Source organism: uncultured Eudoraea sp. (assembly GCF_947258925.1).
GTDB lineage: Bacteria > Bacteroidota > Bacteroidia > Flavobacteriales > Flavobacteriaceae > Eudoraea.
The window spans coordinates 1-93,145 of record NZ_CAMYKG010000036.1; the positions used below are offsets into that span (position 1 = coordinate 1).

At 39.5% G+C, this 93,145-nt stretch carries 81 protein-coding genes, 1 tRNA gene and 1 pseudogene; 26 read left to right on the forward strand and 57 right to left on the reverse strand.

What is annotated here, in order from left to right:
* From Q0X77_RS12220 to moaC, 6 genes are all read left to right on the forward strand, one after another.
* Positions 1-1,078 (forward strand): ATP-binding protein (locus tag Q0X77_RS12220; RefSeq protein ID WP_366939214.1); only part of this gene is annotated, 1,078 nt, incomplete at its 5' end.
* Between the two features lie 4 nt (positions 1,079-1,082).
* Complete coding sequence (locus Q0X77_RS12225; protein ID WP_297797755.1) at positions 1,083-3,179, forward strand: ATP-binding protein; 2,097 nt, start codon at positions 1,083-1,085, stop codon at positions 3,177-3,179.
* Between the two features lie 53 nt (positions 3,180-3,232).
* On the forward strand, positions 3,233-3,607 hold the full coding sequence (locus Q0X77_RS12230) for a response regulator (protein WP_297797757.1): 375 nt from the start codon (positions 3,233-3,235) through the stop codon (positions 3,605-3,607).
* Complete coding sequence (locus Q0X77_RS12235) at positions 3,604-4,647, forward strand: adenylate/guanylate cyclase domain-containing protein (RefSeq protein WP_297797759.1); 1,044 nt, start codon at positions 3,604-3,606, stop codon at positions 4,645-4,647. Before Q0X77_RS12230 ends, Q0X77_RS12235 begins: the two co-directional genes overlap by 4 nt.
* A 94-nt stretch (positions 4,648-4,741) precedes the next feature.
* Complete coding sequence (locus Q0X77_RS12240) at positions 4,742-5,185, forward strand: molybdenum cofactor biosynthesis protein MoaE (protein ID WP_297797901.1); 444 nt, start codon at positions 4,742-4,744, stop codon at positions 5,183-5,185.
* A gap of 2 nt (positions 5,186-5,187) precedes the next feature.
* On the forward strand, positions 5,188-5,616 hold the full coding sequence (gene moaC / locus Q0X77_RS12245) for a cyclic pyranopterin monophosphate synthase MoaC (protein WP_297797761.1): 429 nt from the start codon (positions 5,188-5,190) through the stop codon (positions 5,614-5,616).
* A gap of 4 nt (positions 5,617-5,620) precedes the next feature.
* Here moaC and Q0X77_RS12250 read toward each other — a convergent pair whose 3' ends face one another.
* Together Q0X77_RS12250 and Q0X77_RS12255 are read right to left on the reverse strand one after the other, a co-directional pair.
* Positions 5,621-6,325, reverse strand: coding sequence for a hypothetical protein (locus Q0X77_RS12250; RefSeq protein ID WP_297797763.1), 705 nt, complete (start codon positions 6,323-6,325; stop codon positions 5,621-5,623).
* Positions 6,326-6,401: 76 nt separating this feature from the next.
* Positions 6,402-7,352, reverse strand: coding sequence for an NAD-dependent epimerase/dehydratase family protein (locus Q0X77_RS12255; RefSeq protein WP_297797765.1), 951 nt, complete (start codon positions 7,350-7,352; stop codon positions 6,402-6,404).
* A gap of 64 nt (positions 7,353-7,416) precedes the next feature.
* Between Q0X77_RS12255 and Q0X77_RS12260 the strand changes: the two genes are divergently transcribed.
* The 3 genes from Q0X77_RS12260 (at position 7,417) to Q0X77_RS12270 (ending at position 8,737) form a co-directional block, all read left to right on the forward strand.
* Positions 7,417-7,911, forward strand: coding sequence for a hypothetical protein (locus tag Q0X77_RS12260; RefSeq protein ID WP_297797767.1), 495 nt, complete (start codon positions 7,417-7,419; stop codon positions 7,909-7,911).
* Entirely contained in the window at positions 7,904-8,413 is a 510-nt protein-coding gene (locus Q0X77_RS12265; RefSeq protein WP_297797769.1) for a nuclear transport factor 2 family protein, read from the forward strand. Before Q0X77_RS12260 ends, Q0X77_RS12265 begins: the two co-directional genes overlap by 8 nt.
* Positions 8,414-8,506: 93 nt before the next feature.
* A complete protein-coding gene (locus Q0X77_RS12270) occupies positions 8,507-8,737 on the forward strand; it encodes a hypothetical protein (protein ID WP_297797771.1) in 231 nt (76 codons plus the stop codon).
* A gap of 93 nt (positions 8,738-8,830) precedes the next feature.
* Here Q0X77_RS12270 and Q0X77_RS12275 read toward each other — a convergent pair whose 3' ends face one another.
* The 4 genes from Q0X77_RS12275 to Q0X77_RS12290 all read right to left on the reverse strand — a co-directional run bounded on the left by Q0X77_RS12275 (position 8,831) and on the right by Q0X77_RS12290 (position 13,279).
* The gene (locus Q0X77_RS12275) at positions 8,831-9,535 is read right to left on the reverse strand and encodes a hypothetical protein (protein WP_297797773.1); all 705 of its coding nucleotides are present in this window, start codon (positions 9,533-9,535) and stop codon (positions 8,831-8,833) included.
* Positions 9,536-9,744: 209 nt separating this feature from the next.
* Positions 9,745-10,119, reverse strand: a complete 375-nt coding sequence (locus Q0X77_RS12280; RefSeq protein WP_297797774.1) for a hypothetical protein — start codon at positions 10,117-10,119, stop codon at positions 9,745-9,747.
* A 122-nt stretch (positions 10,120-10,241) separates the two neighbouring features.
* Positions 10,242-11,051 carry an SDR family oxidoreductase gene (locus Q0X77_RS12285; protein WP_297797776.1) on the reverse strand — a complete coding sequence of 270 codons (810 nt, stop codon included), beginning with the start codon at positions 11,049-11,051 and terminating at the stop codon, positions 10,242-10,244.
* Positions 11,048-13,279, reverse strand: a complete 2,232-nt coding sequence (locus Q0X77_RS12290) for a M28 family peptidase (RefSeq protein WP_297797778.1) — start codon at positions 13,277-13,279, stop codon at positions 11,048-11,050. Before Q0X77_RS12290 ends, Q0X77_RS12285 begins: the two co-directional genes overlap by 4 nt.
* Positions 13,280-13,397: 118 nt before the next feature.
* On the opposite strand from Q0X77_RS12290, the gene Q0X77_RS12295 reads away from it, so the two are divergent.
* Entirely contained in the window at positions 13,398-13,868 is a 471-nt protein-coding gene (locus tag Q0X77_RS12295; protein ID WP_297797780.1) for a CBS domain-containing protein, read from the forward strand.
* Between the two features lie 66 nt (positions 13,869-13,934).
* Here the strand turns inward: Q0X77_RS12295 and Q0X77_RS12300 are convergent, their stop codons facing one another.
* From Q0X77_RS12300 to Q0X77_RS12320, 5 genes are all read right to left on the reverse strand, one after another.
* Positions 13,935-14,297: a hypothetical protein gene (locus Q0X77_RS12300; protein WP_297797782.1), complete on the reverse strand. Its 363-nt coding sequence runs from the start codon at positions 14,295-14,297 to the stop codon at positions 13,935-13,937.
* Between the two features lie 197 nt (positions 14,298-14,494).
* Positions 14,495-17,641: a glycosyl hydrolase gene (locus Q0X77_RS12305; RefSeq protein WP_297797784.1), complete on the reverse strand. Its 3,147-nt coding sequence runs from the start codon at positions 17,639-17,641 to the stop codon at positions 14,495-14,497.
* 31 nt (positions 17,642-17,672) lie between these two features.
* Positions 17,673-18,626 (reverse strand): DUF6807 family protein, encoded by a 954-nt coding sequence (locus tag Q0X77_RS12310; RefSeq protein ID WP_297797786.1) that lies wholly within the window; start codon positions 18,624-18,626, stop codon positions 17,673-17,675.
* Positions 18,619-19,908: a serine hydrolase gene (locus Q0X77_RS12315; protein ID WP_297797788.1), complete on the reverse strand. Its 1,290-nt coding sequence runs from the start codon at positions 19,906-19,908 to the stop codon at positions 18,619-18,621. The genes Q0X77_RS12310 and Q0X77_RS12315 overlap by 8 nt, the downstream gene beginning before the upstream one ends.
* Positions 19,909-19,911: 3 nt before the next feature.
* Positions 19,912-21,471 (reverse strand): M20/M25/M40 family metallo-hydrolase, encoded by a 1,560-nt coding sequence (locus Q0X77_RS12320; RefSeq protein ID WP_297797790.1) that lies wholly within the window; start codon positions 21,469-21,471, stop codon positions 19,912-19,914.
* Between the two features lie 295 nt (positions 21,472-21,766).
* Between Q0X77_RS12320 and Q0X77_RS12325 the strand changes: the two genes are divergently transcribed.
* Together Q0X77_RS12325 and ssb are read left to right on the forward strand one after the other, a co-directional pair.
* Positions 21,767-22,363 (forward strand): hypothetical protein, encoded by a 597-nt coding sequence (locus Q0X77_RS12325; protein WP_297797792.1) that lies wholly within the window; start codon positions 21,767-21,769, stop codon positions 22,361-22,363.
* 214 nt (positions 22,364-22,577) lie between these two features.
* Positions 22,578-22,910 carry a single-stranded DNA-binding protein gene (ssb, locus tag Q0X77_RS12330; protein ID WP_297797793.1) on the forward strand — a complete coding sequence of 111 codons (333 nt, stop codon included), beginning with the start codon at positions 22,578-22,580 and terminating at the stop codon, positions 22,908-22,910.
* 73 nt (positions 22,911-22,983) lie between these two features.
* Here the strand turns inward: ssb and Q0X77_RS12335 are convergent, their stop codons facing one another.
* The 8 genes from Q0X77_RS12335 to Q0X77_RS12370 form a co-directional block, all read right to left on the reverse strand.
* Complete coding sequence (locus tag Q0X77_RS12335) at positions 22,984-23,502, reverse strand: ferritin (RefSeq protein WP_297797795.1); 519 nt, start codon at positions 23,500-23,502, stop codon at positions 22,984-22,986.
* A 96-nt stretch (positions 23,503-23,598) separates the two neighbouring features.
* The gene (locus Q0X77_RS12340) at positions 23,599-24,594 is read right to left on the reverse strand and encodes a GRP family sugar transporter (protein ID WP_297797798.1); all 996 of its coding nucleotides are present in this window, start codon (positions 24,592-24,594) and stop codon (positions 23,599-23,601) included.
* Between the two features lie 11 nt (positions 24,595-24,605).
* On the reverse strand, positions 24,606-25,505 hold the full coding sequence (gene rbsK, locus Q0X77_RS12345) for a ribokinase (RefSeq protein WP_297797800.1): 900 nt from the start codon (positions 25,503-25,505) through the stop codon (positions 24,606-24,608).
* A gap of 2 nt (positions 25,506-25,507) precedes the next feature.
* Positions 25,508-26,563 carry a nucleoside hydrolase gene (locus Q0X77_RS12350; RefSeq protein WP_297797802.1) on the reverse strand — a complete coding sequence of 352 codons (1,056 nt, stop codon included), beginning with the start codon at positions 26,561-26,563 and terminating at the stop codon, positions 25,508-25,510.
* Positions 26,564-26,642: 79 nt separating this feature from the next.
* On the reverse strand, positions 26,643-27,545 hold the full coding sequence (locus Q0X77_RS12355; protein WP_297797804.1) for a histone deacetylase: 903 nt from the start codon (positions 27,543-27,545) through the stop codon (positions 26,643-26,645).
* Between the two features lie 3 nt (positions 27,546-27,548).
* Positions 27,549-29,648, reverse strand: a complete 2,100-nt coding sequence (metG, locus tag Q0X77_RS12360) for a methionine--tRNA ligase (protein WP_297797806.1) — start codon at positions 29,646-29,648, stop codon at positions 27,549-27,551.
* Between the two features lie 141 nt (positions 29,649-29,789).
* Positions 29,790-31,484 (reverse strand): DUF1501 domain-containing protein, encoded by a 1,695-nt coding sequence (locus Q0X77_RS12365; protein WP_297797808.1) that lies wholly within the window; start codon positions 31,482-31,484, stop codon positions 29,790-29,792.
* Between the two features lie 11 nt (positions 31,485-31,495).
* A complete protein-coding gene (locus Q0X77_RS12370) occupies positions 31,496-32,929 on the reverse strand; it encodes a DUF1800 domain-containing protein (protein WP_297797810.1) in 1,434 nt (477 codons plus the stop codon).
* 218 nt (positions 32,930-33,147) lie between these two features.
* Here Q0X77_RS12370 and Q0X77_RS12375 point away from each other — a divergent pair, with 218 nt between their 5' ends.
* Together Q0X77_RS12375 and Q0X77_RS12380 are read left to right on the forward strand one after the other, a co-directional pair.
* Positions 33,148-33,507, forward strand: a complete 360-nt coding sequence (locus tag Q0X77_RS12375) for a YraN family protein (RefSeq protein WP_297797812.1) — start codon at positions 33,148-33,150, stop codon at positions 33,505-33,507.
* 51 nt (positions 33,508-33,558) lie between these two features.
* Positions 33,559-34,218, forward strand: coding sequence for an aspartate kinase (locus Q0X77_RS12380; RefSeq protein WP_297797814.1), 660 nt, complete (start codon positions 33,559-33,561; stop codon positions 34,216-34,218).
* A gap of 13 nt (positions 34,219-34,231) precedes the next feature.
* Here Q0X77_RS12380 and Q0X77_RS12385 read toward each other — a convergent pair whose 3' ends face one another.
* From Q0X77_RS12385 to Q0X77_RS12400, 4 genes are all read right to left on the reverse strand, one after another.
* On the reverse strand, positions 34,232-35,518 hold the full coding sequence (locus tag Q0X77_RS12385) for a serine hydrolase (RefSeq protein WP_297797816.1): 1,287 nt from the start codon (positions 35,516-35,518) through the stop codon (positions 34,232-34,234).
* A 183-nt stretch (positions 35,519-35,701) separates the two neighbouring features.
* Positions 35,702-39,061: a transcription-repair coupling factor gene (mfd, locus tag Q0X77_RS12390; RefSeq protein ID WP_297797818.1), complete on the reverse strand. Its 3,360-nt coding sequence runs from the start codon at positions 39,059-39,061 to the stop codon at positions 35,702-35,704.
* Between the two features lie 55 nt (positions 39,062-39,116).
* Entirely contained in the window at positions 39,117-39,749 is a 633-nt protein-coding gene (gene pdeM, locus Q0X77_RS12395; protein ID WP_297797820.1) for a ligase-associated DNA damage response endonuclease PdeM, read from the reverse strand.
* Between the two features lie 64 nt (positions 39,750-39,813).
* A complete protein-coding gene (locus Q0X77_RS12400) occupies positions 39,814-42,282 on the reverse strand; it encodes a ligase-associated DNA damage response DEXH box helicase (protein WP_297797903.1) in 2,469 nt (822 codons plus the stop codon).
* Positions 42,283-42,543: 261 nt separating this feature from the next.
* Here Q0X77_RS12400 and Q0X77_RS12405 point away from each other — a divergent pair, with 261 nt between their 5' ends.
* The gene (locus Q0X77_RS12405) at positions 42,544-42,966 is read left to right on the forward strand and encodes a TerB family tellurite resistance protein (RefSeq protein ID WP_297797822.1); all 423 of its coding nucleotides are present in this window, start codon (positions 42,544-42,546) and stop codon (positions 42,964-42,966) included.
* Between the two features lie 28 nt (positions 42,967-42,994).
* Here Q0X77_RS12405 and fbp read toward each other — a convergent pair whose 3' ends face one another.
* Positions 42,995-44,017, reverse strand: a complete 1,023-nt coding sequence (gene fbp / locus Q0X77_RS12410; RefSeq protein WP_297797824.1) for a class 1 fructose-bisphosphatase — start codon at positions 44,015-44,017, stop codon at positions 42,995-42,997.
* 112 nt (positions 44,018-44,129) lie between these two features.
* On the opposite strand from fbp, the pseudogene Q0X77_RS12415 reads away from it, so the two are divergent.
* From Q0X77_RS12415 to Q0X77_RS12425, 3 genes and pseudogenes are all read left to right on the forward strand, one after another.
* A pseudogene (locus tag Q0X77_RS12415) lies at positions 44,130-44,507 on the forward strand (GNAT family N-acetyltransferase); the annotation flags it as partial.
* Positions 44,508-44,546: 39 nt separating this feature from the next.
* A complete protein-coding gene (locus Q0X77_RS12420; protein WP_297797826.1) occupies positions 44,547-45,800 on the forward strand; it encodes an aspartate kinase in 1,254 nt (417 codons plus the stop codon).
* An 86-nt stretch (positions 45,801-45,886) separates the two neighbouring features.
* The gene (locus Q0X77_RS12425) at positions 45,887-47,698 is read left to right on the forward strand and encodes a lysophospholipid acyltransferase family protein (protein WP_297797828.1); all 1,812 of its coding nucleotides are present in this window, start codon (positions 45,887-45,889) and stop codon (positions 47,696-47,698) included.
* Here Q0X77_RS12425 and Q0X77_RS12430 read toward each other — a convergent pair.
* The 18 genes from Q0X77_RS12430 to Q0X77_RS12520 form a co-directional block, all read right to left on the reverse strand.
* Positions 47,695-48,021, reverse strand: coding sequence for an arsenate reductase ArsC (locus Q0X77_RS12430; RefSeq protein WP_366939218.1), 327 nt, complete (start codon positions 48,019-48,021; stop codon positions 47,695-47,697). The two genes, Q0X77_RS12425 and Q0X77_RS12430, sit on opposite strands and share 4 nt — an antisense overlap.
* A gap of 105 nt (positions 48,022-48,126) precedes the next feature.
* Positions 48,127-48,648 (reverse strand): GNAT family N-acetyltransferase, encoded by a 522-nt coding sequence (locus tag Q0X77_RS12435; RefSeq protein WP_297797830.1) that lies wholly within the window; start codon positions 48,646-48,648, stop codon positions 48,127-48,129.
* Between the two features lie 21 nt (positions 48,649-48,669).
* Complete coding sequence (locus Q0X77_RS12440) at positions 48,670-49,158, reverse strand: DUF6428 family protein (protein ID WP_297797833.1); 489 nt, start codon at positions 49,156-49,158, stop codon at positions 48,670-48,672.
* Positions 49,159-49,168: 10 nt separating this feature from the next.
* Positions 49,169-49,492: a metalloregulator ArsR/SmtB family transcription factor gene (locus tag Q0X77_RS12445; protein ID WP_297797834.1), complete on the reverse strand. Its 324-nt coding sequence runs from the start codon at positions 49,490-49,492 to the stop codon at positions 49,169-49,171.
* Between the two features lie 79 nt (positions 49,493-49,571).
* A complete protein-coding gene (locus Q0X77_RS12450; protein ID WP_366939215.1) occupies positions 49,572-50,249 on the reverse strand; it encodes an NINE protein in 678 nt (225 codons plus the stop codon).
* Between the two features lie 51 nt (positions 50,250-50,300).
* On the reverse strand, positions 50,301-50,687 hold the full coding sequence (locus Q0X77_RS12455; protein WP_297797836.1) for a VOC family protein: 387 nt from the start codon (positions 50,685-50,687) through the stop codon (positions 50,301-50,303).
* Between the two features lie 10 nt (positions 50,688-50,697).
* Entirely contained in the window at positions 50,698-51,153 is a 456-nt protein-coding gene (locus tag Q0X77_RS12460; protein ID WP_297797838.1) for a DUF1801 domain-containing protein, read from the reverse strand.
* Between the two features lie 159 nt (positions 51,154-51,312).
* Entirely contained in the window at positions 51,313-52,944 is a 1,632-nt protein-coding gene (locus tag Q0X77_RS12465) for a DUF748 domain-containing protein (protein ID WP_297797840.1), read from the reverse strand.
* Between the two features lie 26 nt (positions 52,945-52,970).
* The gene (locus tag Q0X77_RS12470; protein ID WP_297797841.1) at positions 52,971-53,909 is read right to left on the reverse strand and encodes a 2-hydroxyacid dehydrogenase; all 939 of its coding nucleotides are present in this window, start codon (positions 53,907-53,909) and stop codon (positions 52,971-52,973) included.
* 5 nt (positions 53,910-53,914) lie between these two features.
* Positions 53,915-54,280, reverse strand: a complete 366-nt coding sequence (locus tag Q0X77_RS12475) for a cupin domain-containing protein (protein WP_297797842.1) — start codon at positions 54,278-54,280, stop codon at positions 53,915-53,917.
* A gap of 38 nt (positions 54,281-54,318) precedes the next feature.
* Positions 54,319-55,239 carry a carbon-nitrogen hydrolase family protein gene (locus Q0X77_RS12480; RefSeq protein WP_297797844.1) on the reverse strand — a complete coding sequence of 307 codons (921 nt, stop codon included), beginning with the start codon at positions 55,237-55,239 and terminating at the stop codon, positions 54,319-54,321.
* A 75-nt stretch (positions 55,240-55,314) separates the two neighbouring features.
* Entirely contained in the window at positions 55,315-56,667 is a 1,353-nt protein-coding gene (gene mgtE, locus Q0X77_RS12485) for a magnesium transporter (RefSeq protein ID WP_297797846.1), read from the reverse strand.
* Positions 56,654-57,514 (reverse strand): 16S rRNA (adenine(1518)-N(6)/adenine(1519)-N(6))-dimethyltransferase RsmA, encoded by an 861-nt coding sequence (rsmA, locus tag Q0X77_RS12490; protein ID WP_297797848.1) that lies wholly within the window; start codon positions 57,512-57,514, stop codon positions 56,654-56,656. Before rsmA ends, mgtE begins: the two co-directional genes overlap by 14 nt.
* Positions 57,515-57,517: 3 nt before the next feature.
* Entirely contained in the window at positions 57,518-58,165 is a 648-nt protein-coding gene (locus Q0X77_RS15390; protein WP_366939216.1) for a DUF4286 family protein, read from the reverse strand.
* A gap of 32 nt (positions 58,166-58,197) precedes the next feature.
* Positions 58,198-59,982 (reverse strand): tetratricopeptide repeat protein, encoded by a 1,785-nt coding sequence (locus Q0X77_RS12505; RefSeq protein ID WP_297797850.1) that lies wholly within the window; start codon positions 59,980-59,982, stop codon positions 58,198-58,200.
* Positions 59,983-60,136: 154 nt separating this feature from the next.
* Positions 60,137-61,408 carry a serine--tRNA ligase gene (gene serS, locus Q0X77_RS12510; protein ID WP_297797852.1) on the reverse strand — a complete coding sequence of 424 codons (1,272 nt, stop codon included), beginning with the start codon at positions 61,406-61,408 and terminating at the stop codon, positions 60,137-60,139.
* Positions 61,409-61,525: 117 nt separating this feature from the next.
* A complete protein-coding gene (locus Q0X77_RS12515; RefSeq protein WP_297797854.1) occupies positions 61,526-62,863 on the reverse strand; it encodes an HTTM domain-containing protein in 1,338 nt (445 codons plus the stop codon).
* Entirely contained in the window at positions 62,864-63,790 is a 927-nt protein-coding gene (locus Q0X77_RS12520; protein ID WP_297797856.1) for a bifunctional riboflavin kinase/FAD synthetase, read from the reverse strand.
* 50 nt (positions 63,791-63,840) lie between these two features.
* Here Q0X77_RS12520 and Q0X77_RS12525 point away from each other — a divergent pair, with 50 nt between their 5' ends.
* The gene (locus Q0X77_RS12525; RefSeq protein ID WP_297797858.1) at positions 63,841-67,623 is read left to right on the forward strand and encodes a reprolysin-like metallopeptidase; all 3,783 of its coding nucleotides are present in this window, start codon (positions 63,841-63,843) and stop codon (positions 67,621-67,623) included.
* The gene (locus Q0X77_RS12530) at positions 67,620-68,297 is read left to right on the forward strand and encodes a hypothetical protein (protein ID WP_297797860.1); all 678 of its coding nucleotides are present in this window, start codon (positions 67,620-67,622) and stop codon (positions 68,295-68,297) included. The genes Q0X77_RS12525 and Q0X77_RS12530 overlap by 4 nt, the downstream gene beginning before the upstream one ends.
* A 40-nt stretch (positions 68,298-68,337) precedes the next feature.
* Here Q0X77_RS12530 and pth read toward each other — a convergent pair whose 3' ends face one another.
* From pth to Q0X77_RS12545, 3 genes are all read right to left on the reverse strand, one after another.
* Positions 68,338-68,967 carry an aminoacyl-tRNA hydrolase gene (gene pth, locus Q0X77_RS12535; RefSeq protein WP_297797862.1) on the reverse strand — a complete coding sequence of 210 codons (630 nt, stop codon included), beginning with the start codon at positions 68,965-68,967 and terminating at the stop codon, positions 68,338-68,340.
* 92 nt (positions 68,968-69,059) lie between these two features.
* Positions 69,060-69,725 (reverse strand): 50S ribosomal protein L25/general stress protein Ctc, encoded by a 666-nt coding sequence (locus tag Q0X77_RS12540; protein WP_297797909.1) that lies wholly within the window; start codon positions 69,723-69,725, stop codon positions 69,060-69,062.
* 10 nt (positions 69,726-69,735) lie between these two features.
* Positions 69,736-70,677, reverse strand: coding sequence for a ribose-phosphate pyrophosphokinase (locus Q0X77_RS12545; protein WP_297797864.1), 942 nt, complete (start codon positions 70,675-70,677; stop codon positions 69,736-69,738).
* A gap of 144 nt (positions 70,678-70,821) precedes the next feature.
* Between Q0X77_RS12545 and Q0X77_RS12550 the strand changes: the two genes are divergently transcribed.
* From Q0X77_RS12550 to Q0X77_RS12575, 6 genes are all read left to right on the forward strand, one after another.
* Positions 70,822-70,903 (forward strand) — tRNA-Leu (locus Q0X77_RS12550).
* A 394-nt stretch (positions 70,904-71,297) separates the two neighbouring features.
* Complete coding sequence (locus Q0X77_RS12555) at positions 71,298-71,468, forward strand: DUF6747 family protein (protein WP_297797866.1); 171 nt, start codon at positions 71,298-71,300, stop codon at positions 71,466-71,468.
* Between the two features lie 403 nt (positions 71,469-71,871).
* Positions 71,872-72,042, forward strand: coding sequence for a DUF6747 family protein (locus tag Q0X77_RS12560; protein ID WP_297797869.1), 171 nt, complete (start codon positions 71,872-71,874; stop codon positions 72,040-72,042).
* A gap of 96 nt (positions 72,043-72,138) precedes the next feature.
* Entirely contained in the window at positions 72,139-73,353 is a 1,215-nt protein-coding gene (locus tag Q0X77_RS12565; protein ID WP_297797871.1) for a DNA polymerase IV, read from the forward strand.
* A 15-nt stretch (positions 73,354-73,368) separates the two neighbouring features.
* Positions 73,369-76,293, forward strand: coding sequence for a DNA polymerase III subunit alpha (gene dnaE, locus Q0X77_RS12570; RefSeq protein WP_366939217.1), 2,925 nt, complete (start codon positions 73,369-73,371; stop codon positions 76,291-76,293).
* A 112-nt stretch (positions 76,294-76,405) separates the two neighbouring features.
* On the forward strand, positions 76,406-76,858 hold the full coding sequence (locus Q0X77_RS12575; protein WP_297797873.1) for a GNAT family N-acetyltransferase: 453 nt from the start codon (positions 76,406-76,408) through the stop codon (positions 76,856-76,858).
* A 32-nt stretch (positions 76,859-76,890) separates the two neighbouring features.
* Here the strand turns inward: Q0X77_RS12575 and Q0X77_RS12580 are convergent, their stop codons facing one another.
* The 12 genes from Q0X77_RS12580 to Q0X77_RS12635 all read right to left on the reverse strand — a co-directional run.
* The gene (locus Q0X77_RS12580; protein WP_297797875.1) at positions 76,891-78,567 is read right to left on the reverse strand and encodes an arylsulfatase; all 1,677 of its coding nucleotides are present in this window, start codon (positions 78,565-78,567) and stop codon (positions 76,891-76,893) included.
* A complete protein-coding gene (locus Q0X77_RS12585) occupies positions 78,564-80,627 on the reverse strand; it encodes a glycoside hydrolase family 127 protein (protein ID WP_297797877.1) in 2,064 nt (687 codons plus the stop codon). Before Q0X77_RS12585 ends, Q0X77_RS12580 begins: the two co-directional genes overlap by 4 nt.
* 39 nt (positions 80,628-80,666) lie before the next feature.
* A complete protein-coding gene (locus Q0X77_RS12590; RefSeq protein WP_297797879.1) occupies positions 80,667-81,404 on the reverse strand; it encodes an NYN domain-containing protein in 738 nt (245 codons plus the stop codon).
* 118 nt (positions 81,405-81,522) lie between these two features.
* Entirely contained in the window at positions 81,523-83,016 is a 1,494-nt protein-coding gene (locus Q0X77_RS12595) for an amidase (protein ID WP_297797881.1), read from the reverse strand.
* Between the two features lie 26 nt (positions 83,017-83,042).
* Positions 83,043-85,226 carry a PQQ-binding-like beta-propeller repeat protein gene (locus Q0X77_RS12600; RefSeq protein WP_297797883.1) on the reverse strand — a complete coding sequence of 728 codons (2,184 nt, stop codon included), beginning with the start codon at positions 85,224-85,226 and terminating at the stop codon, positions 83,043-83,045.
* Positions 85,227-85,239: 13 nt separating this feature from the next.
* Complete coding sequence (locus tag Q0X77_RS12605) at positions 85,240-86,166, reverse strand: DUF5996 family protein (protein WP_297797885.1); 927 nt, start codon at positions 86,164-86,166, stop codon at positions 85,240-85,242.
* Positions 86,167-86,209: 43 nt separating this feature from the next.
* Entirely contained in the window at positions 86,210-87,496 is a 1,287-nt protein-coding gene (locus Q0X77_RS12610; RefSeq protein ID WP_297797887.1) for a Gfo/Idh/MocA family oxidoreductase, read from the reverse strand.
* 45 nt (positions 87,497-87,541) lie between these two features.
* The gene (gene galK, locus Q0X77_RS12615) at positions 87,542-88,675 is read right to left on the reverse strand and encodes a galactokinase (protein WP_297797889.1); all 1,134 of its coding nucleotides are present in this window, start codon (positions 88,673-88,675) and stop codon (positions 87,542-87,544) included.
* A gap of 32 nt (positions 88,676-88,707) precedes the next feature.
* Positions 88,708-89,958, reverse strand: a complete 1,251-nt coding sequence (locus Q0X77_RS12620; protein WP_297797891.1) for an FAD-dependent oxidoreductase — start codon at positions 89,956-89,958, stop codon at positions 88,708-88,710.
* 1 nt (position 89,959) lies between these two features.
* A complete protein-coding gene (locus Q0X77_RS12625; protein WP_297797893.1) occupies positions 89,960-90,967 on the reverse strand; it encodes a 4-hydroxyproline epimerase in 1,008 nt (335 codons plus the stop codon).
* 14 nt (positions 90,968-90,981) lie between these two features.
* Positions 90,982-92,565: an aldehyde dehydrogenase (NADP(+)) gene (locus Q0X77_RS12630; RefSeq protein ID WP_297797895.1), complete on the reverse strand. Its 1,584-nt coding sequence runs from the start codon at positions 92,563-92,565 to the stop codon at positions 90,982-90,984.
* A gap of 11 nt (positions 92,566-92,576) precedes the next feature.
* On the reverse strand, positions 92,577-93,145 hold a 569-nt coding region (locus Q0X77_RS12635), incomplete at its 5' end, for a dihydrodipicolinate synthase family protein (RefSeq protein WP_297797897.1).

Below are 93,145 nucleotides of genomic sequence, written 5' to 3' on the forward strand. Positions count from 1 at the left end.
AAACATAAAGGTCTATCAGGGAGCTGAGCAGCCCCCGGAATCGCTCCATTTGCATTTTGTTCCCTTTACCCAGGGTATGTTGTATGTTGGGAATGTAGAGCCTTTGGCGGAAGACCAGATAGAGTCCGTACAATCTTTGGCCGATGCTTTTGCTATTGCTTATGCCCGGTACGAGGACTTTACCAAATTAGAAAAAGCCAAACAGAGTGTGGAAACCACTTTAACCGAATTAAAAACCACTCAAACACAGTTGGTGCAATCCGAAAAAATGGCGTCTTTGGGAGAACTTACCGCAGGGATTGCCCATGAAATACAAAACCCCTTGAACTTTGTGAATAATTTTTCGGAGGTAAGTGTTGAACTTATTGAGGAAATGCACGAAGAATTGGAGAAAGGCGACCTTAAGGAAGCGCTGGCCATCGCAGAGGATGTTAAGCTAAACCTGGATAAGATAACCCACCATGGTAAAAGGGCAGATGGTATTGTCAAAGGAATGCTGCAGCATAGCAGAAGCAGCAGCGGGCAAAAAGAACCTACAGATATTAATGTCCTCGCCGATGAATATCTACGACTGGCCTACCATGGTCTTAGGGCCAAAGACAAATCTTTCAATGCAACTATGGAAACAGATTTTGATGAAGGCATTGGCAAGGTAAATATTGTTCCGCAAGATATTGGAAGGGTTATTTTAAATTTAATCACAAATGCCTTCTATGCCTGTACTGAGCGTAGTCGAAGTGTGGTGAATGAGAAGTCATCTGTTGCCAATTTATCCGGCGAAGCCTCAGAAAAGGTGGAGGCTCCGGAGGTTAACTATGAACCAACGGTTTCAGTCAGCACTAAAAAGAAAGGCGAGCAGGTTTTGATTTCGGTAAAAGACAACGGCAATGGAATACCAAAAAAAGTTTTGGACAAAATATTTCAACCTTTCTTTACCACCAAGCCAACGGGGCAGGGCACAGGATTAGGATTATCCTTATCTTATGATATTGTAAAAGCGCACGGGGGTGAGTTGAAAGTGAAGACCAAAGAAGGGGAAGGGACGGAATTTATAATTCACTTGCCATTATTGAACTAACTTTATGAAACACTTTTTTAAAATATTGTTGTTAGTTCTGCTACCGGCTTTTTTGATGGCTCAGAACGACGACTATTTAACCGAGTTGAGCCAGCAACAGGCCGACAGTATTCAACTGGTATTAAAAAACACATCGAATGATACCTTGCGTATGTCATTCAGCAGAGACCTGGGATTACATTATTTGGAAGTCCAAAAAGACACTGCCATCTATTTTTTTGAACAACAGATATCTCTAGCCAAAAATTTAAAATTAAAATTATGGGAAGCAGATGGGTATGCGCTGTTAACTTATGCCACGGCAAAAAGCGGAAACTTTATTGAGTCATTAAATGCACTGTTACAGGGTTTAAAAATTGCAGAAGATCCCGAATGCGAAAAGAATATCTGGCAAATAACAAAATTTTCAAAAAGCAGGAATCCACATTACGCCAGGTTGCTTGTTTTAGCAAATCTCAACCTTCAGAGCGGTCATTTATATAGAGCTAATCAAAAAATTGAACAAGAAAAAAGAAGCTATCTGGAATGCCTCAAACTTGCTGAGGTAGTAAACGATCCAACATTTTCACATTTTGGTGCTCATATGTTGGGAGGTACTTATATAGCGCTCAATAAATTGGATTCAGCCCTGGTATTTGAAAAAATGGCAATTGCTTATTCCGACAAGTCTGGATATAAAAAATACAGAGGTCAAATTTTTGAATTTATTGGAAAAATATATTTAAAGAAAGGAGAGTACGATACTGCGAAAAAATATTTTTATCAGGGAATCCAAACTAACCTGAAACAAAATAACCTCCCTTTTGCAGCCAATATCTATGTATTTATGGCAGATTTATTGCGAGAAACGAATGAACTAGACTCCAGCCTTGTTTATGGAAAAAAGGCACTAAAGATTTATCAAAATGTGGGTGAACTACCGGGAATTCTGGACGCATCCAGGTCTTTATCGACTTCATATAAAGCCCAAAATGAAATAGACAGCGCCTTTTTTTACCAAGAACTCGCCTTTACCGCCAATGACAGTCTTAACGACCCCAGAAAGAAAAATAAATTCTTTAATCTGGGATTCGATGAGCAACTCAGGTTAAAAGAACTTGAAAAGGAAAAGATTGAAAAAGAAAACACAATGAGAACATATACATTGCTTGCGGGCATAGCCGTAGTGTTGTTGGTTTCTTTTTTACTATACAGGAATAACCGTAACCGAAAAAAGGCAAATGAATTGTTGCAAAAGCAAAAAACAGAGATTGAAGTACAGAAAAAAAGTGTTGAAGAAGCACTATCCGATTTAAAGGCAACCCAATCCCAACTTATCCAGTCCGAAAAAATGGCCAGCTTGGGGGAATTGACCGCCGGAATTGCCCATGAAATCCAAAACCCGTTGAACTTTGTGAATAATTTTTCAGAAGTCAGCAATGAGTTGATTGATGAGATGAACGAAGAAATAGAGAAAGGAGATCTGAAAGAAGCTAAAGCAATCGCGGACGACATCAAACAAAATCTTGAAAAAATAAATCACCATGGTAAACGGGCCGATTCTATTGTAAAAGGCATGCTGCAACACAGCCGCAGCAGTAGTGGTGTAAAAGAGCCCACCGATATCAATGCATTGGCGGATGAATATCTTCGCCTGGCCTATCATGGTTTACGTGCCAGGGACAAGAGCTTTAATGCGAAGTTTGAAACTACTTTTGAAGAAGGTATTGGTAAGTTGAATGTCATTCCACAAGATATTGGAAGAGTGATTTTGAATTTAATCACGAATGCATTCTATGCCTGTACTGAGCGCAGTCGAAGTGTGGTATCTGAGAGAAAACAAAAACAACCTGAAGGTTATGAACCCATCGTTTCAGTCAGCACTAAAAAGAAAGGTGAACAGGTTTTGATATCAGTAAAAGACAACGGCAATGGAATACCAATAAAAGTTTTGGACAAAATATTTCAACCTTTCTTTACCACGAAGCCCACCGGGCAGGGAACAGGCCTTGGTCTTAGTATGAGTTATGACATAGTGACCAAAGGACATGGTGGAGAATTAAAAGTGGAATCGGAAGAAGGAAAAGGAACAACGTTTACCGTGGTTTTACCCAGTAAATAGGAAAATAAGAAGCCCAAAAAATCAATGCGAATTCACAATAAATCATAAGACCTATGAAAATTTTAGTAGTAGACGACGAACGGGACGTACAACTGTTGTTTCAGCAACGGTTTCGTAAAGAGATACGGAAAAACGAACTTAATTTTGTCTTTGCCTTTTCGGGTGAAGAAGCATTGGATACTTTACGGGAAATGGAGCATAAGGCAGTGTTGATTTTGTCTGATATTAACATGCCTGGAATGAGCGGTTTGGAGCTCTTGGAAAAAATTCGGGAGGACTATGATAAACCGCCCCCATTGGTCATGATGATCACTGCCTATGGGGACCAGGACAACCGAGATACAGCAGCTCGATTGGGAGCGGATGATTTCCTCACCAAACCATTAGAATTTGGTATCTTAAAGGAAAAATTAAAAGCGATAATATGACTTCAAAAATACTGGTGGTGGATGATGAGACTGATCTTGAGGTGCTCATCAAACAAAAATTCCGAAAACAGATAAGGCAAAATGAATATGAGTTTGTATTTGCTATCAATGGAATAGACGCACTGGAAAAACTAGACACCCATCCTAATATGGATCTGGTGCTTAGCGACATTAATATGCCTGAAATGGATGGGCTCACTTTGCTTAGCAAACTCAATGAACTAAACCCATTATTGAAATCGGTGATGGTATCGGCCTATGGTGATATGGAAAACATACGTACAGCGATGAACAGAGGTGCTTTTGATTTTATCACCAAACCCATCAATTTTGAAGATCTTACCATAACCATGGAAAAAACCTTAAAACATGTAAGGCAAATAAAAGATACACTTAAGGCCATAAAAGAGAACAACATTTTAAAGATGTACGTAGACGAAAATGTATTAAACTTTATGGGCAGCAAGGAATATGAAACTACCATAATGGCCAATGAAAATATTGAGGCTACAGTGATGTTTATAGATGTTTGCGGTTTTACGGCTATAAGTGAGAGCACCCCGGCCGATGTAGTTGTAAATATGTTAAACACCTACTTTGATATGATGGTGAAGGAGATCATTGCCCAACAAGGTTATGTAGACAAATTTATCGGGGATGCAATTATGGCCGTTTTTAGGGGAGAATATCATTTAGATCGGGCCATTGATGCCGCTCTGGCTGTGCGTGAAAAAATCGGTAACCTTCCTGAACCTGAGGGGATCTCAAATTACAGTCCGAAAGTATCAATCGGCATTAAAAGTGGTGAGATGGTCTCCGGGAATATTGGCTCTTCAAGTTTAAAAAGATTAGACTATACTGTAATCGGGGATACCGTAAATACTGCTGCCCGCTTGCAGGATGCTGCTAAAGAAAATCAAATCATAATTTGCGAGAATTGTTATGATGGAGTTAAAGAATCTTTTCGTTGCCAAAAAGTGGGTAGTATTAACATGAAGAATAAGGCAGCCCCACTTAATGTGTATGAAGTTCTGGAATAACCCATAAAAATGAATCCTACCAGATTTAAGGGGTAAATTTGGAATGAGTCTAATTTCCCAAATCTTCTTTACCTTCGTAGTATTAGAAATAAACATGGAAGAGCCACAAATTAAAGACGTATTTATAGATGGAGCGATAAGTCCTGAATTTATTGCAAAGGCTATTGCAAAGCACCAGACAAAGACACAGATTGGAGCCCATGATATATTTCTGGGTCAGGTAAGGGCAGACATAATAGAAGGAAAGACAGTTGAGGCCATTGAGTACTCTGTTTACGAGGAAATGGCCAATCTAAAATTTCATGAAATCAGGGAAGCTGCCTTCAAAAAGTTTGATTTAAGTTGCCTGCATATTTACCATAGCAGAGGAATTGTGAAAAAGGGCGAAATCTGCTTGTTTGTTTTTGTATCCTCCCCTCATCGAAAAGAGGTATTTGAAGCTTTACATGAAGTTGTTGAAGAAATTAAAAAACAGGTTCCGGTTTTTGGAAAGGAATTATTTGAAGATGATTCCTATCAATGGAAAGTAAACAGCTAAGGATGGTAGATATTACACATAAAAAAAATACATTAAGGACTGCTGTTGCCCAGGCTATTGTGCAAGTAAGTTCTAAAAATACTATAGAGGCCATTCTGAACAAAAAGGTACCCAAAGGCGATGTATTTGTCATGAGCAAAGCTGCGGGATTGTTGGGAGTGAAAAAGACTTCAGACCTTTTACCGGACTGCCATCCATTACCCATTGAGTATACAGACATTGATTACGAAGTAGAAGGACTTCAGATCAAAGTATTGATCACCGTAAAAACCAACTACAAAACAGGTGTGGAGGTTGAGGCTATGCATGGGGCTAGCATTGTTGCACTAAATATGTACGATATGCTCAAACCAATAGATAAAGGTGTGGAAATAAGTGCTATTAAACTACTGCAGAAAACGGGAGGCAAATCAGATATTAAACTATCTTAAAACATTATTTTCTGGCAGCCCAGATTTCATACATGGGTTTGCCCTTGCTGTTTTTACCTTTATGGTGCCAGTCATTTCCCTTTATATCATAAGTAAAATTAAGTTGAGCTCCTACCCGGGAGTTGTCCCGGGAAAAAAATTGAATATTTTCGGTATAGACCCCATCTTTTGCAGTATATGTTCCTCCCCCCGTACCCGAAAATTTAAAAGTTTCTGTATGATAGGCAATCCATTGAAAATGTCCATCCATCAAAAATTTCATTGTTTTTCGCGCATTACTTTCTCCGCGTCGTTCCTGTCCTTCATCCGGACCACGCGATGCAAAAAGCCATTTTCCATCCAGTGGCTGCTTAAAATCAGGGTCTTTTTTAAATACCAGATCGTCATTTCCATCTAAAACCAAGCCTTCTTCTACTAATTCTACCGGTATGTTGATAGAGGTTACTGTATCCTCTTCATAATTAGAATTGAATTCGAGCTTTACATTTAATACCTTATCGTCCAGGGTATAAAAACCGCCTAGTGACTTTACAAAACCTGCGGGCGATTTTGAATAAATGGTATGAACAAAATAATTGTCATCAATTTTGAGTTCATGTGTAAGGCTAAGACTATCCAGATTTTCCCGGGCATGATAGATCCCGGGAGAAATCTGAGCATTAATATTTGTAAAAACTAATAGTGATAACAGCAAAATAGTCCATTTCATAATAATACATTTATAAGTTTAAAAATACGGATATTTTCCATGTAAAAATTGGTTTATCACAAGAAGAAACAAACACTTAAAAGCTTTGTGAAGGCAGGTGTTCTAACATTTCTGTTGTAGTATTTTCCAGATTAAACTTCGGTTCCCATCCCCAATCTTTTTTAGCTAAAGAATCATCGATGCTTCTCGGCCATGATTCTGCAATATTTTGTCGGAAATCCGGGTTGTAGGATATCTTGAAATTGGGGATGTGTTTTCTTATACTATCACCAATATCTGCGGGTGAAAAACTCATTGCCCCCAGATTGTAAGAAGATCTGACCGTTAATTGTTCCGGCTTAGAATCCATTAGTTTTATAGTCGCCCTAATGGCATCATCCATAAACATCATGGGGAGTTTTACATCCTCTTTCAGAAAACAGCTATAGCTGCCTTTGTTCAATGCTTCGTGATAAATTTCGATAGCATAATCTGTAGTGCCTCCTCCCGGGAGTGTTTTCCAGCTAATAAGCCCCGGATATCTTACACTTCTTACGTCTACACCAAATTTATGGTGATAATAGGAACACCATCTTTCACCGGATTGTTTGCTTATTCCGTAAACCGTGCTGGGTTCCATTATTGTATTTTGGGGGGTATTATCTTTTGGCGTATTTGGACCAAAAACAGCTATGCTTGATGGCCAGAAAATTTTTTCAATTTTACCTTCTTTGGCCAGGTTGAGAACATTAAAAAGGGAATTCATATTTAAATTCCATGCTCTTTCAGGAAACTTTTCAGCTGTTGCGCTTAACATTGCAGCCATTAAATATACTTCTTCAACTTCATGATACATTACGACATCCTCTATGGCTTCATAATTAGTAGCATCAAGTAATTCAAATGGGCCGGAGTTCATTAGACTTTCACTGCCTTCGCGAATATCACTGGCCACAACTTGTTCATTACCGAACAATTCACGTAAAGCCAGAGTAAGCTCTGTGCCAATCTGCCCGCAGGCTCCTAAAATCAAGATAGTTTTTTGCATAGTCAGGAAGTAAATAAAATTCCCAGGTAAAGATAGCCTTTATTAAAATTTGTACATTCGTCTTATGAGAAAATTCTTTGTTTTCGGGATAACATTAGTACTGTTGTTTTCTTGTGGGAATAAAGCAGATACTGTACAGGTTGACAAAATGAATACGCTTGAATTTGACGTTCAAAAGTTGCCCAAAAAATCAATATTGAATGGGGGTACCAGAGCAATTCTTGAGCCATGGCTAGAATTTAATGAATTGGATGTCGCGTTTGATGCCCTGTACTCCGTTGAAAATTATGAAGAACTTATTCTGCTTATAGATGAATTTTTGGAAAAGCAAAACGCATTAGCATCTTCCACATATCCCGAGATTTTTGATAATCCGCAGGTAAAAAGCCGGCAAAAAGTCTTTAAAACCTATGTCTTAAAAGTAAAGGCTACACTGGAGTACCGAAAGGATCCTATGGAAGCTACAATAGAAATGGTTAATGCCTATAATGGAATGCGCGATCAATTGAATGTACTGGTAAATAGTAACTTGGATACAAAAATGATTTTAGATGAATAAGGCAATACTGATTATAGCAATCCTATTTGCAGGGCAATTACTGGCTCAGCAAGATAGCAAGGAGCGCATAAATGATATTATTGATAACTGGCATAAAGCGGCTTCTGAAGCAGATTTTGAGACCTATTTTGGGATCTTGTCAGATGATGGGGTTTTTATAGGCACTGATGCATCAGAAAATTGGCAAAATGAGGAATTCAGGACTTTTTCAAAACCTTATTTTGATAGGGGTAAGGCCTGGAGTTTTACGGCCATTGAACGAAATATTTATTTAGATGAATCAAAGACCCTGGCCTGGTTTGATGAATTACTCGATACGCGCATGAAAATTTGCAGGGGTTCAGGTGTGCTTCAAAAACAAGATGGAACATGGCGAATTAAACATTATGTCCTTTCCATAGCTATCCCTAATGATAACGTAGAACAAGTTATCGAACTAAAAAAGGAAAAGGATAGTTTATTCATGTTAGAGAAAAGCTCCGGTAATATTAAGGATTATTAAAGTATGGGGACTGCTTACCACACTAAATAATTCAGGAGAACAGTTTGTGGCGGTTAAAAAAAGGTTGAACCGGGTAAATATAGCTATGGTGAAATGACCAAAAGTATTCCCAATACAGATATTGTATATCAATTTTATACCCTAAGTCCAATTACAGCAGATTCTTGTAATTTGAAAATAGAAATATTTTGGGAAATTAAATCTTTGGTAAAGAAACTAATAATAGCCCTCTTTGCTAAAAGGGTATTAGTTAAGAACACGAGAAATAGTTTAGATTTATTATTTCAACTAATTGAAGAAAGGCAAGGAATTGGCTCTTCTTAAGAGATGATTGAAAGATATCATATCCCTATGATCGCAGGTATAAAAAAAGCGGGCTACAACGGCCCGCTTTGATACTTTTCTTAATAAATAATGCTAATTTTCTTTTACCTCAGCCGGTGTTTTTCTGGATTCAAGTGCCTGTTTGCTTAGGCTGGCCAGATTAAAATTAGGATCAAGTTTTAGTGCTTCATCAATAGTAGCTATAGCCATATCAATATCTTCATGGTTCATATTGTATTGCACAAGACCTTTTAAATGATAAAAGGCAGCTTTTAAGGAAACCTCATAGGGTTGTTGTCTTTCGTAAAAGGCGTATTTCATATCATCTTTGGCATTAAGAATGCCATATTCAATATCTTTTTGTGCACCTGTATTATCCCCAGTCTGAATCTTCAGATCTGCCAATTCATAAGCCAAATACGCGTTTGGTTGTCTCGAATACAAAACTTCAAATTGTTCTAATGCCCTTTTGGGTTGGTTTAAGGCTTTTAATGAAATTGCCTTAACCTTCACCGCAAGATCTGAATCAGCATCGTTCTTTTCTATCCCAATGGTATTTAGTGCCTGCAGATGCTGATTATTATTGGCATAAACATATGCCAGGGTATCTCTCCTTTCAACAGAAGGAGAAAGAACGTTCAAATGTGTCAAAGCATTGATAACCCCGTTAATGTCGGACTGCTTTTTCATTTCCTTGTAATAGGCTTCAAAATGTTCTGTTATTTCTGAAGAGGTTTGTGAATATCCACTGTATACAAACGTTAATCCTACTAAACCAATAAATACAAACTTTTTCATTATCGTATATTTTTCGTGCGGCAAAACTAACACATTTTTTTTGGTCTTTGTATAAGGATATTCTTAAAAGTCAGTAAGATGGCAACTTTCTTACTAAAAAAGATGTTTTATGGCCTAACTCCAGGCAGGAATTTTAGAGACTACCGTATAGAAAAAAAGGGATGCTTGTTAACATCCCTTTTAATTTGGTGGTTATTAGTTGGTGAAATTTATACGCTTACAATATCTTCCTCTTTTTTGGAATATGATTTAAGCAATCCGGAATAAAATCCAAGACTTCTATTGTCTTGATCAACGCAAGATTTCAAAAATTCACATAAATTATTAAAAAAGAAGTTGGCATATAATGTAGGCAGTCTTAAATTAACTTTACTTGGATTATAATCTGTATTGTTCATGACTAGATCCATTTTTATTCTTCTCCTGTGATAATCAATAGACACATCAACAGCATTGTAATGATTCTTCACTATCGCTCTGTGCAAACTCTGATAATTTTTGGTGATTTTGCCTTTGGCGCAACTCCGGGAGATAAGATTTTCCAGTTCCATTAAAATCCTCCCCTTTAAATCTGTTTTTTCCATGACATTTTGGGTTTTAATGTTTACACAAAGATACGGATAATCGATAAAAAGCTGATAATCAACGTTATAAATTAACCTTTTATCGATGTTTTTGTTGTAAAAGTGCCCAGAAGTGTTGTGAATTACGGTTTAATTCCAGTATAAAACTGAACATCATTAATAAGAAAATTCCTACTTATTATTGTTTTCCCTTTTTTTGTGGTCATACCGGACATATATTGTGGCCTTGGAAGCATTTTTTTGTCGGCCATATCGTAATAATAATCTTTTTTCGTGGGGTGATCTGGATAAACGCCGTTAAATATCTGTCCCCACCAGTTATTCTCGAGAATTGTCTTTATAAGATGAATACAATCATCCAGATGTATCAGGTTAATTGGGTCGTTACCATTACTAAGCCCTTTTTTGCCGGACAGTTTGTCAATGGGATGTCTGTCTGGACCTATAAGACCTCCAAACCTAAGGATAGTCGTTTGAATAGTTTTGTCGTTTTTAAAAATCTTTTCAGCCTCCAATAACTGTCTTCCGGATTCAGTTACGGGCATTGGAAGGGTTTCCTCAGTCACTTCACCCTCAACTGCTCCATATACTGAAGTACTGCTAACAAATACTATTTTTTTAACTTTTGACTTTTGTATTTCAGTGTGCAAAAGGTTCATTTTAAGAACAAAGTTCTCTTTATGCTTACCCCTGAGCCCCGGGGGGATATTCAGGATAAGGATATCAACCCGGTCCAGAAATTCTTCAATCCGGCCGGTAACGGCATCCTCGCCTAAAATGATAATAAAGGGCTTTATTCCTTCCTTCTTTAAGAGATTCAATTTGTCCGCATTGGTCGTACTCCCATGTACCTTGTGGCCGTCTTGTATTAAAGATTTGGCTAGTGGAAGGCCAAGCCATCCACATCCGATAATTCCTATTGTATTTTTCAAAATTTGATCGTTTTAATCAATAGAACAGCATCATTAAGTACAAAGGGCATGGGAATGGTCGCTTCAGGTCTTTCAGGAATTGTGAATGAAGGATTATCAAGCAGATCATTTGAGGCCTCGTATAAGGTTAGCTCTAAAGATTCATCTTTGGGAATGCTTAGTTGTATTTCAGTAAAATCATTATTACTAATGTAATGTGTAATTAGCTTACCGCCATTCCTTTTGGAAAGATAATAATCGGATAATGGTACATTATTTATTTTCGCATCCAAAATTTCAACTTTTTGCATCATCTGTTTCACTATGGTTTCGATGTGCTTGTCGTTGATTTTTTTTGGCGATAAAACTTCTTTAATGGGGGCAGTTGCCATATAGGTAAATCCGGTGGCATATTTACTACTAATCTTAAAAGCCGCAGGACTACCGTGCTTTTTATTGGTTTCTCCCAGATATTGAGAAGTCCATGTTGAAAGTTCGTTGTCATAAGTGGCCCACTGTGCCAGGTTTTGATCGGTATTTAATATATACACCAGGCTTGTGGGTTTAGGCCTTTCACTGGTAAAACCCGACTGTACATGCGCAGAAATCATAAAGCCAAGAAATAATAAAAATGCTAAATAGGCAATGCGCTTTTTATGTTTATAAGATGAAAAAACCGGAAGAAGTAATAAAAAAGTAAGGGTTGTCAAAACAGTGGATGCTACCATCATCTTTAATCCAAGACCTATTGGAAACATATGGATAAATGGACTGTAAAACCAAAGTGCGGGAAGTGTCAGAAATACGAAAACATAGCTATTAGCTTTGCTCTGATTTAAGCTTATTAATAAGGATGCCATTAGGGCAAATAAAGGGATAATAAAATAACTGGCACCCGGTAAATAAGTTGAAAGTCCCCAACAAATTAGTAGCCATATGAGCAATGGTGCGACTAACAGATTAGCCAAACTGATATTTTTGAATCTGTTGTAAACCCAAAAGCAGCTGGCTACGGAAAACAGAACAAAGGCCAGGATATAGTAATGCCCATTGTATGTAAAGCCATGCAAAATATCCTTATAGCCGGGATAGATCCATTTTAGAAAAGACCAGCTATACCATCCTACAATACCGTTTATAGCTAATGCCAGTGAAAGCGGCAGGAATCCCTTTCCGATATCGGCAAGATTAAGGCGTTTTATCTTTAAACCATAAAAGAGTAATATGCCTGAAAGTAACAAGGCCAAAAAGAACATGGGCCAGATCCAATCAAAAGGATAAGAAATCAACTTATAAAATGGGACGTTAAAATAGATATAATCATTTAAACTCTTCAAATTGGTCAGATCTGCCTGACTAAAATGATTCAAAAGGGGCATTAAGTAACTCCCCTGATGGGCCAGAGTATTTCTATCCAGACGTTCATAGTTATCTAGTGAAGTATGGTAGTCATAATGATCATCCACAAAGGCAAAATTAAACCCCTCAATATCCCCGTCTTCCCTGAAAACAGTTAGATCCGTATCATTTGGCAGCAATTTGTAGATACTATAAGCCAATGAGTTGGCTACAGGAAATTCAGGGTTTGCTTCTGTGAATTCCTCAATCAACTTTCCATTTCCACGGTTGGTTTCAATGAGCATATAGGATTGCCCACCGCTTCCCCGGGCTTCGAAATTGAGTACTAAGCCTACATCTCGTGTCCATAGATGCTTGTTGACAAATAAATCTGCGCCATTGAGCCCGAGTTCTTCAGCATCGGAAATAAGAATAATAATATCATTTTTAGGGACTTTTCCACTTGCCAAATAGGCTCTGACACCTTCCAGGATAGTTGCTACACCACTTCCGGCATCACTGGCTCCAAAGGATGAATGAGGGCTGCTATCATAATGTGAAAGTAGCAAAAGTGCTTTTCCGGGCTGAGCGCCCTTTATTTTTGCCAGGATATTCTCTGCCCTACTAAAATTACCCCAATCCCCTGCGGTATATCCTTTCTGCACGGAGGTTTCCAAACCCATTTGAGACAATTGATCAAGAATGTACTTTTTTACAGTTTCATGTGCTTCAAAACCTACCCCATGTGGTTGTCTGGAGATGGCTTCGACATGTTGCAAAGCCCTGTCAGTAGAAAAATCGGTTTTAGGCTTTTGTAAATCCGGTGTATACTTGGGCATAGCGGTGTCAAAACTCACGTAAATGGCCAATAGTATTAAAAGGAAAGAGATTATTTGGCTATATATCTTCATAGTGCAGATTTACCAGATAAAATTATATAATTCTACTAATTTCACTCATTTTGACGAGTATTTACAATATTTACCTCAGAATTATGTATATTAGAATTAACCTAATCACGAAATTACAATGGGGATAAAGAGTTTTATGGGCCGAAGAGCCAAAGATTCGTCCAAAAAGGAATATGATGCACCGATACTGGTAGAAGATTATATGAGCAGGAAATTGGTCACATTTGGTCCGGAACAATCTATCCTGGAAGTGATGGAATTGTTTGCTAAACATCATATTTCAGGTGGGCCGGTTATGGACGACAATGGATTTTTAGTTGGAATAATCTCAGAGGCTGATTGTATGAAACAAATATCGGAAAGCCGTTATTTCAACCAACCTATACTCGATACAAATGTTGAACGTTTTATGACCAAAAATGTAGAAACCATCCCGCATGATATGAGTATTTTTGATGCAGCAGGGATTTTTGATAAACACAAAAGAAGAAGATTGCCGGTAATGAAAGATGGATTGCTGGTGGGTCAGATAAGCCGAAAAGATATTGTGATTGCTGCCCTAAAACTCAGTGGTCATAATTGGAAGTAGTTTTAAAAACCAATTCCCGGGTCAGGGTTTTATTTCTTCAATTTTTAGTATCAGGACGTAATTGTTCTACTCCCTTTTTACAATCATATAGTAATCATTATCCAGGGGGAGATAACCAAGGTCGTAAACAAAATAATAGGTTGTACCTTTTTTTGTAGTATATAGATTTGTAATATATTCAAAGTCAAAACCTTTATCCATCAGACGGGTTTTAGTCGTTCGTGTTTTTCCATCCTTTAATACAAAACTATCCAGGACCCTATAATTCTTACGCAGCCTGTTATTTATGTTGCGAACAAGATTCTTACTATCCTTATTTAACTTGTTGTTATAGGCATTACGGCAATAGTCTGAGCAATATTTTTTATCTACCCGGCCTTTGATTATTTCGCCGCATTCAAGGCATTTTTTTTCTTGCAGATGTTCCATTTGAAGTAAAGGTAAATAATACGATCATTTAGGTTGTGCCTACACTAAACCATTACAATATCGTATTTTCCAGGCAACCCTACAACCCCATCTTTGGAGAATTGAGCTTTCGTTAACCGGTTTTCCTCCAGGTTAAACTTAATATTAAATGCAGTACTCAAATCTGCATGTCCAAAATTCGTATTAACAACAATGGCTTATTCATTGAGTATCAATGCAGGTAATCCCAGGTCTGAATACAAGCTGTTATAGGCAGCCATTTCAGTATTGACTATGGCTTTTTTCTCATCCTCATAGGTTTTCCAATCACCTAAGAGCTCATCAAGCCTTTGTTTAGCGCCTTGTGTTACCTTAGGGTCTGTAGTATCAACAAACCCTTTTAAGTACATTAATTCAGCGTTTAGTTTATTGTTGTAATTAATGACATCCTGAAAAGTCTTTTGATTAGGTTGGATCAGGTTTTTTTCCCAACTATCAATCCGTTTTATTAATTCCTTCCCCTTATCCAGCAGGTCTTCTGCAGCTGAATTATCCTTTAGGAGCTTTGCATAGGCATTTAATTGTGTTTTAGCCGACCGCATTTGAGTCACAGATTCATGAATATTCTTAATGGTATTCTCAATCTGAACCAATATCGCTTGCTGCTCATCAAAATCAGCTTGTGAAGCCTTTACCTTTGGGTTAGGCAGAATTGTCACTTCTGTTTCCGTTACTTCTGTATCCAAAGTCAAACGCAGTACATAGGTACCGGGAGCAACCCTGGAGCCTGAATAATTTCCGTAGACAAATACTTTATCAACAGCGGGGAGTGTCTCTTTTCTGAAATCCCAGGTAAATCTGTTATATCCCATTTTAGAAGGTAAAACAACCGGTTTAGCCGGACCACCTGGCCAGGTCTTAAAATCTTTTTGTTTTTTGTTACTAATGGTCCTGATTATTTTTCCGTTGTGCAATACTTGTAGTTCAAGATTCAAGCTATCTGCGGCTACATTCAGAAAATAATCAAAAGTAACCCCTTGTTTCGGGTTTTGACCCAATCCGGGAATCGGTTTTTCGGAACTTCCACCAAAGAGCAGGTAGGTGTCTTTTGGTTTAAAGATAGTAAGCGCGGTATTGTTTTTTGTGGTATTCTGAATTGCCCCAAGATCATCCAAAATCCAGAACGACCTGCCGGCTGTAGCTGCTACCAAATCATTATCCTGGATGGTAAGGTCATTGATTGGGACAACAGGTAAATTTAGCTGGAAAGGCTGCCAGTTTAAACCGTCATTAAACGAAATATACAAACCGGTTTCAGTGCCGGCATATAAAAGTCCTTTCCGCTTTGGATCTTCCCGAACTACGCGTACAAAAGTATGTTCATCAGTAATTCCGGTTACTATTTTAGACCATGTATTGCCATAGTCGGTTGTTTTAAATATGTAAGGTTTTAGATCCATAAACTTATATCTCATCACTGCGATATAAGCCGTTGCAGGATCGTGAGGAGATACCTCTATACTGTTGATAATTCCTTCTTCCAAAACCGGAGGGGTAATATTCACCCAATTTTCACCTCCATCTTTAGTTAAATGCAGCAGGCCGTCATCACTTCCAGCCCAAAGGACACCTTTTTCATGGGGTGATTCTACGAGATACATCAGGGTATTATAATTCTCCCCTCCTGCAGCTTCATTAGTATAAGGCCCACCCCCGGGTCCTTGTCTGCTTTTGTCATTACGGGTCAGATCCGGACTGATTACTGACCAGCTAATTCCCCCATCTGTTGTTTTGAATACTACATTACCGGCATGATAAATCGTATTTCGGTCATAAGGAGAACTTATAATCGGGGCATTCCAATTATATCGAAATTTGAAGTTTTCAGGGGCGTTCCCCAGTGCCAATTCGGGATATTCTTTAATTGCTTTACCTTCCCTGGAGGCTCTTATCCATTTTTCTATTATCCCCTGATAACAGCCACCGTACACAATTTCCGGATTATCGGGATCAAAAGCCAGATAAGCACTTTCACATCCTGCAACAGAGTACCAGTCTTTCCAGTCTATTCCCTGATCATTGGTCCGGCTTGTAATTGCTATTGCGGAATTATCTTGCTGACCTCCATAAACATTATAAGGCACCAGATTATCTGTAATTACTCTATAAAATTGAGATGTCGGCTGATATTGCTGACTACTCCAGCTTTTACCTTTATTGTTAGAAACATTTGCACCGCCATCATTTGAATTAATCATTTTACTATTGTCCATGGGATTTATCCAAAGATGATGATTGTCTCCATGGGGCGTGGCTATACGGCTAAACGTTTTACCACCGTCAATGGATTTGGTTAATGGAGCATTACAGATATAAACTATGTTTTCATCCTGAGGATCTGCGAATATTTCCATATAGTACCAGGAGCGGGCAATATTTATTCGGTCTTTACTGACCTGCGTCCATTTTTTACCGGCGTTATCGGACCTGTAGACGCCACCTTTTTTACCTTCGGCTTCCAAAACGGCAAATACTCTTTCCGGATTTGCACGAGATACAGATATCCCGGCTTTACCAAATTCTTCAGGGATGCCTTCTTTCATTTTGTTCCATGTGGTACCGCCATCCTCAGATTTATAGAGTCCTGAATTTTCACCGCCAGACGTCATAGTCCACGGATATCTGCTGTGTTCCCAAAAAGCGGCATAAAGAATTAATGGGTTTTTCATGTCCATTGATAAAGAGGAGGCACCGGTTGTTTTGTTCACAAAAAGTACTTTTTCCCAGTTTGCTCCGCCATCAATTGATCTATAGATGCCCCTGTCATCTGACGGGCCATACTGTGCCCCCTGAGCCGCAATAAAAATGATTTCAGCATTGGTCGGATGAATTATCACATCTGAAATATGGCGGGTTTTATCCAGACCAATATGCTTCCATGTTTTACCGGCATCAGTAGATTTATAAACGCCGTCGCCCATAGAAGTCATAACCCCTCTGGCAGCATGTTCGCCCATACCCGCAACAACTATATTGGGATTGCTTTCTGAAACTGCAATTGCACCAACCGTTCCGGTTTTCAGATAACTATCAGAAACATTCTTCCAGGTAATTCCATCATCTGTAGTTTTCCAAATCCCACCTCCCGTGGAACCCATATAGTAGGTCATAGGCTGACCAACAACTCCACTACTGGCTACGCTGCGGCCACCTCGGAATGGTCCAATATTTCGCCATTTCAAACCGTGATAGAGCGAATCCTGAACTTTAAAATAGGGTGTGTTGTTTTTAGTTTTGCGTTTTTGAGCCTGTATACTAAAAGGGATAAAGAACAGGCATAGAAAAAAAAGTTGGATGGTTTTCATAATAAAAAATATGTGGTAAGATAATAAATGTTTATTTCAGTTTTTCATAAATTGATTGGATTTCCTGTCCCGTCATAAAGCCTTCATATATAAGGAGGCTATACTTTAAAATAGTAGGATCAGTTGTAGATACCGGGACCGGTTTTCTGCCGGGATAAACACAGTTCTGCATACTTTCCTTTTTCCGTAAAATCCAACTTTGTTTACTCCCTGGAGAACCCTGATGACTAATTATCACTATCCCTGAAGCATTTTTCATTCCATTTGAAGAACTGGTAATATTCATCCAGTTACCGCCCTGGACCGCATTGATTTTTGGGCTAACAATTCCATTAAATGAGGAAAATTGAACACTTTTTGGAAGCTTCATTCTTACCGAAAACCCCCCATAACCTTTTTCATCATCTGAACCCCCTATAGACAGGTCTTCTTCGAGCGCTAATAGGGAGATTTCAAAATTTATTATTCGATAATTATGTTCTTTTGCGTGAATACTAATGGTCGTATTCTCCAAAAGAAAAGGTTTTTTAGTACCTTCTTTCGTAAGCCATAGGGGCGATTCCCATTGGGTTGAAATAAATAACTTCAAAGTTTGACCTTTTGACGAAACATCTGTTTTATTTATATTCCATATAAAATCCCGACATTCCCACGCATCCCCTAATGGTAAAGTCCCAACAATTATCTGATGCCATGCCCAAAAAACGCCTCTGTGATGCGGATGATCCCCGGGAAAATCTTCTGTGAGTTCAGTGCCATTAAGATTATAGAGCGGATGAATATAGTTGTTACGGGGGAATCCTCCATCTGCAGTTTTAATTGCTTTTTGATAGAAAAGTACCTTGTTACCAGCCTCTTTTATTTCTATTCCTTGGTCAGACTCGGTGAAAGTGAGCTGGGAAATTCCAATTAATGGAAAACAAAGAATCAGCCAAAAATAAAAGCAGTGCTTGATCAATTTATTTAGAAATGGTTTACTAGTCATCAATGGCACTGAATACCATCTGACGAAATTTCCAGGCTGTATTGTCATTTGATGTACCCTGAGTTTGTTTCATAAGGATCCCAATCACTTGCTCCTTCGGATCAGCGAAATACTGTGTATTAAAATATCCGCCCCAGTCAAAAGTCCCTTCACTACCCAGACCTCCCAAATGTTCTCCTTTTTCATTAACTACTCCGAATGCCAGACCATAATGTTTGGGTCCGTCTTTCCAGATGTCCCCAATCTGGTTTCCCATTATGCTTCTAACAGTAGTTCTGCTCAACAATCTTACACCGTTTAGCTCACCCATATTCAGATACATTTGTAAAAAGGTCGCATAATCTTTGGCAGTACTTGACAGGCCGGCACCCCCCGAAAAGAATCTTTTGGCTCCTTTAATCGGGTAATCGGTATCATAAAATGTAACGGGGTACTTTTCCCATTTCCCATCTACTTTGTGTTGAACAGTTACCAGTCTGTCGTGTTTTGAGTCTGGCAAATAGAACCAGGTATCCTCCATACCTAAAGGATCAAAAATCCGGGTTTTAAGGAACTTGTCAAAAGGTAAACCTGAGACAACTTCAATAAAATAACCAAGAACATCCAGGCCCTCACTATAGGTAAATTTCTCGCCTGGAGTATGGTGCAAGGGAAGTGCGGCAAGTTTCTTTACACTTTCTTCAATGGAAATGTCTTCTGTAGTAAAAAGATCTGTAATACCCGCCTTATGATAGATTGCTTTGAATCTTGGATCACCGTCAATTACCCCATAACCTATGCCTGAGGTATGTGTGATTAGATGTCTAATGGTAATTTCTTTCTCTGAAGGTATACTGGTGTATGTCGAATCTGATTCATTAAAAGATTCGAGAATTTGGGCATCCTTAAATTCGGGAATGTATTTAGACACCGGATCGTCCAATTTGAATTTTCCTTCTTCCCATAACATCATTACAGCAGTTGAAGTTATGGCTTTTGTCTGCGAAGCAATCCTGAAAATGGCATCGTTGTATACTTTTTTGCCAGTTGAATTATCGGCTAAACCATATGCACTATGGAAAACAATTTTTCCATCTCTGGCGATGAGTGCCACTACTCCTGGAATATCTCCGTCTTTTACTGCTTTCTTAAGCATTTCATTTATACGACTCAACCTTTTATCAGACATTCCAACCGTTGCAGGGGATGCTGGCGTAAGATCACGTGATATTTTTACTGAAGGGGTCTGAGCAAAACCTATTGAGGCGATTGCCAACCATAATAAGAAGGTGATTTTTTTCATAATTTACTTTTTATCTTGTCCGCCTGATCTGTCCGGAGGGCGGGGTGTTGGCCATTCTTGTTTTTTACCGGTCCTTGGATTGGTATGAAGGACCGCTTTTTCCCTGGATGTTTTCTCAGGGTCTTCGCAGGCCATATATGTTAAGATAGCCGTTAGAATTGCGTTGTTGCGTACATCATCAAATACTATCTTGTCATAGGTATCTAAATTGGTATGCCAGGTATAGTTTGAATAACTCCAGCTTAAAGAGCTTAATGAAAAAGCCGGAGCGCCTTTAGCTACAAAAGAGGCATAATCTGATCCACCACGGCCAGGAGATCCCGGAAAAGTGGTATCAATATGATCGCGAATTTCCCTTGGTACGGCTTCAAGCCAGCGTCCCAGATATTCGTAAGCATGAAGGAACCCCTGTCCGGATAATTTAACAACTCTGCCGGTGCCATTATCCTGATTAAAAAGTGCCTGCAACCCTGTTACTACTTCCGGACGATCTTCAACAAATGCACGGGATCCATTAAGACCTTGTTCCTCACTACCCCATAGTCCGATAATAATGGTTCGTTTGGGATTAGGATATATTTTCCTGAGGATGCGGGCAGTTTCCATCATGGTAATTGTGCCCGTGCCATTGTCGGTAGCCCCCGTGCCGCCATCCCAGGAATCAAAATGAGCCGAAAGGACAACATATTCGTCAGGGAATTCTGTGCCGGGGATCGTGGCTATAGTATTAAATGTGGGGACTCTTCCCAACTCCTTTGATATAGAAACTACTTTCAATCGGGGTTTACTTCCTTTTTCGGCAAGCCGGTATATCATCCCATAATCTTCCAGGGAAAGATCAATAACAGGGATAGTTTTGGTATTTGCACTAAAAATTTTATTTGCTCCAAATGCGTTCGACCACCTGGATTGGATTATTCCCACCGCACCTGCTTCCTCCAGAGCGCTGTTTAATGTTCTACTGTTGTAAGCTGTATTTCTAATTCGTTGTTGCCAGGCCTTGATTTGGGCTTCACGATCAGTTTTCATTTTTTCAAAAGATCCCTCGGCAGCAAATTCTTCCCAGTTATAATCAGGTCGCCCTGTGGGTTGATTCATGGAAACGGCCACAAATTTTCCTTTTGTATTGGGTAACCATTGAGCAAAGGCAATTGAATCTTCCACTGCAGGAATTGTTATTACTTCTGCAGTAATTCCGGATTCAGTAGTACTGGGGCTCCAGGCCAATTGCGTGCCTCTGAGAGAAACAACTCTGGGGGAGACCATATCTATATGGGTGATACCACGTTCCCAACCTCTCCAGGTACCCCATTCTTCATTGCGGGCATCAATTCCCCATTTCTTAAAAGTCGTAACGGCCCAGTCATGTGCTTTAGTCATTTGGGGTGTTCCAACTAAGCGGGGACCTATAACATCCATTAATTCGTGTGCAATTTGCTCTAGCTGGGAATTTTCAAAGGCCTCTGTTTGAATATTCTCTACAATTGTTTCTGTAGACTGACCAACCAGAGGTGCAAGATTAAGAAAGAGCAGAATAAGGAGTAGGGGAAGTTGTCTAATCATGGGATAATGTCTCTTAATGTACAGTAGCCTAAGATAGGAATAATTACTATTATTAGAATAGCTATTATCCGAAATCAAAATTGGTTTCCTCATGTATATATTAATCCAACCCTAAGAAATAGGGAATCAATGTGTTAAAGGTCAAACTGTACAATAGCAAGACATTTTATGAACCTGAATAGTTGGTCGATTAATCAATAAAGCCATACCACGACTTTATTTAACCATTTATGGGTTTTTTTTGGTATTGGACTCCATTCTTCACAAATTGCTGGAAACCACAATAATAAACTTTATGAAAAAACTGGGATTACTATTTATAATTGGATCGATATTTTTCTTCGTTTCCTGTGAAAGCGAACAGTATGAGGAAAATGAATTGGATGCGATCAACGCGAAAACTTCTAAAGATGATTCTAAGGAAGAATCTGATGAGGACGGGTGCGAAACGGGTTTTGCAATCTGTGCAGCTGATTTAACTACTTGTTTTATCGACGATGGTTTTAACCGATGGGGGTGGACTATCGGCCCGATGGCAACCAGCATACATAATTTCGGGATTTTCGCCGGAGCCGGACAGTGCGATGTATCAAAAGGCGTGTTGGCCGGAACTATTGATTTTGAGTACAATAGCCATACAGGAATTGCCAATGTAAACTTCATTGCTAAGGAAGGTTTTGTGTTCAAGGAAACACACTTATATATCGGAAACGACCCTTATCCAACGAAGATACGTGGAAATGGCGTAGAGGTTCCTACCGTGGCACCCGGTCAATATCCCTACAAGCATGGTAATTTGGACAACGTAACCATGGATTCATATACTGTAGATGGATTAACAGGCCATGTATATTTAATCGCTCACTCTGTAGTTTGTGCAGATGTCGACTGACCAAGGCTTATTTAATTAACAATTTGACCCCGCCTTAGGCGGGTTTTTTTTTCTATTAACAGGAATTAAAGAATAGATTACAAACGACTACAAACGGTTACAAACGAAAATAAATACTTCCCAACCGAGTAACGCTAAACGGCTGTTCTATGTTTGCAATGTCGGAGTGTAAGACCCGATAGTATTAACTGTTTAATCCTTAAAATTAGTAATTATGAACGCACTTAGAAACAAAGTACAGTTGATTGGAAACCTGGGGCAAGATCCCGAAATTGTTAACCTTGATAATGGCGGTAAACTGGCCAAATTTTCAGTAGCTACCAACGAGATTTACAGAAACAGTAAAGGAGAAAAGGTAACAGATACCCAGTGGCACAATGTAGTGGCATGGGGTAAAACGGCGGAGATCGTTGAGAACTATCTGGCCAAGGGTAATGAAGTGGCCCTGGAAGGAAAACTTATTCATCGTTCCTATGAAAACAAAGAAGGTGAAAAAAGGTACATCACAGAGGTTAAATGTAATGAATTGGTGATGTTGGGAAAATAAATACTATCCCCTGAATTTTAAAAGGTGGAACCTTAATTAACACTGTAGAAGAGGATCTTAAAGATCCTCTTTTCTATTGTTGAGTATCTGCCGCTGCGCTTTCAACAGTGATTTGTTGTACATCCCTGTCAAAAAGGTAAAGCCCGCCTTTATCATTTCCAATAAGGTTGATTTTATCTAAAATAGTACGGGCAAGTGCTTCTTCTTCTATTTGTTCGGCAACATACCATTGAAGAAAATTATGGGTTGCATAATCTTTTTCCTCCAGGGCAACATGTACCAACTCGTTGATGCTTTTGGAGACATAAACTTCATGATCAAATAAATCCTCAAACATCCTTTGAAATGAATCGAAAACGGCTTTGGGCTCAGTTAAAGCAGATATTGTGGCCTGCCCTCCGCGTTCATTTACATATTTGATGAGTTTTAACATATGCATTCTTTCTTCATCGGAATGTTTATACATAAACAGAGAAATTCCTTCAAGCCCTTTTACCTCTGCCCATGAAGCCATGGATAAATATACTTGTGAAGACTCTGCTTCGATCCTGATTTGGCCGTTGAGGGCTTTTTCCATATTTTTTGAAAGCATGATAATTGGTTTTTATCAAAGTTACAAAATCTTGTATTGAAGGGCTTGTATAACGACAATATTTTAATAGTTGCTCTTATTGATCAAAAAAAATAATTATCTCGCCAGAACTATCAAGCTTAGTCCAATTATGTAAACCAGAAGCATAATGTTAAGAAGTCGGGGAACTTCTTTTGGGGCTCCTTTAAACTCTTTCCAGACAAAAATACCCCATAAAGCTGCCACTACCGTAGCCCCCTGACCTAAACCATAAGAGATGGCTGGACCTGCCTTGTCTGATGCCAAAATGCTAAAGGACATTCCCAGGCACCAAATTGCCCCTCCTAGAAATCCCATAAAATGATTTTTGGGACTACCTGCGAAATAGTCTTTAAAACTTACTGGTTTTCCTTCAAATGGCTTTTTCATTAGTAACGTATTAAAAATAAAATTGCTTGCCAGTATGCCAAGTGCAAAAACAAATACCGCAGAGTACGGACTTAGTTTTCCTTCGATGGGATTCGTAAAATCCGGAAACATTGAATTGGCCACATATTTATAAAAGAATCCCATTAATAAACCTGCGATCACTGCAAGGACCAGCCCTTTTGTAGGAACCTTATCCTGACTAACAGAAAGTTTTTTGTACGCACTGGCATTTAGTAACATAGCTATTACAATCAGCGCTACTCCTCCAAAAAGCATGGTTGCATTCCCAACGGGAATATCCAGATAATTTACAACTACCCCTATGACAAGGGCAAGGCCAATTCCAACAGGAAAAGCTACAGACATGCCAGCAATTGTGATTGCTGCTACCAGCAGAATATTGGCTGCATTAAACAAGATCCCTCCTAAAAAGGCAGAGCCTAAATTTTCCATACTAGCCTGTGATAAGTCTTCCAAAAAAGGACGACCTGCATCTCCACTGCTACCCGCGGTCAGTGCCAGGAACAAAGAGAAAACTACAATGCCAAACACATAATCCCAGTAAAATAGCTCAAATCGCCAGTCGGGAGAAGCCAGTTTTTGTGTATTTGCCCATGAACCCCAGGCTAACATGGTAATTATACAGAAGAAAACGGCCATGGGATACGATTCTATTATAAACATATGATGAAAATTTAGGTGATTTCATTTAGATAGGGGGCAGAGGTTTGAGCACCCATTTTGGCGACAGATAAGGCTGCCGCTTTATTTGCGAATTCAATATTTTCTTTCCATGTCATTTTTTTTGCAAGACAAACTGCCACTGCTCCATTAAAGACATCACCTGCCGCAGTAGTGTCTATTGCTTTAACTTTCTCAGCATTGACCATAAAATTTAATTTATCATTCATAAAAAAAGCACCTTTACTTCCCATGGTAATAATTACATTTTTCACCCCTTTTTGAAAAAATACTTCGCAAGCTCTTCCTGCTGTTGATTCATCTATAACTTCAATTCCGGTCAGAATTTTGGTCTCCGTTTCGTTTGGTGTTATCAGATATAATTCTTTGAGGATTTCATCTGACAATTCCTGAGCCGGTGCCGGGTTTATGATCAACCTCTGACCATTTTGGCGACAAAATTCGGCTAAGTGGGAAACAATTGGGATGGGTGTTTCCAGTTGCGTTAATATGATATCAGCATCTTGTAGTTGTTTAGTTACCCCTTCTAAATGATTTTCTGACAATAGATTGTTTGCACCCGAAGCTACTACAATTTCGTTTTCACCATTCGCATTTACGGTTATTAATGCCACACCTGAAGGAGCCCCATTTACAATCATCGCTCCTCCAATGTTTATTCCTTCTTTGGAATACCCTTCAAGGGCATTTTGTCCAAAGATATCATCTCCAACACAACAAATGAAGCTAACCTTCCCACCTAAACGCGCAGCGGCAACTGCCTGATTTGCACCTTTACCACCTGGGAACATGAAAAAATCCCCACCTAATATAGTCTCACCCGGTTCTGGAAACCTCGGTGTTTTTACCACCATATCTGTATTTGAACTTCCTACAACAATTATTTCTGACATCGCTATTGTTTTGAGGGGGTAACAGGGACAGGATTTTCAAGACTATTGTAAAAATCCTTCAGTAATTCTTCTTTATCAAAATTTTCCCAAACCCCAATTTTACGATGGTTTTGCGGACGTTCAATCCATTCATTATCAATTAAAATGGGGGCGGGAATCATTTTGCGTTCTCCCCAATTTTTATTTTTCAAAATAGCTACGGCAACCATATCAAAAAGAGGCCTGGATGGAGGATCGCCATGGTAATCAATATATTCAAAAAGACTTACGGAATAATCTCCAAACGTTGAAAATTCACCCCCATGTCTCCCCGTAACAGGTTCCTTAGCGGTGGGTCCAAGACCAGGCATTTTCTGATTAATTTCTTCTTTGGTAACCTTAACAGCATCAGTTCCGGATGGTTCACCATAACGTACGGTTACCATTTCAAAGGGGATGTTACTGTTTAGTACATAATTCATTGATATAGTGTCATTGTCTTGATTATATTCACCTGGCTCGGGATAGTTAGAGCCCAACCATACTATTTTTGTTCGCTCAGCAAAAGAAGGATCTTTTTTTAAAGCCAAAGCTATGTTTGTTAATTTGCCTACTGCAATAATTACGACCGAGTCTTTTTTTGTTGACTCAAGGATGTAATCTACACCTTTCTGGCCGTCATAGGCTTCGGGGTCCCAAGTATCTATAATATCGCTAAAATTACCATTAGCCCCTTTTAGCAAAGGAATATCATTATCTAAATTGCACAATTTCATTACCCGTAATGCTTCATCATAATGACCTTGTATATCGCCGCCATTGTAAGTGGCATTTACTGTAACCGCTTCTACTTCAAAGGTATCCCCGTTAAAAAGTAAATAGGCAAGGGCATGCTGATCGTCCAACTCATTATTAGCATCTGTATCAAAAATCACTTTTAGTTTTGAAGATGTTTTATCCTTTTTATTTACCACTTTTTTATTCTCTTTTTTTTCAGCACAGCTACTAATGAACAGCAGAAGGCCCCCCAAAATTAATATTGATAAAATACGTAAAATCGGCCTTTGAATTATATCCATGGATAATGTGTTTTTATTTAAAAAAATACGAAATAAATTGAATGGTTAATGATAGAAAAATATCATCTTTTTCAGGAATTTAGAAATATATGTGCTTAGCCAGACGAAAAGTATTTGCATGAGCTTCTACAATTTTTTTAATTTCCGGAGAGTATCCTCCGCCCATACTACACTGAACAGGTATTTGGAATTGATAACAGCATTGCAGTACAAGTTCATCACGTTTTCGGCAGCCCTCGGATGAAAGAGATAAAGTACCTAATTTGTCCGTGTCCAGGATATCTACTCCACATAGATAGAAGATGAAATCCGGCCTGACTTCTCTAATGAGTCGTGATAGGGCTTCTTTTAATAATACTAGGTATTCCCGGTCTCCCGTATTTTTTTTTAAAGGTATATCCAGATCTGAAGTTTCCTTGGTAAAAGGATAATTATTAGCGCCATGCATTGAAAACGTAAAGACGGAGGGATCGTCTTTAAAAATTTCAGCTGTACCATTACCCTGATGCACATCAAGGTCAATAATAAGAATCTGACTTGCCAGTTTTTTCGATTGAAGGTAACGTGCTCCAATGGCCTGATCGTTTAGCATACAAAAGGCTTCACCTCTGTTGGAAAATGCATGATGTGTGCCACCGGCAATATTCATAGCGACACCATTTTCTATTGCAAAATCACATGCTTTCATAGTTCCGTCTGCTATGATGCGTTCCCGCTCTACCAATTGTTCACTTAGGGGGAAACCAATTTTTCTGGCTTCTTTGTAAGGAATTTTAAGATTAAGAAGATCGTAATAATACTCCGGATCATGAGCAGCTACCAGGTATTTGTCATTTGGAACCGAGGGTTTAAAAAAATTAGCCGGAATACAGGTTCCTTCATGTATTAACTGCTGAGGTAGCAGCTCATATTTAATCATTGGAAAGCGGTGACCTTCCGGTAAAGGATGTTTATATATGGGATGATAGGCTATCTTTAGCACTACTTAATTTATGGTCTCCCCGTTTTCCACTCCCTTTTCATCAGTATTGAGAAATACCAATTTTCCTTCTTTATTTTCAGTCATTAAAATCATGCCCTCACTTTCTACACCCCTGAGGGCTCTTGGTGCAAGATTAACCAATACAGTAACCTGTCGGCCAATTACTTCTTCCGGGGTAAAACTTTCAGCGATGCCCGAAACGATGGTCCTGGTGTCTATACCAGTATCTACCTTAAGCACTAAAAGTTTTTTAGTTTTTGGCATCTTTTCTGCCTCTAAAATGGTGCCCACGCGTAAATCCATTTTTGTAAAATCCTCGAAGTTGATGGTCTCTTTTTGTGGCATAACAGTTTTATTTTCTAATTCGTTGACTTTTTTTGTGGCCTCTAATTTATTAAGCTGAGCTTGAATTTCTTCATCTTCCACTTTTCGAAAAAGCAACTCAGGAGCACCAATTTTGTGCCCTTTTGGCAGAAGAATTTCCTTCTTTGAAATATCTGACCAGGAGAGCTCAACCAAATCCGGATCAGAAACAGAGGTGATCTTAGTAATCGACAAAATTCTTTTTAATTTGGTTGAGGAAAAAGGTAAAAATGGCTCACTTAAAACAGCAAGACCAGCTGCGATTTGAAGGGCTACAAACATAATAGTATGAACTCTTTCTTCATCCTCCTTAACAACTTTCCATGGTTCTTCATCTGCAAGATATTTATTGCCCAAGCGTGCCAGATTTAGTAATTCCTGACTTGCCTCCCGAAATCTATAGCGTTCAATGGAGTCTGAAATGATCCCGGGAAATTTTTGCAGAGTACCCAAAGTATCGTTATCAATTTGAGTGAATTGATGTGGCTCGGGGACAACACCATTAAAATATTTATTGGTAAGTACTACAACTCTATTTATAAAGTTTCCGAAAATAGCAACCAATTCATTATTATTCCGGGCTTGAAAATCCTTCCAGGTGAAGTCATTATCCTTGGTTTCAGGGGCATTCGCGGTAAGTGTATAGCGCAATACGTCCTGCATATCAGGGAATTCCACCAAATATTCATGAAGCCATACCGCCCAATTTTTTGAAGTGGACAATTTATTACCCTCCAGGTTAAGGAATTCATTTGCAGGAACATTTTCAGGTAAGATAAAGTCTTTATGGGCTTTCAGCATACTAGGGAAGATGATACAATGAAAAACAATATTGTCTTTACCTATAAAATGAACCAGTTTTGTGTCTTTTGACTTCCAGTATATTTCCCAGTCTTTGCCGGTTCGGGCAGCCCATTCCTTTGTAGAAGAAATATAACCTATCGGGGCATCAAACCAAACATACAATACTTTGCCTTCGCCACCAGGCACAGGAACGGGGATTCCCCAATCCAGGTCGCGCGTTACCGCTCTGGGTTTTAATCCATCATCTATCCAGGATTTACACTGCCCATATACATTAGGTTTCCAATCTTTCTTATGACCGACAATGATCCACTCCTTTAAAAATTCTTCATATCGGTCCAGCGGCAGAAACCAATGCTTGGTTTCTTTGAGGGCAGGAACCGCACCGGAAATGGTTGACTTTGGATTGATCAGGTCTGTTGCGTTCAGTGAAGAACCGCAATTCTCACACTGATCTCCATAGGCTTCTTTATGTCCGCATTTAGGGCAGGTGCCAATTACAAATCGGTCTGCAAGAAATTGCTTTGCTTCTTCATCATAAAGTTGAGCCGTTTCCTCTTCCAGGAAATCACCTTGTTCATACAGTTTTTTAAAAAATTCACTGGCTGTCTGATGATGTATCTGGGCTGATGTTCGGGAGTAATTATCAAATGTAATTCCAAAATCCAGGAAAGATTGTTTAATGATCCCGTGGTATTTGTCAATAATCTCTTTAGGTGAAACACCTTCTTTTTTTGCTTTCATTGGGATGGCCACCCCATGTTCATCACTACCGCACACAAAAGCTACATCATTATCATTTAACCTTAGGTACCTTGCATAGATATCTGCAGGGACATAAACTCCTGCTAAATGACCAATATGGATAGGGCCGTTGGTATAAGGCAAAGCGGCTGTTATAGTATATCTGGCAGGTTTTTGCAGGTGTTCGGACATTAAAAATGGATTTGGGCACAAAAATAACTAATATTTCAGACCAAACACCAAGTACCCTGGAAAAAGAAAACCCCCGGAATACCGGATCCTTTTATAAGGGATTGCCGGTATCCGGGGGCAATAATGCAAAGTAGGGGTAGCCTAGGCTACCATAATCGATTTAGACATTCTTTTGTCCGAAACTTGTATTCTATAAATGTACTTACCAGTAGATAAATGCATTGGCATACGTTCTCTGATATTTATCTCAGTAGAACCTTCTGACATAATTTCATTATAGACCGTTCCCACATTCTGTCCAAGAATGTTGTACAATTGAATATCTACATGGGCAGTAAATGGCATTTCCAGATAGATATGTGGTGTACTGTTTGTGGGATAAAATGGTTCGTGAACTATGGCTTCCAGCAATTCCGGAGTTGGGTCCTCGGCAACAGGATCTTCGGGCATCGGTGGTGTTGGCGGTTCATCACTATAAACAATAGGGGGGAATTCCACTCCACTACAATTAAAGCCAAGATCTACGGGTGCATAAGGGTGATCCAGCAAGTGCTGCTCTACCAATGGAATTGGTACGCAAAGCCATTCTGCCAGTACTGTGGCATAAAGATCCCTGAAGTCCATTGTATATTCAAGGTTTCCTCGTCCGTTCGGGTTTTCCAAAGAAGGATGTTCCCCTACAAAGGCACTGCCATTTAAGCCTGAACCGAAAAATAGGGTTGGGGCGGCTTTACCATGGTCTGTCCCATTAGAACCATTTTCAAAAATTCGTCTTCCAAATTCTGAAAAGGTCATACTTAATACCTTTTCATCTTGTTGCGTGAAAGCAATATCTTCATAGAAGTTATTGATAGCAATAGATAAATTAGACATTAGCCTTTCATGGGCAAGAGGCTGATTTCCATGAGTATCAAAACCTCCCATTGAGATCATATATACTTTTGTGCCCAAATTACCTTTAATAAGCCTGGCCAATAGTGCTAATTGCCTTGCAAATCCATTGTCCTGATATTCAACCTGATTTTGTCCGCGTTCATAGGCTTCATGAATTAATCCGGAATATTCATAAGTGGTATTTGCAACCCCTCTTAAGAATTTAAGCTGATCGCCGTACATACAGTCATTAAACAAACTGTCATCAAGGCTGTACTGGACTCCCGATTCTGCAATTTCTTCGAGCTGATCAATATTTGAAGTTACAAAGGCATAGTTGGTTTCTTCTCCCTGAAATACCAGACTACCAAAGTTTCCAATTTGGATTGCGGCAGGGGCTGCAGGGGGATTTACCAGGTAATCGGGATAAATATTTTCAAAATATCGACCCATCCAACCCGTATTAAGTCCATCGAAACCTGTAGTTGTCAGATCGGTATTTGCATAAATATCAGATCCTGTAAAATGAGATAAACTTTGATTTTCGTATCCTACACCATGAACGGCCTTTACTTGTCCGGCTCCCCACATGGGCTCCAGCGAATTCATATAGGTAGGGATTCCGAACTCATCTGTAAGCTTAAGGATTTTACTTTCCGGGATATAGATATTGGGTCTTGCATTCGCATACGTATCGTATTGCTCAATGGGGATCACTGTGCTCAGACCGTCATTTCCACCCGAAAGGCGTATCAGTATCAGAATACTATCTGTATCGGCATTGGCAATAGCCGAGGTCAGTGGGGACGGCGCAGATGCGGAAAGCATATTACTGCCAAGCATCATAGAGCCAGACCCGGCAATGCCCAATGCCTGTAAAAATGATCGACGGCTCCAATATTTGTGCTCTTCGTCGTGACCGTTATTGTTTTTTATATTTATAGGTAAATGATTATTACACATAGTCGTAGGTTTTATTTTAGTTGAAACTCTGGTTGTCTGGATAAGTGCATCAGCAATAGGAATACTTGTTGGGGTACTTCCGGGCTAACGCCAAGCATCCATAATCCTAATCCTCCCGTAATATAGTCGGAACCATAATAATTTTCCGGTACATCTTCAATTTTAAAAACAGACATTGCATTTTCAAAATCCTGCGTTGTAAGCAATCCTTTTGGTGTAATTTTATCTACTATGGCTCTCACCACAGTTTCCGGATTACTTGTATTGTTATCAGCAGCACCAACGGCATCCATGGCAAGGGTCCGGAATTGCTGGGGGTTATTCTGGTAAAACATTTCCAGATATACTTCAGCAGTGAGCCATCGCCCTATCATAAAGTTGGTGTTAATCCATGTCCTGTCTCTTTGCCATCCGGCAACGTCAAAAGGATCAAAAAGTTCCTGTCCTAAAAGTCGGCTTGTATCAATTACATTAAGTACTCCTATAGCTTCATCATCAAAAAAGTGCTCACTAGAGAATAATTGTGTCAATACCGGCGCTATTTCAAAGTTATTGGCAACAAAAGTGCTGGCCATACCTGAAATAATGGCCTGAGCATTCCCAGCATCATCACTGGAATCCGGATGAACAAAAAATTCGTATAATTTTCCACAAATAAAACTGGCTATTTCGTTGGGTCTCTGCTGGAAAAGAATATTGATGACATCATCATAGCCCCAATTGCCTGTCTGACCTAAAATAGTTTTAGGACCAGCGTCAAATCGTGTAGGATCAAATAGAACCTGTTCACAGCCGATTTCTCCCCTTTCAACATAACCTGTAAGAGCCTTCGCTGTTTCAATGATATCCTCTTCGGTGTAACCGTTTCCTTCACCCAATGTAAAAAGCTCATACAATTCCCTTGCATAGTTCTCATTTGGGTTGTTACCATTATTATATACACCATCCAAATAATAAAGCATGGCACTGGTAAGGCCAATTTCACTCACAAAGCTTCTGAAATTACCAATCGCATTTCTTTGCAGGCAATTCGTGTAGTAATAAAGGAAGGAATTACAATCATAAACATCCAGTTCTGTAACAAAGTGGTTGCTCCAGAAAAAGCTTAGCCGCTCCCTGAGGTTGTTGTTCAATAAGCCATTGGTATAGCTTATCCGCCATTCCTCGGTTTGGGCACGTCTAACCTGTCTTGCCAGGTCGTCGTCTGCCGGATAGTTACTGTTATTCCAATCCGCCCACGCGGGAGCCGGAGTAGGGGCCATATTGACCGCTTCATTGATAAGGCTATTAACCAGGTTGCCAGCTGTTTGACCAACCGCCTGATCGATAGTTTGCACTGAGGCACTAAAACCCAGTCTTCTGTACAAATGCGCCGCCCTATATTTATCCAAGGGTGTTGTGTACGGCGCTAATGTAGAGGTATTACAATTAACGAAGTATTCCATAGTTTTTTAGGCTTTAAGAACGTTCATGTGTTTAGGGGCAAATTCAAGAACGTTCATGTGTTTAGGGGCAAATTCTTAACGCTTAAACTTAATGGATATTATGAGCATCCAAGTATTTTCGTTATTCTGCAGGGAAATTACAATCTTCTGGTTGAAATTAGGATGGATTTGTAGGTATTTTCGACGAACTGCAAGAATTTTTAAGAAATTCTGGAATTATGGGGGTTCATAATGAATTTGGAAAAAAAGGCGAATCAATGGCTGCGGCTTATTTGATAAAACGTGGCTATGTCATTAAATATCGCAATTATCGCTATTTGAAAGCCGAGATCGATATTATTGCCCAAAAGGGAAATATAACGGCCATAATTGAAGTAAAGTCGAGGAGTTCCACCTATTTTGAAGAAATTGCTGAAACTGTTAGCAGGAAGAAAATAAAGCTGATCGTGTCTGCGGCAGATCATTATATAAATAGCCATCATCTGGATACAGAGGTGAGATTTGATATTATCACCATTCTTAAGCGGGATAATAGATTCCGCATAGAACATCTGGAGAATGCTTTCTATCATTTTTAAAAAGTTGTTTTATTTATAACAGTATTTTATATTTGATGCAATACCTAAAACATGAAAACAATCTCCTCAGTTGTAGAACACTACATAAAAAAGAAACCGTTTTTACAAAGTGCGCTTGCCCAGGGTATTATTAACCTCACATCTTTATCAAGACTTATCAAGCCTGAAATTGAAGAGGAATTGGGAAAGGATATCCGAAACGGAGCCATAGTGATGGCTCTTAAGCGACTTTCTGACGATCTTGAATTCAGAGCAACACACAGAATAATAAAGGTTCTGAAAAATATTGGGGAGATTACCGTACGTTCTTCACTTACAGATTTCACCTTCCTTGTATCTGATTCCATTTTGGAACACCAATCAAAATTGCTGGACAAAGTAAATAGGAATAAAGATGTTTTTTACACTTCTTCAAGAGGGGTTAATGAACTTAACATTGTAGTCAGTAATAGTTTGGATAGCACTATAGAAAGCCTCTTTAAGGATGAGAAATGTACCCAAAAAGCTGAAAACCTATCTTCCATTACCGTAAAATTGCCAGCGGAGAATGTATCAGTTCCGGGAATTTATTACTTCATTTTTCAGCGTTTAGCGTGGGAGGGAGTTATCCTGTATGAAGTTATTTCTACAACTAATGAATTCACTATCCTCGTAAATGACGACCAGGTTGATATTGCTTTTAAAACCATAAAGGACCTTAAGTCTTTATAAAAATAATAGCAGTTTAAGGTTGATTGCCCTCATAACGTCCATATACTGCATCCCTGAAACTTTTGTGCAGACCTATTTGGTCATAAGGAAACAATTGTACAAATAAGACAGCTGTAAGTTCATTTACAGGATCTATCCAGAATAAGGTGCTAGCTGCACCATCCCAGAAAAATTCACCTACAACCCCATTGTTCTCTTCATTAGATGCCGGTGGGCGTAACCTTACCGCGAAATCAATACCAAAACCTACCTGTCCCTTGCTGGGCAGGAAGGATCGTTTTTCAATACTATCTGCCAAATGATTCGTAGACATCAGTTTAACCGTTTCCGGGTTTAATATAACTACAGAATCCAGGGTTCCTTCGTTAACCATCATTCGTGCAAAACGCATATAATCATCCAAAGTGGATGTCAAACCAGATCCACCCCTTGTCATTGGCCAGTGCTTAAAATAATCTGACTTGGCTTCGTTGTCCGGCAATTGATTGAGGTCCCCTTCGCCATTTCGGTAGTACATGGCAGAAAACCGTTCACGATCACTTTCAGGGACATAATATCGCGTCTCTTTCATGCCCAGGGGATCTAAAACATTTTTTCTCACATATTCACCATATGGCTGTCCGGAAATCCGTTCAACCAAAAAGGCCTGTACATCCACACATGGGCCATATTCCCATTGTTCACCGGGATGAAAATAAAGGGGGGTTGTACCCATTTTCCGGGCCATTTCCACAAGGGTGTTATTCCTGTTTAACGCATCGGCTTCTTTGATCAATTTTCCCAGACCCGGAATGTCCGCGTTTCTTCCAAATCCGGCCGTATGGCGGGTAAGGTCGCGGATAGTCATAGGCCGTTTCGGATCTACAAGAATAGGATTTCCCAGCGCATCTTCCCCTTCATAGACCTTTGTATTGGCAAATTCCGGAGCGTATTTCGAAACCGGGTCGTCTAATTCAAATGCATCATCCTCATATAGCGTCATAAGTGCAGTTCCGGTAATTGGTTTGGTCATTGAATATATCTGTACAATAGTATTACGGTCCATTGGTTTTTGTTGCTCGCGATCCGCATACCCGAAAGCATTGTAATAAACTTCCTTGTCTTTTTCATAGATGAGTGCAGAAATTCCGGCAATATTTGCCGAATTAACAAAACTTTTTAAGGTAGAGTCAATTCTGCGAACTGCCAGATTATCTATTATAACTGATGTGCTTTTAGAATTGGCAGGAGGCCTTTCAGATTCTTTGCAGGCAACACATAGTAACAAAACAGTTACAACAAAGAGTTTACATCTATTCATAATCTATTCATTTTAGTTTACAAGGGCCTTTTAAATTGCTGCCGACGGTTCTGACCAGACCCCTGGTAACTGAAGACCGGGCAAAGGCAAGATTGGGTTGATAAGACTAAGATAAGGAATAGCAACAAGCTAAGCCCGATGGCCCATATAATTTTATAATGAACGAATTAGAAAAGAAGTTGACTATGCAGGAATCTCCTTTTTTATTGCAAAAGGCTCAAGAACTTCCAGAGCTTTGCTTACCGATAGAATTTCATCGAAAATCAAAAGTAACCTCAATCCGTTACGGGTTTGTTTTTCCTTAAGCCTGCATATTTTATTATGTTTCTGTACATAGTTAAGTATGTTTGAAAATTCAGGACTTTGAAAGAAACCTGACTCCTGATCTGAAATGAAGTAGCCTATTAACTTTCCTTTTTTCAGTACTACCTTTTCCAACCCAATACCAGTGGCAATCCACTTTATTCTCACTGAGTTTAATAAATCTTCGACCTGTGTAGGATAAGCGCCAAAACGGTCGATTAGTTCAATCTCAAATTTTTGAAGCTCTTCCTCCGTCTTGAGGGTGTTTAATTCCGTATAAAGATTCAGTCGTTCTGTGGTATTATTAATATAGTCATCAGGAAAAAGTAATTCAAAATCTGAATCCAATTGCGTGTCTCGAACAAACACTTTTTTCTTACCTTCGGTTTCCTCATAGAGGTCTTTGAATTCATTTTCTTTTAATTCTTCAATAGCTTCGGATAATATTTTTTGATATGTTTCAAAGCCAATTTCGTTGATAAACCCACTTTGTTCACCTCCTAACAAATCTCCTGCACCGCGGATTTCTAAGTCTTTCATCGCTATATTAAAACCACTTCCTAATGCGGTATATTGTTCCAGAGCCTGGATTCGTTTTCTGGCATCAGGGGTCATGACCTCATACGGTGGGGTAATGAAATAGCAAAACGCCTTTTTGTTGCTTCTGCCAACACGGCCCCGCATCTGATGCAGATCACTTAATCCAAAGTTATTTGCATTATTGATAAAAATGGTATTTGCATTGGTCACGTCTAAACCGCTTTCAACAATAGTTGTGGAGACCAATACATCAAATTCTCCGTTCATAAATGCCAACATCAAAGTCTCTAATTTCCGCCCTTCCATTTGTCCGTGCCCTATGCCAATTTTGGCATCAGGAACCAGACGCTGGATCATTCCTGCCACCTCTTTAATATTTTCAATTCTGTTGTGAATAAAAAATATTTGCCCACCTCTTTGAATTTCATAAGAAATGGCATCTCGGATAATTTCTTCATTAAACTGTATAACATGACTTTCTATAGGATACCTGTTGGGTGGTGGCGTATTAATTACCGACAAATCCCTGGCGGCCATTAAACTAAATTGCAGGGTTCTTGGAATAGGTGTAGCGGTTAAGGTGAGCACGTCTACATTTTCTTTTATTGATTTTAATTTATCTTTTACTGCTACCCCAAATTTTTGCTCTTCGTCAACAATAAGTAAACCCAGGTCTTTAAACTCAATATTTTTGTTAGCCAGCTGATGTGTTCCAATAATGATGTCAATCTTACCTGATTTTAATTCGTCAATTATTATGCGTTTTTCTTTTGCGGTTCTAAAACGGTTGAGATAATCCACTTTCACCGGCATTTCTTCCAGGCGTTTTGTGAATGTTCTATGGTGTTGAAAAGCGAGGATTGTGGTAGGTACCAATACAGCAACCTGTTTGCCATTTTCGGCTGCTTTAAAGGCAGCTCTAATGGCAACTTCCGTTTTTCCAAACCCTACATCTCCACAAATTAACCGATCCATGGGCCGTTCACTTTCCATGTCTTTTTTGATGTCCGCAGTAGCTGTACTTTGATCCGGGGTGTCTTCATAAATAAAAGAGGCTTCAAGTTCCAATTGCAAATAACTGTCCGGCGCGTATTGAAACCCTTTGTCCAATCTTCTTTTTGCATAGACTTTAATGAGATCAAAGGCTATTTTCTTTACTCTCGACTTTGTCTTTTGTTTCAGTTTTTTCCAAGCAGCAGAACCCAATTTGTATATTTTTGGGATTGCCCCATCTTTTCCATTGTACTTGGTGATTTTGTGTAATGAATGAATACTTACATATAGAATGTCCCGTTCCCCGTACATTAATTTAATGGCTTCCTGCTTTTTACCTTCAACATCAATTTTTTGCAGGCCGCCAAATTTGCCTATCCCGTGGTCAATGTGAGTAACGTAATCGCCTATTTCCAGTTTGTTGAGATCCTTTAAGGTGATAGCCTGTTTTTTGGCATATCCATTTCTCAGGTGAAATTTGTGATAGCGTTCAAAAAGCTGATGGTCTGTATAACAAACTACTTTGAGGTTGTGATCAATAAAGCCTTGATACAATGGAAATACCGTGGTTTTATAATGCACAGTTTCATCTACTTCTTCAAAAATGTCATGGAGCCTTTTGGTTTGCTGTTCAGATGAACAGAAAATATAATTTTCATAGCCCTTTTTATTGTTCGCTTTAAGATCCGAAATGAGTAAATCAAACCTCTTATTGAAGGAAGGTTGCGGCGAAGTTTTAAATGTAATCCTGCTTGATTTTTGAACCTGATCTAAACCACCAAAAGTAATTCGTGTAAAATCTACCAGTTGTTCTTTTAGCAAGCTTGAATCGCTAAACAATTCTTCAGGTTTGGAATGATTTAATTCTGAATTGAGGTCATTAAATGCTTTTTGTGCTTTCTCAAAAAACAAATCAATCCTGTCATAAATGAGCCCCGGATTTTTTAAAAAAACAACAGTATCCTTGCTAATGTATTGCAGAAAACTTTCGCGACTTTCATTTAGGTGTTTTTTTTCTACATTAGGAATAATCCGAATTCGTTTAACCTTGTCTGTAGATAATTGGGTTTCCACATCAAAAGTGCGGATACTCTCTACTTCATCTCCAAAGAATTCAATTCTGTAGGGTTCATCATGCGAGAAGGAAAAGACATCCATAATTCCACCCCGCAATGAGAATTCACCTGGCTCGGTTACAAAATCTACCCGTTTAAAGTGATATTCAAAAAGCACTTCGTTTAGAAAATCAAGGGAGAGTTTATCTGAGGTGCTAATTTTCAGTGTGTTTTTGGTAAGCTCTTTTCTGGTAACCACTTTTTCAAAAAGTGCGTCGGGGTAGGTAATTATTATCGGAGGTTTTTTTCGTGAATTTATTCGGTTTAACACTTCTGCCCTTAGCAGAACATTTGAATTGTCAGTTTCTTCAATTTGGTAGGGTCTTCTATAACTACCCGGATAAAATAGCACATCATTTTCACCAATAAGTTGTTCCAGGTCATTCAGGATATAAGCGGCTTCTTCTTTATCATTTAAAATAAGCAGTAATGGGCGATCCGTTTTTTGGAATATCGCCGATGTTACAAAGGAAAAAGACGAACCACTAAGTCCTTCGAGGGTGACATTTGATCCGTTTTGGGTAATGAAATCCTGCAGTTTCCTTAATTGAGGAGACTGTGCATACAGTTGCTGCAAAGAAGATTTGGTCAACCGTTAAATTTTGTGCAAATATAAATGCTGAAAGCTTGGTACGCCAGTGTTTGGATTAAATTTTTATGACATCATCATCAGCAATAGCATAAACTTCGTCATTCTCTTTTTTCTTCAGGGTATGAGATCCTGTAAATTTCCCGAAAGCAGGAAGGATTAATTGATTTTGGCTTTTAAAAAAGCAAGGAAGGCGCAACGATTGTTTTCCTTTTCCATTAAGTTTGATAGCAGGATGGATGTGTCCTGAAAAATTAAAATAACCCTCCCGGTGCTCAGGATGATGCGTAAGCAAAAAATTTTCTGAAGCTAATTCAGATACGACCTCAATCCCAATGCGCTGATATCTCAGGGGTGAGATTATATCGTGATTTCCCCTGACTAAAATAAATTTTAGCTCAGATTTATTAATCCATTTCTCGAAGAGGTCCCATTCCTTGTTTAATGAAGAATGGAACAAATCTCCTAAAAAACAGACTGCTCTTGGCGCAAAAAAAGCGATCGTTGAATCCATTAATTCAAAATTTTTATAAATGGCACTTTGGGGTACGGCTGCGCCGAATTTTCTAAAATGGGAGATCTTACCCAAATGAACATCACTTATGAGAAGGGTGGCCTGTTCCTTCCAAAAAAGGGTGCCACTTGGATGAAGCACGAAATTCTGATCTTGAATTTGAATGGTTTGAGTCATCTTTTTCAAAGATAGATAATGAAAGTCTTAGTCAAAAGGTGGAGGCTAATTCCTTATGTCATTTTCATTTAGTTTTCTTCAGAATGGCAGTCATCCTTTTTATGCGGTCTGCCAACTTTTCACTGGATAGTTTTTCTCTTAATCTGTCGGTAATTAATGGGAAAGAGAAAGGAGTAGGGCTAGTGCAAGGTCTCCAAACGATATCTTGACCGGCGATGCGTTCAAGCGCAATTCGTAAGCGACCTTCTTCCAACTGATGTTCAAAAGTTTCTCGGAATGCCTGCTGAAACAAAAGGTTATCTGACTCATAATCTCTGAAGACATCAAATAAAAGCTGTGAATTGCTCTGTAAATGCTTCATTTTGATCCCTTTTTTTGGGTATCCGGTGAACACCATTCCACTAATTACCGCAATATCCCGGAATTTACGACGCGCCATTTCAGTTGAATTCAGGCTTTTTTGAAGATCATCAAACAAGTACGAAGCTGTAAATAGGTCGTTATCAAGAACCTGTTGCATATCAACTTCTTTATCTGACAGCAGTTCAAAACCATAGTCGTTAAAGGCCAGAGAAAAAGTAATAGGGGTTAAAAGACTAATTCGGTAACTCAATAAACTACCCATGGCTTCATGAACAAACCGGCCTTCAAAAGGATAAAAAATATGGTGATATCCTTCCTGAGACTGAAAGGTTTCTATTAGAAATTCATTGGGCTTTGGGACAATACTTTCCAATTGTTGCCTGGCAAAAATGGTTTTCAATGCCCTAATCTCCCGGGACTGTTTTTTTTCGTCTAACTGTACCGAGTAAAGCTCTTCCCGCAACAATGCCGACATTTGTGCAGATAGGGTTAGTCGGCCACCCATCCACGCAGGTACCTTAGCAGATTTTTTGGATGAATTTCGTACATGAGCCTGCATTTCTTTTATCCGGATAAATTCCAGGTTTCTTCCCGCGAATGTAAATACGTCGCCCTGTTTTAATTTGGAAATGAAGTATTCTTCAATGGTACCGATATAGCCCCCTTTTTGATAACGAACAGTAATATTTGCATCACCAACAATGGTGCCTATCTGAAATCTATGGCGCATGGCTACGCCACGATTAGTTACTTTAAATTTGCCATTATCATTTACCTCAACTTTCTTGTATTCATCATAAGATTGTAAACTTTGGCTACCCAGTACAATAAAGTTCAAAAGCCATTGCCATTCATCATATGTTATACTTTGATAGCAAAAGGTTTGCTTAACCTCCTGAAAAATTTCATCGGGAAAAAAACCATTTGAAATTGCCAGGGTGATTAAATATTGAACCAATACATCAAAACTATTTAGATAGGGGATTCTGTCTTCAACCGCTTTCTTTTTTGCCGCATGTTTCAGGGCGGAAGCTTCTATGAGCTCAATAGCATGGGTAGGAAGAAAATAAATAATACTTTCTTCTCCCGGCCTGTGGCCACTTCTTCCGGCCCTTTGCATAAACCGGGCAACCCCTTTTGGTCCCCCAATTTGAACGACAGTTTCAACGGGTGCGAAATCAACACCAAGATCCAGGCTGGATGTACACACTACAGCTTTTAAGCTTTCATTTCTTATGGCTTGTTCCACCCATTGCCGTGTTTCCTTATTTATGCTTCCGTGGTGCATAGCAATTTCTCCTGCAAATTCCGGATATTTTTCCAGGATTTTTTGAAACCATATTTCACACTGACTTCTGGTATTGGTAAATAGCAATGTTGTCCTGCTCTTTTTTATAATAGGGATGACCTCATCAAGCAAGCGCAATCCCAAATGGCCACGCCATGGAAAAGTTTCCATCTCTTTGGGAATAATGCTTTTTACCGTGATCTTTTTTTTGAGATTGGCCCGTACTAGCACAGAATTTTGATGCGCATTGGATTCCGGTCCCAGCAATACTGCCCGAGCCTGCTCAAGATTCCCGATGGTAGCTGAAATACCCCAAATTCGAATATTTTTTGCAATGCCTTTTAGTCGTGAAAGCCCAAGTTCTGTCTGTACCCCCCGTTTGGTGCCAAGCAGTTCGTGCCATTCATCAACGACAATTGCCGAGCAGTCCTTAAAAATGGTATCATATCCTTTTGTAGCCAAAAGTAATTGGAGACTTTCAGGGGTAGTGATAAGCAGGTCGGGCATCATCTTGCGTTGCCGGGCTCTTTCCTTTGTAGGCGTGTCACCAGAGCGGATACCTACAGATAATTGTGTATCCAGATCTTGTGTTACTCTTTCAGCAGATTGCTTAATTTCCTGCGATAGGGCTCTTAAAGGCGTAATCCAAATGGCTTTAAGACCTTTTTTGTGATTCGTCTTATAATCAGGATTATTTTTTATATAGTTTAGGACGATGGGAAACCAGAGCGCATAAGTCTTTCCACTTCCGGTAGGCGCATTTAGAAGGCCGTGTTTTCCCGCTAAAAAGGCCGTCCAGGTTTTAATTTGAAAAGGGTGAGGTTTCCAATCTTGTTGCCTGAACCATTCTTCTGCCAGATTATAAAGTCTTTTTTCTGTCATGCTTTCTTTTCCGGCTTTTGATTCTATCGGATATAGTTTTGGATGCCCTGTCCTTTTTAGAGGCATGTTCCTTTCCATTTTTAGTATAGAATTTATCACATATGGTATGCCTGCGGATGGATTGTGAATTTACAAATTTCTCATTGAAACTTGATGTGAATAATGTATCCTGATTTGAAGGGATTTATTAAATATTTTGAATGTTAATTCAAATTATGACCTTTAAAAAAGTATCTTTGCTGCCTAAATTACTACAGTTTTATGCCTATTATAGATTTATATTACCATAGTGAGCATCGGCGGAATTTAGCACATTTTGCATCCTTAGCATCCCTGGCCGCCGTTGATGGAGAAGTTAATCCCAAAGAAAAGGTTCTATTAGATAATTTTGCCCGTAAACTTGGCATCACCAAAGGAGAGTATAAGGAGGTAATGAAGAAATCCAATAAGTATCCCATTACTCCTTCGAATAGTTTAAAGGAACGACTAGAAAGATTATACGACCTTTTTAGGTTATTATATGTGGATCACGAGGTGGAAAATGTGGAAATGGCTTTATTAAAAAGTTATGCCATCGGATTAGGATTTCCCACAAAAAAAGCTAACGAAATTATAGAAAAGTCTGTGGCCATATTCAGTGGCAGGATTAATTTTGATGACTATCTTTATATTCTAAAGCACTAGCATAGCTTACAAAATAAAAAGGTAAGTATCACTGGGTTTCCAGTTCTCTTTGTCTGGCCATAAATTCTTCGGCTTTTTCTACCATTTTTGTACTTCCACAAATGAAAGGAACACGTTCATGAAGTTCTTTTGGTTGTATTTCCATTATTCTGTTAAAACCATCACTGGCGCGTCCATTTGCCTGTTCTGCAATAAACGCCATGGGATTGCACTCATAAAGCAGACGTAATTTACCTTTAGAAGCCATACTGCTCTTAGGGTATAGATAAATCCCTCCTTTTATCATATTCCTGTGAAAATCTGATACTAAAGAACCGATATACCTTGAGGTGTATGGTCTGTCACCTTCTTCGAGTTGACAATATTTAATATAATCTTTTACGCCCTGAGGGAAATGAATATAGTTACCTTCATTTACCGAATAAATTTTTCCGGTTTCGGGATACTTCATATCGGGGTGGGAAAGATAGAATGTTCCAATTGCCGGATTTAAGGTAAATCCGTTTACCCCGTGTCCTGTAGTATAAACCAGCATAGTTGAGGTGCCGTAAACTATATAACCGGCAGCCACTTGATTAATTCCTGGCTGTAAAAAATCCTCGAGCTTAACAGGAGTACCAACCGGAGTAACTCTCCTGTAAATGGAAAAAATAGTCCCTACAGAAACATTTACGTCTATATTGGAAGAACCATCCATTGGATCAATTAAGACAACATATTTATTCTGATGTAGTTCATCATGACTATTTATGGTAATAAAATCGTCTTCTTCCTCCGAAGCGATACCGCAAACGATTTCCCTGTTTTTTAGGGTTTGTATAAATATTTCATTCGCCATCACATCCAGTTTTTGCTGATCTTCACCCTGGATATTTGTATCCCCTGCTGCGCCGAGGATATCCACAAGCCCTGCCTTATTCACCTCGTGGTTTACTACCTTACAGGCTAAACGAATTGCGTTTATCAGTCTGGAAAATTCCCCTGAAGAGTATTGAAATGAAGCCTGATTTTCAATGACAAATTCACCAAGCGTTTTATATTTTTTATCCATAAAAAAAGGTTGTTGATATGAGTACAAATATCGGTTATTTTGTTAAACTATATCGTTTTCGGAAGCTCTAAGTTTTTTAAGTTTATAACTTTGTGTTTTATTTGCAACAATTATGAAACATCATATTAGAGAGGCTGTGGCAGCGGATATGCCTGCGGTATTACAACTTATAAAAGAACTGGCCATTTTTGAGAAAGAAGAAAATGCCGTTGAGACCACTGCGGAAGATTTGGTGCGCGATGGTTTTGGAAGCCATAAATTATTTCATTGTTTTGTAGGCACTACAAATGGCTCTATCGTGGGCATGGCCTTTTTATATCCACGCTATTCAACCTGGAAGGGACCTATACTGCACTTGGAAGATTTAATTGTGGCTGAGGCATTCAGGGGGAGTGGACTTGGTACCGCTCTTTTAGATGAGGTTGTAAAATACGGATCAAAATTGGGCGTTAAACGTATATCATGGGAAGTCTTGGATTGGAATGATCCGGTTAGATGATAAGGGTATTCAGCAATATTTAAGGAATATATGAGGGTATTTAAGTTTGGAGGAGCCTCGGTTAAGGATGCCGATGGGGTAAAGAATTTGGTCAATGTTCTGGAGGAAACGGGTCATAATAATACTTTCTTGGTTGTTTCTGCAATGGGAAAAATAACGAACGCCATGGAAGCTGTCTTAGAAGCATATTTTGATGACAAGCAGGCGGTAACGACGGCTTTAAATGAAGTTATTTTATATCATCAAACCATAATGGAAGCCTTATTTGAAAATAAGGATCATGAAGTTTATGATAAGGTGAATATGCTTTTTGAGGAGGTCAGGGGCTTTTTAGCATGGAATAAATCTCCAAAATATAGCTTTGTTTATGACCAGGTTGTCGGATACGGCGAATTGATTTCAACTAGCATAGTCAGTACATATTTGAATAAAGTTGGGATTAAAAATGAGTGGCTGGATATACGCAATCTGATCAAAACAGATGATAACTATAGAGATGGCAGGGTAAATTGGGAAAGAACACAACAACTGATTGCAGAGGGGGTAGAAAAGAATAAATTATACGTTACCCAGGGATTTTTGGCAAGTGACGATAATAATTTTACAACAACGCTTGGCAGAGAAGGTTCTGATTATACAGCTGCTATTTTGGCCTACTGCCTAAATGCAAATTCTGTTACTATTTGGAAAGATGTTCCGGGGGTGCTAAATGCAGATCCGAGATATTTTGAAGAGACAAGTCTATTGAACAAAATATCCTATCGCGAGGCTATAGAACTGGCTTTTTACGGGGCTTCGGTAATTCATCCGAAGACCTTACAGCCTCTTCAGAGAAAAGAAATACCACTTCATGTAAAATCGTTTTTGAACCCAAAGGATGCGGGAACTACCGTTAGTAAAGGAATAGGTATTGAACCGGAAATACCGTGTTTTATTGTTAAGAAGAATCAGGTGTTAATGAAACTCTCATCCCTGGATTTTTCATTTATTGTAGAGGATAGTATTGGTGACCTCTTTAAATTGTTACATGATTATAAAATGAAGGTAGAACTTATTCAAAATTCTGCTATCAGCTTTTCCGTATGTGTGGATAATAAGTATAACAGGCTTACTGATCTATTGGATAAGTTGTCGGGCAAGTTTAAGGTAGTCTGTGAAGAAGACGTTTCTTTGTATACTATCCGCCATTTTAATAAAGATGCTATAAAATCATTGCAAAATGGAAGGGATGTTCTTTTAGAACAGCGAGGTAAGCAAACTTTGCAATTGGTAGTAAAGGAGTAAACAAAAAGGTATTTTTTTCCTATGTTAAAATTCGGGTCCTCTCCTTGTGATTTTCCTATATTTACTTATACATAGATACAAAGACAATGGGTTTAGTCACCGTAAAGGAAGTTGCCAAAGCAATAAATCTACAACGTTATGGTTTATTTGGAACCTTCATGGGATGGATCCTGGTAAGGTTGACTAAACTATCAGATATCAATAAATTTTATAACAGGCATAAAGAATTAAACGGGCCTGAATTCCTTGATGCTATCCTTGAGCATTATGAAATTGACTTTGAAATTCCCGATGAAGATTTTAAAAGGCTTCCAAAGGAAGGACCCTATATTACTATTAGCAATCATCCCCTGGGAGGTATTGATGGGGTTTTATTGCTGAAGTTGATGCTGAAAAAGAGACCTGATTTCAAGATTATTGCCAATTTTTTACTTCATAGAGTGGAACCCCTGGCACCCTATATTATGCCGGTGAATCCCTTTGAAAATCATAAGGAAGTCCAAAGTAGTATTGCCGGTTTCAAAAGCGCTTTAAGTCACTTAAGGGATGGACATCCACTGGGTATTTTCCCTGCAGGAGAGGTTTCTACCTACAAAGATGGGAAGCTAATAGTGGACAAACCCTGGGAAGAATCAACTTTAAAGCTTATTCGAAAGGCTGAGGTGCCTATCGTGCCTATATATTTTCATGCTAAGAACAGTAAATTATTTTATCATTTGTCTAAAATCAATGATATTTTCCGGACGGCAAAATTGCCTTCCGAGCTTACCACTCAAAGGAACAGGGCTATCAAAGTAAGAATAGGACAACCCATATCCATTAAGGCCCAAAAAGAAAATGAAAGCCTGGAGGAGTTTTCAGAACTATTGCGTAAAAAAACATACATTCTCTCTAATGCGTATGAAAAAGAACGATTAATAGACCAGATACCCACTTCGTTAAAAATACCAAAATCTCCAAGAAAGATTGCCGGTGAAATGCGGACAGAAGTAATACAGGGAGAACTAGAAAAATTAAGAGAGAAGGACTGTCGATTACTGCAAAGTAAAAACTATGAAGTATTCCTGGCTCAGGAAAAAGATATGCCTTTCATCCTTAAGGAAATTGGAAGGCAAAGAGAATTGACATTCCGGGCAATAGGTGAGGGGACCAATAATGCTATTGATCTGGATAAATTTGACTTTTATTATCACCATTTATTCTTATGGGATAACGATGAAAATAAAATAGTGGGGGCCTATAGGATGGGGATGGGTTCCGAGATTTTTCAAAAATATGGCATTGATGGGTTTTATTTGCAAGACCTGTTTGGATTTGAACCGGAGTTGTATGGAATGATGCGACAGTCTATAGAAATGGGTCGGGCATATATTATTAAGGAATATCAGCAGAAACCTATGCCTTTGTTTTTGCTTTGGAAAGGCATTGTTCATACTACCTTAAGGTACCCTGAACATAAATACTTAATAGGGGGAGTTAGTATAAGCAATCAGTTCTCAAACTTCTCAAAATCCCTTATGATTGAGTTTATGAAATCTAATTATTGGGATCCTTACGTAGCGCAATATGTTAGACCCAAAAAGGAATTTAAAGTCAAATTAAATGATGCCGACAAGGAATTTGTGTTTGATGAAACCGAAGCTGACCTTAATAAATTTGATCGATTAATTGAAGAGGTAGAACCCGGTAGTCTAAGGTTACCTGTACTCATTAAAAAATATATCAAGCAAAATGCGAAAGTTGTGGCATTTAATGTTGATCCATTATTTAATAATTCCGTGGACGGCCTGATGTATATTAAAATTGCAGATTTACCCGAAAGTACAGTAAAACCTGTTATGGAGGAATTCCAGGCTGAGCTAGAGAGAAAGCATTCCGAAAATAGCGAAACTATCTAGCTCAATTGCGTTTCTACAAATTGTTTGCAAAACTCTCGTATCTCATTTCTGGCTTTTAAAAAGGCTTCATGCTTTTCCTCTTCCGTTCCAATTACTTTGGAAGGGTCAAAAAAGTTATGGTGGATTCGCTTTGCTTCCTTTGAAGGAATATAGGGGCAATTTTCCCTGGCATGATCACAGACCGTTATAATATAATCCCATGGAACACCTTCGTATTCATCTACATTATTTGAGGTATGTTCTGAAATATCTATTTTATCCTCTTTCATTATAGCCACTGCACCGGGATTCAAACCATGCGTTTCAATTCCGGCACTATAGATTTAGGCTTTGCCATCTTGCATAGCGTTGAGATAACCATGGGCCAATTGACTTCTACAGGAGTTACCTGTAGATAACACCAAAATATTTTTCATTACAATAACTTTTTAATTTATACCAACAACCTTACTTCTTCTTTCAAATAATAAATTGTCTTTCCAAATTCCGTCCAACTCGCCAATTCTTTCACGTTTACCCATGTAACGAAATCCAACTTTCTTATGAAGTTCAATACTACCAATATTTTCCGGAAAAATCCCGGACTGCAAAGTCCAGAATCCTGCCTTTTCACTTGCGGTAATAAGTTCTTCCATGAGAAGTTTACCCAGACCAATGCCTCTTGTTGATTCTGCTACATATACACTTACCTCTGCAACACCTCCATAAACACACCTTCCGGAAACAGGGGAAAGTGCCGCCCATCCTAAAACCTTATCATCTCCCAAACCCACTAATCTGCAACTTGAGATATGATTTCTATTCCACTGCTCATAGGATGGAATTTCCGTTTCAAATGTAGCAAAACCAGTATCAATACCCTGCTGATATATTTGAGCAACCATTGGCCAATGGTGCTCGGACATTTCTCTAATTGAAAAATTGGTGTTGTTTATACTATTTGTGGACATCCGATCTGTATTACCACATAACTAACAGCAGCCTCCGCCCGGGGAACAGCAGGCATCTTCTTCTGAAGTAATTTCAACAGGAATACCGCATTCTTCCTTTGCCTTGCAATCGGTTTTTTCCACGGCTAATTTAATAACAAGTCGGTCTTCGGATGTATCGTACCCATCTATAAATAACTGCGCGGTATGGAAATCCTTGTTGCCATATTCTATTTTAAGCTCAGCTTCCATTTCCATCGGTTTTATTCCATTCACCCTATTTAAAATTTGAAATGCTTTGGAAACCGTCATATACTGTGTCTTGCCAATTTCTGCAGGACTTTCCCAGAGCTGGACAATGGTTTCCTTCCAAAAATCTGTTCCTCCACCGCAATCCACAGAGTCGATCATGATATTTTTTACTTCAGTCAGATGGTAATTGGCACTTACCAACACCCCATTATTGTAGTCAAATACTAGTTCTTTATTTCCGTTATCCCTTAGAAGAGAAAATAATTCTTTTGTTTTCATTATTTTGTTATTAGCAACAATTTATTGTTGTTTTATTAAAGAATTCATTTATTAGTGCCCGTATTTCCTGCCATTTTTTATGGTTTATGCAGTAGCATGTGCTTTTTCCGCTTATTTCCCCCTCAATTAAATCGATGCTTTTGAGTTCTTTTAAATGCTGTGAAATAGTGGGTTGGGCAAGCCCTATTTCTTCAACTATATCATTACAAATACAGTTATTCTGACTGCCTATATATTGTAGGATGGCAATCCTTGCCGGATTGGACAAAACTTTTAAAATAACAGCCAGTTCATTTTGTTCAGCAGTAAATATTTGTGTTTTGGTCGTTCCCATTACATATTTATATATTGCAATATTACGATAATACTTAAAACAAAAAAAGCCGGATCACAATAAACCCGACTTTTAAATTTTAGAACCAGGGTTTTTTACCCACCTGGTAGGTATTGTAGAATTCTTCATCAGATTTGGTAAGGTAAATAATTCCTTCTATCAATCCTATCAAACCGCTAATCCATACCATAAATACACCTATAACAACACAGCTAAGTATGAAACCTATAATGGTTATTCCCAATAGAACAAAACCTTCTTTCTGATACCCTAATATAAACTTATGAACCCCAAAAGTACCTAATACTATTGCCAATATACCGGCCAATATTTTTTTGTTTTCAGCTTCGGTTACTCCTTTCATGCCCTCTGAAAATTCTTCTGCTGTTTTTTTGGCTTCCTCCTTAAATTCATGAGCAGCTTCTTTCGTATCGTCAGCAAATTCTTTAGCAGATTCTTTAGTTTCTTCAGCAAATTCTTTTGCCTTCTCTTTAGCTTCTTTAGCGGATGCTTTGGCCTTGTCTTTTGCTTTGTCAATTGCTCCTTCGGCTTTCTCTTTCGCTTCCCTGGCCTTCTCTTTCGCTTTATCTATTGCTCCCTCTACTTTCTCTTTTGCTTCCTTGGAAGATTCCTTAGCTTCTTCAGTTAATTTTTGGGCCTTCTCTTTTGCTTCTTTAGCAGATTCTTTGGCTTTATCTTTAGCCTTATCAAAAGCATCCTCGGCTTTATCTTTGGGGTCTTTATTATCTTCTGACATGATTATCCTGTGTTGATTAATGCGTTCTTAAATGTACTGATTATTTAGGTATCAAAGAAATGCTTTATCAACTGGTTCCCAAAGCTCTAGCTTATTGCCTTCCGGATCCAGGATCCATCCAAATTTCCCATACTCATATTCCTCAATTTCTCCAATAACTGTTACACCTTCCTCCTTTAAAACGGATAATAATTCTGCGAGATTTGCCACCCGAAAATTCATCATAAATTCTTTTTTGCTGGGCTTAAAATAGGCGGTATCCTCTTTAAAAGGACTCCATTGCGTTGAACAATCATTACCTTCCTTGTCCTTCCACCAGAAGGTACATCCGTATTGGTCAGTATTTAGCCCTAAATGATTTTTGTACCAGTCTTTTATTTTATCAGGATCTTTGGTTTTAAAGAAAAAACCACCTAATCCGGTAACTCTTTTTTTCATGATTAATCCATTATTTTTTCCACGCTTGTTCGTAAATAGATATCCATTGTTCAACAGACATCTTTGATGCTAATTCGCCTATTAAGGAATAGGGAATATGTTTGGAATTTTTAAAACGGATACAGCTTTTACCCATATCTAATTTGGTTTTTACATGTTTGGGATACTCAGAAACAAACCAGTCCAACAAAGCTTTATTACTATAAATGCCCATATGGTAAAGTGCTATGAAGTTTTTTTGCGAAGCAATATTTATAAATGGCAATGGAAGTTCCGGATTTACATGATACCCTGCCGGATACAGGGAATGGGGTACTACATAGCCTATCATGCCATAACTCATTTCTTCTTCAAATCCTTCAGGTAAGTTTCCTAAGATTGTTTCCCTTAACTTCAATATAGGTTGTTTTCGATCCTCAGGGAGTTCAGAAATATATTCCGCCGGACTTTTGGCTTTTGATTGCATGTTAGTTTTATTTATGTTGTAGTAGCATTAAATTGGACCTTAGGCACCAAATTTAAATTCCATGTTTTTCATGCTCTGGGATTTTTGTGTTGGTTCAAAACTAAAGAGCAGGAGGGGGAGGCATTTTATACTAAAGTACTAAATTGCTTCTTTTATAGGTTAGGATTTTTTCCTTTTTTTACCATTTTTATCGTCCTTTAGAATCATTTTTTGTACCCCTTTCCCGGGAACAATCCTAATGCAACCATCAATCAATCCATTCACAATATAATTTACCGGGGATCGATATACATTTCTTTTCGATTGATATAAAGCCACAAGATAGTTCTTTTGATCAGGCAAATTATTCGTCCGGATAGCTGTGTTTGCAATTGCAGAAAGAAATCCCATATTTTTAGATTTGTCTTCACTCTTTTCGTTGAGCAATTTTACCTGTAAGTTACTGTAATCAAATACCAGTTTGTTTTGAGACTGCAACGGACCGGCGTTCATTTGAAACTGAATACCGTTCATCTGTCCGGAAACCATTTCAACACCTGCCAGGGGTTTTAAAGTAGGGTTTAATTCGGTTATACTTAAGGCTCCGACACCTATATCTAATGTAAATGTTTCTTTATCATATGGAACAATTAGTTCAACATCAACAGGAGCTTTACCTTTAAGGCTGGCACTAATTTTTGCTTCTAAATGACCTCTTGTCAACTGTTCTTCAGGCATGTTGGTGACCCCCGTAATGTCTCCACTGATTTCCTGAATTTTTAGAGATCCTGATTCACTTTTTTTAACGCCCAGTTCACCATAGGTTACCGAAGAATTCGAAATTTGAACAGAGTCAATTAGCATTGCCACAGGGATTGCATTGATAATTCCCTGAAACATGGGTTTAACTACATCCGGGGGTCTGGGGATATTCTTATTTCGTTGCAATTTAATGTCCAATTCGTCTATAGAAATTTTTTGGGCTTCAATATCTAATTGAGTGTAGAATTCGCTGGATGGTTGAAGCTGATGAATACCAATTTCTTTTACATTTAATTCAATGATATCGTTTTGTACACCGGTGAGCTTACTGACTTCAACCCAATCTATTGAATAACCAATGGAAATATCATTCAGCAAAATTTCCTTTTCCATCAGCTTATATTGAAAATGACCCATACTAATATCAGTATAGTCGTTTGGTTTAAATGTGATACCATCCAGATCTACATTTAAATCTTTCATTTCAAATGGTATCAGATGCTTGAATTTTAAAGAGTCGGTTTCTATTCCGGTTGCAAGGATATTAATTTGCTTTACCTGGCCTTTTACACCTTGCGAGACAGGATCCCTTAGGATAACTGAACCATTTTGAATACTGAAACGCTTAAGGTCTGCCCGAGATAAAATATCACCGAACATTAGCTGTAACCCTTGGCCACTGGTAGTTTTAGTCGTGTCTGCGCTGAGTGTTACCTCAAAAAATGGTTTTTCAAAAGCAATCTCATTTAAATTCAACTTTTTTCCAAATAAGAATTCCCTCCATACTATCCCATTTATGGTAGCGTAATCTACATATCCGGTAATTGTCGTTCCTTTTCCCGGGTTTAAAGGTTCAATGCTGACTTCGTCCAAGGTAAACCCTTTAAAAAAGGTGTCTAAATCCAAATCAGAATAAGTTATGTTGTAGGCTCTGTCAGGGTTTGAATTTAATCTAGCCTGAAATTTAGATTCAATCCTCCACTCAAAACCTTTCAGCATTATAAATAATATCCCCAGGACAATAAGAATCCAAATGATAATCTTTTTCATTATTGTGTATTCTTTTAGACTCTATTTTAACAAAACCTGGACCTTATTTTGTCTGCAATGGTCTGGGCTAATTTCTGCTTACTTTCTTTGGTCCATCCGGCAACATGTGGAGAAAGAATAACATTGTCGGCCTCCATTAGAAATTTAAAGGCCTGCGGAAGATCGGACTTCGTAAACATGTCTTCAAAAGAAGTTTTTTCATATTCCAATACGTCCAATCCGGCACCTAATATTTTACCAGATTTTAGAGCGGAAACCAAATCTTCCGTATCAACGCATTTTCCTCTTGCCGTATTTAACAACCAAAAAGGTTTTTGAAACTTATTTATAAATTCGGTATTAATCATTCCAAGGGTTTCCGGTGTTTGAGGTACGTGCAGGCTTATTACGTCTGAGCGTTGTTCCAATTCCATGATTCCAACCTGTCTTGCATTTTCATCAAATACACCCCCGATAATATCATAGCAAATTACTTCAACATCAAAACCGCTGAGTTTTTTAGCAAAGGCTTTTCCGGTATTGCCATAACCGATGATACCAACAGTTTTACCATCAAGTTCTGCTCCCCGGTTGCCTTCCCTGTCCCAGATACCATTCTTTACTTCCTTGTTTGCTTTGGTCAGCTTATTAAATAGGGCCAATAATAATCCGAGGGCATGTTCGCCAACGGCATTGCGATTTCCTTCAGGGGCAGCGGCCAGAAAAACCCCTTTATCATAAGCATAATCGACATCTATATTTTCCAAACCGGACCCAAGTCTCCCTATGAATTTCAGGTTTTGGGCCTTGTCCAAAAATGATTGGTCAATAGTAAATCTACTTCGGATAATTAGTCCGTCATAGAGGTGAATTGTTTTTTCAACTTCAGATTTGGATGCTGTATATTCTTCAACATTCTCAAAACCCAGTTTGGTGAATTCCTCTATAAGCAAAGGATGGTTAATGTCTACATGGAGGATTTTCATGCTATTTAAATTTTAGGATATTCAGTTATTGTCCTTGTGTGCCGTACCTTACCGGTATGGGCCGTTGTCAATTTTTCAAAGAGCATTAAATGTACTACTTCATTGTTTTTTGTAGATGGATTGTGTTCTACCCCTTTCGGGACAACTATAATTTCACCTTCTTTCACAACTTCCGTCCGGTCTCTGAATTGCATATATAAAGTACCCTTTAAAACCTGAAATAGTTCATCCTCATTATCGTGGGAATGCCATACAAACTCTCCCTGAATCTTCGCCAGAATTACCTGCATATCATCTACCTGGGCTATTTGATGCGGGTGCCATGTTTTACTGAAGGCGTCATATTTCTTTTTTAAATTTATAGCTTTCATTTTTATTAACTTAAGTCTAACTTATTGTAGAACATATTTTACTCCTTTTTTGTTTCAGGCTGATTTTTTACGTCAAATTCAAAAATATCATTTCGGGCATAATGACCAATTACATCAAAATCGAGTTTGTTACGCTTTACTTCTTCAAGATCTATTTCAGCAACTAGGACCCCGGCTTTGTCATACAATGGGCCTGCTATAATTTTACCGTTTGGGGCCACCAATAGGCTGCCTCCGCGGCACATTGTTTCAGGTTCATTCCGTACCAATGCCTGGTACCTTTCAGGGTACATGGATTTGGTAAAATACTGATTGCAAGCAAGAACATAGCATCTGCCTTCCAGAGCGATATGTTGCATAGAAGAGGTCCATTCATCCCTGGCATCTGCTGTAGGAGCTATATAAATCTCAACGCCTTTCGTATACATTGCCATTCTAGCCAGCGGCATATAATTTTCCCAACAAATAAGGCCGCCTAACTTCCCTATCTTGGATTGATAAGTAGTTAATGCTTCACCTGAAGCCTCCGCCCAGACAATTCTTTCTGTCCCGGTAGGTTTAATTTTCCGATGCGTGCCAAGTAACCCTGCAGTTGGTGATATATAGAGCATTGAACAATATAAACTACCACTAATATCGTCCTTTTCAGTTACTCCTATAACCAGGTAGATCTTATTTTTTTTGGAAATGTCTTCGAGGCGTTTAAGATCTTTACTTTTCACATTTAGGCTGTTTTCATAGTATTCAGCATAAAGTTTACGCCCTTTTTCAGATCTGCTTCCTATGGTTGCGCCGAAGGTAAACCCTCTTGGGTACCCCGGAATAAAGGACTCCGGAAAAACCAACAAATCACATCCCTCTGCTGCATATGCCTTGGTAAGCCTTTCAATTTTAGAAATGGTTTCTTTTTTATTGAAAAAAACAGGGCTTTCCTGGACTAAACCTACTTTGATTGTCATAGACTGAAATTCTTAGAGGGAATTTGTTTTAGATATCGGAGACTCTAAGGTATCTAAATTTAATAAAAGTGAAGTCTAAATTCCCAAAATAACTTTGGCTATCCAGAAATAAATCAAGATCCCGAAAATATCATTACTCGTAGTAATGAAAGGACCGGTTGCAATTGCAGGATCTATGCCTTGTTTGTCTAAAAACAAGGGAATAAATGTTCCGACGATTCCGGCAACGATGATTACGACAACCAGGGAAATTGAAATTGCCAGTGCGGTAGGAAAATCGCCTTGCCAGAACCAGGTAAAAAATAAAAGAACTATTCCAAGGATTATACCATTGAGTGTAGCCAGGAACATTTCTTTAACAAGACGATTCCCAATGCTTCCTTTGAGGTCATCATTAGCAAGCCCCTGCACTACTATTGCACTTGATTGTACCCCAACATTACCTGCCATTGCCGCAATTAAAGGTGTAAAAAAGAATAAGATGGCATGATTGCTTATCATTTCTTCAAATCCACCCATAATGGCAGCGGCCCCAATACCCCCTAAAAGGCCTAAAAACAACCAGGGTAAACGAGCTCTTGTTAACTCCCATATACTATCATCGGCCTCAACATCCTGGGAGATACCTGCAGCCAATTGGTAATCTTTCTCAGCTTCTTCCTTTATAACATCAACGATATCATCGATAGTAATCCTGCCTACCAAACGACCAATCTCATCCACTACGGGAATGGCTTCCAGGTCGTATTTGGACATAATTTTGGCCACTTCTTCGGGTTCTTCATTTACGGAGACCCGATCCACTTTTGGAATATAAACCTCCTTAATGGGAGATTTTGTGGAGGTTGTCAGCAAATCTTTAAGCGAGAGTCTTCCAATGAGTTTGTCATCGTCGTCCACTACATAAATAGAGTGTACCCTTGTCACATTTTCGGCCTGGGCACGCATTTCTTTAACGCAGGTAAGTACGTTCCAATTTTCATTTACTTTTACCAACTCCTTGGCCATAAGACCACCTGCGGAATTTTCATCATATCGTAAAAGGTCTACAATAGCCTTGGCATGGTCCCGGTCCTCAATCTCCGAAATTACTTCTTCAACAATTTCTTCCGGGAGTTCCCCCACAATATCTGCTGCATCATCGGTATCCAGTTCTTCTAATTCTTCTGCGATTTCCTTGGAAGACAATCTGTTGAGAATGGCTTCCCGAACGTCGTCATCCAATTCAATCAGTACGTCGGAGGTTGTATCACTATCCAGAAGTTTGATAATATAGGTAGCGGATTCTTCGCTGAGATCATTGGCTATTTCTGCAATATCAGCGTAGTGAAGATCTTCCAATAAAGACTTTAAATCGGAGTCCTTTCTGGCTTCTATAAGCAGTTCAATTTCCGCTAGTAGCTCATCTGTGAGTTTAAATGGAGTCATCACCTATCTTCTTGGTCAGCGATATAAATTGGGCAACACCCAATTCTTCGGGACGCCGGTCAAAGATAGCATCTTCTTTTAGATTATCAGATAGGTTAAATATTTTTAAGCTGTTTCTTAATGTTTTTCGCCGCTGGTTAAAACCTGTTTTAACTACCCTGAAAAACAGTTTTTCATCACAATCCAATATAAAACCGTCTTTTCTTATTAACCTTAACACTCCCGACTCTACTTTTGGAGGAGGATCAAAAACTTCGGGATTTACCGTAAAAAGGTATTCGGCATCATAAAATGCCTGAACTAAAACAGAAAGAATCCCATATGTTTTGTTGCCTTCTTTTGAACAAATACGCCGCGCCACTTCTTTTTGAAACATTCCTGAAAATTCAGGAACCCTGTTTCTAATCTCCAACAGCCTGAAAACAATCTGTGTAGAAATGTTGTAGGGGAAATTACCGGTTATGGCAAATGGCTCCATATTAAAGAGCGTTGACAGGTCGTATTTCAGGAAGTCGGCCTGTATTATCTCAAGGGAATTGTTTTGTTGTAGAATTTCTTTGTGTTCCAATTGGAAGCTATGGTTAAGGTAAATTATTGATTCCTCATCCAGTTCCATGGCTACGAGATTCATTGGCCGCTGCAATAAATATTTTGTAAGAACCCCTGTACCGGGCCCAATTTCGAGTACATTGCTATAGCCATTCATTGAAAGTGTATCCGCGATTTTTCTGGCAATTTCTTCATCTTTAAGAAAGTGCTGCCCAAGGTATTTTTTAGCTTTTACCGGACGCTCTGTTTGACGCGTATTTTTTTTAAAAGAATGGTGTTTTTTGCGTTTTTTGGCCATTGTCTAGTTCGATTGTGGAGCAGAACTTATGTAGGCCCATGCACTTTTGCCAGAGTTGAGGGTTACTTTGATTCTTTTATAGGCCGGGCCCTCGTATTTATCAACATCCAAAATTTCTTTATTACTACACATATAGACTCTGCCATTGACAAAATCCGTTGGAATGTCAGAATTTTGCATTACCGGATATATGCCAACTACTTTTTCATCTGATAATTTATATCCTGAAAGCGTATCACTAAAACCGGAAAGTGTTCTTGAAAAAACAGTTAACTGTATATCTTCCTGCTGCAGCGTTCCATATGTAAAAAGGTATTCAGTAGCATTAAGTCTATGTGCACTATATTCCTCGATTACAGCCAGTTCTGTCCTGAAAGCCACAAATTTATTTCCAAATAGCTTCGTTGCCTGTTCACGCATTATTTCGGCATCCTCGGCGTAATATTGATCTAGAATTTCTCTGTTTTCTGCCGTATACTGTATTGAATACGTAATGCCTCCCATTTCCTCTTCCACCAGAACTCTGGCCATTTTAGCTTTTAGGAATTTGCCTGTCTCCAAAACCTCAGGAATGTGCTTTGTGCGCATCCATTCTAACCATTTTTCGTGAACAGAATCATCTATATTAACGGTGACATTGTAGATAATCATAAATCAAGTATTATAAGTGAGTGTATCCAAAATTAGTTAATACTGTCACCGCGTAATATTCGGAAATTTTTACGTGCCTGGGGAAAGTAATAGCTGTCCTGATAATTATAAATTATTTTCTCGTAATGTTCTTTGGCTTTTTCGGGTTCATTTAAAATGTTCTTGTAGAGTTCAGCGAGCGCAAAATGAGCATCATCGGCCAGAATATCATTTCCATAAAATTCAACAATTTTAAGATAGTTAAATTCCGCAGCCTCATAATTCTTGATAAGAACTAAAAGTTCCCCTTGTTTTAAAAGCGCCTCATCTTCTATTTTTTCTCCTTTGTGGTTGATAAGAATATCATCGAAAACTTTGATTGCTTCATCAATGTTCTGCTGATAAGAAAGCAGATCTGCCCTTGCATATTTCTTTAATGCGGTCTGGGTTGAATCTTCCAATGAATTATCTGAAATTAAAAGGCTTAACTGCATGGCATCGTTTGCAATAAGCTGTGAAGTTGAGCTTCTTAATACCTTTAACTGCGTAAATGCCCAATCAAAATCGCCCTTGTAAAAACTGGTCTGCGCTACTTTGAATCGGGCATCCTGACCTAAAACATCATTTTTCAAACTCTTTTGAACCTGAGAAAAATTGATTAATGCTTCGTTGAATTTCTGATTAAAAACAAGGATATCTCCAAGAGCAAGTTTTATATAAGCCTGGCTAAAGCGTTCCAGTGGAAGTTCCAAACATCTCTTGAGCATGGTGATTGCCTCTTCTGGCTTAGCTTTTTTAAAGGTCAGGAAATTTGCGTAGGCAATTTGTAATTGCAGGGTGTTGTTTTCATATCCGTAAACATCTATTAAAGATTCGAATTGCCTTTCTACTTCATCCAGTTGCCTTGTATTTGCATCCATCAATTTAATATCGATAAGGTTGAGGCGCGCGTTAAGTTTAATTATAGGATCATTTGAGTTCTTATCAATGTAGGTATAAATTGAAATCGCATCTTCAATAGCTTTGTCTTCCAGGGCAATATCGCCAAGAGCGATCAAACGCTGAAGTGTAAAAGCTCCAGATCTTTTATAGATGGCTTTTTCCTGATTGAAGGCACTGCTGTATTGTCTTTGTTGTACAAACAGCCAACTCAGGATTTCATTCCAAAGGATATCCGGATTTTTTTGAGCCTTTAGCAGGAGTATTTTTTTGAGCTTTAGGTTATTTGGATTCTCAGGGTCTGAGGTAATAAAATTATCAAGATTTCGAAGTACGTTTGTCTGAGTAGCCTTACCTGCAGAAATTAGTTCCAGATAGGAGTTATACATCCGCTCAATATCTCCCTGTTCCCCATAAATGCGGGCCATTTGAAAATTATAATCTAATTGCGGATTTAGCTCCATAGCCTTGGAGTAAGCCTTGAGGGCATAGTCTAACAAGGCATAGCGCTGAAATCTGAATCCTATTCCATAGCCATAATTTGGATTCTCTTCTATTTTTGAAAGTGCGATTTCATAATTCTCTTTGGCCTTTTCGGTCTGGTCCTGAAGGAGGTAATTATACCCCAATTCAATATAAATGGTAGGGTAAGGGTTACCTAATTCTATTTTCCTTAAGAGAAAAGCCTGGGCTTCCTCATACTTTTCCAATTGCTGGTAACAGGCAATTAAACCTTCGGCATAATCAGTACGCCTGGGATTTTTTTCAACCAGATTTTTATAAAAGACTTCAGCTTTCTTAAACTCACCATCATTAAAATATTGCTTCGCCAGGAAATCTTCCTGTGCAGCACAATAGGAGGTGCAGATTAAACCAATAAATAATAAGGCAAATCTCATATTGGAAATTTATCAAATTTAACCAAGCTCTTTAAAAAACACTGTCAAAGAAAGCATAATATCGCTGAATTGAACTTTTCCCCAATCAGATAGGATACCAATTTAAATTCCAGATCATGGATATTCCCGTAATGGGTTTATCTGCTAAAACCAACTATTCTATCCTGCTAAAGCCTGTGTAAGGGACCAGAATATCAGGAATGTCTATTCCATCTGCAGTTTGGTAATTTTCCAGGATGCCCGCTAAAACCCTTGGCAAAGCCAGGGAGCTGCCATTTAAGGTGTGTACCAGTTGCGTTTTATTGTTTTCATCCCGGTAGCGAAGTTTTAATCTATTTGCCTGAAACGTCTCAAAATTTGAAACGGAACTTATTTCTAACCAACGGTCCTGAGCTGTTGAAAACACTTCAAAATCATAGGTAAGGGCTGAAGTAAAACCGAGGTCGCCACCGCATAGCCGTAGTACACGGAATGGTAATTTTAATTCCCTTAATATATTTTTTACATGTTCTACCATGGCATCAAGCGCCTGGTAAGAATTATCTGGATGTTCCACCCGCACTATTTCAACTTTATCAAACTGATGCAAACGGTTGAGTCCTCTTACGTGTGCACCATAACTTCCGGCTTCGCGACGGAAACATGGGGTATAACCGGTGTAGGAAATAGGGAGACTATTCTTGTCCAGGATATTTCCTCTAAGTACATTGGTAATAGGTACTTCAGCGGTTGGTATCAGGTAGAGATCTTCTTCCGTAACATGGTACATTTGCCCTTCCTTATCCGGGAGTTGCCCTGTCCCGTATCCTGAGGTCTCATTCACCAAAAGGGGTACCTGCATTTCGATATAACCTGCCTCGGTGTTTTTATCCAAAAAATAGGAAATTAAAGCACGTTGCAGTCGGGCACCTTTACCTTTATAAACCGGAAACCCGGCACCGGTGATTTTAGCACCCAGTTCAAAATCTATAATATCATATTTTTTAGCCAACTCCCAATGTGGTTTAGCCTCTTCTCCTAATTCTGGGATGTTCCCTTCTCTGAATACTTCTTCATTATCCTCTTCATCACTTCCCGCCGGAACAGATTCATGCGGGACATTTGGAATTTGATAAAGTGCTTCCTCCAAGTCAGCTGCAATGGTATTCAGCTTTTCGGTAAGTCTTTTAGATTCTTCTTTTAGCTGTGCGGTTTTTTGTTTTATCTGGTTTGCTTCCTCAGTTTTTCCACTTTTGTAAAGCATGCCTATCTCTTTGGAAAGCTTATTTCCTTCTGCCAGGGTGTTATCTAAATCTGTTTGCAGGGATCGCCTTTTTTCATCAAGGCTGAGGACCTTGTCCATATGAATTTCCGCATCAAAATTCCGCTTTTTTAAAGCTTGGATAATCTGATCCTTATTTGTTCGTAAAGCTTGTAACTGCAACATGTTTAGCTGATTTAAGGCGTAAATTTAGGGTTAATTGATTAATGTATCAATTTGAAGCGTCAACAATTTTTTAATAGTTTGATATTTCATTATCTCGGCTATACCAGCACTTAATTATTAATTTGCCTGGAGTTTAGTTTTTGTTTCCTCAGAGGGCAAGATCCAGTTATGATGCCTGAGATGATACCAGCGTTCTGCTGCGAGATCTACCTCAGGATCTATAAAAGGTCTTAGTTTGTCATTATTTATTCGTACCCTGGAATTTACATATACCGAAATACTTGAACCATCTTCAGAATAGATTTTTTTAAGCCGTTGTGCAAACTGCCAAATGAAATCGGGATATGCAGCAACCCTTCCTTTTTGTTTTTTAGTAAGGTACTCATTGAGATTTACATTAATGATTTGACCGGTATCATTATTTACTACTTTAAAACTGATTACACCGGACCTGGTCCTCAGCATCATCCTCCAGCTTAATCTATGCCCCTCCTCGGTCCATAGAACATCATCTTTAAAAAAATGATGTCGTATGGGTAGAATTAGTTGTATTGCAAAGTAAATTCCAAATCCAGCTAAAATAAGGTTTCGGTTATCAGGGATAATGATTTCAGAAGATTCGGGTATGGGTTTATTTTTAAAGAAAATACGCCTGATAGTTTCGGGTTTAAAAAAGAAAACGGTAAAAGCAAGGGCTAAGTAGGGGAAGATCCCTATTTGAAATACGATAGAATTGAATAAGTGAAAGAAAATTGCGGCTGCAAAAGCTATCTTTCTGCTGGGTTTCCACAAAAGTGCCGGTATAATAAGTAAATCAAACAATATGCCCATTACAGAAATAAACTTATGCATCCATGATTCCTGCAACAAGTCACCTATTAACCAATAATGTGCTTTGTTTTTCATCAGGATTTCGACAAAACTAAAATCAAGCCAATCGGCATATAACTTGGCCAGGGCCGCATAGGTGTACACTATGAAAAGCTGGAAGATAACAATCCATCTAACGTAATTGTACATTCCCTCACTTTTGAGTTTAGGGTTAGCCCTGGCATCTAATGAATATGACCGGTTGGCGGGTAAAAAACACATTATCAGCGAGATGAGCACCAATAAGTAATAGTGGTTGTTGTATGATGTTTTTTGCATCAGGTAAACCGATGTCCAGAGAATTGTAAATGAAATAATACTTAAGCTGTATTTATAACCCAGAGTAATAAAAATTCCCAGGGTACCCATGATAAAAAAGTAAATATACATCCCCGGACCTGGTAAAGGCTGTAACCATTCAAATCCAATAAATGTAAAGGTGAAAGAAGGCTCAATCATAGTCCTCCGAACCCATCCTGTTAGGATAGCACCATAGGATTCAAGACTAATAAGAATACCGAAAAATATACGAAAAAGTATAAGCTGACTGTTGTCTATTCTTTTAAATAAAAAGGGATTAAGCATCTAAGCTGAAATTAAGCTAAGTGAGGTTTCTTTATCCTTAAGTAACTGCGTTTTGAGTTCCTCCAGCGAATTAAATTTGTGTTCATCGCGGATTCTTTCCAGGATATCAACCTGGATATTTTGTCCATATAAATCGTCCCTAAAATCAAAAAAGTGGATTTCAATGCTCTTTGAGGAACCATCTACAGTAGGATTGAAGCCAATGTTCATCATCCCGTAATATAACTTTTCATTTAGGATGCTTTTTACCACGTAAACCCCATTTTTAGGAATAAGTTTGTAGTCCTCTTCAATGGACAAATTAGCTGTGGGAAAGTCTAATTGTCGCCCCAGGCCTTTGCCTTTTTCTACCTTCCCGGTGAGCATGTAATGATATCCCAGGTATTTATTGGCAGTCTTCATATCGCCTTTATTCAGGGCCTTCCTAATTTTTGTAGAACTTACTGATACGTCATCAATTTCCTGCGCTGCAATTTCTTCTACTTCAAAATTTAATGTAGTCCCATAAGCGATTAGGTCCTGAATATTTGCATTCCTGTTGCGGCCAAAGCGGTGATCATACCCGATGATTATCTTCTTTGTCTTTAATTCATTTACCAAAATATCTCTTACAAATTCTATGGAAGATAGTCGTGAGAATTCAGCCGTAAAGGGATGGATAATTAAACAATCCAAGCCTATTAACTCCAAAATTTTAACTTTTTCCTGAATGGTATTCAGCAGTTTTATTTGGGTATCTTTTTGCAAAACCATCCTGGGATGAGGGAAAAAAGTAAGCACTGTAGACTGCAGACCAGATTTTTTGGCATCATTTATGAGGCGTTCTAATATTTTCCTGTGACCTATGTGAACACCATCAAAAGTACCTATGGTAATAGCAGTAGATTGCTTTTTATCGTAATTGGAAATGCTTTGAACTGTGACCACACAAATAAAATAATAAAAAGGCTTATTTTTAAAGTTTTAAAAATCCCTTGATGTTAACAAAACTACGTCTTGTTTTATCAATTACCATAATTTTTCTTTCCTTTTACGGATCTGGGCAATCCAAATATTGGCAACAGGAGATATCAGCCAATGAGATTACTTCAGCCTCTATTGCAAAGAGGGATATTGCTAAGGTAAAAATATTTGAACTGGACCGGGCATATTTTGATGAAGAACTTGTTTCCATATCCCAGCCCCGGAAAAGGCCTGGAATCGTCTATTTTCCAGATGTCCAGGGGAAACTTAAGGGATTCAGGATCTCGGAGAATTCAGTCTTTGCCCCTGAATTGGCAAAAAAATACCCGGGTATAAAGTCTTATTCAGGGTATAGTCTGGATGGAAGCAAAGATCTTATTCGCTTCAGTGTTTCACATAAAGGGGTTCAGAGTATGATTGTTCACGCGGGGAGCGACAGGACAACATTCATGGAGAAAGTGTCGGAAACAGGCAGTACTTATGTGGTTTATGACCGAAGCTTAAGCGCAAAGGTGGATAACGACTTTATTTGCTACACCCAATCCATAATTGAGAAAAATTCCGATGATTTAGCTTTAAAACTGGTAGATGATCAGGTACTCAGGAAATACAGAATTGCAATATCTGCTACCGGTGAATATACAGAATTCCATGGTGGCACAGTGGTAGATGCACTAGCTGCAATTAATGCAACCCTTACAAGGGTGAATCAGGTTTTTGAAACGGATTTGGGGGTTAATTTAGAATTGATTGGGAATACAGATCTCGTGATCTATACAGACCCGGATACCGATCCATATGGAGGAAACTTGAATTCTGAAGTACAAAATACTCTTACTGCCACAATTGGTGAAGCAAATTATGATGTTGGTCATCTGTTCCATGAGGATATTGATGGAGGTAATGCCGGATTTATAGGCTCGGTTTGTATAGATAATCAGAAAGGAAGCGGGTATGCCGCAGCCGAAAATCCACAGGGTGATGTGTATGACCTCGATTATGTGGCACATGAATTGGGGCATCAATTTGGGGCTAATCATACCTGGTCCTTTGAATCTGAAGGCACTCAAGTACAGGCAGAACCAGGCACTGGCAGCACCATCATGGGATACGCAGGAATAATACAAGGACAAAACGTGGCCCCGAATGGGGATGATTATTTTCATTATTACAGTATATTTCAAATCATAGAATATCTTAAAACTACCAGTTGTGGGGAACTAACACCACTAACCAACAGTCCTCCGGTTATTAATTCCATAGGGGATCATATAATTCCAAAAGGAACAGCATTTGTTTTGCAAGGGAATGCTACGGATCCCGATATGGGTGACATACTAACTTATACATGGGAACAGATAGATGACGGTGTAGTAACCACAGAAAGCTTCGGGCCCGATAATCCAAGTGGAGCAAATTTCAGATCGCTCAGACCTACGACAGATCCTGATCGATATTTTCCAAAGTTATCAGAGGTAATACAGGGAAATCTCACTCAGACAAGTCCGGTTATAAATTCAGCCTGGGAAACGGTTTCCAATGTGGAACGCGAAATGAATTTTGCTTTAACCGTAAGAGATAATGCCGCGGGTGGGGGGCAGGTTTCATCTGAGCTGGTAAAACTAAATGTTATTAATGGCGCAGGACCATTTGTCGTTACCTCACAAAATTTGGCTGCTACATACACTGCAGGATCTGTTCAAACAATTAGCTGGGATGTTGCCAACACCGACAGATCACCAATAAATTGCCAGGAAGTAGACATATTTCTGTCTACAGACGGAGGCCAAAGTTTTCCAATACAGTTGGCAGTTGCTGTCCCAAACGATGGTAACCAGGATGTTATTATCCCGGGTAATAGCACCACAACAGCACGTATAATGGTTAAAGGTGCAGACAACGTTTTTTTTAGTATAAATTCTACTGATTTTAGTATTGAAGATTCTGAAATAGTCCTGAGTTTTGCCGATCTTGAGTATGAGGTTTGTGAACCCAGCGACCTTATTGTACCATTTATTTATGAAACGTATTTAGGGTTTAGTGAAGAAGTTACATTTAGCGTACAAGGGATGCCGGCCGGACTTACCGCTCTATTCACGCCACCAACGGCGACCGTTAACAATACACCGGTTTCCATAATTTTTTCAAATACAGATCTTGTGATTCCGGGAACCTATCCGGTAACAGTCACTGCCACTTCACCAGGTATTACAAAGGATATACCTATTAGTATTACGATTAATAATGCCAGTTTCCCTGATGTAATCTTGCAGTCTCCTTCAGATATGGAAACAGAAGTTAGTCCACAGCAACTTTTTGTATGGGAAGCCAATGAGCAGTATTCAGCTTATGATATAGAAATTGCCACGGATGTACTTTTCACGACAGTGGTTGAATCTGCCAGTGATATAATTTTTAATAACTATCTGCCTCAAAACTTGGAAGATGAAACAACTTATTATTGGCGGATAAAACCAAAAAATTCTTGTGGAGAAGGTACTTTTGGTGCGCCATTTAGTTTCACGACTGTAACCATAAGTTGCGATATGGAAGTAGCCAATGACCTTCCCGTAGAAATATCTTCAATTGGTACACCCTTAGTAACCTCTACCATCACCATCTTAAATGATTTACCAATTACAGATGTGAACGTAACCCTTGAATTGCAACATACTTTTCTGGCAGATTTAGTAATCAGTCTAACCTCACCCCAGGGGACGGTGGTGGTGTTGACTTCCAATTCCTGTGGGGAACTGGAAAATATTGATGCGGTATTTGATGATGATGGAGATCCTTTTATATGCAGTGGTGGTAACGCAGCAATTAGTGGTACAGTAAGGCCCCTTGGTTCACTGGCATCCTTCAATGGGGAATCTTCTTTTGGGGAATGGACCTTAACTGTTTTTGATACGGCTCCAGCTGACGGCGGAAGCATAGATGTGTTTTCTCTTGAAATCTGCGGGGAAGGGGATTTGAGACCTGATAATGATGAAGATGGGGTGTTTGATGATGGCGATGACCTTTGCCTGGGAACACCTCCCGGTACGGAAGTTAATGCAGACGGATGTCCTGTATATCGCTTTCCGACAGATAATTTTAGTCTGGTAATTCAGAGTGAATCCTGTATTACGAGTGATGACGGATCATTTGAAATTACTGCCGCTATGTCTATGGATTACACCGTTGATGTTACGGGCAATGGATTGAATGTTACGGAGAGCTTCACTTTGAGTTATCAATTAGGTAATTTAGCTACCGGCACGTATAACGTGTGTATAAATGGAACAGATGGCACAAATACTTTTGAAGAAATCTGTTTTGAAGTAATTATAAATGAGCCTGGTCCATTGAATGTGAGTTCTTTGGTCTCTTTGGATGGACAAGAGGCAGTTTTGACTTTATCCGGATCAATTTTGTACAATATTGAACTAAATGGAATCCTTATCCAAACAGGGGAGTCTGAACTTATTCTGGATTTGAAGGAGGGTTTAAATACCTTAAAAGTTTCTACTAATTTGCCTTGTCAGGGCGTGTATGATGAAACTGTCTTCATTCCTGCGGTTCCAATAATATTTCCTAATCCGGTTGTTGAAACACTGAATATATTTTTAGGGTCAATTACGGAGATTGTGAATATTACCATTTTTACTTCAGACGGCAGATTTATAAGTAATCAAAGTTTTGATGGGGTTGATGATACCCTTACACTGGACTTTGTAGGACTCCCTTCAGGCTTGTATTATGTGAATATTGAGGGAGGTGGGATCAAAGGAACCTATAAAATTTTAAAACGATGAGAGTTATTTTAATAGTTTTCATTAGCCTGCTGTTTACGGCCTGTAAAAAGGATTCGCCCAAGCCTCCTGAGGCGGCTCTCTTAATTTTTCCTCAGCAAAATTCATTGTGTACTACTGGGGTAACTATAACTCCTTCTACCAGCAGGGTTGAATTTGCCTGGCAAACTGCTAATAACACAGAAAATTATGAATTAAGGGTCACTAACCTTAATAGTGGGATTACACAAACGGCCAACACACAATTTACCACAGCGGAACTCACAATAGATAAGGGAACTCCATATTCCTGGTCTGTTATTACTAGTAATACCAAAGTACCGGAAACCAGCTCCAGTACGGTCTGGCAATTTTTCAATGCAGGATCTCAGATCACCCACACGCCTTTTCCCGCACAGATAGTTGGGCCCTTGTCGGGGACCTCCGTTGTAAGAGATATTAACCAGGAAATTACATTGGAATGGTTGGGTGCGGATGTTGATGATGATATTGTTGGTTATGAAATCTTTGTTGATACTGTATCGCCTCCTCTTGTATTGGCCGCTTCCCCGGCAGCTACTGTCTCCAGTATTAAGATTAACACCAATTCTGATACCGTCTATTTTTGGAAGGTAATTACCAGGGATAATGAGGGTAATAGTTCAGATTCCGGCATTTATTCCTTTAGGGCTCTTTAGTCCGTAAACTTTTAGAGCCATTAATTATGGACCAGGGGATCTACGTATTGTTATACGCATTCATGGTAATCTTCACCCCGGCAAGTACAAATGACTTTATAAGCTCACCAGCCCTTTCCAGGCGTTCCGGCAAAGCACTTCTTTCTTCATCATTCCATTTTCCCAGTACATAGTCTACTTGCCTGCCTTTGCTGAATTCAGAGCCTACCCCTACTCGTAATCGGTTGTAATTTACAGTTTGGAGGCTGTTTTGAATATCTCTGAGGCCATTATGGCCGCCATCGCTTCCTTTTGTTTTTAACCTGAGTGTTCCGAACGGAAGATTGATATCATCTGTAATCACCAGGATATTTTCTAAAGGAATTTTCTCTTTATCCATCCAGTATTTTACAGACTTGCCACTGAGATTCATGAAGGTGGAAGGTTTTAAACACAATACACTTCTGCCTTTAATTTTAAAAGAACCCAAGTCTCCTAATTTATGGGTTTCAAAAGAGAAATTTTGTGTATCAGATAATTTGTCAAGTACCAAGAAACCAACATTATGCCTGGTGTCTTCATATTCTTTACCTATGTTTCCCAGACCTATTACCAGGTACTTTTTCATAGCATCTGTTTCTTCTAAAAGTTGTTTTTCTTTTAAAAAAAGAAATTCAAAAAATTTTCTCATACCCTTTGATGGTCAACGGGTAAAAATACAAAAGCATCCTGAATCCTGATATATCCGGATAGGATGCTTTTATGAATTAGTACTAATCTTATTTATTCAGCACCTTCTGCAGGAGTTTTACCTCCTTCAGCAGCGGCACCTTCAGCACCTTCAGCACCTTCTGCTCCTTCAGCACCTTCTGCTCCTTCAACACCTTCTTCTAATCCTTCTTCATCTTCAAGTTCTTCTTCTATGGCTGCACGGGCAGTTTTAACCTGTACTACAACAGTAGAATCGGGTTGAAGAATAGTAAAATCATCACTTAACAATGACTCTACCAGAATGTTGTCTCCAATTTTTAGAGAATTGATATCTATATCAAAGAAATCGGGCAGGTTGTCCGGTAACGCTTTGATAGTTAGTTTTCTATTTCTGAATAACAGACGACCTCCATTTCTTACACCCGGAGAATTTCCTTGTAAACGTACGGGAATATCCATTGTAACTTCCTTGTCGTCAAACAGTTGGTAAAAATCTATATGTAAAATTTTATCGGTCACAGGATGAAACTGTATATCCTGCAATACTGCTTTCACCTTTTCACCTTTATCCAAATCAACCTTCACTGTGTGGGCTTTTGGAGTGTACACTAGTTTTTGGAATGCTAATTCATCCGCTGAAAAGTGTAATGGTTTCTCCCCTCCGTATACCACGCAAGGAACCTTTCCAGCATTACGTAGGGCCTTCGTTGCCTTTTTGCCCACGCTATTATCTATGATTAATTAATATTTACATTAAAAATTTTGAAGCAATTGAAGTATTATGATGAACTCTATGCATAACGTCAGCAAAAAGGTCGGCGCAACTTAACACCCTAATTTTTCCACTTTCTTTTTTGATAGGAATAGAATCTGTTACGATTAATTCTAACAATTGCGAATTTTCTATTTTTTCATAGGCTTTGCCCGATAACAAAGCATGGGTGGTTATAGCCCTGACACTTTTTGCACCGCGTTCCATCATTAGATCAGCGGCTTTTGCCAAAGTACCGGCAGTATCTACGAGGTCATCAACCAAGACTACATTTTTATCCTGTACATCGCCAATGAGTTCCATGTGTGAAATTATATTGGCTTTTGCCCTTTGTTTATAGCAGATTACCACGTCAGATTCCAGTGCTTTAGAATACGCATAGGCCCTTTTTGAACCTCCCATATCGGGAGAAGCGATGGTAAGGTTATCTAAATTAAGGCTTCTCAAATAGGGAAGGAATAAGGTAGAAGCGAATAAATGATCCACGGGTTTTTCAAAAAAGCCCTGAATTTGATCTGCATGAAGGTCCATTGTAATTATCCTCGTTGCCCCTGCAGTTTCCAACATTTTGGCTATTAGCTTAGCTGCTATTGGCACCCTTGGTTTATCCTTCCTGTCCTGACGGGCCCAACCATAATAAGGAATAACAGCGGTAATATGCCTTGCAGATGCGCGCTTTGCAGCATCCAGCATAAGCAGCATTTCCATAAGGTTCTCAGAACTTGGGTTGGTAGATCCAATAACAAAAATTCTTGTCCCGCGAATAGATTCTTCGAACGAAGGCTGAAATTCTCCATCGCTGAAATGTGAAAACAAAACATTACCCAATTCTGCCCCATAAGACTTGGCGATTTTTTTACCTAATTCCATACTTTGTGTACAGGCAAAAATTTTGGGTTCGGGCACTTGATAAGCCATACTTAATCTCTTGTTTTCTAGTTTCTTAAATCCCCTTATTCTTAAGGAGGTGCAAATTTAAAAATTTATTTGGGTTGCTAAAGGATAAATGTGGGTTATTTTAGTTTTGAGAACGAAATTATTTTTTAGCTTTGCAATCCCATTGCCTCGGTGGCGGAACTGGTAGACGCGCTGGATTCAAAATCCAGTGTCTTCGGACGTGTGGGTTCGATTCCCACCCGAGGTACGGATAAACCACGATAAAGTGGAAATTCAAGCGAGTTTCATAAAAGAAGCTCGCTTTTTTTATGAAGTGATGCGTTTTGTTTCCTATTGTGGTTTTCAAAACAACCTTTAAGGGAAGAATTGCAATGGAATTCAATCCCACCCGAGGTACAAAACCTCCAGGATTTCCTGGAGGGTTTTATTATCATTCTTCTCATTGGACCCTGTTGGTCGGTTTTATTCTGCTGTTCATCCAAAAGATACAATAAAGCAAAATTCCATAAACCGCAGCTTTTATCGCTTTGCGCTGGTAAGCTTCCATTTTAGCAAATTAATGTGCTTTTAAGCCGGAATTTGAAATAGAAGTTGATTAAAGTTGCATTTTGACACCATATTAATTTTTTAAGATTTGGGATATGAAAACAGTTTTACTTATTAGGGAAGTCTATTTGGAAGGCTTCAGGAATTTGGGGCATTTTATTGTGCAGAAGTATTTTAAGGCTTTTGCCTGGTTTAGTTTTATTATGTTTTTTGTGGTCCTTTATGCCTTTATTTTCAGGGTGTATACAGGATTCGCATTTGATTAATTATTAATTTAAAATAAAAAACTATGGCTCAAAGACATAAAGGATATAGTTTGATCGATTTTCTAATAGCCGCAGGATGTTTATTCATTTCTGTGATGATGTTTATGATTATGACGGCTGCAGGAGTCCAATAAAGAAGTTGTGAGTACCCATCTTTGCTTATCATAGCTTTGGTGGAATAAAAATAACCAACCTAGATGATGATTAATCCCTGTGAGGTATACCCTTACAGGGGTTTTTTGTTGCTACTTCCCATCCTTCCTGCTTAATCTCTATTCAAAGGTTCCTGTGCGGAAATTGTGCATTTTATCCGGGAATTCTGCTGTCTTGACTAAAAGAATGAAGAAAACCTAAACTTAGAACGGATTTTGGAGTCTTATAAGTGAATTCTAAAATTAGTGTTATGAAAACTATAAGTTTACTCAAGGAAATTTATTTGGAAGGATTCAGGAATATAGGAACCCTTATAGTAAGAAACTATTTTAAACTTTTTGCATGGTTTTGCTTTGCAATGTTCTTGGTTGCACTCTATGCATTTATCTTTAGGGTGACTACAGGATTCGCTTTTGACTAGCACCTGCATAAATTCTGCTAAAAACAGATAAAAAAATATGGAAAAAATCCAAAAAATAGGAAATATTCCATAAATTAGCTGTCCTTTTAGACAGTTATGCAAAAGACCATTCTTCATCTGGATCTGGATACCTTTTTTGTATCCGTAGAACGACTCATTAATTCCGAGTTGCAGAACAAACCCTTACTGGTTGGTGGTACCAGCGACAGAGGAGTAGTGGCTGCCTGCAGCTACGAGACCCGGGGTTTTGGCATACATTCCGGGATGCCCATGAAAATGGCGCGGGAACTCTGCCCCGAAGCCGTTGTTATCCGGGGTAATGCAGGCACCTATAGCAAGCACTCAGATCTGGTTACTGAAATTATCAAAGGACAAGTGCCTGTTTTTGAGAAATCGAGTATAGATGAGTTTTACGCAGACCTTTCCGGAATGGACCGCTTCTTTGGTTGCTACCACTACGCTTCCGAATTACGAAAAATGATCATTAAAGAAACCGGGCTTCCCATTTCCTTTGGGTTGTCTGTAAATAAAGTAGTCTCTAAAGTAGCTACCAATGAGGCCAAACCCAACAACCAGCTGAAAGTAGATTTTGGCTATGAAAAACCTTTTCTGGCTCCGCTCTCTATTAAAAAAATCCCCATGGTGGGCGACAAGACCTACCAGACGCTCAGAAACCTGGGGCTTAGAAAAGTAAAAACCGTACAGGAAATGCCTATGGACCTTATGCGACGAGTGCTCGGAGCCAACGGTGCTGTCATCTGGAAACGGGCCAACGGCGTAGACAACTCCCCTGTGATCCCCTTTTGTGATCGTAAATCCATTTCTACAGAACGCACCTTTGACCGGGATACCATAGATGTCAGCAGGCTGAAAGGCATCCTTATAGCCATGACAGAGAACCTTGCCTACCAGCTCCGCAGAGGAGAAAAGCTTACCGCCTGCATTGCTGTCAAGATCAGGTACTCAGATTTTAACACTTATTCCAAACAAGTCCGCATCCCCTACACCAGTGCAGACCATATTTTGATTCCCAAAATTCTGGAACTGTTCAGAATCCTGTATAACAGGCGTTTGCTGGTGAGGCTTATAGGTATCCGCTTTAGCCATCTGGTACCAGGCAATTACCAGATTAACCTGTTTGAAGATACCGAAGAAGCCCTGAACCTCTATGCTGCAATGGATAACATCCGGGAGCGCTTTGGCGATAAAAGCGTGCTACGAGCCTCGGGCCTTGGCGCCAAAACCATTGGCAGAATGCACAATCCCTTTAACGGCCAGCCCCCTATAGTGCTGGCGCATAGAAAACAGTGAAATCCACCTTCGCTCTTGCGGGCTACGGTGGATAAAGATGAAACTAAAACAATAACAGATCGAATACCAACACCCATGTACAAAGCTTCGGAATACAATATAAAGCCTGTTTTGGGGATCGATTTCAGAAACGGGGCAGACCAATGTTTTGTAGGAATTGCCAAAAACAATAAAGGTTACCAGGAACTAAACGATTTCCTCTCTGCCCACCTCCACGAGGAAAAAGAAATTTCCCGAAGAGCTCCGAAGTTTAAACACGCCTACATAATCTATCCCTTTGAAAAGGTACTCCTCAATGACCAGAGCAATTTCCGGGAACATGAATTTATAGGAATTTCTATAAGGGACCTAAGAAGGTTGCCCTTCTCCAGCCTGGTGGAAAAAAAAGACAAACTGTTAGTGCTGCAACCCGTTAGCTTCAGGAATAAGCGCGATTTTAATGCACATCGATTGCTGCGGGCCATAGATAAGAATGTGCTGTTAAGCAAACTTTCTAAAGAAGAAGAGGCCAGTGAAGAGGAAAAAATGTTTCCCATTCAAAACCTGGCCGCAGCCTTTGCAGAATTTCCCTTTATTCTTGAGAATACAGAAAGGCTGATGAATTCCTGCAGTATCCATTTTGATTTTTCCAAAAACCGCACTCCCCAGAACCTGCAGACCTATCTGGGGAGAAGGGATGAAGATGAAAAACTGCTGGAGCAATTGTGCGAGGATGGCCTTCCTTACCGCTATCCTGTGGTGGACAAGCCCATCCGGGAGCGACTTCAAAAAGAATTGGCACTGATAAAAGAAAAGAATTTTGTCTCCTATTTTTTGATTAACTGGGATATTGTTTCCAAGGCCCGGGAAAAAGGTTTTTTTTATGTGGGGCGGGGTAGTGGTGCAAATAGCATTGTAGCCTATTTGCTTCGTATTACCGATGTAGACCCCATAGAACTGGATCTTTATTTTGAGCGCTTTATTAACCTCTACCGGGCCAATCCACCCGATTTTGATATTGATTTTTCGTGGAGAGATCGTGAAGAGATTACCCAGTATATTTTTGACCGCTTTGATCATGTTAGCCTTTTAGGGACCTATGTCACTTTTAAACATAAGGGCATTGTACGCGAGCTGGGAAAAGTCTTTGGCCTGCCAAAAGCAGAGATTGATGTTCTAAGCGACGGACACTACCAGTTATCCCAATTAGATGAGGTATCCCTGCTGGTATTGAAATACGGACAGTTAATAAAAGGCTTCCCCAACTACCTGAGCATACATGCCGGGGGGATCTTAATTACCCAAAGGCCCATCCACTATTTTTCAGCAACACATTTACCACCAAAAGGTTTTGCTACTGTTATGTTTGATATGATCATTGCCGAAGATGTAGGCCTCTATAAATTTGATATTTTAGGTCAGCGTGGCCTGGCAAAAATCAAGGAGACCCTACAGATCCTGCAGCTTAATAAACCCGAAAAGTTTCGTGAAATAGATATCCATAATATCAAAAGATTTAAAGAAGATCCCCGCATTAACCAGTTGATAAAAACAGCTCAGTGTATGGGGTGTTTTTATGTAGAATCGCCCGCTATGAGGATGCTGCTAAGAAAGCTGGAGGTAGATAATTATCTGGGTTTAGTAGCTGCAAGTTCCATTATCCGTCCCGGGGTGGCCAAGAGTGGGATGATGCGTGAATACATCCTGCGGCACCGTGAAGAGGGCAGGGCAGAGGAAAAAGGCCACCCCGTAATGCTGAACATTATGCCCGAGACTTATGGTATTATGGTCTACCAGGAAGACGTAATAAAAGTGGCCCATTATTTTGCCGGACTTACCCTTGGTGAGGCCGATGTACTGCGAAGGGGCATGAGTGGAAAATTCCGTTCCCGGGAGGAGTTCCAGAAGGTGCAGGACAAGTTTGTGGATAACTGTCGCAAAAAAGGTTATGAAGAAAAGCTGATCTCAGAGATTTGGCACCAGGTAGCCAGTTTTGCCGGCTATGCTTTTGCCAAGGGGCATTCAGCTTCTTATGCTGTGGAGAGTTACCAGACCTTGTTTTTAAGGGCTTATTATCCCCTGGAATACCTGGTGGCAGTACTTAATAATGGGGGCGGTTTTTACCGTTCCGAGTTTTATGTGCACGAAGCCCGTATGATGGGGGCTACTATACATGCACCCTGCATTAACAAGAGCTTTGCGGCAAACTGTATTTATGGCACAGACATTTATTTGGGCTATATGTATCTGAAAGAACTGGAAAGTCGGGTAATGGACCGCATTCTTAAGGAGCGGCAGCTGCATGGAGTCTTTACTTCTTTGGAAGACTTTTTAGACCGGGTGCCTATTTCAATAGAACAGCTGAGTATCCTTATTCGCATAAACGCATTCAGGTTTACAAAAATTAATAAGCACAAATTGTTGTGGGAGGCGCATTTGTTTCTTTCTAAAGGAACTATAATAGATCATCCCAAGCTGTTCCCTCCCACCAATCAAAAATTTAAGATCCCACGCCTGCATACGACAGACCTCGAGACGGCCTTTACTCAATTGGAGTTACTGGGGTTCTGCCTGTGTTCCCCTTTTCATTTGTTAAAGGAAGTCCCTAAAAACACGAATGGGAGTAGGGATCTGGAGCGCTATTTAAATAGAAATATAGACATTTATGGCTATCTGGTTACTGTTAAGAATACGAATACGCATACGGGGAAACGGATGCATTTTGCCACCTGTGTGGACCAGCATGGAGAGGTGTTTGATACGGTACTTTTCCCTCCGGTGGCTGCCAAATACTTTTTTAGGGGTAGGGGTATTTATAGGTTCTATGGCAGGGTAGTAAGTGAGTTTGGCTTTTTAAGTATAGAAACCATAAAGATGCAAAAGCAGGAAGTGATCCAGGATCCCAGGTACGCCGATATGAAGACGGCTAATAAAAAGCGGTTAATTGCTCCTAGAAAATAAGGAAAGCACTTTTTTGAGAATAAAATATAATATGTATTTTTAAAACAAACTTCAGATGCTTCATAAATTAACGCCCTTTAAGAATGAAAGTATATCTCATTAAAGCCTCCAATTGATCCAAACCCTAAATCATAATGACCAGCAAATAGCCCAGGTTATCCGATCGGTTTTTCAGGATTCTTACCCCATTGAGGCCAAGCTTTTAAACGCGAAAGATTTTCCACCTCTTAAAAGAACGCTAGAAGAATTTTTAGATAGTAAAAATGTGTTTTACGGCTTTTATAAAGAGAAAAAGTTAGCAGGAGTGGTTGAAGTAAAAGCAGAAGAAAACAACACCCACATTCAAAGCCTGGTAGTACATCCTGACTTTTTTCGGCAAGGTATTGGAAGTGCAATGGTTCAATTTGTGCTGGACACCTATACTACAAAAACTATTACTGTTGAAACCGGTCTGGCCAATGAACCGGCTAAGGATTTATATTACGGCTTTCATTTTAGAAGGGTAAGGGAATACGATACCGAGGAAGGAATACGAAAGATTGCTTTTTTAATGCGAAGGGGGTAGCACCAAATATTCTCTGCATTTCGTAAAAGGAATTATTTTTTTTCGGGTCTGGGTACAATTCCTGTCCGTTTTCCCCATTCCAGCCACATTTGAGCCATTGTCTTTACCATTTCCGGATTAGTAGCTGCCATATCATGCATTTCTATCCGGTCTTTTTCAATGTCAAACAGTTCCCAGTCTTTTAATTCTAACTCAGCTGTTTTATCCCAGAGATAAGAATTTTTTTTACTTGCTTTAGAAACCAACTTCCACTTTCCCATTCGAACCGCACGGTTGCCTTCATGTTCCCAATAAATGGCTTCCCGGGTCATATCTTTTCCTTCCAAAACGGGTACTAAACTTGTGCCTTCCATAGGATGAATGGCATTTCCATTGTAATTGACAGGATATTCAAGACCACTCATATCCATACAAGTTGCCATGATGTCTATTAAATGCGTAGGGATTTTTCTTAATTCACCGCCCTTTTTAATTTTTGCTGGCCAATGAACAATTAGAGGAGTCGCAATGCCTCCTTCATGCACCCAATGTTTGTATTCCCTGAAAGGGGTGTTACTGGCATTTGCCCAGTTCAGACCATATGCTGTATATCCATCAGCAGGGCCGGGCCAACCTTCTTTCATTATTTTAATAGGCTTTCCGTCACGGCTGGCAAAAGGGATCATCTCTGTTTGTACTTCATCAGGAGCCATTGTTAACACCTCTTTTTCAGTGGGCCTGTTTTCTATCCAATCCAGTTCTTCTGCACAAGCCCCATTGTCCTGCAAATAAAATATTACGGTATTCTCCAGTTGCCCTTTTGCCTCCAGCACATCAACCACCTTACCAATTCCTTCATCCATTAATGTGGTCATGGCCGCATAGGTTTCCATATTCGCAAGTTCCCAGGCTTTGTCGGGCACATTCTCAGACCAGGGTTTCACCGCTAACCCCATTTTCTTCATCCTTTCTAGACGAACTTTTCTCATTTCATCCCAACCCTTGTCATATTTTCCCTTGTATTCAGCAATAGCTTCCTGAGGTGCCTGCATGGGCCAATGAGGCGCGGAATATGATAAATAGAGAAAAAAAGGAGAATCCCTATTGTGTTCTTTTATACATTTTACTGCATAATCTGTAAAGGCTATGGTGCTGTAAAAATCTTCTGATGGAGGCACATATTCATTATCTTCAGCCAAAGAACGAGGATCATAATGGCTGCCTGCTCCGGAGATCATTCCATAAAACTTATCAAAACCTCTTTGTCTTGGCCAGTTACTTTTATCCGGCTTATCTATGACGTAAGGGGTAATATGCCATTTTCCGGACATATAGGTAGAATAACCCCCTATTTTTAAAACCTCGGCAAGGGTTACTGCATTGTTACTCAAATCTCCTTTGAATGCGGGCATTCTCCTGTCATATACCATATGGCCTATTCCTGCCTGTTGGGGATATAAACCGGTAAGCAAAGAGGCACGGCTGGGACAACAACGAGCCCCATTATAAAATTGAGTGAACCTTAAACCATTCATTGCAAGTTGATCGAGCACAGGGGTATTAATTTCTCCTCCGTAACAACCAATATCAGAATATCCCATATCGTCTGCAAGGATCAGAATAATATTTGGAGGAAGTTGTTTTTTAGGTTTTTCCTTTGGGGATTCACAACTTTGAAAAAGGATAAGGAATACCAAAATCACGAATAATGGAGAAACTGTATTCTTCATTGAACAGGAATCTTATTTAACCAAACCGCCATTTCCCCATTTCCCCTGTGTGCCCATGCATAATAAGGGATAGCGCTAAGCGTTGGACTTGTTATTTTACCTACGCCACCAAGTAAGTCCTGTTCATAAGAATACTCAAATACTTCATCAGCAGGTACAAGCGAATTCAGGATTCCTTTAGGATTGTCTACTTCTTCAGCACAGAAGACAAGAGGTCCACGTTCTAAGGCCATTTTGCCCTTATTAGTAGTTACAAGTTCATTGCTTATCACTTTGCGAATAGGCATTTCAAAGTCAAGAGTTATCTTATCGTTCCGTTGCCAGTTATGTTTTTCCAAAGTTATGTAGCCATCCTCTATTAAAGGATTCACACTTTTGCCGTTTACCATAATGGAAACTGCTGGTTTATGTTCATCTGTATAACTGTAAAGATCGCCATCCATGACTTCATTCCGCGCCCATCCCGGAACTCTTAATTTAAAAACTGCAGCTGCAGTCGGGGTATTTAAGACTTCAATTTTAACCTGCCCATCCCAGGGGTAGTTTGTAGTCTGACTTAGTTGCAGGTATTGGTCTCCAAGGGCAATCTCGGCCTTATTACCCATATAAAGATTTACGAATATTTCGTTCTCTTTCGTTGCATAGATGTAGCCCGGAAGCGAAGGTAAAATACGTACAACATTTACCGGACAGCAAGAGCAATCGAACCACGGGGACCTTCCGCAAACACCCTGGTTAAATTTGGTGAACCCATCGGCCTCAAGTGGATTTGGATAAAAGAACGTATTGCCTTCAAAAGAAACCCCGGAAAGAAAACCATTATAGAGCGTTCGCTCAAAAACGTCTATATATTTCACCTCTCCGCTTTTAAGAAACATGCGTTGATTCCAAAGCATTAAGGCAATTGCCGCACAGGTTTCGGTATAAGCCGTTGCATTGGGGAGTTCATAATTTGGGCCAAATCCTTCGTGCCTGGGTTCTGCGCCAATACCTCCGGTGAGGTAAATCTTTTGGTGTACAATATTATTCCAAATTTTATCGAGTGCTTCATCATAAGCGCTCTCTCCGGTTAGAGCGGCTATATCTGTAGCTGCAGCATAGAAATACCCGGCCCTTACGGCATGTCCAACAGCCTCTTTTTGTTCTGCGAGCGGCACGTGGTCTTGCTGATACTTACCGGCATATTTCCCCTCTGTAGTATTATGACCTTCTGCATTGCCCCGCTGATCTATAAAAAATTTGGCAAGGTCCAGATATTTTTTTTCTCCAGTAACGCGGTATAGTTTCACTAACCCAAGTTCTATTTCCTGATGACCAGGAACCCCCATGTTTTTGCCGGGCCCAAATACTTGTTCCACCAGGTCTGCATTTTTAAGGGCGACATCCAGTAAAGTTCTTTCTCCGGTTGCCCGGTAATGTGCAACTGCTGCTTCATACAAATGTCCCACATTGTATAATTCGTGGTAGGTTTGGAGATTGGTCCATCTTTTAGTTCCTCCACCGTCTGCTGCCTTTTCAGGGTCTATAGTGCGGTTCGTATATAGATAACCATCTTCTTCCTGAGCTGCCGCTATCTTTGTAATCAAATCGTCCAGATAGGATTTAAGTTCGGGATCATCATGTACCTGTAGTGAGTAACTAGCTCCTTCAATTACTTTGAAAACATCTGAGTCATTAAAGTATATGCCTTCAAATTGACCCTCTTCCATTCCCCCGGCAATGGCAAAATTTCGAATCCTACCTGTTTCCTCACATTTTTTAAAATTATAAGGTAATGTAACCTTCCGATTGGTCTCCAGACGGGGAGTCCAAAATTGATCCCTAATTTGAACCGAAGTAAAAGGGACGGGCTGAATAGGGTAATCTAAAATGGTACTATTGGTAGCAGCAAGATTAGTTTGCGGTTCTTTATCCTGACAGGAAACGATAAGAAATAGTCCGCTAACCATAAAGCACTTAAAAAATAAAGAGGTTAGGTGCAATTGGCCCGGATTTTTTAGAGAGGTTTTAAAGATTATCTGCGACCATTCTAGAAAAAGATATGAAATTTTATTTTTCATGTTTTTCATTAATTATGGGAGTAAGCTACCTCAGAATCTTTAGCCTCTTTTTTTGTTTTTCACATAGATTAATTTATGCCGGCTTTTTGGATTTTCCCTTTGCTCAATATCAAATTTACCAAGGGATTTAATTAAAGGGGTCAATTTTTGAAAACCGTAATTCCTGGGATCAAAATTCGGTTGTTTCTTTTGCAACAAACTACCAACATCTCCCAAAAAAGCCCATCCATCGTCGTCCGATGTGTCATCAATAGTTGTGGCAATTAATTTGATTTCCTTAAAAGTTACTTTATCAACACTATCCTTCGCTGTAGTTTTTTCACTTTCAGATTCTGCCTCTTTAGATTGGTTTTTAAGAATTTCAATATAAATAAATTTGTCACAAGCCACAATAAAGGGATTCGGGGTCTTTTTTTCTCCAATTCCTATCACTTGCATTCCGGCTTCCCTTAGTCTGGTGGCCAGGCGCGTAAAATCACTATCGCTCGAAACAAGGCAGAAGCCATGAACTTTACCGGAATACAATATATCCATTGCATCAATAATCATCGCTGAATCTGTAGCATTCTTTCCTGTGGTATAACCATATTGCTGAATAGGAGTAATCGCATTCTCAAGGAGCAGATTTTTCCATTTGGACAAACGAGGTTTGGTCCAGTCACCATAAATCCTTTTTATTGTGGGATTGCCATATTTGGCTACTTCTTCCATCATTTCTTTTACGTAAGCCGAAGGGATGTTATCACCATCGATTAGTACGGCTAAATTTGAATTCATGCTGTTATTTTAGATTTAAGAATTTATGATTTTGAATTTTTTAATGTGGATCTTTCGCCGAAGATAGTGAATCCTTAATATACGGGGGAAGGATTATTGGGTTGATTAGCTGTCAATTCTAATCGTTAATAGCAATCAAATTTGGCCTTTTGTCTAAATGACTTGTGATCTTCTCATAAGCTAATGAAAACTCCAATACCTTTTTATCATCTCCAAATTTACCCATGACTTGCATGCCCATTGGCCTGCCTTGTGCATCGAATCCGACCGGGACATTAACAACGGGGATACCACCTAAACTACCTAAAATAACTACTTCCATCCAGCGATGATACGTGTCCATCTTTCGTCCGTTTATTTCTTTAGGCCAATGTATCTCCTTCGGAAACGGGAATACTTGCGCGGTAGGGAGAACCAGGAAATCAAACTTACCAAACATTCTATCTAATTCGGTATACCAACCGGCACGAATTATATTGGCATTCTCTGCATCTTTCTCATCAATACTAAGGCCTTGTTCAATTTCCCAGATCAACTCTGGTTTGAGAAGTTCTCGCGTAGTCGGATCTTCATAGTATTCCAGCATATTCATTCGACCGTAATGGCGAAGCGTGGTCCAGCTCTCCCATAAATCTGACATGTAAAAATTGGACTGTATGGATTCAACTTTAGCTCCGGCACCGGCTACTTCTGCAAGACTGACTTCGCATAATTCTATTATTCCGGGTTCCAACGCCAAATAATTATCCAGATTACCCAACCAGCCAATTTTTATCTTATCAAGGCTTAGGGGATTCATATCTTTAAAAACAGGGTTAAGAGCCATTGTCTGTAATAAATTTATAGTATCACGGGTATTGCGACCCATTGGCCCTGAGGTCCAAAGAAGCCGATTATTGGCATCTCCCTCATCCATTACTACGGTTGTACTCGGTCTGAAACCAATGACATTATTAAAGGCACCGGGATTTCTTAGAGAACCCATCATGTCCCCGCCATCAGCTACCGGAAGCATATGAGTGCCCAGCCCGCATGCGGCACCACCACTACTACCTCCGGAAGTGAGCGCTGGATTCCAGGCACTTCCTGTTGTACCGAATACAGGATTATAGCATTGAGAACCTAAACCAAATTCCGGAGTATTAGTCTTGCCAATAAAGATGGCTCCCTGACTTCTAATTTTGGCTACTAAATCACTATCTTCTTCAGCTATGCGATTAGCAAACATGGGAGATCCGCTTGTATAAGGCAAACCTGCCACCGGAGCCAGGTCCTTTACTGCATGAGGCATTCCATGCATCCATCCCCAATATTCCTTTCTGGCCAGGGCCTGGTCTGCTTTTCTTGCCTGACTTATTAACTCATCATCGCTAACCATACTCACAATGGCATTATACACGGGATTATATCGATGGATCCGATCCAGATAGGCCTGCATTACCTCCACACAACTTGCTTGTTTGGTCTTTATTGCTAAAGAGAGCTCAGAAGCGCTGAGGGCTGTTAGATCGGATGGAAGATTAGCTGCAAACAGCTTGTTAGAAAAAGGAAAGGGTACGGAAAGTAAAGTACCGAAGGTCGCTGTATTCTTTATAAATTGTCTTCGATTCATAGTAGTTTTGAAATATTTTAAATTTCTTATTCCAGTGAATACGCAACATATACATCATTGGATGCGGTGCCCATTTTCCCTCCACCACAAGCAATCACAATATATTGTTTCCCGTCTATTTCATAGGTGGCAGGAGTAGCGTAACCCCCTGCCTCCAAATCTGTTTCCCAAAGTAATTCACCAGTTTTCATACTAAAAGCCCTGAATTTTTCATCTTTGGTTGCAGCAATAAACAATACGCCACCAGCTGTAATTACAGGTCCGCCATAATTTTCAGTGCCACTTACCGGATAATCAGGATCATTTAATTCCTCCTCATTACCCAGCGGAATTTTCCAAAGATATTCCCCTGTATTTAAATCAATAGCATTTAAAGTGCCCCATGGGGGTTTAATGACCGGGTAACCCCGATTGTCTTTGAACCTTCCAAAACCAACCATTCCGTAAGGCGCGTGGTCTGAGGTTTCGGCCCGATGATCGTTTGATTCAATACCGCTTAAATATTCTGAAAGGGCCTTTACTTCGTCATCGGTAAGGTTTGGCATGGCAGGCATAGCACCCTTACCATTCTTAATGTTAGCTATAATCTCATTTGGGGAAAGTCGTGATTTGACATTTTGAAGTTCCGGGATAACCCCCAACCCCTGTAAATTACCGCCATGACAACGAGCACAGTGTATTTGTGATAGAGTAGCACCGTAACTTAATTTTTTGCCATCTTTATATCCAACTCTGGCCATTCGTACAATCCATGGCATTTCATTTGAATTTACATACATAATTCCTTTTCTGGGGTCAACGGCCGCCCCGCCCCATTCTGCTCCGCCATCTGCCCCGGGAAATAAAATAACACCTGCTGTATCAATGGGATAAAACTGTCCTTCAGAGGTTACCTGTTTAAATCGTTGGAGCACCGTTAACCCTTTTGTATTCTGTTCTTTGTCAATAAAATCGTCTACAAAAGCAGCCTGGTTGGGAGCATAGAGATCTTCTTCTTTGAGTTGTTGCCGGGCAAAAGGTTCAGGTTTTAGAGGTAAGGGTTGTGTTTTTGCCGTGGTATCACCTTCCAGAGTGGTAGCCGGGTATGGTTTTTCCTCTATAGGGAAAAGAGGCTCACCTGTTAAACGGTTGAATACATATATATGGCCACTTTTAGTTATTTGAGCAACTGCAGGGGTTTTCTGTCCATCTTTTTCTACCTCGAGGAGGTTAGGGGGTGCTGGTAAATCCCTGTCCCAAACATCGTGATGAACCATTTGAAAATGCCAGATCCTTTCACCGGTTTTCGCATTGAGGGCTAATAAGGTATTGGCGAATAAATTATCGCCAACCCGGGCACCTCCATACCAGTCGAAAGCAGCAGACCCTGTTGGTACATATACTATTCCGCGTTCCTCATCAAGTGCCATCCCAGCCCAATTATTTGCACCACCAATCTGGTCATTTTTATAAGCCTCTTTCGGCCATGTCTCATAGCCAAATTCACCGGGTTTTGGGATAGTATGGAAAATCCATTCCATTTCGCCAGTAATTACATTAAAAGCCCGAATATGCCCTGGAGCAGCACCGGGAGATTCGGAGGTTCTGGAACCCATAATGTACAAATTCTTATAGATCACCCCCGGGGTAGTAACCACAATGGGAACTTTTTCCGGGTCTCTCCCAAGGCCTTTTCTTAAATCAATATGTCCATTAGTGCCAAAGGATTCGATTACAGTCCCGGTTTCAATGTCTATTGCGTAAAGCATAAAACCTGAAGTATAAAATAATCTACTTTTTTCTTTTGATTCTGAAGTCCAATACATTAATCCACGACTTAAACCCAGGCCGGTTTCGTCTGCAGATTCCGATTCGTACGTCCAGAGCTCCTTGCCTGTTTTTGCATTGATGGCAAAGAGGGTATTTGCCGGATTTACGCCGAAGAGTTTATCCTCAACTATTAAAGGATTTGTTTGTATCTGCGAATTTCTCCCTTCCTCAAGTCCCCCGCTACTGTAACTCCATGCAAGTTTCAACTGCCCCACATTTTCTGTGGTGATTTCATCCAATACCGAAAAATGGGTCCTTTCAGGATCACCTAGATAATGGGTCCATGTTTTAAAATAGTCTTTACCAGCAATTGAATTTTGGTCATCAGATATATGCTTTGATTCGTTTTTGCAGGCCGCTATCCCAAAAAACAGCACAATCAGAATTAAATTTAATCTCATATTTTCTTTTTTATTAAAGCTGATCCAAATCCGGTACTGTGAGTTCATCTATATTCCATTTTGCCCTTTTTGCACCTGCCTGATAGGTGCTTTCAAGGAAATCGAGTACGGCTTTTCGGGGGTTTATGGAATTCTTAGCATCTTCGTATCTTAATAAGGCCATCGGGCTACCATTGCTGTCCTGCCAGAATGCTTCTTTTGGTTTAAGAGCTTCTTCATCTATCCCATTGGGGGAGGGGTAGGTGTAGGAATAATACATTGGCTCAGGGACATTGGTATCACCTACCCAAAATCCAAAACTAATTTGTTCATGGGAATAGGTTTCTTTTTCCAAAATCCTTGCGGATTTATCCATGGGAGGTAACTTTTTTCCGGAGAATCGGGTTACCACTAAATCGAGGTGGTGCCAGTAAATATGAACCGGACAGGTTTTGCCGTAAAAACGACCACCAAATTCCTTAAAAACATTGCTATTCCACAACATGAGTTTCCAAAAAGTATTTATATACTTCCAATCATAATGGTAGTACTCCGTAATCTCATAAAAGTGTTTCTCGATTCCTACATCAAAAGGTCTATCAATAAATTTAGGAAATACACCGAGACCATTTATTTCGGCCATAAACCGAGTATAAAATTCTGCGATACTAGGATTATCACTAAGGGATAAGACAATATCTTCACCAGAACTTCGGGATATGATAACCGCTTTTCTTTTTATATTAAACTCCATTTCAAAGCTGTCCAATCCATCATTTATGGGGACGCTATAAGTGCTAAAGCCCCTTGGTGTAACATAGAGTGTAATGTACCACCAATGGTTCTTTCTGGTAGTTGATTTCAATCTTGTCTTACCCAGTATTTGAAGTAGTAAATGAATTGTGATTCTGGTATTGGTCCAATCTTTAAATGGCAGAGAGGGTAGCTTTTCAACATTCATAGGCATTATTTTTCTAAAGGATTATTATGTTTATTTCTTTGGGTCAGGATAAATCCCATTTTTTCCTGGGTTTTCTAGAGAGCATCTTATTTGCTTCTTTATCGCCAATAAATTTTTCTTTTTCGGCATTCCATTCGAGTTTTCTTTTTAGCTGCCATGAGATCAATCCCAAATGCATGGGCAGTGTCATCTCCCTGGCATAGGCCAGATTAGATTCTGAAGGATTACGTGATTTCACTGCATCCACAAAATTCTGCTGGTGGCCGGGAGAACGCTGAAGGGTTTTAGCAATTTCGGGAATATCCGTAACTGTTTCTCCGTTGATGGTAATCTCCCGGGTTTCATAATCACAAATCAGGGAGCCTTTGTCGCCTTCAAAATAAGCCCCTATCCCTCTTTCGGCCGCACCGGGAACATTAGGAGGTGTAGAGGTCCAGAATAGCTTAAGGTCCTCAAATTCGTAGTCCACATCAATCCATTTTGGGGTATTGGCTATCCCATCTGCTTCTTCTCCCCTGGCTGAAATATGTTTCAGGCCTTTTGGCTGTATGGCCCAGTAAACTACATCGGCTATATGGCACCAGAAATCCGCAAACACGCCGCCGGAATAATCCATAAAATAGCGATAGGTGAAATGGCATTTCGCCGGGATATAATCTACATAAGGGGCAGGTCCGAGCCACATATCCCAATCTAATGTTTTAGGAATAGGTTTGATTACTGTTTCTTTTAAATTAGGAGGAACACCGGTTTTCCACAACCTAACAGTATGAACTTTACCAATAGCCCCGGCCTGGATGAGTTCTACAACACGGTGGTAATTATCGGTTGCATGTATCTGCGTTCCCAACTGAAAAATACGGTTGTATTTCTTTTGGGATTTAAGCATCATTTGCCCTTCTTTTACATCATATGAAAGTGGTTTTTCACCATAGACATCTTTTCCGGCCTGGAAGGCGAGGGTTGCAATTTGTGCATGCCAATGATCCGGAGTAGCACAGGTAATGGCATCAATATCCTTTCGATCTAATATTCTCCGAAAATCCTTGTAACCACTCGCTTTAGATCCTGGTTGAAGATTTTCTAAAGTTTTTAAACTCTTGGCCAAATGCAGTTCATCTACATCACATAAGGCAACCACTTCTACCTCATCTAAACCTGCAAACCATTTCATATGGTTGTTTCCCATACCACCAACCCCAATATGGGCCACACGTAGTCGATCACTAGCGGCTACTTTCCTTGCCAGGGAAGGAAGGAGGGTTAATCCCATTAGGCCCAGGCTACTTTTTTTTACAAATTCCCGACGGTTATGTTTAGGTACTTTCATGATAGTTTTTTTGCACTTTTAAAGTACAAAAAAAAGCACCACTTTTTAAGCCTTAAATTCTACAAGGGTGGTCCCGGCACTGGGATGGCCTTCAAAATAACTAAGGTTAATATTAAATTCCTTTTTATAGGCTTCAGAAATTGATTGAATAAATAAGTCGGCCGAATCTTCGTGGACTAAATTGATAGTGCATCCGCCAAAGCCGCCACCCATTACCCGGGAGCCTAATACTTCCGGAATATTTTTTGAAAAATCTACCAAAAAGTCCAATTCCCGACAACTTACTTCATATAAAGCTCGAAGACCTTCATGAGTTTGATACATTAGTGCCCCCAGCTTTTCTAAATCACCTTTTTTCAGGGCTTCTACGGCATCCAAAACCCGGGTGTTTTCCTGCACCACATAATTGCACCTATTGAAGACTTTGGGGTTCATTGACGTTTTACAAGCCTCGATTATTTTCGGATTGGCATCCCTTAGTGAAGCTACGGAGGGATATTTTTTTTGTAAAATAGCTACCCCTTCTTCGCACTCTTTTCTTCTGGTGTTGTATTCACTACTTGCCAGGCTGTGAGAAACATTACTGTTTAATAAAACTAATTTGTAAGGAGCTATCTCAAAGGGCACATACCTATACTCCATATTTCTACAATCCAATAAGATCACATGGTCTTTTTTACTCATTACTGATGCAAATTGGTCCATTATCCCACACTTGGTACCTACATAATTATGTTCCGCATCCCGGGATAGTTCCACAATTTCATGTTTAGACAAGCCAAGGGCAAAAAGCTCATTCAGGCCGAAGGCCAGGCCACATTCGAGAGCAGCCGAAGAACTGACCCCGGCACCAACCGGCAGATTACTTTCAATAGCACAATGAAAGCCTTTTAGTTCCTTACTTCTACTATAAATTTCATAGAGTACGCCCAGAATGTAATTTTCCCATTGCACATGGCTAGGCGCAATATGTTTTAGATCTACCACCAGTGCCTTTTCATATCCCTTACTTCTAATTTCACAGTGGGTATCCGTATTATTCCTTTCAAGGGTAAAGCGAATTCTCTTGTCTATGGCTGTGGGGAGTACATATCCCAGATTATAGTCTGTGTGCTCGCCAATAATATTGATCCTCCCTGGAGAATCAATAATTACTTTACCCACCAACTTGTCAGCCATTATTTGTCAATTGAACTAATTTCATTCGCCCTTTAAAATTTTCTATCCGGGTCGAAAGGCGTAATATCCATTTCAGGTTTTTTGTTATCCACAATATCTGAAACGAGTTTCCCGGTTGCGGGCCCCAGGCTCCAACCCATCATGGCATGACCAGTTGCAAAAATTAGGTTGTTATATTTGTTACTTCGGCCAATATATGGTAAACCATCAGGACTTACCGGGCGAAGCCCGCTTTTGGCATTTGCCTTATCTTCCATGCTTATTTCTATTTCCGGGTAATAGCTATTTGCTGCCTTTGCAATGGCTTCAACCCTTTCTTTTCTTATGGTATCATTAATACCGGAGAATTCCATGGTTCCGGCAAAACGGGTAAAACCCTGCATAGGTGTTACCGCAGCTTTGGCCTCCATAAGTACAGCAGGAATAGTTATTCCCGTATGTTCCTTAACATTAATTGAATACCCTTTACCTGCCTGCAAAGGGAGTTTTACTTTTAGTAGTTTGGAAATTTTACTACTCCAGGAACCGGCTGCTAGAACCACTTCATCAGCATTGTAAGATGCCTTTGATGTTATTATTTGATTAATTTTATTCGTGACAGTTGAAATCTCTTTAACCTCTTCATTGGTTTTTATCTCTACACCTGCATCCCTGAGATATTTTACCATTTTGGGCATGAATTCAGTAGGGGTTGTATGGCGGTCACATTCATAATGAATGGCTCCTTTTACGTTCAATACAACATTGGGTTCCACTTTCTTTAACTGAGTCGTATCAAGGTTTTTTACTTCAAGACCAAGAAATCTGGCTTTTTCTGCAACCTCCATTTCACCTTCGCCTGCTTTGTCCGTTTTGTACATCATGAGAAGGCCTTTACGCTCTAGTTGGAATTTACCTAAATCACCTGACGTAAAAATATCTTCAAACAGGCTGCGACTTAAGATATTTATATCCTTGATTACCGGAATTGCCTTAGCTACTTTGGTATGAGTTGAAGACCTGTGAAAATACCAGGACCATCTTAAAAAATCCGGGTCCCATCGCGGTTTCATATAGAAAGGACTTGAAGAATTAAACATCCATTTAATACCTTTTGCGATCATTCCGGGAGAAGCCAGAGGGATTATATGACTGGGGGTAATATAGCCTGCATTAACAAAAGAAGCTCCCGCAGTAATATCGGATTTGTCTATAACGGTAACCTGATGACCTTCCTTATTGAGATAATAAGCAGAACTCAGACCGGAAATACCTCCACCTATAATAATTATGCGTTTGCTCATATTAAATTACTTGAAACCCCTCTGCGAAGGGATCATCATCATCAATGTATATTTTATTGTGTCCATATACCCTGGCCCATCCCTTAATACTCGGAATAATTGCCGGTTGGTTTTGCAAATAAGTAACTTCTTCAATTCGTCCTGTAAACTGAGACCCGATAAAACTCTCATGGATAAAATCTTCACCGGGTTTCAAGAGGCCCTTAGCATGCCATTGGGCCATACGTGCTGAAGTCCCAGTGCCACAGGGCGAACGATCAATGGCATTGTCTCCATAAAAAACTGCATTTCGGGCCGAGGCATTAGTTGCTATTGTTTTACCGGTCCATAAAATGTGACTCACATCTCTGATGGTCTCATTTTCAGGATGTATAAATCTATTGGGGTATTTTTTATTAATAGCCTCCCTAATTTCGCGACTAAACTGAATGAGATCAGCAGCACGGTAATTTTCCAGTCCTCCAAAGTTTTCCTGGGGATCTATAATAGCATAAAAATTTCCTCCATAAGAAACATCAAAAACCAAGTTGCCTAAATGAGCACTTTCAATACTTAATTCAGTGGCTGCAAGAAACGATTTTACGTTATTGAATTTTACCCAATCCACTTTTTTACCTGTCTGTTGATATTCAACTTCTACCAATCCTGCAGGAGTCTCCATGCGTATTTTTCCCGGGATCTTTGGTTGTATTAGCCCTTCTTCAATTCCAATGGTTATGGATCCTATTGTACCATGGCCACACATAGGTAAACAGCCACTGGTTTCAATAAATAAAATGCCCAAGTCGTTTGCAGGATCTGCGGGGAGATAAAAAATACTGCCACTCATCATATCATGTCCCCGGGGTTCAAACATAAGACCTTTGCGGATCCAGTCATAGGATTCCAGAAAATGCTGGCGCTTTTCACTCATGTTAGACCCCTTCAAAACAGGACCACCCTTAGCCACCACCCGCACAGGATTGCCGCAGGTGTGAGCATCAATGCAGTTAAAGGTAGTCCTAGCCATGGGCTTATAGTTTATTATAAAGCTGCATTTGTATAAACGCCATTTACCAATCGCAAAATTTGTAAGGGATTCTCATCTCTAAGCGCTGACGGGAGCAAATCCCGGGGCCAATTCTGAAATGCTACAGGTCGTACCCATCGTTTTATCGCATAAGGACCCACTGCTGTAAATCTGCTATCTGTTGAAGCAGGGAATGGGCCACCATGAACCATAGAAGGACAAACTTCCACCCCGGTAGGAACACCGTTGAAAATAATCCGGCCTACCCGGCTGCCTAAGGCAGCGACAATATTTTCATGGTTGCTTACTTCTTCCTGATTTCCCAAAATGGTACCGGTAAGCTGACCTTCCAAATGTTTCAAAATGTTTGTAAGTTCATCAGAATCCTCACATTGAACTACAATCGAGAAGGGTCCAAAAACCTCCTGGTGTAGTTTAGGGTTTTCCAGAAAATTTTCCCCCTCTGTTGTAAGTACAAGCTGTTGTGCAAAATAAGGTTGTGGTTCAGTTTCAAAAGCCGTAATTGATCTGGTACCGGCCTGTGCAACGGCCGTTTGCTTACCTTGTTCGTAATTACCATAAATATTGGGATGCAACATACAACTGGGTTCCAGTTTTGCAATTTCTTTTCCCAGTGAACTGATAAAAGTGTCTAAGGTTTTGCTTTTTAGCCCTAAAATAAGTCCTGGATTTGTACAAAATTGACCAGCTCCCAACATAATGGATGCCGCGTATTGCTCTGCCCAATAATTTCCTTTTTCTTCAAGAGCAGAGGGTAGTACCACCACGGGGTTAATGCTGCCCATTTCTGCAAAGACCGGAATTGGTTCCGGACGTTCATTGGCTAACTTATACAAGGCAGTACCACCTTTTATACTTCCGGTAAATCCAACTGCCTTGATTACCGGATGCTTAACAAGTTGCTGCCCCACTTCTATTCCACTGCTGTTCAAATTAGAAAAGACACCATTTGGCATAGCAGTTTTTTTCGCGGCATTTAGAATGGCTGATGCTACCAGCTCCCCGGTTCCGGCATGCATGGGATGACTCTTTACAATAACAGGACAGCCAGCGGCCAGTGCACTAGCCGTATCTCCACCTGCCGTGGAATAGGCCAGTGGAAAATTACTTGAGCCAAATACAGCAACAGGCCCCATGGGAAAAAGCATTTTTCTTATATCCGGTTTGGGTACAGGAGTTCTCTCCGGCAAGGCCGTATCAATACTGGCCTCTACCCAGGAACCATCTTCCAAAGTGTTGGCAAAAGTTCTTAACTGACCTACGGTTCGCCCACGTTCCCCTTTGGCCCTGCCTTCGGGAAGACCACTTTCCAGGCAATACGATTCAATAAGTACATCGCCCAGGGCTTCTATTTCATCAGCAATTACTCTTAAAAAGCCCGCCTTCCGTTCAGCCGTAAAATTTCTGTAACTTTCAAAAGCTTCAGAGGCCAGTTTTGCTGCTTCATTAAGCTCCTCCTCTGTAGCTTCGAAAAAGGTCCATTTATTCTCCAGGTTTAATTCAGGATTGAAAGTCTTGTACTTTTTGCTGCCTTTTCCAGACTGTTTATTGCCAATATAGTTTTTTCCTGTAATCATATCTCCATTGATTAAGCTGTATGCATTGATGAATGCTGCAAGGCCTTATAATCCGGTAATGAGGGCCTTGTTCTCATTCCTTCTTCTATTATTTTCAGGACCCTTTGGCGTTCCTCTCCCCGAAGTGGTAACCTCGGAGCCCTGACATTTTCTGTACCTAGTTCAGTGGCAACTTCAGCCAGTTTAATATTTTGTACCAATTGTGGGCTAATATCTAATTCCAATAGAGGTAGAAACCAGCGGTAAATTTCCAGGGCTTCATCAATTCTGCCTGCTTTGGCCAGTTCGTAAATGGCAACGGTTTCCTTTGGAAATGCACAGACGAGGCCGGCCACCCATCCATCTGCGCCCATTAAGATACTTTCAAGTCCAAGGGTATCTACTCCCGTAAGAACCTTTAACCGATCACCGAATCTGTTTTTTATCCTGGTAATATTGGAAATATCACGGGTAGATTCTTTTACGGCCTGTATGTTGTCGCATTGAAGGATTTCCTCAAACATATCTAGAGTGACTTTAATGCCATAGTCCACCGGGTTATTATAGATCATAATAGGTAGATCTGTACTTTGGGCAATGG

Excerpts from the sequence above, each read along its gene's own strand:
- Q0X77_RS12225 (WP_297797755.1), top strand. The coding sequence starts at position 1,083 with ATGAAACACTTTTTTAAAATATTGTTGTTAGTTCTGCTACCGGCTTTT.
- Q0X77_RS12230 (WP_297797757.1), top strand. The coding sequence starts at position 3,233 with ATGAAAATTTTAGTAGTAGACGACGAACGGGACGTACAACTGTTGTTT.
- Q0X77_RS12235 (WP_297797759.1), top strand. The coding sequence starts at position 3,604 with ATGACTTCAAAAATACTGGTGGTGGATGATGAGACTGATCTTGAGGTG.
- Q0X77_RS12240 (WP_297797901.1), top strand. The coding sequence starts at position 4,742 with ATGGAAGAGCCACAAATTAAAGACGTATTTATAGATGGAGCGATAAGT.
- moaC (WP_297797761.1), top strand. The coding sequence starts at position 5,188 with ATGGTAGATATTACACATAAAAAAAATACATTAAGGACTGCTGTTGCC.
- Q0X77_RS12250 (WP_297797763.1), bottom strand. The coding sequence starts at position 6,325 with ATGAAATGGACTATTTTGCTGTTATCACTATTAGTTTTTACAAATATT.
- Q0X77_RS12255 (WP_297797765.1), bottom strand. The coding sequence starts at position 7,352 with ATGCAAAAAACTATCTTGATTTTAGGAGCCTGCGGGCAGATTGGCACA.
- Q0X77_RS12260 (WP_297797767.1), top strand. The coding sequence starts at position 7,417 with ATGAGAAAATTCTTTGTTTTCGGGATAACATTAGTACTGTTGTTTTCT.
- Q0X77_RS12265 (WP_297797769.1), top strand. The coding sequence starts at position 7,904 with ATGAATAAGGCAATACTGATTATAGCAATCCTATTTGCAGGGCAATTA.
- Q0X77_RS12270 (WP_297797771.1), top strand. The coding sequence starts at position 8,507 with ATGACCAAAAGTATTCCCAATACAGATATTGTATATCAATTTTATACC.
- Q0X77_RS12275 (WP_297797773.1), bottom strand. The coding sequence starts at position 9,535 with ATGAAAAAGTTTGTATTTATTGGTTTAGTAGGATTAACGTTTGTATAC.
- Q0X77_RS12280 (WP_297797774.1), bottom strand. The coding sequence starts at position 10,119 with ATGGAAAAAACAGATTTAAAGGGGAGGATTTTAATGGAACTGGAAAAT.
- Q0X77_RS12290 (WP_297797778.1), bottom strand. The coding sequence starts at position 13,279 with ATGAAGATATATAGCCAAATAATCTCTTTCCTTTTAATACTATTGGCC.
- Q0X77_RS12295 (WP_297797780.1), top strand. The coding sequence starts at position 13,398 with ATGGGGATAAAGAGTTTTATGGGCCGAAGAGCCAAAGATTCGTCCAAA.
- Q0X77_RS12300 (WP_297797782.1), bottom strand. The coding sequence starts at position 14,297 with ATGGAACATCTGCAAGAAAAAAAATGCCTTGAATGCGGCGAAATAATC.
- Q0X77_RS12305 (WP_297797784.1), bottom strand. The coding sequence starts at position 17,641 with ATGAAAACCATCCAACTTTTTTTTCTATGCCTGTTCTTTATCCCTTTT.
- Q0X77_RS12310 (WP_297797786.1), bottom strand. The coding sequence starts at position 18,626 with ATGACTAGTAAACCATTTCTAAATAAATTGATCAAGCACTGCTTTTAT.
- Q0X77_RS12315 (WP_297797788.1), bottom strand. The coding sequence starts at position 19,908 with ATGAAAAAAATCACCTTCTTATTATGGTTGGCAATCGCCTCAATAGGT.
- Q0X77_RS12320 (WP_297797790.1), bottom strand. The coding sequence starts at position 21,471 with ATGATTAGACAACTTCCCCTACTCCTTATTCTGCTCTTTCTTAATCTT.
- Q0X77_RS12325 (WP_297797792.1), top strand. The coding sequence starts at position 21,767 with ATGAAAAAACTGGGATTACTATTTATAATTGGATCGATATTTTTCTTC.
- ssb (WP_297797793.1), top strand. The coding sequence starts at position 22,578 with ATGAACGCACTTAGAAACAAAGTACAGTTGATTGGAAACCTGGGGCAA.
- Q0X77_RS12335 (WP_297797795.1), bottom strand. The coding sequence starts at position 23,502 with ATGCTTTCAAAAAATATGGAAAAAGCCCTCAACGGCCAAATCAGGATC.
- Q0X77_RS12340 (WP_297797798.1), bottom strand. The coding sequence starts at position 24,594 with ATGTTTATAATAGAATCGTATCCCATGGCCGTTTTCTTCTGTATAATT.
- rbsK (WP_297797800.1), bottom strand. The coding sequence starts at position 25,505 with ATGTCAGAAATAATTGTTGTAGGAAGTTCAAATACAGATATGGTGGTA.
- Q0X77_RS12350 (WP_297797802.1), bottom strand. The coding sequence starts at position 26,563 with ATGGATATAATTCAAAGGCCGATTTTACGTATTTTATCAATATTAATT.
- metG (WP_297797806.1), bottom strand. The coding sequence starts at position 29,648 with ATGTCCGAACACCTGCAAAAACCTGCCAGATATACTATAACAGCCGCT.
- Q0X77_RS12365 (WP_297797808.1), bottom strand. The coding sequence starts at position 31,484 with ATGTGTAATAATCATTTACCTATAAATATAAAAAACAATAACGGTCAC.
- Q0X77_RS12370 (WP_297797810.1), bottom strand. The coding sequence starts at position 32,929 with ATGGAATACTTCGTTAATTGTAATACCTCTACATTAGCGCCGTACACA.
- Q0X77_RS12375 (WP_297797812.1), top strand. The coding sequence starts at position 33,148 with ATGGGGGTTCATAATGAATTTGGAAAAAAAGGCGAATCAATGGCTGCG.
- Q0X77_RS12380 (WP_297797814.1), top strand. The coding sequence starts at position 33,559 with ATGAAAACAATCTCCTCAGTTGTAGAACACTACATAAAAAAGAAACCG.
- Q0X77_RS12385 (WP_297797816.1), bottom strand. The coding sequence starts at position 35,518 with ATGAATAGATGTAAACTCTTTGTTGTAACTGTTTTGTTACTATGTGTT.
- pdeM (WP_297797820.1), bottom strand. The coding sequence starts at position 39,749 with ATGACTCAAACCATTCAAATTCAAGATCAGAATTTCGTGCTTCATCCA.
- Q0X77_RS12400 (WP_297797903.1), bottom strand. The coding sequence starts at position 42,282 with ATGACAGAAAAAAGACTTTATAATCTGGCAGAAGAATGGTTCAGGCAA.
- Q0X77_RS12405 (WP_297797822.1), top strand. The coding sequence starts at position 42,544 with ATGCCTATTATAGATTTATATTACCATAGTGAGCATCGGCGGAATTTA.
- fbp (WP_297797824.1), bottom strand. The coding sequence starts at position 44,017 with ATGGATAAAAAATATAAAACGCTTGGTGAATTTGTCATTGAAAATCAG.
- Q0X77_RS12420 (WP_297797826.1), top strand. The coding sequence starts at position 44,547 with ATGAGGGTATTTAAGTTTGGAGGAGCCTCGGTTAAGGATGCCGATGGG.
- Q0X77_RS12425 (WP_297797828.1), top strand. The coding sequence starts at position 45,887 with ATGGGTTTAGTCACCGTAAAGGAAGTTGCCAAAGCAATAAATCTACAA.
- Q0X77_RS12435 (WP_297797830.1), bottom strand. The coding sequence starts at position 48,648 with ATGTCCACAAATAGTATAAACAACACCAATTTTTCAATTAGAGAAATG.
- Q0X77_RS12440 (WP_297797833.1), bottom strand. The coding sequence starts at position 49,158 with ATGAAAACAAAAGAATTATTTTCTCTTCTAAGGGATAACGGAAATAAA.
- Q0X77_RS12445 (WP_297797834.1), bottom strand. The coding sequence starts at position 49,492 with ATGGGAACGACCAAAACACAAATATTTACTGCTGAACAAAATGAACTG.
- Q0X77_RS12450 (WP_366939215.1), bottom strand. The coding sequence starts at position 50,249 with ATGTCAGAAGATAATAAAGACCCCAAAGATAAAGCCGAGGATGCTTTT.
- Q0X77_RS12455 (WP_297797836.1), bottom strand. The coding sequence starts at position 50,687 with ATGAAAAAAAGAGTTACCGGATTAGGTGGTTTTTTCTTTAAAACCAAA.
- Q0X77_RS12460 (WP_297797838.1), bottom strand. The coding sequence starts at position 51,153 with ATGCAATCAAAAGCCAAAAGTCCGGCGGAATATATTTCTGAACTCCCT.
- Q0X77_RS12465 (WP_297797840.1), bottom strand. The coding sequence starts at position 52,944 with ATGAAAAAGATTATCATTTGGATTCTTATTGTCCTGGGGATATTATTT.
- Q0X77_RS12470 (WP_297797841.1), bottom strand. The coding sequence starts at position 53,909 with ATGAAAATCCTCCATGTAGACATTAACCATCCTTTGCTTATAGAGGAA.
- Q0X77_RS12475 (WP_297797842.1), bottom strand. The coding sequence starts at position 54,280 with ATGAAAGCTATAAATTTAAAAAAGAAATATGACGCCTTCAGTAAAACA.
- Q0X77_RS12480 (WP_297797844.1), bottom strand. The coding sequence starts at position 55,239 with ATGACAATCAAAGTAGGTTTAGTCCAGGAAAGCCCTGTTTTTTTCAAT.
- mgtE (WP_297797846.1), bottom strand. The coding sequence starts at position 56,667 with ATGACTCCATTTAAACTCACAGATGAGCTACTAGCGGAAATTGAACTG.
- rsmA (WP_297797848.1), bottom strand. The coding sequence starts at position 57,514 with ATGGCCAAAAAACGCAAAAAACACCATTCTTTTAAAAAAAATACGCGT.
- Q0X77_RS15390 (WP_366939216.1), bottom strand. The coding sequence starts at position 58,165 with ATGATTATCTACAATGTCACCGTTAATATAGATGATTCTGTTCACGAA.
- Q0X77_RS12505 (WP_297797850.1), bottom strand. The coding sequence starts at position 59,982 with ATGAGATTTGCCTTATTATTTATTGGTTTAATCTGCACCTCCTATTGT.
- serS (WP_297797852.1), bottom strand. The coding sequence starts at position 61,408 with ATGTTGCAGTTACAAGCTTTACGAACAAATAAGGATCAGATTATCCAA.
- Q0X77_RS12515 (WP_297797854.1), bottom strand. The coding sequence starts at position 62,863 with ATGCTTAATCCCTTTTTATTTAAAAGAATAGACAACAGTCAGCTTATA.
- Q0X77_RS12525 (WP_297797858.1), top strand. The coding sequence starts at position 63,841 with ATGTTAACAAAACTACGTCTTGTTTTATCAATTACCATAATTTTTCTT.
- Q0X77_RS12530 (WP_297797860.1), top strand. The coding sequence starts at position 67,620 with ATGAGAGTTATTTTAATAGTTTTCATTAGCCTGCTGTTTACGGCCTGT.
- pth (WP_297797862.1), bottom strand. The coding sequence starts at position 68,967 with ATGAGAAAATTTTTTGAATTTCTTTTTTTAAAAGAAAAACAACTTTTA.
- Q0X77_RS12545 (WP_297797864.1), bottom strand. The coding sequence starts at position 70,677 with ATGGCTTATCAAGTGCCCGAACCCAAAATTTTTGCCTGTACACAAAGT.
- Q0X77_RS12555 (WP_297797866.1), top strand. The coding sequence starts at position 71,298 with ATGAAAACAGTTTTACTTATTAGGGAAGTCTATTTGGAAGGCTTCAGG.
- Q0X77_RS12560 (WP_297797869.1), top strand. The coding sequence starts at position 71,872 with ATGAAAACTATAAGTTTACTCAAGGAAATTTATTTGGAAGGATTCAGG.
- Q0X77_RS12565 (WP_297797871.1), top strand. The coding sequence starts at position 72,139 with ATGCAAAAGACCATTCTTCATCTGGATCTGGATACCTTTTTTGTATCC.
- Q0X77_RS12580 (WP_297797875.1), bottom strand. The coding sequence starts at position 78,567 with ATGAAGAATACAGTTTCTCCATTATTCGTGATTTTGGTATTCCTTATC.
- Q0X77_RS12585 (WP_297797877.1), bottom strand. The coding sequence starts at position 80,627 with ATGAAAAATAAAATTTCATATCTTTTTCTAGAATGGTCGCAGATAATC.
- Q0X77_RS12590 (WP_297797879.1), bottom strand. The coding sequence starts at position 81,404 with ATGAATTCAAATTTAGCCGTACTAATCGATGGTGATAACATCCCTTCG.
- Q0X77_RS12595 (WP_297797881.1), bottom strand. The coding sequence starts at position 83,016 with ATGAATCGAAGACAATTTATAAAGAATACAGCGACCTTCGGTACTTTA.
- Q0X77_RS12600 (WP_297797883.1), bottom strand. The coding sequence starts at position 85,226 with ATGAGATTAAATTTAATTCTGATTGTGCTGTTTTTTGGGATAGCGGCC.
- Q0X77_RS12605 (WP_297797885.1), bottom strand. The coding sequence starts at position 86,166 with ATGAATGTTGAAAAGCTACCCTCTCTGCCATTTAAAGATTGGACCAAT.
- Q0X77_RS12610 (WP_297797887.1), bottom strand. The coding sequence starts at position 87,496 with ATGAAAGTACCTAAACATAACCGTCGGGAATTTGTAAAAAAAAGTAGC.
- galK (WP_297797889.1), bottom strand. The coding sequence starts at position 88,675 with ATGGCTGACAAGTTGGTGGGTAAAGTAATTATTGATTCTCCAGGGAGG.
- Q0X77_RS12620 (WP_297797891.1), bottom strand. The coding sequence starts at position 89,958 with ATGAGCAAACGCATAATTATTATAGGTGGAGGTATTTCCGGTCTGAGT.
- Q0X77_RS12625 (WP_297797893.1), bottom strand. The coding sequence starts at position 90,967 with ATGGCTAGGACTACCTTTAACTGCATTGATGCTCACACCTGCGGCAAT.
- Q0X77_RS12630 (WP_297797895.1), bottom strand. The coding sequence starts at position 92,565 with ATGATTACAGGAAAAAACTATATTGGCAATAAACAGTCTGGAAAAGGC.